Genomic DNA, 115,343 nt, shown 5'->3' with positions numbered 1-115,343 from the left:
TGCGGCTGCTGAACGCACTGGGCGACCCGCACGATCTCGATCTTGATTCAGCCGCGGGGATCCATGTCGCGACCGAGTGCGTGAAGCTCGCCTTCGCAGACCGTGAGGCCTGGTACGGCGATACGGACGACGTGCCGCTCGACACGCTGCTGTCTCCCGCGTATGCGATGACGCGCGCACGACTGATCGGTCAGGATGCCTCATCCCAACTGCGTCCCGGCAGTCCCGAAGGACGCGAGCCGGTGCTGTCGGCCCACGTCATCGCGGAGCTGAAGGCAGGGGCAGCAGCAGCGGGTGCACCGCTGAACCCGTCACTGGGTGAGCCCACGATCGGCGCAGACGGGGTCACGAAGGGCGACACCTGTCACGTCGACGTCGTCGATCGCTGGGGCAACATGATCTCTGCCACGCCGAGCGGCGGGTGGCTGCAGAGTTCGCCCACGATTCCCCGACTGGGGTTCCCGCTCGGCAGCCGACTGCAGATGCTCTGGCTCGAAGAAGGCCTGCCGAGTTCGCTCGTCCCGGGCAGGCGCCCGCGCACGACGCTGAGTCCGACCATGGTGCTGCGCGACGGCGGGCCGATCCTCGCGTGCGGGTCGCCGGGCGGCGACCAGCAGGAGCAATGGCAGCTGATCCTGCTGCTGCGTCACCTCGTGGGCGGGCAGAGTCTGCAAGAAGCCATCGACGGGCCAGCCTGGCACACGGCGAGTCTTCCGGCGTCGTTCTATCCCCGGACGTTCGAGCCGGCATCGTTGATCGTCGAAGACCGCGTCTCGCCACTCGCGCAGACCGACCTGCGGGCACGCGGCCACCGGCTCACCGTGACAGGGCCGTGGACGCTGGGTCGGTTGTGCGCGGTCACCCGCGACCCGCACACCGGCATCATGCGGGCGGGCGCCAATCCGCGCGGCATGCAGGGATACGCGTGCGGGCGGTGAGGCCTTGGGCCCGCCCGCAGGCAAGGCGTACCTGAAGGAGCGCAGGCGCGGCGGCACAGGGCCGACGCCGCTGCCGGACTTCTCCATCGGCGCGCACGCCGCCGTGGGCGGCATGCCGCTGTTGGCATGCGATCGAGCCCGCCCTGCGACGTACTACCCGACGGTCCGCCTGATCACGCCGGACTGATCCAGGCCTGGCCGCGTGCGGTCACGACTGTGAGCACGTGCCCGCAGCGATCCCTCACCGCGCGGCAGGCGGATCGACCTCGACGCGATCGCCACGAGTCGTCGGCGCGCTGATGACCAGAAAGCGGACGTGAGCGTCGCTCTGATTCGTGAAGCGATGCACCGTGCCCGGCATGATCGTCACACCCTCGCCGGCGGCGAGTTCCACGTCTCCGTCGCCCGTGCACATCACGGCGCGGCCCTCGAGAACATAGAAGAACTGGCGCGCGTCACGATGGACATGCCATGTCTCGCCGCCGCCGGCAGGGACCTGCTCTTCGATGACGGACAGGCCGGGTTCGTCGGCGAGCCGCCAGCCCTCACTCACCTCGCCCCAGACATAGTGCTCGGCGCTCGCTCGGCTCGCGGGAAGGATCATCCCGCGATGTTATCCCGCTCATGCGCCCGTGTTTTCGTGGCGCATGAGCCGGACGTGCAGCGCCAGAAAAAAGCCGGGCGCATCGCCAGGAAGCTACAGCTTTCGCGACCCGACCGATCGAGCGGGTCTGTGCAGAGCTACAGCTTTCAGTGGGCGGAGGGGCACACGGCCGCGGGGTCAGGTGATCGGCGGTACGAGGTCGACCGGGTTCCAGCGGCCGGGGTGCGCGAAGGCGCCGTACTCGACCTCGAGGTCGTCGGCGGTGACCGAGGCCACGCACATCAGCAGCGACTGGGTCGGCCAGCCCGCAGGCCGGTTGTCGCGGATGATCGCCCGCTCGTCGGCCGGGTCGAGCTCTGCGCTGCGGGCGAGGATCTCGAGCCACGGACGGGCCCAGGATGCCGCACCCACGCCGCCGATCGTGGGGTGGGCACCGCCTTCCACTGAGACGGCGTCGGCCGAGGCGTCTTCGGCCGAGGCGTCTTCGGTCGAGGCGCCCGCGAACGCATCGTGCCAGGCCACGATCCGGGCCGTGCGCGGATCGTTCAGGTCGTGGTGCGCGATCATGTGCGTGCCCGGCGGCACGAGCAGTTCCTCACGGGAGGTTCCGTCCCAGGTGATCACCCGCACGCCGTCGGGCCGGATGTCGACGAGGTTGAAGCCCGGCATCGCCTGCGTGGGCTGCACGGCGCGGCCGGCCACGGCATCCAGTGCCACACTGCCGCGCGAGACCGGCGTCACCCCCTCAGGCACCTCGGGGCTGTGCCGGTTCAGCAGCACAGCGAGGCGGCGGGCCGAGGCATCCGCCGCCAGCCACGCACCGCCGGCGCGCAGATCGCGCACACCGACGACGCCGGGCTGCGACGGCCACCACTCCCCCAGCGGCTGCCACGGGCGGTCAGGGTCCTCATCGCGCACCGCAAGCATGCGCACCGGGTCGCCGGCGGTCTCCGGCACGCGCAGGATCACGGTGCACACGGGCCCTCCCTCATGCGTCTCGGCGATCGGTGGCAGGATCGGACCATGTTCATCGTCGTGGGCGTCACCGGCGGAATCGCAGCCTACAAGGCCGTCAACATCGTACGGCTGCTCGTGAAGGCAGGCCACGACGTGCACGTGGTCCCCACCGACGATGCGCTGCGCTTCGTCGGGCTTCCCACGTGGGAGGCCACGAGCCGCAACCCGGTCACCACCAGCGTGCACGACGACGTCCCGCGTGTGCGCCACGTCGCGCTCGGGCAGGCGGCCGACCTCGTGCTCATCGCCCCGGCGACGGCGAACACACTCGCGAAGATGGCCGCGGGCCTGGCCGACGACCTGCTGGGCACGACCCTGCTGGCCACCACCGCGCCGGTCGTGGTCGCCCCCGCCATGCACACCGAGATGTGGCGGCATCCGGCGACGCGGCAGAACATCGCGACGCTCGCCGCACGCGGAGTGCACGTGGCAGGTCCCGCCGACGGCGAGTTGACCGGCGGCGATTCGGGACCGGGGCGCATGCTCGAGCCCGACGACATCGTCGCCCGCGCGCTCGCGATCTGCCGCCCGCACGATCTTGCCGGCCTGCACGTGGCGATCTCCACCGGCGGCACCCGTGAGCCGATCGACCCGGTCCGCTTCATCGGCAATCGTTCCAGCGGCCGGCAGGGCGCAGCGCTTGCCCGTGCCGCAGCCGAGCGTGGCGCCGACGTCGTGCTGGTCGCCGCGCACGTCGACGACGGAGTGCTGGCCGAGGCATCTCACCCGCACATCACCGTGGTGCGCGCGAGCACCGCCGCCGAGCTGAAGACGGCGATGACGGATGCCGCAGCCGACGCCGATGCGGTCGTCATGGCCGCCGCGGTCGCCGACTATCGCCCGGCGTCCACCTCGGATGCCAAGCTGACGAAGGAAGCCGCCGAACGACCCGGCCGCACGCTCGATCTCGTCGAGACCGAGGACGTGCTCGCCTCGCTCGTGCGCGGGCGACGGGCCGCCCAGACGATCGTGGGGTTCGCGGCCGAGACGTCGCACGGCGACGAACTGCTCGAACGCGGGCGGCGCAAGCTCGAGCGCAAGGGCTGCGATCTGCTCGTGGTCAACGAGGTCGGCTGGCAGACCGGGTTCGAGGCCGCGACCAACTCCGTCGTCGTGCTGGCCGCCGGCGGAGATGTCGTGGCCGAGGCATCCGGCACCAAACGCGAGGTCGCCGACGCCGTGTGGGACGCGGTGGTCGCCGCGCGCTGATCCCGCGCGCTGATCCCGCCCGGCTGATCCCGCCCGAAGGCCCGGCAGGTATCAGGGATCGCGCCGCGCACCTCTCCTCATCAGGGAGGTCTCCCATGAGCACGCCGTACAGCCCCAAGAACATCGTCGTCTGCCTCGATGGCACGAGCAATGAGCTCGACGAGCATCCGACGAACGCCGCCAAGGTGTTCATGATGCTCGACCTCGACGATCCGACCATGCAGGTCGCGTATTACGACCCCGGCGTGGGAACACTGCCGTCGGCCACCGCGCGCGGCGGAATCGAGCGCGGCCTGTCGCTTCTGGGCGGGCTCGCGTTCGGATTCGGCATGCGGGCGAAGGTCAGCCGCGCGTACGGGTGGCTCGTCGAGCATTACCACCCCGGCGACCGCGTCTTCATCTTCGGTTTCAGCCGCGGTGCCTACACGGCTCGCGCACTGGCCGCGCTGCTGGCCAGGCCCGGCATGCTGCGTGCGGGCTCGGAACACCTCGTCGACTACGCGGTCGCGCAGTACGTCAAGCCCGCGGGCACCCGCAAGGCCGTCGCCCGCCGCGCCCGCGAGGCCAAGGCCTTCGCCGACGCGCTGTGCTGGGGCACCGAAGGCGAGCCGATCTCGGGCGCAACCGCGGGCTTCGCGGCATCCACCCGCGACGACCTGGCTCGCGACGTGCACGCGATCCCCGTCGAGTACCTCGGCATCTGGGACACCGTCGAGGCCTGGTTCGCGGGTCTGGGCAGCCTCGACTGGCCCGACACCTGCTCGCTGTGGAACGTGAACCGGCTGAGGCACGCCGTCTCGATCGACGAGACACGGCGCCCGTTCCGCTATCTGCCGGTCGATCGGCGCGAAGGATTCGAAGAAGCGTGGTTCCCCGGCGTGCACTGCGACGTCGGCGGCACGTTCGAGAACCACGAACTGGCCACGATCGCGTTGAAGTGGGTATTCGACGGCGTGTGCGACCGGCTGCTGCTGCGCGACCGCGAGCCCGAGGCCGTCTACCGCCGCTATTGCGCAGTGGAGCGCCGGTTCGCGACGCAGGGCCCGACGCATGCCAACGCCTGGGCGTGGAACCTGCTCATGCCTCTGCGTCGCCGCATTCCCGACGACGCCGTGCTGCACGAGTCCGTGCGCGAACGCCGCACCGCGAATCCGGCATACCTCCCTGGCCTTGCCCGCGCCGACGCTGCGGACCGCTGGATCGACGCGCAGTGGTGCACACCGCAGATCACGGCACCCGCGCACGACGTCGCGACGCATCTCGCGGCGTGACCGGAGCGGTCCCAGGGCCGCGGCACGCAGGATCGCGCCCGACAGCAGATAACATCGACTCCATCGCGCCGACGGTGACCCGAAAACCGGCCGGTGCATGAGGAGCCATGTCAATGAAGACCTACGCGATCATCGGTGCCGGCCCATCCGGTCTGTCGGCCGCTCGCGCCCTGAGCAAAGCCGGCATCGCCTTCGACGGCTATGAGGCATCCCACGATGTCGGCGGACTGTGGGATATCTCGAACCCGCGCTCGACGATGTACGAATCTGCCCATCTCATCTCGTCGCGCACGACCACCGAATTCGCCGAGTTCCCGATGGACACCACCGTCGACTACCCGGGCCACCGCGTGCTGCACGATTACTTCCGCGCGTTCGCCGAACGCTTCTGTCTGAGCGACCGCTTCCGCTTCGGCGCGCAGGTCACGCAGCTGCAGCGGCATGAGGACGGGCGGTGGATGCTGCGAGCCGACACCGCGGACGGCCCGGTCGAGACGGCCTATGACGGGGTCGTGATCGCCAACGGCACGCTGGCCGAGCCGAACATCCCGCAGTTCGCGGGCGAGTTCTCCGGCGAGATCATGCACACCAGCGCCTACAAGTCGGCCTCGCAGCTGGATGGCAAGCGGGTGCTGCTGATCGGCGCCGGCAACTCCGGCTGCGACATCGCAGTGGATGCCGTGCACCATGCCGCGTCCATCGAGATGAGCGTGCGGCGCGGCTACTACTTCGTGCCCCGCTACATCCTCGGCAAGCCCACCGACACGCTCAATCAGGGCCGCCCGCTGCCGGCGCGCATCAAACAGGCCATCGATTCGCGCCTGCTGCGCGCGTTCACCGGCGACCCGGTGAAGTTCGGGTTCCCCGCACCCGACTACCGCATCTATGAGTCGCACCCGATCGTGAACACGCTGATCTTGAATCACCTGGGGCAGGGTGACCTGCGCATCCGCGCCGACATCGACCGGTTCGACGGCGACACGGTGCACTTCCGCGACGGCTCGACCGGGGAGTACGACCTCGTGCTGCTGGCCACCGGCTACCGGCTGGACTATCCATTCGTCGACCGCACCGACCTCAACTGGCAGGGCTGGTCGCCACGCCTGTACCTGAACGTGTTCCCGCCCTCGCACAACGGCCTGTTCGTGATGGGCATGATCGAGGCCTCGGGCATCGGCTGGCAGGGCCGTTACGAGCAGGCCGAGCTGATCGCCGCTTATCTGACGGCGGATGCCGCGGCCCAGGCATCCTTCCACCGGCGCATGAACGACCAGCCCTGGCCCGACCTAAGCGGCGGGTACCACTATCTGGGCTTGGAGCGCATGTCGTACTACGTGAACAAGGACGCCTACCGGCGGGCCGTGCGCGCCCAGACCCGCGAGCTGACCGCCGGCCGCGCCGCCACGACCACGGCGCCTGCACCGGCGCCGAGCACGACCGCTGCGAAGGAGCATGCGGCATGAACATCGACTCCGCGCACCTGAACTTCAGCCCGGGGATGCTCATCATCCTCGACATCGTCCTGGGTCTGATCATGTTCGGCATCGCGCTGGACACCGCCCCGAGCGACTTCAAGGTCGTGCTGCGCAAGCCCAAGCCGTTGATCATCGCGATCCTCGCGCAGCTGCTGATCTTGCCGGGCGTGACGTTCCTGCTGACGCTCGTGCTGCCGGTGACCGCGTCGATGGCGCTCGGCATGATCCTGGTGGCGTGCTGCCCGCCGGGCAACATCTCGCAGGTGCTCACGCATCGCTCGGGTGGCAACGTCGCCCTGTCGGTGTCGATGACGGCGGTCTCGAACGTCATCTACATCTTCACGATGCCGCTGAGCATCGCCCTGTGGGGAGCGATCCGCCCCGACACCCGCGCACTGCTGGAATCGGTGTCACTGAACGGCTGGGAGATGCTCGTCGAGATTCTGCTGATCATCGGCGTGCCGTTCGCCGTCGGGCTCGCGATCCGGGCGCGGTTCGGCCGGTTCGCCGCCCGGGCGCAGCCGTTCGTGCGGTGGTTCAGCCTGATCGCCCTCGCCGGCTTCATCGTCGGGGCGCTGGCAGGCAACTGGCAGTACTTCGTCGCGTTCATCGGCCTGATCGCGATCGCCGTGGCGATCCACGACGCCGTGGCCCTCGCGATCGGCTGGGGCACCGCGACTGTGGGAGGCCTGGGTACCCGCGAGCGCAAGGCCATGACGTTCGAGGTCGGCATCCGCAATTCGGGACTGGGCCTCGGGCTGATCTTCGCGTTCTTCGGCGGCCTGGGCGGCATGGCGATCGTGGCCGGCTGGTGGGGCGTGTGGGACATCATCGCCGGCCTCGCGCTGGCAAGCCTCTGGGCCGCGCACACCAAGCGGCGCACCGGGTCGCCGAAGGGCGACGCCTCGCGGGCGGCGCTCGCGGCGGCGGCTTCGGGTGCGGCGGGCGCTGCGGGTGGATCGGGCGACCCGGCGGGCGCCGGCGAGACGGAGCGGCGCGCATGACGCGGGTCTTCATCACCGGCGGTGCAGGCTTTCTCGGCTCGCACGTCGCGGCCGCCCTGGCTGCACGCGGCGACGTCGAGCTGGTCGTCGCCGGAGATGTGCGACATCCCCCCGTCCACGTGGACGGGGTCGTGTATGAGCAGTGCGACGTCACACGCGCCGACGGGCTTGCCGCCCTGTTCGAGCGGCACCGGATCGATGTCGTCGTGCACCTCGCCGCGATCGTGAACCCCGGCCGCGACGTCGAGCGGGAGTACCGCGTCGACGTCGAAGGCACCCAGCACGTGCTCGAGGCGTGCGTTGCCGCGGGCGTGCGGCGGATCGTCGTGTCGTCGTCGGGTGCAGCCTACGGCTACCACGCCGACAATCCGGAGTGGATCGACGAGTCGACGCCCGTGCGCGGCAACGACGAGTTCGCCTACTCGAAGCACAAAAGGCTCGTCGAGCAGATGCTCACCGCCTACCGGGCGTCGCACCCCGGACTCGAGCAGGTCATCTTCCGGATCGGGACGATCCTCGGCCCCACCGTCGCCAACCAGATCACGGCGCTGTGGAACGGTCGTCGCATCCTCGCGGTGCGCGGCTCGGACTCACCGTTCGTGTTCGCCTGGGTCGATGACGTCGCCGGAGCGTTCGCCCGTGGCGCCACCGTGGGAACTCCCGGCATCTACAACGTCGCCGGCGACGGTGCGATGAGCGTCGGCGACATCGCACGGCGACTGGGCAAGCCGCTGCTGATCGTGCCGGCGGGTGTACTCGGCCTCGCGCTGCGCGTGGGCAGGATGCTGCGCCTGACCGTGCACGGACCCGAGCGCGTAGGCTTCTTGCGCTACCGCCCGGTGCTGTCGAACACAGCCCTCAAGCGCGACTTCGGTTTCACCCCCGCCCGCACCTCGCGCGAGGCGTTCGACGAGTACCTGCGCACCCATCCGGGCGTCGCCCGCGACATCGCCTAGGGTGGGACGGTGGACGAGTTCGCCGAAGACCCCGACGTGCTGATCGCGCGCGTGCAGGAGCAGGTCGCCCAGGCCCAGGAGCGCGCCCAGGCCGCACAGCAGATGCGCGCCGAGGTCGAAGCCGTGCGCGGCACCGCCACCTCCCCTCGCCGGGAGCTCACCGTCACCGTCGACGCGTCAGGCCGACTCGTGAACGTCGACGTGTCCGACGCCGCACTCGACCTGCGGGCGAAGGATCTCGGACGGCTGATCGTCGAGACCGCCGCTGCCGCCCAGCGCGATGCCGGAGAGCAGGCGATGGCCGTGGCATCCCGCGCCTTCGGTGCGGACTCGCCGGTGGTCAGCCGCCTGCGTGCCGAGCTGGACGCACGCACCGGTACCGACACCGGTGAAGGCCGGGCCGATGGCTGAGCACATCGCGGTCGACCAGGACCTGATCATCGCGCACGCCGCGCGGGTCAGGCAGGTGGCCGCAGATGTCGCCGTGGCACGGGATGCCGCGTCCGCCACGAACATGTCCGGCGGCGCGTTCGGGGTCATGTGCGCGTTCCTGGTCGCGCCCGCGTCGCTGGTCGCCCAGGTGACCGGGGCGACCATCACCGCGGCAGAGCGTCTCGTCGAACGCAGCGCGACCGAGATCCGCGGCGTGGCCGACGACATGGCGGCGTTCGAGCAGGACGTCGTCGACGCACTGCGCGGCCTGGAGGGCCAGGTGGGCCGCTGATGTCAGGCAACCCGCTGGTGGCGACCGCCGTCGACCACACCTCACCCTTCGCCGGCACACTGCTGCTCGAAGACGGGGTGCAGCTGGCCGATGCGCTCAAATCCGGGGACTGGGTATCGGGAGGCATGGCCGCGTTCTCCGGTGCCGTCGACACCGTCGCCGCCGTGTCGGACCCGCTGGGCACACTGATCGCCGCAGGGTTGGGCTGGCTGCTCGACCACGTCGAACCACTCAAAGGCTGGTTCAACGACCTGACCGGCAACGCCGCCGAGGTCGAGGCGTTCGCGCAGACCTGGGCGAACATCCAGACGCAGCTGCAGGGCGCAGGCGACGAGCTGCTGCGTGTGCTCGGCGACGTGGACGAGCTCGCCGGCGAGGCGATGGACGCCTACCGTCGCTTCCAATCCGACACCGCCGCGCATCTGCGCCTGGCCGGGGACTGGGCCGGAGGGTTCGCGACCGGCCTGCATGTGGCATCCGTCATCGTGCAGGCCGTGCACGACATCGTCCGTGACGTGCTCTCGCAGCTGGTGGGGTCGGCGATCTCGTGGGCCGCTGAGGCCGTGTTCACCCTGGGCCTGGCGACGCCGTGGATCATCGAGCAGGTCTCGACCCGGGTCGCGTCGCTGGTCGGCCGGGTCGGCAAATTCGTCACCCGTCTGCTGGAGTCCATCAAGTCGCTGCGCGGCCTGCTGGACCAGCTCAAGCCCCTGCTCGACAAGGCCACCGAGCTGTTCGACACGCTGCTGCACGGGGCGCGCAGCACCGCGCATTCGACCAGGGAGTCGGTCGCCGCGCTGCCGGGCGTGCGCCGACTCGACCCGCGCCGCAACAAGCTCATCGACGACATCGACGGCTGGACCGACCAGGCCGCAATCCCGGGCTACCAGCCATACGGCGACCTCAGCCCTCAAGAGTTCGTCGACACACATCTGAACGGATTCACTGAGACCGGTTACCCGGACTGGCGCTGGCCCGGCGACAACGGATTCGACGGGCCGCCAAGTCCCCACGGGCTCGACGTCGGCGACAAGATAGACCGCATCGCCCCCGGCGGAGGCGACGGGCGCTTCGCGTCGCCGTCGGGAACGCCGTTCCCCGACCGTGCGATTCCGCCCGATCGCCTGAGTCCGGCGTTCTCGACGACCGACTACACGGTGCTCAAACCCTTGCCGTCCGACGTCGTGAAGGGACCCATCGCGCACGCGTTCGAGCAGCCCGGCGGCGGCGTGCAGTACTACTTTCCGAAAGGGATCCAATGGTACATACGCAACGGCTATCTGGGGTGATCTGCGATGACGTATGACGAGCTCCGCGCCCGCCTGCTCGCGCTGCCCGGTGCAACCGAGGAGTGGTTGGCCTACACGCTCTCCTTCGTCGACGGCGGCCGCCCGACCCCGACGTCGTACTGTCTGCTGCGGCGCACCGACACGGACTGGGTCGTCTATCAGGGCGACGAGCGCGGCCAGACGCGACCGGCGACCGCCGAAGACGGCGAGACACCACTCACGTTCGATTCGGAATCCGCCGCATGCGAGTGGATCTGGAACGAGATCATGTGGTGGCGTGAGTTCGAGGCCCGCCGCGCCCACTGACCGGGCACCTCACAGGCGCTCGGGGCGGAATCCGTAGGCGACGATGCGCATGGCCCGGCGACGCACCACGGGCAGCACGAAGCGCAGCCACGCACGCTGACCGCGCGTGGGCGGGTTGTCGATCAGCGTGCCGACCCGATCGCTGCCGATCAGCCGATGCGCGAGGCGCTGGATCCCCTGCATCGCGGCGGTGGGCCACCCGCGCCGCTGCTGCAGCGCTGCGCACGCACGGTCGATCGCCGACTCGTCCGGGCCGGCATTCGGGCCCCGCAGCGTCGGGACCAGCACGCGGGCCGCGGCCACGGCATCCTGGATCGCGTAGTTGATTCCGACGCCGAACACGGGCGACATCGCGTGGGCCGCGTCGCCGATGCACAGCAGTCCGGGCTGCCACCAGCGCGGCAGCCGATCGATGCGCACCGAGAGCAGCTTGACGTCATCGAACGAGGCGACCGCATCCATCACGGGCGACAGCCGCGGCACGACCCGGGCGATCCGGTCATGGAAGGCCGGGATGCCCTCCGCGCGGATGCCCCCGAACGTCCCCTTCGGAATCAGGTGCGCGCACTGCAGGTACTCCGGCCGCGGGATGGTCACGACCAGGCCTCCCGGACCCGCCCAGCCCAGAGTGTCGGGCAGCCGGCGCTCGGGCCGCGGCACGCGGAACCACAGCACGTCGAGGTCCACGTCATACGCGTGCGGCACGAGACCGGCAGCCCGCCGCACGGTCGAGGCGCGCCCGTCGGCGGCCACGACGAGGGATGCCTCGACCTCGAACTCGTCGTCGGAGGTCTTCACGCGAACACCCCGCACGCGCCCGTCCCGCTCGATCACGTCGGTGACGTCGGCGCCCATCTGCAGGTGGAACGCCGGATGCTCGGCTCCCGCCTCGGCGAGCAGGTCGAGCAGGTCCCACTGCGGCATGAGAGTGACGAACCGGTTGGGAGGCGGCAGCGTCGAGAAGTCGATCAGGTGGATCCGGATGCCGTTGACAACGACATCCAGCTGCGGCAACGGGCGGTGCTCGATCGCGTTGAACCGTTCGCGAAGGCCGAGCGCGTCGATGATGTTCAGCGTCGACGGATGCACGGTGTCGCCGCGGAAGTCGCGGAAGAAATCACCGTGCTTCTCGAAGACCGTCACATCGATGCCCTGCCGCGCCAACAGCAGCCCCAGCATCACGCCGGCGGGCCCGCCCCCGGCGATGGCGACATCGGTGTGCAGCGTGGCCATAACGGGCAGGCTACGCGCGTGTCGGCCGGCGCGACAGTGCCCGGCCGGGTGCGGCCGGGTGCGGCCGGTTCGCGCCGGTCGTTCCGGCGCGGGTCCGGCTCAGACGCCGGTGGCGATGAACAGCCGGCCCGCGCCGGTCGCACGCACTTCGGTCGGCTCGTCGATGAAGACGATGTCGCCGCGGGCGGCTGCGGCATCCTGCCCGTCGACCGTCAGAGTGTATGCGCCCTCGACTCCCACCGCGATGGCGGCCGATCCGGTCGTGAACACGGCGTCACCGGTCACCAGCAGCAGCTCGAAGTCGACGCCTTCCCCCGACGGCAGCGACGCCGGACGGTACGAGACGACGTTCGTCGACACGGTGACGGGCGTCAGCCACGACGCCGGTCCGGGCGTGAAGTCGAGCACCTTCTGCAGCTCGTCACGGTCGACGTGCTTGGGGGTGAGCCCCCCGCGCAGCACGTTGTCGCTCGGGCCCATCAACTCGACACCTGTGCCCTGCAGGTAGGCGTGGATGTTGCCGGCCGGCAGCCACAGCGACTCGCCCGCCGCCAGCGTCACGTGATTGAGCATCTGCGCGACCAGCACGCCCGGGTCGCCCGGATACGCGCGCGACAGCCGGTCGAGCAGTCCGAACCGTCTCGGGTGGGACTGCGCGATGCGGGATGCCGCATCCACCGCGCGATCGACGTCGTCGGCATCCGAGAGCAGCCAGGCGAATGCGTCGTGCGTCCCGGCCGTCGTCTGCGCGCGCCAGACCCCGAGAGCGTCGGCGTCGCCTTGGTCGGCCTGCGCGAGCAGCGCATCGATGACGGCGAGGGTCTCACCGGCCGGACGGAATCCGCACAGCGCCTCGAACCCGTCGTCGACGGCGACGATCAGCTCGGGCTTGGCGTTCGGATCCTTGTAGTTGCGCTCGCGCGCGGTCAGCGGGATGCCGTCGCCCTCTTCGCGGGCGAAGCCTTCGGCCGCCTGATCCCGAGTGGGGTGCGCCTGCAGCGAGAGCGGCGACGAGGCGGCGAGCACCTTCAGCAGATAGGGCAGCACGACGCCGGAGCGCTGCTCCCAGTCGGCGAGATCGGCCCAGGGCTGGCCGGCACGGGCAGGGCGGCTCGGCGACAGCGGGTGCGCGCCGAGCCACAGCTCGGCCTCGGGGCCGCCGGTGGCGTCCCAGCCGAGCGCGCCGGCGATGCCGTCGATGGTGCCCCATGCGTAGTCGCGCGGGGTGTTGGTCAGCGGGATGAGGGAGGTCACGGCATCCTTCCGGTCACGAACCCATCCAGCGTACGTGTGTCGCGGCCGCGCGGCTGGTGTGTCACCGTTGCTCGTCTGGTGTGTCGCCGTTGCTCGGCGGGTTGTGCCGCCGTTGACCGGCGGGTTGTGCCGCCGTTGACCGGCGGGTTGTGCCGCCGTTCAGCAGTCACTTGCGACGCATCCCCCGGCCCGGCGATCGTCGAAATTGACTGCTGAGAACGGGCGCCCCCATCCAGCAGTCAAGAATGACGCGTCCGCCGGCCCGGCGATCGTCGAAAGTGACTGCTGAAAACGGGCGCCGGCGGGATGCCGCGGCCCGACCGGATGCGCGAGACGGAAAGCGGAGCCGGACCGGCGGGGCTACGACGCGGCGATCTCGACCAGGAGCCGGGCGGCGCCGCGCAGGTCGCCGGAGCCTCCGCGCCACACGGCGGTCAGCGGTCGGGTCACGGCGGCGCCCTCGATCGCCACCTGGCGCACCCGTCCGAGCTCGACGTCGTCGGCGATCGCGAGCTCGCTGAGCACAGCGGGTGCGACCCCGCCGGCGACAGCCGACAGGACCGCGACGGCTGTGGCCAGTTCGAGCGCGGGTTCTGCGGGCTCCGTGCCGAGACGCTCTCTCACGGCGAGCTCGTACGCCGACCGAGTGCCGCTCCCCCGCTCGCGCACGACCAGTGGCGTCGCGGCCAGCGTCGCAAGGGGCACTGCACCCGATACCACGCCCGACCCCGCACCCGCACCCGGCACCGCATCCAACCGTGCACCCGCACCCGACCCCGCATCCAACCCCGCACCCGCACCCGACCCCGGACCCGGGCCGTCACCCGTCGCCCACAGGTGTCCCGGAGGCACGGCCACCACGAGCCGATCGCGCGCCACGGTGGTCGAACCGAGATCGGCCGGTACGGTCGGGCTCTCGATGAACCCGAGGTCCAGGCCGCCCGAGCGCACCAGGCGCCCGATCTCGGCGCTGTTGCCGGTGCGCAGGCGCACGGTCGTGGCATCCTGCCCTGCTGCCAGCTGCCGCTCGCGCAGCTGCAGCATCCATCCCGGCAGCAGGTGCGCGGCGATGGTCTGGCTGCCGCCGACCGTCAGCGTGCGCGTCGCCGAACCACGCAGCAGGTCGAGCGCGGCACCCATCCGGCCGGCGGCGGCAAGCACGTCACGGGCCCACGCGATGACCGATTCCCCGTCGGCGGTGAGCCGGGCGCCCTGCGGCGAGCGCACGAACAGTTCGACCCCCATCAGGCGCTCCGCCGAGCGAATCCGGTTCGACACTGCCTGCTGGGTGACGTGCAGCTCGTGCGCCGCCGCGGTCATGCTGCCCGTGCGGGCCACGGCATCCATCAATTCCAGCGCGGCAAGATCCGGCACATGCCTGTGCATCGCGACCTCCTCCGCTCCCCTGGCCTCGCCCGCCCCCGACCACAAGCCCAGCTTGTGTCACTACAAGTTACCGCCGGGTTCCGACACCGAGGCCGGCTGCGCCAACATGGAACCCGTGCAGTTGACTCCCGTGCCCACGCTCCCCCACCGCCTCGGCCGGCGAGCGCTCGAGGTCTGGCCGGGCGTCGCCGCGTGCGTGCTCATCGCCGTGGCAGCGACCTTCATCGGCCGCATCGTGCCGATCCTGGGCGCGGCAGTGCCGGCCATCGTCATCGGGGTCGCGATCGCACTGGTGCGCCGGCCGCACGAGCGGCTGCGGGCCGGCATCGCCTACAGCTCGAAATTCCTGCTGCAGTGCGCGGTCGTGCTGCTGGGCGCACAGCTCTCGCTCGTGAGCATCTTCCAGGTCGGGCTCGAGTCGCTGCCGGTCATGCTGTCTTCGCTCGCGGTGTGCTTGTTCGGTGCGTGGGCCATCGGCCGCGCCATGGGCATCGAGCCCCGCCTGCGCACCCTCATCGGCGTCGGAACGGGAATCTGCGGCGCCTCGGCGATCGCGGCCGTCGCGCCGGTCATCGGGGCTGCCAGCGCCGAGGTCGCCTACGCCATCTCGACGATCTTCCTGTTCAACATCCTCGCCGTCGTGATCTTCCCCGCGATCGGCCACCTGCTGAACATGGACCCGCACACCTTCGGTCTGTTCGCCGGAACCGCGGTCAATGACACCAGCTCGGTCGTGGCGACCGCGAGCGTGTTCAGCGCACTGGCCCTCGGCTACGCCGTCGTGGTCAAGCTCGTGCGCACCCTCATGATCATTCCGATCACGGTCACCCTCGCCGTCGTCGAAGCGCGCCGCGATGCGGGATCGGGCATGTCGGCACGCCAGATCGGCAAGCTCGTGCCGTGGTTCCTGATCGGCTTTCTCGTGGTCGCGGTGATCCATTCGCTCGGGGTCATCACGCCCGGACTGCAGTCCTTTCTGGTCGCCGCAAGCATCTTCTTGATCGCGGTGGCACTGGCAGCCATAGGTCTGTCGACGGATGCCGCGGCCCTCCGCCGCGCAGGCCTGCGGCCTTTGCTGCTGGGCGCGGTGCTGTGGGTGCTGGTCGCCGCGACGTCGCTGAGCGTGATCTGGCTGACCGGCGGCTTCCACTGACGACGGCGCGGGTACGGCATCCTGCCCCGATGCCTGCCCCGGTGCCGTTGTCACAGATCGCCCGCCCACCCGGTCATCCCTGAGGGGTGCCGCGACCGCGGCACGAGCGACAGGGAAGGTGACGACATGCGAGTCGCAGTGGTGGGCGGTACCGGACTGATCGGCGCACGCGTGGTGCGCAGACTGCAGGATGACGGACACGACGTGGTCGCGGCATCCCGCGCCACCGGCGTCAATTCCTTCACCGGCGAGGGACTGGCCGCGGCGCTCGAGGGCGCCCACGCCCTCATCGACGTCTCGAACTCGTCGTACACCGACGAGCGCGGCGCCCAGGAGTTCTTCTACGGCTCGACCCTGAACCTGCTGACCTACGGCGCGGCGGCAGGCGTCGCACACCACATCGCCCTGTCGGTCGTCGGCACCGACCGCCTCGCGGCCAGTCAGGGCGGATATTTCATCGCGAAGGCGCAGCAGGAGCGGCTCATCCGCGAATCGGGGCGTCCCTACACGATCGTGCACGGTACGCAGTTCTTCGAGTTCCTGCGTACGATCGCCGACGATGCCACCCACAGCGGGGTCGCCCACGTGGCCGATGTGCTCATCCAGCCGATGGCCGCCGACGATGTGGCCGCCGCGGTCGCGACGTCGCTGACCGAAGCGCCGGCGGGCGACATCGTCGAGCACGCCGGACCCGACGTGTTCGAGCTGGGTGACCTGCTGCGGCGCGAGATGACGTTCCTGGGCGATGCCCGGCAGGTGGTGCCCGACCCGCTCGGCAGGTACTTCGGCGCCGAGGTCGGACGCCGCGACCTGCTGCCCGCACCGAGTGCCAGACTGGCCCCGACACATTTCGCCGACTGGCAGGGAACCGCGCGATGACGAGCGGCCTCGATCTCGCCGCAGAGCGGTTCACCGAGCAGCGGCGTCGGCTGTTCGGCATCGCCTACCGGATGCTCGGCACCGTCGCCGACGCCGAAGATGTGCTGCAGGACGCGTGGATCCGGTGGCAGACCGCAGACCGGTCCCAGATCCGCGAGCCTGCGGCGTTTCTCACCACGATCACGACGCGCCTGTCGATCAATGCGCTGCAGTCGGCGCGCGTGCGTCGCGAGACCTATATCGGCCCGTGGCTGCCCGAACCCGTCAACATCGAAGACGACCCGGGTCTGGGCGCGGAGCGCGCCGAGTCGATCGAGTATGCGGTGCTGATCCTGCTCGAGAAGCTCACCCCCACCGAACGAGCGGCGTACGTGCTGCGCGAGGCGCTCGACTATCCCTACGAACGGATCGCCGAGATCGTGCAGACCACGCCCGTCGCCGCGCGGCAGCTCGTCAGCCGCGCCCGAAAGCATCTCGGTTCGTCGCGGCATGCGACGACGGATGCCGCGACCCACCGCCGTCTGCTCGAGGCGTTCCTGGCCGCCGCACAGCGCGGCGAGACGGAACAGCTGGAGGCGCTGTTCACCGACGACGTGATCAGCTATACGGACGGCAACGGCGTGAAGCTCGCCGCGCGCATCCCGGTGCCCGGACGCACGCGGGTCGCGAATTTCGTCGCGGCGTTCTCGAGTCACTTCTGGCGGGGCAAGGCGATCGAATGGGTGACGGTGAACGGCCTGCCCGCCGTCGCCCTCGTCGAGCGCGGTGTCGTCACCACGGTGCTCACCGCCGTCGTCGACGCCGACGGGATCCGCCGCCTGCTGTGGATCATGAGCCCCGACAAGCTGCACCACGTGGTGCCGGCAGGAGCGTGATGACGGGCCGGCGCCCCGACGCCGGCCGACCGGGCGGGCAGGATGCGGCACGCCACCTGATCGACGCGTGGCGGGCGCAGGATGCCGCCGTCCTGACCCGTGTGCTGCACCGCCGGGTCGTGCTCACCACGGACGGGCTGGGTTCGACCGCGGACCATCCCGTGCGCGGGGCGCCGGGTGTAGCCGCCGCGCTGCTGAGGATGACCCCGCCCGAGGTACGGCACGAATGGGAACTGTCCGAGGCCACCGGAATGCCCGGGATCGTACTGCGGCGCGACGGTCGGGTGCACGGCGTCATCGTGGTCGAGACGCGCCGCGGCCGCATCACGCGGCTGTGGGGCGTGTTCAACCCGCTCAAGCTCACGACGTGGGCATGACGTCGCGGCGGCCTGTGCGTGACGTCATGCCGGCGTGTCACACCGGAGCGCGGCATCCGGTCATCTCTTGCAGAGCGCGCATCAGCACGCCGAACGAGAGGAACTGACATGGCACGTATCGTCGTGATCGGCGGCACCGGACTGATCGGATCGAAGGTCGTCGAAAAGCTCATCGCCCACGGGCACGATGCGGTCCCGGCCGCACCCAGCACCGGGGTGAACACCATCACCGGCGAGGGACTGTCGGGCGCGCTCGCGGGCGCCGATGTGGTGGTGGATGTCTCGAACTCGCCGTCGTTCGAACAGCAAGCCGTGCTCGACTTCTTTACCACCTCGACGACGAACTTGCTGACCGCAGAGAAGGCGGCGGGTGTCACGCACCATGTCGCCCTCACCATCGTCGGCACCAACCGGCCGCAGCAGATCTCGTACTTCGCCGCCAAGGTCGCGCAGGAGCTGCTGATCCGTGAATCGGGCGTGCCGTACTCGCTGGTGCACGCGACGCAGTTCTTCGAGTTCATCGGGTCGATCGCCGACATCTCGACGGTGAACGGCATGGTGCGCCTGCCGGGCGCGCTGATCCAGCCGATGGCAGCGGAGGATGTCGCGACAGCGGTCGCCCGGGTCGCGGCGGGCGCACCGCTGAACACCGACATCGAGGTCGCCGGCCCCGAGCAGTTCGGACTGGACGAGTTCATCCGACGCGGGCTGACGTTCCGCGGCGACGCTCGCGAGGTCGTGCGTGACGACGAAGCGCCCTACTACGGGGCCCTCATCGAGGAGCGCACGCTCATCCCCGTCGACGGCGCCGAGATCTTCTCGACGACGCTCGCCGAGTGGCTTCCGGCCAACCCCCCACGCCGGTAGTCGCACCACAAGGGGCGCCGCGCACGAGGTGCGCGGCGCCCCTCTTCTCGTGTCAGGCCGAGGCGGGCGCGGCGAGCGGGGCCACGTACGCCCTTCCCGCTTCGCCGATCGTGGCTGCGACCGCATCCGGTTGCGACACCGAGATCGCGTGCGACGCGCCGGCGATCTCGGTCACACCGCGGGCGCCGGCCCGCTGTGCGCCCGCTCGGTGGACCGCCACCGGGATGTTCAGGTCGGCGTCGCCGAATACGTGCCATGACGGTATGGACGCCCACGCCGGGTGAGCGGTGGGCAGCCCCTCCGACAGCGCAGCCTCGGTGACGGGGCGCTGCGTGGCGGCCATCAGAGTGGCCTCTTCGTGTGAGACGTCGGCGGCGAACTGGCGATGGAACACGTCCTGACGGATCGCGAACTCGTTGCCGCCGCTCGCGACCGGGTACGCGGTGAGGGCGTCGCCGAGCGAGCTGCCCGGGGCGCTCGTGGACAGCTCGAACGCGCTCTGGCCGGTGCCCGGCACGAACGCCGCGACGTATACGAGCCCGACGACCGCGTCGTTGTCTGCGGCGGCCTCGGTGATCACCATGCCGCCGTATGAGTGTCCGACGAGGATGACCGGGCCGCTGACCGAGGCGATGACGTCGCGCACGTACGCGGCATCCCCCGACAGCGAGCGCAGCGGGTTCGCTGCGGCGATGGCCACGACGCCGTGCTCGTGCAGCCGCGCGATGACGCCGTTCCATGACGCCGATTCAGCGAACGCGCCGTGGACGAGGACGACGGTGGGTTTCTGATCTGACATTTCCTTCTTCTTTCTGTGTGATCGTGCGGATGGGTTATCGGGATGCCACGAGCGGGCGTGACGAAAGCGCCGTGCGCAGCTCGTCCACCGCCTGCGCGACCGCAGCGCCGGTTGCAGCCGACGGACGCAGGGGGTTCAGCATCATGAAGTCATGGATCGTGCCGTCGTAGCGCACGAGAGTCGTGCGCACACCGGCCTGGATGAGGTGCCGCGCGTATTCCTCGCCCTCGTCGCGCAGCACGTCGTTCTCGTCGACGATCACGAAGGCCTCCGGCAGCCCGATCAGATCGTCGACGGGTACGCGCAGTGGCGAGGCGGTGACGGCTTTGCGGGCCTCGACGTCGGGCAGGTAGCAGTCCCAGAACCACGCCATCGCCGCGGCCGTGAGGTGGTACCCCTCGGCGAACTCGCGATAACTCGCGGTGTCCATCGCCGCGTCGGTCACCGGGTAGTACAGCGACTGGTGCACGAACACGACGTCGCCGCGGCTCTTGGCCAGCAGGGCCACCACCGCGGCCATGTTGCCGCCCACCGAGTCGCCGGCGATCGCCATGCACGCGGCATCCAGTCCGTTCTCGCTGCCGGAGTCGGTGATCCACTGCGCCACGGCGTAGGCCTGCTCGATGGCGACCGGATGCCTCGCCTCGGGCGACCGGTCGTATTCGACGAACACGACGGCGGCGTCGACGCCCGTGGCGAGCTCACGGACGAGCCGGTCGTGGGTGCCGGCGTTGCCGAGCACCCAGCCGCCGCCGTGAATGTACAGCACGACCGGCAGTAGCCCGGTCGCGCCGACCGGCCGGACGATCCGCACGCGAACATCGCCGACGCTCGCGGGCACCGTGATCCACTCGTCGGAGACCGCGGGCAGATCGATGGGAGCCGCCTGCACGGTGTCGAGCAGTTCGCGAGCCCCGTCCACGCCGCGGTCGGCGAGCGCCGGGGGTGCGGCTGCGGCGTCGGCGAACGCACGGGCCTCTGGTTGAAGGATGTGATCGAGCATGACTGTTCCTCTCGTCGAGATCGGTTACCAGAACAGACCCGACAGCCCGCGTCGACGTGACAGTGTGGGCTATTTTCCTGTGTACGATTTCCAGGCTTCCTATTTGCTTGTACACGATGTACCTTGGGGAAATGCAGAGCGTCGACGCCGACCTCAGCCGCTCCCGCGACTTCCGCCGGCGTCTCATCCGAGAGACGGGAGTGAATCATGGGCAGGGGCACACAGGCATCGCCCAAGCGGGACGACGAGGGATTGGAGGACTTCGCCGCCGCACGCAGGACCGCATTCGGGATCGCGTACCGGATACTGCGCAACGCGGCAGATGCCGAGGACGTGGTGCAGGAGACCTGGCTGCGCTGGCAGCGGTGCGACCGCTCGAGCGTGCATGATCCCTCGGCGTTCCTCAGCCGCACGGCCCGCAACCTCGCGCTCAACGAACTGGCGTGCGCGCGCGCACGACATGAAGTGCTGACAGCGCACCAGCCGATGGCACCGACGGCCGAGAACGACCCGGCGGCTCTATTCGAGCGCGACGCAGCGCTCGAACAGGCGGCGATTCTGCTCACGCAGCGACTGGCCCCGACAGCGCGTGCGGCATTCGTGCTGCGCGTCGGCTTCGACTATCCGTACGAGCGGATCGCCCGACTCGTCGACACGTCCGCTGTCGGCGCGCGCCAGCTGGTCAGCCGCGCCCGCCACGAACTTCTGCGGCCGCCCGCACCCGACCCGCATACGCACGCGACGCCGGATGCCGCGCAGCGGCACCTCGTGCGCGAACTGGTCTACGCCGCCCGCAGCGGCGATCTGCGCCGTCTCGAGATCCTGCTGCGCCGCGAGATCGGCCTGGCTGTTCACATCGCACGTCGAGCGGGCCGGCGGCCGGCCGCGGGATGAGGCGATCGCGATAATTCGCTCGTTCGCTATGCACTCGTACACGATGGAGCGTGTTATCGTGCATGTGTGACGCAATCGCCCGCCCAGCCGCCGGCCGTCGCACTCGACGACATGGTCTGCTTCAATCTGCACGCTGCCTACCGGGCCGTGACGGCCGTCTACCGGCCGCTTCTCGAGCCGCTGGGGCTGTCATATCCGCAATACCTGGTGCTGGCCGTCCTCTGGGACCAAGGAGCGGTCCCCGTGCGCGACCTGGTCGTGCGCCTCCAGTCCGACTACGGAACGATCACGCCCCTGCTCAAGCGGATGCAGTCCCAGGGACTGGTCACCCGCACCCGCAACCCACAGGACGAGCGATCGGTCGTGGTGACCGCGACCGCCGCCGGTGCCGCCCTCAGCGCACACGCGCCGCGCATCTACCAGGCGATCGCCGACACGTTCGGCCTCACCGCCGAACGCGCCGACACCGCACTGGACGTGCTGCGCTCGATCTCGGCGCACGCTCAGAAATCGGCCTGACCCGTCACACACCGGCGGCGCATCCGGTCATCTTGATGAGCAGACCGAAACGCGGTCTGACCCAGCAGGAGGCAACGTCATGCGCATCGTGGTCTTGGGCGGCACCGGACACATCGGCCGATTGGTGGTCGAACGACTCGAGAACTCCGCACAGGCGGTGGTCGTGGCATCCCGACGCACCGGCGTCGACGCCGTCAGCGGCGCGGGCCTGGCATCCGCCCTCGACTCCGCCGACGCGGTGATCGACGTCACGAACGCGCCGCATCCCGAGGGCGAGGGCGTGCTCGACTTCTTCACGGCGATGACCTCGCGCGTGATCGAAGCCGAGCTGGCGGCGGGCGTGCGCCACCATGTCATGCTCTCGATCGTGGGGGCAGAACGTGGCGTGCCCGACGGCTACTTCGCGGCCAAGGCCGCACAGGAGCGCATCGTGGCCGACAGCCGCATGCCGCACACGATCCTGCGCTCGACGCAGTTCTTCGAATTCGCCCGTTCGATCGCCGAGTGGAACACGACCCGCGACACGATCCACCTGCCGTCGACGCACGTGCAACCGGTCGCCGCCGCCGATGTGGCCGACGCGCTCGTGGACACCGCCGGAGGCGCGGCGACCGACCGAGCGATCGACATCGCGGGGCCTGAGCGGATGCCGCTGCCCGCGTTCGTGCGCCGCGTCTTGCTGGCCGACCGCGACGAGCGGTTCGTCGTGTCGGACGAAAACGTGCAGACGCGCGGATTCAACATCGCGTCAGCCGACCTTCTGCCGGCCGACGGCGCGATGCTCGCCCGCACGACGCTCGACGATTGGATTCGCCAGCCCGTCGACGCGCGCACCGGGCGCTGATCCCCGCCTGAAGCGAGGATCGGCGCCCAGCGTTCAATCGCGCCGATGGGGTCCAGACCTGAGCACGGGATCAGGGATTCCCAGCCCGTACATGTGTGAACGGTGCAAGAATGCCGATATGGCGACCACTACACCGGTCGGCCTGACTGACCCGAAGACGATTCCTGTCCCGCCTCGCCAGGCCGCACTGCTGAACCCTCGCATCCGAGTCGAGCAGAAGGGCAATATTCTGGTCCGCTGGATCACATCCACGGACCATAAGACGATCGGGTATCTCTACCTGATCACGTCTGTCATGTTCTTCATGCTCGGCGGTGTGATGGCCCTGATCATCCGCGCCGAGCTGTTCGAGCCCGGCATGCAGATCATGCCCACCACCGAGCAGTTCAACCAGCTGTTCACGATGCACGGCACGATCATGCTGCTGATGTTCGCGACGCCGCTGTTCGCCGGGTTCACCAACGCGATCCTGCCTCTGCAGATCGGTGCGCCGGATGTCGCCTTCCCGCGCCTGAACGCCTTCGCCTACTGGCTGTATCTGTTCGGGTCGCTCATCGCCACCGCCGGGTTCCTCACCCCGCAAGGCGCGGGCGCATTCGGATGGTTCGCCTACCAGCCGCTGGCCAATGCGACCTTCTCTCCCGGCGCCGGCGGCAACCTCTGGTTCCTGGGCCTCGCGATGAGCGGGTTCGGCACGATCCTGGGCGCCGTGAACTTCATCTCGACCGTCATCACGATGCGCGCGCCGGGCATGACGATGTGGCGCATGCCCATCTTCACGTGGAACGCGATGATCACCAGCATCCTGGTCATCATGGTCTTCCCCGTGCTCGCCGCCGCCCTTCTCGCGGTGGCCGCCGACCGCATCCTGGGTGCGCACCTGTTCGACGCCGCCAACGGCGGAGTGCTGCTGTGGCAGCACCTGTTCTGGTTCTTCGGCCATCCGGAGGTCTACATCATCGCGCTGCCGTTCTTCGGCATCGTGACCGAGATCTTCCCGGTGTTCAGCCGCAAACCTGTTTTCGGCTACAAGACCCTGATCTTCGCGACGATCGCCATCGGCGCCCTGTCGGTGTCGGTGTGGGCGCACCACATGTACGCGACCGGCGCGGTGCTGCTGCCCTTCTTCTCGCTCATGTCGATGCTGATCGCGGTGCCGACCGGCGTGAAGATCTTCAACTGGATCGGCACGATGTGGCGCGGATCGGTGACGTTCGAGACGCCGATCGTGTTCGCGATCGGGTTCTTGACCTCGTTCGTGTTCGGTGGTCTGACCGGCGTGATCCTGGCCTCGCCGCCGCTGGACTTCCATGTCACCGACTCGTACTTCGTGGTCGCGCACTTCCACTACGTGGTCTTCGGCACGGTGGTGTTCGCGATGTTCGCCGGCTTCTACTTCTGGTGGCCGAAGTGGACCGGCAAGATGCTCAATGAGCGCCTCGGCATGGTGCACTTCTGGATGCTGTTCATCGGGTTCCACATGACGTTCCTCGTGCAGCACTGGCTGGGCGTGGACGGCATGCCGCGCCGCTACGCGGACTACGCCCCGTCGGACGGGTTCACCTGGATGAACCAGGTCTCGACCATAGGCGCGATGCTGCTGGGTTCGTCGATGATCCCGTTCCTGCTGAACGTGTGGATCACCGCACGCAACGCGCCGAAGGTGACCGTGAACGACCCGTGGGGCTACGGCGGTTCGCTGGAGTGGGCCACGAGCTGCCCGCCGCCGCGGCACAACTTCACCTCGATCCCGCGCATCCGCAGCGAGCGCCCGGCGTTCGACCTGAATCATCCCGAGGCCGTCGACGACGGCAGCGCGGTCCCGGTGCACTGACCCCGGCCCGCCACCCGACCGGCGCGCCTTCTGGGCGGCGATCTGCTCGGTCGTGCCGTGCGGCCGACACGCGCACCGAGAATGTTTCGCACCGTGTCGCGGCGTTTCGCCGGTGCGCGGCATCCCCGTACTGTCGAACCATCCCGACCAGAGGAGACTCCCGTGAACACGCCGCTGACCCGCACAACGCCCCTCGAGGTGCGTGAGCGTGCTGCGTGCATGTGCCGGCACGGTGATGTCTGCTCGTCGTTCGCCGCCGGGCACGCCCTGCACCTGATCCAGGCGCGCCTTGCCTCGGCGACGCCCGCCGAGTGGTCCGACGCCCTCGTGACGACAGTGGATGCCGCGGCCGGCCGCATCACGGTTCACACGATCGACGGCGCTGCGCACAGCCTGTGGAACGCCGGGGGCGCGGCGCTCGAGGTCGTGCCGGGTACGCCCGTCGCGCTGCACGCCCGCTATGGCGTGCTGGCGATCGGACGCACCCAGTACAACGTCGCGGCGCTCGCGGACTGACCGTCTAGTTCAGCGCCGTGAGGATGGCGTCGGCGTAGGCCTCATATCCGGCGGCGGTCGGGTGCATGAACGTGGACGGATCGGACAAGTCGCCGTTCAGCCACGAATCGGCGTCACCGATCTGGTGACCGCTGAAGCTGACCGACGCGTAGGCCACTGGCATGCCCGCCAACGCCTGCGCGGCGACAGCGACCGCGATCTGCTGGTCGAGCAGCCCCACACCGTAGTTCACGGCGGCGGCGAGGCTCGTATCGGGATAGTCGGAGGAGAACGGCAGTACGTAGCCGGTGACGACGATGGTCGCCCGCGGTGCGCGTTGATGCACATCGGCGATCAGCGTCCCCACAGACGAACCGACCTGCGGCAGCGCCGCCAGTGCGTTCTGAATCGCCCCCTGGCAGGTCGGCGTGAGTCCGCCCGCGCAGGCGGCCAGCAGCGCAGCCAAGCCCACGTCGTTGGCGCCGGCGGTGATGGTCACCAGCGTCGTGCCCTTGTTCAGGCTCGACAGCTGATTCGCGATGACATCACCCGTCGTCGCGCCCGAACAGGACGGGTCGCGCAGGAGACTGATCTTCGTGCTGGTCACGGCATCCAGGACTGCGGGATAGCCGTTCGAGCTGACCAGACAGTCGTTGAGGTACCCGCCGGCTCCTTGGCCGGCAGCATAGGAGTCGCCCAGAGCGACGTACTTGGCCACGGGCGAATCTTGCCAATCCGCGTGGGCCGCGACGGTTCCGAAGGGAACCAAGAGACAGGCAACGGCGACCGCTATCACTGACACCCAGCGGCCCCGGAGGGGTCGGACAGTACTCATATTCCGGAGCGTAGCGTGGTCGCCGTCCGCGCGACAGGGGCAGGCTGACACAACGGACGAACATTTCTGGTGGACAACGGCCCCGAACAGGTCGATCATGTGTTCAGTCAGCAATTCTGGGGTACGCCGAGCCAGGTCTGGGGAGGCCTTCGGATGAGTGAAACCGTTGATGCCCGACGAGGTCTGGCGCTGTTCCAAGAGAACGTCGCCACCGTGTGGACGAGCCGCAATGTGCGACGCATTCAGTTGGCGTACCTCGGGTCGGCATTGTGCCAGTGGGCGTATGCGATGGCGATCATGGTGTGGGCCTACCACGAAGGCGGCGCCGCGCTGGTCGGGGCCTGGGCAGGCGTGCGGTTCCTGCTGACCGCGCTGCTCCAGCCGATCGGCGGCACCATCGCCGACAGGATGTCGCGCCGCGACTACATGCTGGCGGTTAACGCTCTGTGCGTCGTGTTCGTCGGGCTCGCGGCAGGTGCGATCTTCTTCGACCTGAACCTGTGGGCGGTACTCGTGCCTGCGACGCTCGCATCGATCGTCGGAGCGACCTTCCGGCCCGCACAGGCAGGCCTGCTGCCGCAGCTCGTGGAGTCTCCGAAACAGTTGACGAGCGCGAATGCCACCGCCGAGATCATCGAGAGCACCGCGCAGTTCGTCGGCCCTGCGATCGCGGGGCTGCTGCTGGGTGTGGTCGGGGTCGTGCCTGTCGCGCTGCTGAACGTCTTGGGCCTGGTCTGGTCGCTGGTGCTGGTGGCCGGCGTCGCGCGCGATCGGCCCGGAGAGCGCGCCGACGCGGAGGGCGGCGAACAGGCGAGCCCGGATGCCGACAACGCCGGCGAACAGCCGGGCAGAGAGCTTGGCGAGGGCGAACCGGCCGAGAAGACCTCGTTCCTCGCAGAGGCCGCCGGCGGGTTCGTCGCCATTGCCAAGGACCGCGATCTGCTGGCCTTGACCGGACTGATCGCGGTCAACGGCATCCTCGCGGGAGTCGTGAACGTGCTCATCGTCGTGGTCGCCGCGCACATGCTGGGCGATGCGAACCAGGTGGGGCTTCTCAATGCCGTGCTGGGCGCGGCGACGTTCATCGGCGGCTTCCTCATCCTGGGCGTCGCCGGCCGCGTGCGTCTGGGCCGGCTCATGGTCATCGGCGTGCTCGGCTGGTGCGTTCCACTGCTCGTGCTCGGAGTCGCCCCCGAAGCGGCCGTGGTGTTCGTCGCGTTCGTCGTGATCGGCGTGTGCGACCCGATGATCAACGTCGGGTTCGGAACGATCCCACCGAGGCTCGTGCCCAACCGCGTGCTCTCGCGCGTCTTCGCGGCCCTCGAGTCGATGCTGATCGGTGCGGCGGCACTGGGGGCATTCCTCACGCCGATCCTGATCGGATGGCTCGGCCTCGGGGCGGCGCTGATCGCGATGGGCACCGTGGGCACCGTGTTCGCGATCCTGTGCGCGATCCGCATACCGCACCTCGATGCCCGTCTGGCGCCACCGCGCGGTCTGTCGCTGCTCGAGAAGGTGGACCTGTTCCGCCCGCTCGCCCCGGCGACGCTCGACCGGATCGCGCACAAGCTGGAGCCGGTGTCGGTGCCCGCCGACTACGTCGTCATCGCCGAAGGCGGCGTATCCGACCGCTTCTACCTCGTCGAGTCAGGCACGGTCGAGGTCACCAAGGAAGGCCGCCCCCTGCGCACCGAGGGCGTCGGAGACGTCTTCGGCGAGATCGGCCTGCTGCGCGACGTGCCGCGGACGGCGACCGTGCGCGCGACGACCCCGACGGTGCTCCTGACGCTGGGCCGCGACGACTTCCTCGACCTGGTCTCCAGTGACGTGGGAGTGCTCGGCAACGTGCAGGACCTCGCCACCCGGCGGCTCGTGGGCTGACCCGCTCAGGCCATCGCGCTCATCGCGTCGCGCATCTTGCTGCAGGCGTCCATGCACGCCTGGCACGACTGGGCGCACATCTTGCAGACCTCGCTGTGGTCGGCGTGCTGCATGCACTCGTCCATGCAGGTCTGGCACATCGCGATGCACGCGTCGAGCATCGACATCATCGAGGCGGGAGTCATGCCCTGCATGCGCATCATGGCGCGCATCATCGTGTTGCACATGTCTGCGCAGTTCATGCAGGCCGGTGCGCAGTCCATCAGCTGCATGGAGCAGATCGTGCAGGCCTGCTCGCACGCCGAACACGCATCCATGCACTCCTGCATCATGGCCATGTCCATCTCGGCCATGCCGGGCATGGACATCATGCTCTTGTCCATGGCGCCCATCATCATCGCGTCCATCATCGACCCACCCTCCGGTTCACGGCGGGGCAGGAAGGCCCGCCTGAGGCCAGGGTAGCTCTGCCGCTTCTCCCCGTCGATGGCCGATTCGCGCGGCGTCTGCCGGTGAGAGAATGGGGGCGATGCAAGTCACCGTCATCGGCGCCGGTCGCGTGGGACCGGTCTTCGCACGCGCACTGCGCATGGCCGGCGTGACCACGCATGGGCCGTTGCGCCGCGGCGAGCACATCCCGCTCGCCGACGTCGCGCTGCTGTGCGTTCCCGACCGCGAGATCCGGGATGCCGCAGCCGCCGCGACGGGTCGTGCCCACTACCTCGGCCACACGTCGGGCGCGACGCCGCTGCACGATGTCGATCTGGGGGTCCATCCACTGCAGACCTTCACCGGCGAAGAGGATGAGACGGCTCTGCGCGGCATCGGCGCCGCCATCGCGGGGCGCACCACCGACGCCGAAGATGTCGCGCGCCGCCTCGCCGAGACGCTCGGGATGAGACCGTTCGTGCTGGCCGACGCCGACAGGGCCGCGTACCACGCGGCCGCATCGGTCGCATCGAACTTCCTGCTCACACTCGAGGCCGCCGCCGAACGGCTCGCTTCCGCGGCGATGCCCGCGGAGCAGGCGCGTGAGCTGCTCGTGCCGCTGGTGCGCACCACGGTGGAGAACTGGGCGACACTGGGTGCGGCATCCGCCCTCACGGGCCCGATCGCCCGCGGCGACGAGGCGACCGTCGCACGCCAGCGCGATGCCGTCGCCGAGGCCGCCCCCGACCTGCTCGACCTGTTCGATACGCTCGTCGCACACACCCGAACGCTCGCCGCCGATCGAGAGGACCAGGCGTGAGGATCGTCCGCACCGTCGACGAGATGCGCGCGGCCGCCGTCGCCGCCCGCACCACCGGCCAGTCGGTCGGCCTGGTGCCCACGATGGGCGCCTTCCACGGCGGCCACCTGTCGCTCATGAAGCGCGCACGCACGCAGAATGACCTCGTCGTGGTGTCGCTGTTCGTCAACCCCACCCAGTTCGGCCCCGCCGAGGACCTCTCCGCCTACCCGCGCGACGAGTTGCAGGATACGGTGCTGGCCGAGGCCGAAGACGTCGACATCCTGTTCATCCCGTCGCGTGACCAGATGTACCCCGACGGGTTCGCCACGACCGTCCACGTCGCCGGGATCAGCGAGGTGCTCGACGGGGCCGCACGCCCCGGGCATTTCGACGGTGTGGCCACCGTGGTCGCCAAGCTGTTCGCCATCGTGGCACCGGATGCCGCATACTTCGGCCAGAAGGACGCGCAGCAGGTGCTGGTGGTGCGCCGCATGGTGCGCGACCTCGATCTGCCGGTGCGCATCGAGGTCTGCCCCATCGTGCGCGAACCGGACGGCCTGGCCATGAGCTCACGCAACGCGTATCTCGATGACGCCGCCCGCGCCCAGGCGACGGCCCTGAACCAGGCCCTGGTCGCCGCCGAAGCCGTGGTCGAACTCGGCGAGACGCGGGCAGAGCCCGTGCTGGCGGCCGCACGCGGAGTGCTCGCGGCATCCGGAATCGACCCCGAATACCTCGAGCTGCGCTCCCCCGACGACCTCACCCCGGTCACGGCCGTGGCTCCTGCCGCGCTGCTGGCGGTGGCCGCACGCGTGGGCGCGGCCCGACTCATCGACAACAGGATGCTGGAGGTCTCGCGCTGATGTCTGCAGATGCCGCACAGCCCGCACGGGTGACGATCCCGATGCTCGCGCAGAAGAAGACCGCCCGAGAGCCGATCGCGATGGTCACCGCCTATGACTACCCCGGCGCGCAGGTCGCCGAAGCGGCCGGCGCCGATGTCGTGCTCGTCGGCGATTCGGGGGCGATGACCGTCCTTGGCTACGACAGCACGGTGCCGGTCTCGGTCGACGAGATGCTGATGCTGACCCGTGCAGTGCGCCGCGGGCTGGTCGCTCCGCTGCTGGTGGGCGACCTGCCGTTCGGCTCGTACGAAGCCTCGGACGAAGACGCCGTGCGTACCGCACAGCGGTTCGTGAAAGAGGCCGGCTGCGACGCTGTGAAGATCGAGCGCGGAGGCACGACCGTCGCCCGCGCCCGCGCGATCATCGATGCAGGCATCCCGGTGATGGGGCACGTCGGGCTCACCCCGCAGACGGTCACCGCTCTGGGCGGCTACCGCTCGCAGGGGCGCACCGCCGAGTCGGCACTGCAGGTCGCGCGCGACGCCCTCGCGCTGCAGCAGGCGGGATGCTTCTCGCTCGTGTTCGAGGCGATCCCGAGCGAGGCCACCGCCGCGATCGTGCCGCGGCTGGACATCCCGGTGATCGGCATCGGAGCGGGCCCGGCCGCCGACGGCCAGGTGCTGGTGTTCCACGACCTGCTGGGCATCTACGGCGGGCACGCGGCCCGGTTCGTCAAGCGCTACGCGGACCTGCGCTCCACGATGGTCGACGGCGTCACCGCCTACGTCGACGACGTCCGCAGCGGCGGCTACCCCGAGGCCGCCCACGGCTATGCGATGGAGCCCGGTGAAGTGGAGCGGCTGCGCACGCTGCTGTCGGAGTCGCCCGACCAGCCGTAGCCGCACGATCGCATGGCACGACCCGAGGGATACCCCCAGGGGGTACTATGGTTGTCGTCGAGGAGATACCCGCTGCGGGTATCCGCACGAAAGGACGGACCATGACCACGACCGAGTACCAGGTGACGGGCATGACCTGCGGGCACTGCGAGATGTCCGTGCGCGAAGAGGTCGGCCTCGTCGCCGGTGTCGACGAGATCCAGGTCAGCGCGGCGACCGGCTCTCTGGTCGTGACCTCGGCCGTTGCCCTCGATGACGCCGCCGTGATCGCGGCCGTGGACGAGGCCGGATACGCCGCCGTCCGCGCCTGAGCGGCGACGGAGAGCGACCGAGCCAGCGACCGAGCCGAGGCATCCACCCATGAGCACCACCGACACCAGCGTCGAACTGGCCATCGGCGGCATGACGTGCGCGTCGTGCGCCATGCGCATCGAGAAGAAGCTGAACAAGCTCGACGGCGTCGCGGCGACGGTGAACTACGCGACCGAGAAGGCGCAGGTCACCGCCCCCGGCGGACTCGATGCGGCGGTGCTCGTCGCCACCCTGATCGGCGAGGTCGAGAAGGCCGGGTACACCGCGGTGCTGCCGGCCCCGCCGCAGCAGGAGAAGGATGCCGCGGCCGACGCGGATCCGGAGCTTCAGTCGCTGCGCACCCGGCTGATCGTGTCGGCGGTGCTGTCGGCACCGGTCATCGCGATGGCGATGATCCCGGTGCTGCAGTTCACGTACTGGCAGTGGGCCTCGCTGGCGCTGGCCGCCCCCGTCGTCGTGTGGGGGGCGCTGCCGTTCCATCGCGCGGCGTGGACGAACCTGCGCCACGGCGCCGCGACGATGGACACGCTCATCTCGATGGGCACCTCGGCGGCGTTCCTGTGGTCGCTGTACGCGCTGTTCTTCGGCACGGCGGGCATGCCCGGCATGACCCACGGGTTCGAGTTCACCCTGCAGCCCACCGACGGCACCGCGAACATCTATCTCGAGGTCGCCGCCGGGGTGACGACGTTCATCCTCGCCGGGCGGTACTTCGAGAAGCGATCCAAGCGGCAGGCGGGGGCAGCGCTTCGCGCCCTGCTCGAGCTCGGCGCGAAGGACGTGTCGGTGCTGCGCGGCGGTGCCGAGGTGCGCATTCCCACCGACGAGCTGCGGGTGGGCGACGAATTCGTCGTGCGCCCCGGCGAGAAGATCGCCACCGACGGTGTCGTGGTCTCGGGCACCTCGGCGGTGGATGCCTCGATGCTCACCGGCGAGTCGATGCCGGTCGAAGTCGCACCCGGCGACACCGTCGCGGGCGCCACGGTCAACGCCGGTGGGCGGCTCGTGGTGCGTGCGACCCGGGTGGGCGCCGACACGCAGCTCGCGCAGATGGCGCGGCTGGTCGAGCAGGCCCAGACCGGCAAGGCCGACGTGCAGCGACTCGCCGACCGCGTGTCGGGCGTGTTCGTGCCCGTCGTGCTGGGGATCGCCGTGGTGACCCTGGCCGCGTGGCTGATCGCCGGCTTCCCCGCGGCTGCGGCGTTCACCGCCGCCGTCGCCGTGCTCGTGATCGCGTGCCCGTGCGCCCTGGGTCTTGCCACCCCCACGGCGCTGCTGGTCGGAACAGGGCGCGGGGCACAGCTGGGCATCCTGATCAAGGGACCCGAGGTTCTCGAGTCCACGCGCAACGTCGACACCGTCGTGCTCGACAAGACCGGCACGGTCACCACCGGCCGCATGAGCCTCGTCGAGGTCATCGCCGAGCCCGGCACCGACCGCGATGAGCTGCTGCGGCTGGCAGGGGCTGTGGAGGATGCCTCGGAGCACCCGATCGCTCAGGCCATCGCACGTGCGGCCACCGAACACGTCAGCGTGTCGGCGTCGGAGTCGGGGTCGGCCGCCGCGGGCGGAACGCTGCCCGAGCCCGAGGACTTCACGAACCTCGAGGGGCGCGGAGTGCAGGGCACGGTCGACGGGCACCTCGTGCTCGTCGGACGCGAGAGCCTGCTCACGGAATGGTCGCTGGGCCTGTCCCCCACCACCGCGGCGGCCAAGGCGCAGGCCGAGGCCGACGGCAAGACGGTCGTGGCCGTCGCGTGGGACGGCGCGGCCCGCGGCATCCTGATCGTCGCCGACACCGTCAAGCCCACGAGCGCCGAAGCGGTGCGCCGGCTCAAGGACCTGGGTCTGGAGCCGGTGCTGCTCACCGGCGACAACGCGGCCGTCGCGGAGCGCATCGCCGCCGAGGTCGGAATCGACCGCGTCTACGCCGAGGTGCTGCCGAAAGACAAGGTCGACGTCGTGTCGCGCCTGCAGGCCGACGGCAAGGTGGTCGCCATGGTCGGCGACGGCGTGAACGATGCGCCCGCGCTGGCGCAGGCCGATCTGGGCCTTGCGATGGGCACCGGCACCGACGTCGCGATCGAGGCATCCGATCTGACCCTCGTCCGCGGTGATCTGCTCGGGGTGGTCGATGCGATCCGCCTGTCGCGCACGACGCTCGGCACGATCAAGACGAACCTGTTCTGGGCGTTCGCCTACAACGTCGCCGCGATTCCGATCGCCGCGCTCGGCCTGCTCAACCCCATGCTGGCGGGGGCGGCGATGGCGCTGTCGAGCGTGTTCGTGGTGGGCAACAGCCTGCGGCTGCGCGGATTCCGCAGCGTCGTGCGCGAGCGCTGAGTTCGGTCGGCCGGTCGCGGCCGGCATCCCGCCCGGGCATCTCGCCCGAGCACCTCGCCCTCGCCCGAGCACCTCGCCCTTCCCCTCGCCCGAGGCGAGGGGATCTCACGAAACGAGGATCGCATCGGGCGATTCGGCCCTCGTTTCGCCAGAACCCCTCGCTTCACGCGAGGATCGGACCCACCCATCGCGCAGATCGCCCCTGCGAGATGAACACGATGTGCCACGGTTCGTTGCTCGCACCGGAGGATTGTCAATGCCGTTCCCTGGGCATATCGTGTCGCCATGCCAGATCCCGTTGCGACAGATCCGGATCACTACCGCGTGCTCTGGGAGAACGAGCGCGTGCGCGTGCTCGAGTACCGCGACCGGCCGGGAGACCGGACGCATCCGCACGAGCATCCCGACAGCGTCATGGTCACCCTCTCTTCGTTCGAGCGGGAGATCTCGTCGGGCTGCAGGCACGTGCCGGTGCACCTCGATGCGGGGCAGGCACGGTGGCTCGACGCGCAGACGCACGCCGGACACAATGTCGGAGACACCGCAACCCACGTCATCTTCGTCGAGTTGAAAGAGCGGCGCCCGACAGTCTCAGCCGACACGCCCACGCTCGGCCCCACGGCGCCCTGACCGTCCGGCAGCGCGGCGCCGCGGTCATCTCTGTGCGCGCAACGGCCGGCGCCGCGGACGTCCTCTCTCGCCTGGCGAGTCGGAGCCGACGGACGGATCTCACGCCGTCACGAGAGTCTTGGCCACGCCCTCGAGAGCCTCCGGCACCAGCCGGTAATACGCCCACGTCCCCCGCTTGGACCGCGTGAGGAATCCGGCCTCGGTGAGGACCTTCAGGTGATGCGAGACCGTGGGTTGGCTGAGTCCGATCGGGTCTGTCAGATCGCACACGCACGCCTCTCGCCCCTGACTGGAGGCGACGATCGACAACAGCCGCAGGCGAGCGGGATCAGCCAGTGCTTTCAGCGTGACCGCGAGCCGATCCGCTTCGGCTTGCCCCAGAGGCGCTTTCACCAGGGGCGCGCAGCACGTCATCGCTTCCGCGGTGACGTCGGTGACAGGGAGCAGCTGAGCCATACATCGATGATAATCGATATTGACAATCATCGATAGACGGTTTCATACTGAACATCGACAATCATCGATGTTCTGCGTGGAGGATCCCGTGACCCTGCTTGACCTCACACCCCGTGTCGCGACCACCGACCGGTTGGCGGCACTGCCCGTGGTGATCATCGGCGCCGGCCCGATCGGGCTGGCAGCCGCGGCGAACCTCGCCGAACGCGGAACCGAGTTCACCATTCTCGAAGCCGGCGACGAAGTGGCCGCGTCGATCCGGCTGTGGGGACACACCCGCTTGTTCTCTCCCTGGCGGCATCTGGTCGATCCCGCATCCCGTCGCTTGTTGGAGAGGTCGGGGTGGGTGATGCCGGCCCCGGAGGGGCGGGCGCCGACCGGGCACGAGCTCGTGGACGACTACCTGCTGCCACTGACCGAACTGCCCGAGATCGGGCCGCGGATCCGGTTCGGCACCCGGGTGGTCGCGGTGACGCGGGAGGGCATGGACCGCACCCGCACCGCGGGACGAGCCACGACGCCGTTCCTGCTGCGCGTGCAGACGCGCGACGGGCAGGTCTCGGAAGTGACCGCGCGCGCGGTGATCGACGCATCCGGCACCTACACCACACCCAATCCGCTTGCTTCCACCGGGTTGCCGCCGCTGGGCATCGATCAGGTCCGGGACCGAATCGTTCACGCGCTGCCGGACGTGCTCGGCGTCGATCGCGCCCTGTTCACCGGCAGGCACACCGTGGTGGTCGGCGCAGGACACTCGGCGGCCAACACGCTGATCGGTCTCGGCCAGCTCGCCCGTGAGGAGCCGGGCACACAGGTGACCTGGGCCATCCGCAATCGATCCGCCGCCCGCGTCTCGTCATCCCCGGACGACGAGCTGCCCGATCGCGCCACGCTCGGCACGCGGGTGGACCGGTTCGTCGCCGCCGGTACGATCACGGTGGTGGATTCGTTCGAGATCTCCCGGGTGTCCCCCTCTCCGGCCGGGCGCGGCATCCGGCTTTCAGGCACTCGCCACGGCGAACCCGCCGTACTGGACGCGGATCTGGTGGTCAACGCGACCGGGTTCCGGCCAGACCTCGACATGCTGCGCGAGGTCCGTCTCGAGCTGGACGACATCGTCGAGGCGCCGAAGCGTCTCGCACCGCTGATCGATCCGAATCTGCACTCCTGCGGCACGGTCTCGCCGCACGGATTCCGAGAACTCACCCACCCCGAGCAGGGGTTCTTCATCGTCGGCATGAAGTCATACGGGCGGGCCCCGACCTTCCTGCTTGCCACCGGCTACGAGCAGGTCCGTTCCATCACCGCCTGGCTGAACGGCGACCTCCCCGCGGCATCCCAGGTGCAGCTCACCCTGCCGGCGACCGGGGTCTGCTCGACCGGCGACAGCGCGGCGGGGTCCTGCTGCGCATGACCACGATCCGGCAGATGGCCGCGACCGACTGGCCCCAGGTCGAGCGCATCTTCGCCGCGGGGATCGCCGGCGGCGAAGCCACCTTCGAGGTTCGCACTCCGACCTGGAACGAGTTCGACGCGGGCAAGCTCCCCTCTCCGCGCCTGGTCGCCACCGACGACGAGGGCCGGGTGGTGGGATGGGCGGCTGCATCCGCCGTTTCCACACGGCACGCGTATCGCGGGGTCATCGAACACTCCGTCTACGTTCATCCCGACCATCGCGGTGAGGGGATCGGCGGGCAGCTGCTGAACGCGTTCGTGGCTGCGGCGGACGAGGCGGGGTTCTGGACGATCCAGTCGAGCATCTTCCCCGAGAACACCGCCAGCCTGCACCTGCACGAGCGGTCGGGATTCCGCGTCATCGGGACGAGGGAGCGCGTCGCGGAATCGCAGCTCGGCGCCCACGCCGGAACCTGGCGCGACACCGTGCTCGTCGAGCGCCGCTCGACTCGCAACGGCACCAACCACAAGCCTTGACAGGTCAGCGATCATGACCGACACACCCACCGTGCCGTGGACGCGGTCAGGACGTCGCCACCGTGCGTCGCATCCGCGACGAGATCCGCGGCCGCGTGGAGACCCTGATGGGTGGGCTGCTGCCCGCCGGGTGACCCGCTGACGCGGGCCCTCACGCGCGCTCGCCAGGCCGCACGAAACCGCACTCGTACGCCATCACGATCGCCTGGATGCGGTCGCGGGCGCCGAGTTTGCCGAGGAGGCGCGCGATGTGCGTCTTCACGGTCGCCTCGCCGAGGTACAGCTCACGCGCGATCTCACCGTTCGACAGGCCACGGGTGATCAGGCCCATGACTTCGCGTTCACGGGCACTGAGCGACGCGAATGCGGTGGATGCCGCATCCCCCCGCTGCAGCTGCGCGAAACGCTCGATCAGCCGGCGCGTCACCGACGGCGCGAGCAGCGCGTCGCCGTCGACGACCTGCCGAATCGCCGAGACGAGCTGCTCGCGCGGAGCATCCTTCAGCAGAAAGCCGGCCGCTCCCGCGCGCAGCGACTCGTAGGCGTACTCGTCGAGGTCGAACGTCGTCAGAACGAGGACGCGAGCGCGGCTGCCGGCCGCAGTCAGACGGCGCGTGGCTTCGATACCGTCAAGACGCGGCATCCGGACGTCCATCAGGACGACGTCGGGGTGGTGACGCTGCACGCCCTGCACGCACTCGACTCCGTCGGCGGCCTCGGCGACCACCTCGATGTCGGGTTCGAGATCGAGGATCAGGTGGAAGCCCGTGCGCACCAGCGCCTGATCGTCCGCGATGAGGACGCGGATCATGACGCGCTCTCCCGCAGGGGGATCTCGGCCCGCACCGCGAATCCGCCGTCGCCGCTCGGCCCGGCCACCAGTGCGCCGCCGAGCGCGGTGACCCGTTCCTGCATCCCACGCAGGCCGAGCCCCGGCGATGACGAGGGCGCCCGAGAAAGCACCGGCGCCGGCGCACGGTCGTTCACGACGCTGACGACGACAGCGTCGGCGCGTGCGTCGACCTCCACGGTCACGCTGGCACCCGGGGCGTGCCGGCGCGCATTGGTCAGCCCCTCCTGAACGATCCGATAGCACGCGAGCTCGACCGCCTGAGGCGCAGGCACCGGCGCCGGCGAAAGGTGCAGCGCCACCGTCATGCCACTGGCCCGCGCCGCAGCGATGAGCGGGGCGACCGCGGCGATCCCGGGACCGCCGACACCGGTCCCGGTCCCCTCTCCGGACCCCTCGATCCCGGCCGTGTCGACTCCGTCCTCATCCGTGTTGCGCAGCACGTCGAGCACACGTCGGATGTCTGCCAGCGCCACCCGCGCCGTCTCACGGATCGCCCGCACCGGCTCGACCGCACGCTCGGGGGCCACGTGCAGCGCCGCCTCAGCCGCATCGGCCTGCACCGCGATCGCCCCGAGACTGTGGGCGACGACATCGTGCAGATCGCGCGCGATGCGCAGCCGCTCCTCGGCGGTGGCCAATCGGGCGGCCTCCTGCCGACCGTGCTCGGCCACTCGCACCCGGCCGCGCCAACTGCGGCTCGCACGGCCCAGCAGCCAGACGCCGCCGAACAGCAGCAGGATGAACACGTAGTCCACGCCGCTGGCAAGGCGTTCCTCCACCAGCAGCACCACGACGAACACCGCGCCGGCGAAAGCGGCGACCGCCTCGGTCGTCCACGCTGCCAGCGAATACATCGCGATGACGTACACCGCCAGCGACCACAACGACCCGGGCACCTGAGTCAGCAGCGTCTGAGCGACTCCGGTAACGATCAGCAGCGCGATGGTGACCGGCGGCCGCGTCCGCCGCCACACCAGTGCCAGCGTCGAGGCGATCGCCACCGGCAGCGTCACCGCCGGCGATCCCTCGTCGGGGTTGCCGGTGAGCACGCTGACCACCGCCACGACGCACAGCGTCCCGGCTAGGGCCACATCCGCAGCCGGAAGCCCCCAGAGCCTGCGCCGCCGAAAGCGGGCGATGGCACCGCGCATGCGCTCACTCTAGTCATGTCGCACCGCGCGGATGTCCCCCGCGCGGGCGACACCGAACCACCGTCCGGCGGACGGGATTCATCCGGCACACCGACGCGCGACACGTGCGCTGCGCCGCACGATGGCGACATCGATATCCCGTGAAAGGAATCCACCATGTCCCTCGACAAACCCCTCGCTCTGACCGCGCTGACGGTCGGACCGCTGAGCCTCATCGTCACGAGCATCGCGCAGTGGATGCTGCAGCCGTCAGGGCCTGATCCCACGGCCGTGAGCGCGGCCGAGCAGTTTCCGACGGCATGGCTGGTGCTCGGCGTGCTATCGGTGTTCGGGCCGCTCGTCTGGCTGGCCGGCCTGCCCGCCGCAGTGCGGCTCGCTCCCGCGCGCGGCCGCCTCGCCACGTCCATCGGCGCGCTGACGACGGGCGCGGGCCTGGCCGCCGGCATCGGGCACCTCGCGCTGTTCTTCGGCGTCTACGGTGCCGTCGCCGCCGCACAGCTGCCATCCGACGGCACCGCGGCCATGGAGTCGGCCGCCGATGCCGATGCGCTCGGCAATGTGCTGCTCGTGGTGTTCCTGGTCTGCTATTCGCTCGGGCCGATCGTGCTGACGATCGGGTTGCGCATCGCGCGGCGGGTCGGCGTGTGGGTGCCGATCGCGGCGGTGCTCACCGCCGGCGCGAACCTGTTCGGCGGGCCGATCGCCGGCGTCGTCCAGCTCGTCGCACTGGCCGCGGTCTGGGGCGCGATCCTCGTCGCCGTCGCTCGGGACAGCAGGGGCACCCGGCGCCGGGCGGACGCGGGGAATCATCGCCCGGCCAGCCCGTGCTCGTACGCATAGATCACGGCCTGCACGCGGTCGCGCAGCTCGAGCTTGGCGAGCACGCGACCGACGTGCGTCTTCACGGTGGTCTCAGAGACGAACAGGCGCTGCGCGATCTCGGCGTTGGTCAGTCCCTGGGCCAGCAGCAGCAGCGTCTCGCGCTCACGCGCGGTCAGCGCCTCGTCGCCGGATGCCTCGACCGGTGCGTGCTCGAGGAAGGCCGAGATCAACCGCCGCGTGACGCTCGGCGCCAGCAGCGACTCGCCGGCGTACACGGACCGGATCCCCGAGACGAGGAACTCGGGCACGACATCCTTGAGCAGAAAGCCGCTGGCTCCGGCCTGCAGCGCATCGTACACATAGCCGTCCATGTCGAAGGTCGTCAGCATCAGCACTCGCACCCCACCCGTCGCCGGGTCGGCGACGATGCGCTGGGTGGCCTCGATGCCGTCGACCCTGGGCATCCGCACGTCCATGAGCACGATGTCGGGTCGCAGCATCCTCGTCTTCGCCACGGCATCCGCGCCGTCGACGGCCTCGCCTACCACCTCGAGATCCGGTTCGATCTCGAGGATCATGCGAAAGCCCCGGCGCACGAGCGCCTGGTCGTCGGCGATGAGGATGCCGATGCTCATGCGGGCGTCGTCCTGTCGATCGCATCGGCCCCGCCCTCACGCGCCCCGCCCTCGTCCGCACGGCCCTCGTCCGCACCGCCCTCGTCCGCACCGTCCTCGTCAGCAGAGATCGGCAGGCGCGCAGCGAGCACGAACCCGCCGTCGCGTGGTCCAGCACGCAGCGTGCCGCCATACAGGGCGACCCGTTCGCGCATGCCGAGCAAGCCGTGCCCCACGGCCGGATCGGGTTCAGCCGCGTCATCGGCCGCGCGGCCGTCGTCGCGTACTCTCACCTCGACCGCCCCGTCGCCGTACGCGAGCTCGACCTCGACGGCACCCGGAGCGACCGCATGGCGCAGCGCGTTGGTCAGCCCCTCCTGCACGATCCGGTAGACGGTGAGGTCGAGCCCGGCCGGCAGTTCGCGCCCGATGCCGGTCCGGTGCAGGCGCACCGGCAGCCCGGCGACGCGGAACTTCTCGACCAGGTCGTCGAGCTGGCCCGTGCCTGGGGTGGGAACGCGATCGGCACCGTCATCGGATTGCCGCAGCATCCCGACCATGCGCCGCATCTCGTCGAGCGCTTCGCGCCCCACCGCCTCGACCGTCTCGAGTGCGCGGCGCTCCTCGACCTGATCGGGGCCGAGCCGGCGCCGCACCGCCGAGGCCTGCACGGTCATGACGCTCACGCTGTGTCCCAAGACGTCGTGCAGCTCGCGTGCGATGCGGTTGCGCTCTTCGACGACGGCACGCGCCTCGCGCTCGGCGCGCACCACTCGGCGCTGCGCGGCATGCAGCGTCTGGCTGCGCACAAGCGCGCCGACGAGCCATGCGACCACCCACGGTGAGATCCACCCGAGCTGCTCGAGCCGCAGCAGCGGGGTGGTGACCACTGGATCGAACACGCTCCACGCTGTCCACAGCACGGCGACCAGCACGAGCCCCCACCACGATCGGCGACGGTCGACGTAGCGGCCGACCGAGTACGCGCCGATGGTGCCGGGGAATGCCACACCCATCCCTTCGGGCGAACCGAAGATCGAGAACTCGATGGCACTGGCCACCGTGATCGCCGCCAGGCACCGGATCGGCGTGACCCGGCGCAGCACGAGCAGCAGCCCGGTCACGACGTACACGGCGGCCTCGGCCGCCACCGGTCCCTGACGATGCGTCGCGTTGAAGCCCCAGATTGCTTCGGCCGCGCCGAGGGCCGCGACCACGACCGCGATCGCGATGTCGAAAGCCCAGCTGCGGCGGCTCACCGACTCACAGTAGAGCCGCATCGCATGCCTGCGCATCCTCCGTACGGACGATCCCGTTCGTCCGCCTGCACGAGCCGAAGACCGTCACCGGTGACGACGCGGGGCCGCGAGTCCGAACCGTATCGTCCGAAGCGCGCTCGATCCGGGCGCCACGATGAAGGAGGATCCCATGTCGACATCGACACCCCACGGGGTTGCGCCGGCGAGAGCGACTGCGCCGACACTGCCCCGCTCGGCGGGCATCGGCCTGCTGATCTACAGTCTGGCCACGTTCGCTGCATTCCTGTTCAGCGGCTCGCCGGGTGGCGACTACAGCGACCGACAGGTCACCGCCTACCTGACCGTCACGCACGGACCGACCGCATTCGCGCTCTGGTACGTGGCGGCGCTCGGTGCGCTGGCGCTCGTGCTGTTCGCCGCCGGCGTGCGCCGCCTTCCCACCACCGGCGCCCCGTTGGCTGCCCTCGCGACGATCGGCGCGGCCGTGAGCGTCACCGGCGCGTGGCTGTCAGGTGGCCTGGCGGTGGCGATGGCCGAGGGCAGCGACCCGGTGCGCACCGGCATCCCACACCCGGTCGCCTACGTGCTGACCGAGGTCGGCAACCTCATGGCCGTGTGCGGGCCGGCGCTGTGCGTCGGCGTGATCGCGCTCGTGCTGGCGGCACGCGGCGGCGTCTCGGTCTGGCTGCGCGTGTGCTGTGTGATCGGCGGCGTCTGCGGCATTCTCGCGCCGTACTTCTACACGTATTTCATCTACATGCTGTTCACGGTCGTGTTCGCGGTGGCACTCATCGCCGCACGCCGCGCACCGACGAGGCCCTCCCGAAGAATCTCGCCCGTTCCGCGTCATGAATCGCGGCGACCCGCATCTCTTCAATAGACGGCTCTGTGAGTCGCCCGGCCGCACCCAGACCGGCCGAGCCCCGGTAGCATCGCACGATGCGCCCGCGGGCGGGGTGGAGGAAGGTCCCCGATCCTTCCTCCACCCTTCTTCTCTCCGTCCACCAGACCGGCGAAGAGCGATGGAAGTCCGCGGGCCGCACGTCATGCGGCGAGATCGTGACCCGCCGATCCACGGGCGTCGGCCGCCGGACCCGACCCGGTGCGCAACGTCGACGACGTGCTCTCGCCCGCCGCGGGCTCACCCAGCTTGACGACCACGACACCGGCGAGCACCAGCATCCCGCCCACCGCCTGCAGCAGATCAGGCAGCTGACCCAGCATCAGCCACCCGAACAGCAGCGCAGCCACCACCTCGGCGAGCGCGACGAACGAGGCCAGCCGCGACCCCAGCATGCGGGTCGATGCGATGCCGAGCACGTAGGCCAGCGCCGTGGCGATCAGGCCGATGGCCAGCACCGGCACGAACCAGGGCACGGTGCCGAAGCGATAGGCCACGTCTGCGGTGGTCCACCGCAGCGGCAGGATGCCGACGGCTCCCGTGATGGTGAGCCCCACCGCGCCGATGAGCAGGCCGAGGCCGGCCAGCGCGACCGGCGGCAGCCCGGTGTCGCCGCGACCGGACAGCACGAAGTAGGTCGCAGCTCCCACCATCGCGGCCAGCGCCCACAGAACGCCGACGCCGCTCACCTTCACCCCCGTCAAGATGTCGAGCATGAGCACCAGGCCGGCAAAGGCGATCACGGCTCCCACGAGACTGCGTGCGCTCGGACGCTCCCCGCGGCGCACCCACAGCCACAGCACCACGGCGACCGGCGCCGTGTATTCGATGAGCAGAGCGATGCCGACGTCCATGACGGCCACCGCCTGAAAGTAGAACAGCTGCGTGGCCGCGACCGCCAGCAGCCCGTAGACGACGACCATGCCGGCGTGCCGGCGCACGGCGCGCCACCGTCCGCGCAGGGCCATCAGCGTCGGCACGAGCAGCACGAGGGCGGCGACCCAGACGCGCGCGGCGACGGCAGCACCCGGCGTCCAGCCGGCGTCGATCAGCCCGCGCGCCCAGGGACCCGACATCCCGAACGAGAAAGCGGCCGCGACAGCGACCAGCAGGCCGGCCCCGACTCGGGGCCGACGCGTGGCGTCATCTGCCGTCATGTCCATGATCTGACGCTACTGCGGTCAGATGTGCGCGGTCTCACTCCCCGACGGTGAACAGGTCGCCACCGGTCTGCTCCAGAAGCGCCCGGACGGCGGCGCGCCCGGATTCGACCATGCGGTCGAACTGGTGGAACTCCAGCAGTCCCACCCCCATCGAGTGCGGAGTGATCACCCACGCACCCTGGCGCTGCGCCTCGGCCGCTCCGCCGCCGCCGATCATCAGCGTGCGCAGCATCGTCTCGCCCAGCGGCGGCACCCGCACAGGCCGAGGCGCCGCGCCCGGCTTCCGCGGGTGGGCGCCGCCGCCCATCGAGATGTTCACGGCGATGATCGGGCCCTCATCGCGTTCGGTCAGCGCGTCGACCGGCAGGTTGTCGAGCACTCCGCCGTCCACCAGCAGACGACCCTCGCTCGGGATCGGCGCGAACAGGATCGGCAGTCGCGAAGACGCACTGATCGCGTCGACCATCGAGCCGGTACGATGCATCACCCGCTCACGGTGGAGCAGGTCCGTGCTCACGCACCGGAACCCCCGCGGAAGCTCCTCGATCTGCCAGTCTCCCAACCCCCGCTGCAGGCCCTGCTGCACGCGTCTGCCGCGGGCGAGCGACGTGCGCGGCAGGTGATAGTCACTCAGGGGGTCCTCGCGCACGAATTCCTGATAGGCGATCTCGCTGACTTCGTCGGCCGTTCCCCCGGTCGCGTAGCACCCGCTGATGATGGCGCCCATGCTGGCCCCCGCAAGCCGATCGATGCGAATCCCCGACTCTTCGAGTTCGAGCAGCACACCGACCTGCGTGATCGCACGCGCACCGCCGCCGCCGAAGACCAGCCCGATCGAGCGCCCCGAAAGGCGGTCGACGAGCCCGCGCAGACCGTTCGGCAGGCCGTGGCCGGCCACCGCCTCACGGGACGTGAGCTCGCTCACCCGCCACGGGTCGACGGCCGCCAACCAGGCTTGCCGCGCCGTGCGCGAGGGCACGTCGGTGACCAGCACCAGTTCCGGCCGGTTCGCCATCGGTGGCATCGTGCTGGTCGGGGGCTCCCCAACCGTCCCGACCAGCACGACTGTGTCGGCCTCCCGCGCGCAGCGGGCGACCCATTCCTCGTCGGGCCCAGCCCCGACGAGGACGACCATCTGATTCTCCGTCTCAGCTCGATCCACCTGTTCGGGCGAGTGGCTTCCGACCAGCATCGTGACGCGCAGATGCTCCGCGATCCCTCGGCACAGCATGTCGGCGACGGCCTCGACCGGAACTCCCGGCGTCGTCCCGATGACCGCCACGAGGCACGGCCGCACCGCCACCCGCGCCGACACGGGAGTGGCTCCGGCCAGTTGACGAGCCAGGGCGGCGACCAGTGTGGTGAGGGCCGCGGCATCCTCGCCGATCGCCTGGTCCACGAGAGCCCGCGACACCTCCATCACCCGGCAGTCGCGACGCGCGCGAATCGACGCCGACCGCGTCCCGCCGGTGAACAGAGCCAGTTCGCCCACGACCGAGCCCGGGCCGAGTTCGCGGACGACCTGTCCTTCGATGACCACCTCTGCGCGACCTGTGAGCACGACGAACATCGAGTCAGCGGAGTCTCCCGCGCGCAGCAGCCACTCGCCGGCGGGCACGCAGCGCTCCACCGCGCCGGCCGCGATGCGCTCGCGTGCGGCCTCGGGGAGCCTGCCGAACAGCGACTCCTCGACCGGCGGCACAGACCGCCGCAGCACGACCGACTTGGTTGACGCGGGCTGCCGAAGGGGCGAAGGATCGCTGGATGCCACGGCCGGAGCGTGTTGGTCATCCTGGCCGATCCGTCCCATGAACAGGGTGATGACACCGCCGACCACGAATGACACGATGCACATGATCCAGCCGTCACGCAGGCTGGGGACGACCGTGAGTGCTGTCGGCGTGCCCAGCATCACCACGAGGATGGCGACGCCGACAGTGCCGCCGACCTGACGAGCGCTGGAGATCACGGCCGACGCCGTCGCGTAGCGTCCGCCCGGCTGCGAAGCGAGTGTGGACGCGGCCAGCAACGGCAAGGTGGCCCCCACTCCGATGCCGCTGATGATCTGCCCCGGCAGCCACTGAGCGAGGAAGGCCGGCGTGGTTCCGACCACCTGTACGTACCAGAGGTAGCCCAGGGCCCACACCACGAACCCCGACGCGATGATCCAGCGGTAGCCGTACCTTGCGGCGACCGGCTCGAGCAGTCCGGCCACCACCGCCGCGACCAGGGCACCCGGGATCAGTGCGATGCCGGCCTGCAGCACGGTGTAATGCCACACGTACTGCAGCCACAGCACGTTCGTGAGCATATAGGCGAAGAAGCCGACGCCGGCGATCAGGGTGGCGACATTGGCCACCAGGAACGGTCGATTGCGCATCATCACGAGGTCGAGCACCGGTACGGGGTGCTTCATCGAGCTCAGCACGAACCCGATGAACAGCACCACGGCAGCACCGACGACCCCCCACAGCAGAAGGCTGTCCGCGCCCCAGTCGGAGCCCTTGATGATGGCGAGCGTGGTCAGTCCGAGAGCTGCTGCCAGCAGCACCGCCCCGCGCATGTCGGGCATGCGACGCCTGCCGGGCGCGCGGCTGTTGACGAGATGGTGCCGGCCGAGCCACCACGCGGCCGCACCCAGCGGCACGTTGACCCAGAACGCCCAGGTCCACCCGCCGGCTTGGACCACGAGGCCGCCGAGCGGCGGGCCCATCCCGGCGGCGACCGCTGCCGCCGCCGACCACAGACCCACGGCACGCGCGCGACCGCCGCCGGAGAACCCTTCGATCACCAGGGCGAGCGAGGCCGGCACGATCATGGCTGCACCCAGCGCCTGCACAACACGCGCGCCGATCAGCACGCCGATCGACGGCGCGAGGGCACACACGACCGACGCGACGGTGAACAGGACGATCCCGACCAGGTAGAGGGTGCGACGGCCCATCACGTCGCCGAGCCGCCCGAACACGATCATGAACGATGCGAACACGACGTTGAACGCGTTCAGGACCCATGAGACGGTCCCCACCGACTCACCGGGGAACGACGCGGCGATGCTCGGGAACGCGATGTTGACGATCGTGGCGTCCAGGAACGCGAGCACCGCACCGATGGATGCCACCACCAGAACTGTCCGTTCAGGAATGCGGCCACGGCGCAGCACCGCGGAATAGGGCGCATCGCCGATGAGTCGCGCAGTCAACTTCTGGGTGCTCTTCTGCTGGATGCTTTTCTTCTGGGCGTCCATCTGCTCATGGGGCCCGAGGCCTGCGTCGCGCGACGGGTCCTCGCGGGACGAAACTGCCATGGCAACAGGATGCGTGTCCGGCACGGCGGAAACCTCCGTGATCTCACGGATTTTTTCCGCGCGGGGACGGGCCAGGCTGAGAAGCGTCGTGATCTGCGCACTCACGGCCTACCCGACCTCTGAGGAGTTCGTCATGTTCTCGTTCCATCCGCACAGTTCAGACCAGAACGGCAGGCGCCCGGTGCGACGCACCCGCTCGTTCCTCACGATCACGGCACTGGCTCTGCTGGCGCTGGCCGTGCCGCAGGCCGGAATGACCGCCGCCTACGGCAGTCAGCCGCCACCCAAACCCACCTCGATCACCGTGACGGCACAGACCGACCCCGGGGTCCTCGCGTCATTGGAGGGAACGCCTGCGGAGGCGATGCCCGACGTGCTCACCGCCGTCGGACAGGCCTTCCAGGTCACTGTCTCGCTGTGGACGGCCGGCCAGCCAGCCGCGTACCCGAACGCGACTCCGGTCACCCTCGCGCCGTCTGCCGGGCCGGGGACGCTGACACTCGTGGGGGGCACCCCGGCCGAGATCCCGAGGAACCAGACCAGCGCAACCTTCTCGGTCATGTACTCGGCACCGACAGCCGCGCTGTCGGTCACCGGGACGGTCGGTTCGGGCAACAAGAAGCTGACCGGGCAGTCGGCATCCTTCCCCGTCGACCTGACCCTCGCCATCCAGAGCGGCTCGTCGCCGGCACTGCTGAACGGCACGGCCGGAGCCGACGCAGCGGGATGCACGACCGTCGACCGGCAGCATCCCGTCTGCGGCCTCGTGGCGCTGCCCAACGGCGCGACCGGCAACGTCGCACTGTCGCTCGGGGTGTGCCCGACTGCCGAGGCGTGCAGCAAGGGAGCACTGGTCACCCAGCTCATCGCGAACCTGGACGACACCGATGGCAGCGGCCTGTACACCCGCACGAGCCCCGCGACGATGACCATCGTCTGCGACAAGTCGATCTGCGGCAAGGGCGGCGTGCCGTCATACCGGGCGCTGTGGTCGCAGACGGCGACCGGAACGTTGACCACGACGCCGGCGTGCCCGGCCAAGGGTGTGATCGGCGCCGACCAGCTCTTCTGCACCGACACGGTCTCGAGCACCCGGGACAACGCGGGTGACCTGCACCTCGTCGTCCGCTTCCTCCACGACGTGCGCGGCACGATCTGACGCAGCACGACCCGATCCTGTGGCCTGACCGGCCGGCTGGCCCGACCGGTCAGGCCACGACGCCGAGTGAGACCAGCGCGCGCTGCGCTTGTTCGCGCAGCTCCCGATCGCGCGTCGCCTCGGCCAGCGCCAGACGCAGCAGAGCGGGCTCATAGCCGCCGTAATCGCCGGAGGTGCGTGCAAGCCCCTCGCGAGCGGCGGCGGCAGCCTGCTCGTGGTCCCCCAGGGCGACCAGTGCCTGCGCGCGAATCCGCAGCAGGCGGGCGAGGGTGTCGGATGCCTTGGCCTGCGCGGCACGGATGGTGTCGTCGATCAGGGCCAGAGCCTGGTCGGCCTGCCCTGAGCCGGCGAGTGCTTCGGCGCGCGCAGCATCCAGCAGCGCGACCTCGGTCGCAAGCTCGAGACCCGCCAGCACTGCACGAGCCTGCTGGAACGACGACCACGCGCGGGTCTGATCACCGGTGCCGGCCTCGGCCCGTGCCTGTTCGCGCAGCACCAGGCCGACGAGCTCTTCGTCATCGACGCGCCGGGCCAGGTGCAGCGCGACGCGCAGCACCGGCAGCGCTTCGGCGTGTCGCCCCTGGGCGACCAGCACGTCGGCGCGGTTGTAGACCGCGGTCGCCTCGTTCGCGTCGTCGCCGAGCCGGTGAAAGCTCTCGGCCGCCCCGGTGAACGCATCGATGGCCTGTGCCCAGCTGCCGGTGTTGTACGCATCGATCGCGAGATTGTTCAGGGTCAGTGCCTGGCCGCTGAGGTCTCCCAGCTGCTCGTAGAGAGCAAGCGCGAGCCGTCCGTAAGGGCGGTCTTCAGAAAGCTCCGAGGCACCGTAGGCCAGATGCAGCGCATTGAACGCGTGAGCAAGCACCTCATGGTCGTCCGCCGACTCGGCCCAGGCGACGCCACGGCGGCCCCAGCGCACGGCCTCGGCCGACCGATGCTGCAGGTGCAGGCAGAAGCCGTATCTGGTCGCAAGCCGCGCGCGCACGGCGTCGGCGGACGCGCCCGCGGTCCCCTCCAGAAGCTTCATCGCACGCGTCAGCTGCGCGAGGGCCGGACGGTAGCGCCCGAGGCGCAGCGTGATCCGCGCCTCTTTGTACAGCACCTCGGCGGTGGCCACGAGGTCGTCGCCCATCTCGCGCCGCGCACGCCGCAACGCGGCCAGCGCCCCGGTCGCATCGCCCGCCATGTCCAGGCAGTCACCGAGTGAGACACTCGCTGCGGCACGTTCGGCCGTCGAGACCTGCGCGAGGTGCGCGGCGCTGTCCAGCGCCCGGGCGAAGAACGCGGCCGCCTGGGCGTAGGCGTACTTGCCCCGCGCCTCGTCACCGGCGCGCAGCGACGCCGTCCATGCCTTGTCGTACACACCTGCGGCATGAAAATGCAGGCTCAGCAGGTCGGGGGCCGCCGCGCGGCCGGCCTGCCCGTCGGCGTCGGCTTCGAGCGCCAAGGCGACCCGTTCGTGCATCTCGCGGCGCAACCTGAACGGCAGTCCCTCATAGGCGACGTCACGCACCATCGCGTGCCGGAACTCCATCTCGCTGGCCGCGGATGCACCGGCGGCCGGACGCACGAATTCGTCGAGCCGTCCGAGGATCTCCTCGTGGTGGATCTCGCCGTTGTGCAGCCCGGCGCTGTGCAGCCGGGCGAGCAGATCGGAATCGAAGCGGGTGCCGAGCACCGCGGCCAGCCGCAGCAGAGCCCGATCGTCGGGGCCGAGCCTGTCGATGTCCACCAGCAGTACGGCCTCGACCGATCCGGGCAGGTCGCCGGGAGCATCCGACGCGCGGACGCTCGTGGCCAGCGAGGTGAGGAACAGCGGATTGCCATGTGCACGTTCGGCCATCGCCTGCAGCGTGTGCCGACTCGGGCGGGACCCTCCGGTCGCCGATTCGAGCAGTTCGAGCGCGTCCTCGGGCGCGATCGCCCCCAGGGCGATCTGCTCGTCGCCGGGGCCGGTCAGGGGCGGCACGAACCCGACCGGCACCTCGCGCCGGGTCACCACGACGCACCAGGGGCGCCGCCGCGCCTCACGCAGCAGACGCAGCAGAAGCGAGGCCGAGGCCTCATCCATGAGGTGGGTGTCTTCGAACACGAACACCGTGGGCGTGGTCAGCAGCGCCGCCAGAAGCGCAACGGTGGCCTGCTCGATGCGGCCGCGACGAAAGCGCGGCTCCAGTTCGTCGACCTCGCGGGTGGACTCCAGCGCGAGGTCGAGGGGCACGCCCACCAGCGGCAGCCACGGCAGCTGATCGGCGGCGGCGCGGCGCACCTCATCCGTCAGCCGTGCGGCCGCCTCGGCCGGCTCTGCCTGCGCCGAGATCCCGAGCACTGCTCGCAGCAGTATGCCGATCGCGGCATATGGCGTCGCGCTCTCATAACCTGAGACAGCCGACACCAACCGGCGCATTCCCCCGGGAACGCCGAGTTCTCCGATCAGCCGGGACTTTCCGATACCCGGCTCGCCCACCACATCCACCACGCAGCCGTGGCCGCCGGCGGCCGCGGCCAACCGTGCCTCCAATGCCCGCAACGGCACCTCGCGGCCGACGAACGGACTCTCGTCACGGCTCGTCGCCCAGCGCTCGCGCACGGCGTGGACGACCACCGCGTGGACGGGGTCGCGCTTGCCTTTCACCGCGAACGGCGTCAGCGCGGCGCTGTCGACGTCTGCGTGCACGTCGCTCACGACGCGCGTCGTGGCCACGACCTGTCCTGCGCCGGCCCGTCCGAGCAGCCGGGCCGCAAGGTTCACGGCGTCGCCCTTGATCGAGTACGTCCGGCGGGCCGCAGGCCCGAGCTCGCCCGAGAACACGTGGCCGAGGTTGACACCCACCCGCACTCCGAGCGGCCCCTTCTGCGCGACGATCTCGCATGCCGTACGCAACATGCGCTCGGCGTCGTGGCCGGTGCTGCGCGGCGCCCCGGCCGTGAGCATGATCTTGCCGCCGTCTGCGGCGATGTCGGACTCGAAGAACGTCACGCCGTGGTGCAGGCACGCCTGCTGCACGGCGGCGACGATCCCGTGCACGGCGCGGGCCGCGGCATCCTCTCCCTCTTCGAGCAGCGCGTCGACACCCGAGAACTGCACGAAACCCACGGTGACCGGCCGGTGCTCGGGTGCGGCGACCCCCGCCTCGAGGTGCGCACGGATGGCGGGCGGCAGCGTGTCGAGCACAGACGGGAGGGATGCCGCGTCCGCAGCGGCCCGAAGACGCGACGACGTCGGCCCTGTGGGCACCGTCTGCACCCCGGACGGCGGAGACGTTCGGAGCAGGCGCGCGTTCGTGCCGTCAACATCGACACTGCCGCCGAGGACCCGCGCAGGCAGCCGTGCGGACGTCGCAGCGCTGAGCAGGATCTGCCCGGCCCCGCACGCCTGCTCGATCGCCGTGAGGTGGCTGCTCTCAGGCCCGGCGACGATCAGTTCCCGGTGACTGGCCGGATCGCCGACCAGGAAGAAGTCGAACCCGCCGCCGTCCGAGGCACTGTCGTTCCCACCGGCACTGTCCTTCCCACCAGCACTGTGCACGCCGATCGACATGCGCAACGGCGCGGGCACCGGCAATGCGCGCGTGCGCACCAGCGCGCGCAGGCTCGCCCGCATGCGGTGCGCCGCACGGGCGGCGCGGACGGCATGCCCATCGCGCGAAGCCGTGCCGGTGTCGTCCTCGGCGTCGTCGCGGAACAGCAGCAGCACCGCATCGCCGCCCCACTTGAGCAGGTCGGCACCTTCGTCGAACGCCGGAGCGAGAAGCGTGGCGAAGGTCTGGTCGAGTGTGTCGCTCATGAGCTCGGCGCCCACCCTGCCCTGGCGGGCGAGCCTCTCGGTCAGTCGGGTGAAGCCCGAGATGTCGGCGAAGACCATCGTTGCCGGCACCCGGCGATGAACGCGGTCCGGTTCGTCGCGCGCCCATCGCGTCGCGAGGCGCGAACCGAACGGCTCCAGCGTGCGAGGCATAGGAGTCATGCCCCGGTCCCCACTACAATCTGGCTCAGGGGGACGGGAAGAAGGGCGGGGACCAGCGCATGCGCTCGACGGTTGGTCGTGCGATCCCTTCCGACGTCCCACGGCGCGTCTTCCTCGGGCGCGATGCCGAGTTGCGCGAATTGGTCGCCGCACTGCCGGCCGGCCACGCCCCGACCGGTCGCTTCATCGTCGTCAGCGGCGAGGGCGGCATCGGCAAGACATCTCTCATCGATGCGGCCGTGCAGCACGCATCCCCACAGCACTTCGTGCTCCGTGCCTCTGCCGACGCCATGGACCAGCGTCGCCCGTACGGTCTGCTGCAGGATGCTTTCGCCTCCCTGCCGAGCGACGACGACCACAGCGGCGGATCGCAGCAGAACCGGTATGCGGTGGGCGAGCGCCTGCTGGCACTCATCGACGAGGTGGCCGTGACGCCGACGATCCTCGTCGTCGAAGACCTGCAATGGGCCGATGCCGATTCGCTCGCACTGCTCACGCGCCTGTCCCGCACGCTCGGGCAGCTTCCGCTGGCGATCGTGGGCTCGATGCGCACGCAGGCGCGGCACGAGACCCCGCCTGCCCTCGACCGGCTGATCAGCGTGCTCAGCGAACGCGACCTGCTGCTGCCGATCGCGTTGGCACCGCTGTCGGCGGCCACGTGCCGCTCGATCGCCGAGCGGCTGGCCGGTGGCAGCGTCGAGGGACCGCTCGCGCGGTACGTCGCCGCCGCAGGCGGCAACCCGCTGTTTCTGACCGAGATGATCCGGGCCCTGCTGCGCGACGGGGCGCTCACCCTCGGCGAACGCGGGGAGGTGCTGCTGGATGCGCCGGTGGGGCCGTCGCCCTCGCTGGCGATGGTCATGATGCGCCACCTCAGCCACCTGAGCGCCCCGACCCGCGAGCTGCTGACGTCGGCGGCGCTTCTGGGCACCCGTTTTCCGGCAATGCATCTGCGCGTGGTCGCGGGTCGGCCGATGAGCGCCTTGGTTCCGCTGCTGCAAGAGACCTTCGCCGCCGGGTTCCTCGAAGAGACCGAACTCGACACCCTCGGCTTCCGCCACGAGCTGATCCAGCACGTCCTGCTGCAGGACGTGCCGGCCGCTGTGCGCGCCGAACTGCACCGTGAGATCGCCGCACGTCTGGATGCGGCGGAGGTCGCACCGGCCACGGTCGCAGGCCACCTGCTGCAGGCGCCCACGACCGCCGAAGACCTGCCGTGGACGCTGCGGCTCGCCCAGCGCACGGCTGTGGCCGCCCCCGATACGGCCACGGAGCTGTGGCGGCGCGTGTACGACGCGACGAGCCCCGGCGATCCCTCGAACACGCAGGCGACCGCCGGCCTCGCCGTCGCCGCACTCAGCGCGGGCCATGTCGTCCAGGCCGCCGAGCTGGCCGCCGATGCGCTGCGTCGCGACCTGCCGCCGGACGCGGTCGGGGGCCTGTCGCAGACGCTGGCCCACGCGCTGCTGCTGCAGCACCGCCACGCCGAAGCGCGCGATGCGGCCGAGCGGTATGCGGCCGCCGAGGTGCTCGAGCCGCGCGATCGCGCCGCGCAGCTCGCGTTCGCCGGCTGGCCACGTCTCATGCTCGGCGATATCGACGGGGCGCTGCGGTCCGCACGAGAAGGTGCGGCGATGTCGGCGGCGACGGGCAATCACGGTGCGGAGGTGCTGGCGCTGAGCCTGCACGGCCAGATCGCCAACCTGCGCGGGGACCTCGACGAAGCCATCGCCGTCTTGCGGGATGCCGCGACGAAGGCGGATCGGCGCCCGTCGTTCAATGCCGTCCAGGGCTTTCCCCATGCGCTGCTCGCGCTCGCGCTGTCCGACGCCGATCAGCACGACGAGATCGACGGATTGCTGCAGAGATGCCTGCGGATGTCGATCGACGTCGGATATCGGACGGGGATGGTTGCAGCGCACTCGCTCGGTTCGCAAGCCCTGATGCCCACCGCGATCCTGCCCGACGTCGCCGCTGAGATGGAGGCGCATCGCGCTCTGGTCACGTCGATGGACGTCCGTCTGGATGCGCCCATCCATGGCCTTCGAGCGGTGGTGATGGCCTATCGACACGGCGCGGCCGCCGCCTTCGACCTCTCGGTCGGCCTGGACCCGGTGCCCGAGTGGGCGGTGTGGGGCGGTCGCGGCAGATCGTGGATCTGGCTGGGCCGCAGCCTTCGGCACCGCGCCGAGGGCGACAGCGCCGCCACGTTCGAGGCGCTGTGGCAGGGCTGGGAGGAGTTCCAACCCACCGACATGCGCATCGACTCGACTCAGATCGGCCTCGAATTGGTCGTGTTGGCCCGAAAGGTCGCCGACCAGCATCCGTCGGCACGCCGGCGCGCGGTCGAGCGCGCGCACGAAATCGATGATGTCGTCTGGGCGGTCGCAGACCGCAACCCGTCCGTCGCGCATCTGCGAGCCACCGCCCTTGCCGTGCGGGGCGTGTCGCGCGACGACGCGGCCGACCTCGTCGAAGCCGAGCGGTTGCTCGCTGCCACTCCCCGCCGCCTGCAGCACGCGCGTGTCGCCGAACTGGCGGCGCGGGCGCGGACCACTGCGCACGACGCGCGCACGCTGGCCGAGGCATCCCTTCGCGGCTACACCGAGGTCGGAGCCGATCACGAGGTCATCCGCGCCCGCGCCGCGTTCCGGCGGGCGGGTGTCGCGGTGCGCACGGCATCTCGTGTCCGGCCGACGTCGGGGTGGGAAGCGCTCACGCGCACCGAGGAGCGCGTCGCGGGTCACGTCGCCACCGGCGCCACCAACCCCGAGATCGCCGAACGTCTCGGTGTCTCGCGACGGACGATCGAGACCCATGTGTCAAACGTCCTCACCAAGCTCGGGCTGCGTTCGCGCACCGAGGTCGCCGTCTTCGTCTCTCGCCGGCTCGAGCACCCCCGACAGAACGGCTAGCAGATCGATCCAGCCGCGGAACGGCACGGCGGCGTGATCGTGCAGCACCTGCCCAGCAGGCGGGTCTGTGCCGTCCACGACGATCTCGATGCGCACGCCGACAGCATCGCACGCCGTCCGCGTCGGCGGATCCGTGAACTCACGGATATTGGGGCGAGCGGAAGTGGGATGCCGCGGCCGGCCCATCGCCATGCCGGGGCGCGGCATCCCACCCCTCCCTATGTCAGATCGTCGTGATCGCCGCGCACCCACGCGATGTAGCGATCCGCTGAGGAACGCACGACCGCCGCCGCGTCATCCGGAACGCACCGTCCGAAGTTGTTGTAGAGACGGTCGAACCGCAGCGTCGACGCACGCGACACGACCCGTTCGACGGTCGCCGCCGACAGCGGCAGCATGTTCGGGTAGCTGCGCAGGAACGAGACCCATCGGCCGTTCGGGTTCGGAAAGATCGCGTCGCCCGCCAGCAGCACGCCCCGGCCACCGGCGCCGTCGCTCCACAGCGCAGCGGTGCTGCCGGGGAAGTGGCCGCCCAGCGTGTGCAGCGAGAGCCCCGGCGCGACCTCGAGCGTTCCGGTGAAGTGCTGGATCACGGCATCCGGCCGCTGCACCCAGGCCGCATCGGCCTCGTTGACGAACACCGGTACGTCGCCCAGCGCGCGTGACCAGGAGACCTGCGCACCGTACATGTGCGGATGGCTGGCCGCGATGCCGAGCACTGGTCCGAAGGAGAGCACCCGTGCAGCGGCCTCGTCGTCCACGTACCCGATCGGATCGAACATCAGGTTTCCCGCGGGGGTCTGCACGAGCATGCACTGCTGGCCTATGCCCACCGACGGTGTGCTCGTGATCGCCACCAGGCCCGGTTCGACCTCGTGCAACTCCACACGAACGCCGGCGGCGCGCAGGTCGCCGAACGTCGTCCACTTCTGGCCACTGCGCGGCACCCACTGCCGTTCGTCGGCGCAGATCGCGCACTCCGTCGGCGGTTCGGCGGTGTCGGGATGTTCCACCGCGCAGGTCGCACAGATCCATAGGGTCATGGATCGACCTTAGAACGCGGCACGATGCCGGCGGCGGTTGCTGATCTCATGCTCGATGATATAGACGAATGTCGAGTGCTTCTAGGCATCGATCGTTCTGAGGGCTGTGGTCTAGCCCACACGCCGTGAATCAGTCGCACCATGGAACGCAACTTCTCTTGACTATGGGTACAGATATTCGATAGTATTGGTGGTATCGATCATCCGGGAGGGAGCCGCTCATGTCAATGCTGATGGACGCCGGCTTGTCTCCGGTGCTGGTGGAGTTGGATGAGTTGGTGGGTGATCTGACCGCGTCGCGGGAGCGGGCGGCGCGGATGTTCGCGGCGGAGATGTTCTTCTTCGAACAGGTCGCCGGGATCGTCGAACGCCGGGAGGCGGAGCGTGCCGCGGTCCATGAGGGGGCGATCACCCGGTCTTCGCAGTTGGGGATGCGGGAGGTGTTCGCCGAGATCGGTGCCGCGCTCAAGCTCAGCGAATGGCAGGTCGCGCGGAAAGTGTCCTCGGCGTGGACGTTGATGCACCAGTTCCATGAGACCCTGTGCGACGCGAGCTGCGGGGTCTTCTCCGGGGAGCACGCGATGCTGATCGCCGACGCCGGTGCGGTGATCGAGAACGCGACGATCCGGGCGGAGTTCGAGCGGATCGCGCGGGAGCTGGCGGCCGAGCTGACGCCGGGGCAGTTGAAGGCGGCCCTGGCCGGGCTGGTGCAGCGCCTGGACCCGGAAGGCTGCGAGAGGCGGGTGCGGGACGCGGTGGCACGCCGGAAGGTCACCGCCCGGGAGATCGAGCCGGGTCTGACCCGGATCACCGCGGATGTGCCCACCACCCAGGGTGCGGGCATCATCGACCGGATCCGGGCGATGGCCACCGAACTGCACGACCAGAACACCACCGCCAAGGCCGATGCCGAAGCCGCCGCTGCTGACGTTGCGGCGCAGAAGGCCGCGGCGGAGAAGGCCGTGGCGGAGAAGGCCGTGGCGGAGAAGGCCGCGGCGGACGCCGCGGCCACGGCTGACGCTGCGGCCAAGGCTGATGGCGCCGAAGCTGCGGGCGCCGGTACTACCGAAGCCGCCGCCAGCGAAGCCAGCGTCGATGGCGAGGATGTGGATGCGGATGCTGTGGTGTTCGATGAGCGCACGCACACGCAGATCATGGCCGACGTGTTCTGCGACCTGCTGCTGACCGGGAACACGCACGGGCACGGCACCACCGACGCGGGCAGAGACGCGGTCAACAGCATCGTCCCGACCGTGCACGTGACGATCCCTGCCGCCACCCTTGCCGGGGCCACGGTCGGCGGGGCCGCGGTGGACGGGTTCGGACCCATCGATACCGACACCGCCCGACACCTTGCCGGGCTCGCGAAAACATGGGTGCGGGTGTTCACCGACCCGTGCTCCGGCATCCCGATCAGCGTGGACCGGTACCGACCCAGTAAGACACAGAAACTGTTCCTGCAGGTCCGGGACCGGCACTGCCGGTTCCCCGGCTGCCGCCGCCCCGCCCAAACCTGCGATATCGACCACACCATCCCGTACGCGCAGGGCGGGCCGACGTGCCTGTGCAACCTGGAACACTTCTGCAAGAGGCATCACACCGTCAAACACGACACCGACTGGTCGGTCGAGCAACTCCCCGGTGGGATCCTCCGGTTCACCGCCCCCACCCGACGCGTCCACACCACCAGACCACCCGGGACCGTCAGATTCACCCCGGTACAGCTGATCGACCCTGACCCGCACCTGAAACACCAGTTCGCACAACAACTCGCCGACAACCCCGCACCCTACTGACCGACGTCGTTCGACCGGCGATCAGCAGATGCGAACGGCGCCGCGCTGCACAGTGATGTCCACATTCGTGGTCTCGCCGACGTCTTCGCCGTCGATCTCGAACACGCGCGGCTCGGTCAGTGCCAACCTCAGCGTGGTGACCCGCCGGTGAGCGACGGTGTCGCTGCTCTCGGCACGTCCGCCCGGCGCGATGAGGCGTTTGACGCCGTTGTCCCACACCATCGTGCGCAGCGTGTCGATCCATCCGGCAGCACCGTCGGCACTGAGCAGCAGCATGTCGAGTTCTCCGTCAGACGGATCAGCATCCGGCAGCAGCACCATGCCTCCCTGCAGAGTGCCGCAGTTGCCGACCAGCACCGTGTGCGCACGCTCGGTGCGCGCCGGCTCGCCGTCGGCCGCGATCTTCACGTCGATGACCTCGCTCGCCGACACGGCGCGTCCCAGTGACTCGACATAGGCGAGCCATCCCGCCTTGTCTTTCAGATCGTCGTCGGTCTCGACGATCATGTGCGCATCGACTCCGAAACCGGCCATCACCGCGAACGCATCGCGACGCGTGCCTTCCTGCAGCGCGATCTCAGCCCACCCGAGGTCGATCGGTCGGGCATCAGCGGCGAGCACCCGCGCGAAGGCGGCGGGCAGATCACCGAGCGGCACGTCGAGGTTGCGCGCGAGCAGGTTGCCCGTGCCGAGCGGAATGATCCCCAGCACCGGCGCATCCGTCTTCTGCGCCACCTGCTCAGCGACCGCCCGCACGGTCCCGTCACCACCGGCGGCGGCGATCACCTCGGCACCGGCATCCATCGCTGCCGCCGCAGCGCCCTGCCCCGGGTCGTCCTCGGTGGTCTCCCACCACGAGACCCGCGCAGGAGCCGCACCAGTCGCAGAGGCCTCTTGCAGCGCCTGCTCGAGGTCGGCTCGTTCGGTCTTGGACGGATTCCAAACGATCGCCAGATGCTCCGTGCCCATGGTGCCCCCCCTGCGCAATGATCAGGGCCTCCATTCTTACCCGTAACCGCGCCGAAACGGCCGCACCTCGTGGATGCACCGAGCCACAGGCCCGAAGGCAGCCTCGGTCCGAACGCTACCGAGGCGTCGAGGCCAGCGCGTGGTCGGACTGCGGTACCCGCAGCGAGCCGTACCGTTCCATGCGGTGCCACCGCAGACGCGTGCCCACGATCGCCGTGAAGACGGACTGGATCACGACCAGATACATCAGCTGGCGGTAGACGAACTGCTGCAGGGGCAGCACCCACAGCGCACGCATCGATTCGCGATCCAAGGCAAGGGCATAGGCGGCCATCACCATCTGCAGCGCGAGGAATCCGAGCCACACTCCGGCGATGCGCACCGGGTCGAGGAAGATCAGGCCGTACACGGCGAACAGATCCACGACCGGCGCGAACAGGGGCAGCAGCACCTGCAGCACGAGAAGGTAGCCCAGTCCGCGTCGGCCGAGCTTGCCGGCCCGCCCGCCCTGCACCACCGCGCCGCGATGCTTCCACATCGCCTGCAGCGTGCCGTAGCACCAGCGGTAGCGCTGGCGCCACAGGGCGCCCAGCGTCTGGGGCGCCTCGGTCCACGCGCGCGCGTCGTCCTCGTAGACGATGCGCCAGTCCGCGCGGGCGAGCGCCATGGTCAGATCCGTGTCTTCGGCGAGGGTGTCCCCGCTGACTCCGCCCACCTGCGCAAGCGCAGAGCGACGGAACGCGCCGATCGCGCCCGGTACGGTCGGCATGCACTGGGCGACGTCGAACATCCGTCGATCCAGGTTGAACCCGACGACGTACTCGATGTGCTGCCAGCCGCCGAGCACTCCGCGCCGGTTGGCGACCTTCGTGTTGCCCGAGACGGCGCCCACGGCGGGAACGTCGAAGGGCCGGATGAGCCGTTCGACGGTCTCGGGCTCGAACACGGTGTCGCCGTCGACCATCACGACCAGCTCGTGCCCGGCCGCACGCAGGCCGGCGTTCAGCGCCGCCGGCTTGCCGGCGTTGCGCTGGCGGATGACGCTCACCTGCGACAGCCCGAGAGCCTCCACGCGCGCCGCGGTGTCATCGGTCGACCCGTCGTCGACGACGATGATCTGCACCGGGTGGGTCGAAGCGGCGATCGAGCGCACGGCAGCCTCGATGCCGGCCGCCTCGTTGTAGGCGGGGACGATCACCGTGACCGGCTCGCGGGCTGCGGCATCCGGCCTTCGTCTGCGCGGCTGACGACGCGTACGACGAGCCGCCCGTGCGTGATGCACGGCGGTGGTCATCACCAGCACCACCCGCACGAGCATGATGACCCCGCTGATCAGCAGCGCCCACGCCAGCACGCCGACCAGCACCTCGCTCACGCGCACAGCCGACAGGAACGCGCCCGAGGTCACGCGGTCCACGACCGTGGCCGGGCGCATCGTGTCGGAGATGCCGACCGCGTCGCTGACCGTCGTGACACGGCGGCCCTCATGGGCCCACGTCGAGAGCATGGCATCGAGCGCGGAGACCGTCTCGGAGCGGTCGCCGCCACCGTCGTGCATGAGCACCACAGCGCCGTGCGCACCGCCCTTGCGCAGTTTCGCCTCGATCGCCGAGACCCCGGGGCGCTGCCAGTCCTCGCTGTCGAGCGTCGAGAGCACGGTGAGATATCCGTCGGCCGCGGCCGACTCGATCGCGCTCCACGAGGCCGGGGTGACGGCGTCGTTGGTCGAGCTGTACGGCGGGCGCAGCAGCGACGTGGTCCGCCCGGTCGCCGCAATGACCGCCTGTTGGGCGCCCTGCAGCTCGGCGGTGCGCTGCCAGTTCGGCACCTGCCCGAGATCGGTGTGCGTCAGGGTGTGGATGCCGATCTCGTTGCCGTCCGCGACGATGGTGCGCACCAGGTCAGGGTGTTCGAGCACCTCGCTGCCGACGACGAAGAACGTCGCATGCACACCGTGTCGACGCAGCACGTCGAGGATCTTCGGCGTCCAGGTCGGATCGGGTCCGTCATCGAAGGTCAGCGCGATCGTGCCTGACTTCGGCCCGCTCGTGGCTACCTGCCCGGCGCGGGCATCGATCACCGGGCCGCCGTGGGCGACGGCCGCCGGCACGACTCCGGCCCCAGACGCGGAGACGACGCCGTCATCGGTGACCCCGCCGTGATGGTGGAGGTACCCCTGCAGCGCGAGCGCCGCGGCGATCACGAGCAGCACTCCGGCCAGCACGATCCAGTGCGCCCGGGTGCGCCTGTGCGCGGCGTGCGCGTGCGCCCTGTGCCGTCGCTGCGACGTCACGGGCGTGCCGGCGGGGTGGGCTGGTTCGTCCTGCCGGGGGCGCTGCTGCTCTTGCCGTGCAGCAGTCCGGAGCTGCCGGGCGCCGTGGCCTGCGGCGAGGGGGTGGATGCCGGTGCCGGCGTGGCCGATGTCTTCGGCGTGGCTGCCGGGTCAGGTATGGCCTGCGACGCCGGTGACGTCCGGGATGCCGGCGTCTCGGAGGGCACTCGCGTGGCAGGCGACGTCGGGCTCGGCGCGGTGGCGACATCGGTCGGCGTGGATGACGGAACGGCGACCTTGTCAGCGGCCACCGGCGGCTGCGGCAGGAAGGGCGCATTGATCGACGGACCGCCCACGAGCGCGCTGATCAGCAGGGCGGCGTAGGCAACCGCGACGATGATCACGACGATGGCGACGATCCGCACACCGCGCAGACGACGGCCGCTCGCGTCGAGGAACACCGGCGTTGCGGCATCCGAGCGAGCGGCGAACGCGCGCAGGCTGCGTCGGGTAGGCAGTGTCTCGGGCATGTCGGCTCTGGTACGGATTTTACCGGCGCATTCTGAGCGGATGTCTGAGAGTCCCCTCACGCAGCGCCCGGCAGGTTCCAAGGCATCCAGGAGTAACTTCTCGTTGGCGACCCATCACCCACGACGACCGGAGCACAGAATGACCAGCATCCACGGCCCGGCGGCTCCGGACCCGCGCACGCGACTGGCCCGACTGCCTCAGCTGCAGCACTGGCTGATGGTGAGTCTGATCGGCACTCTCGCGCTGCTGCTGCTGGGCTTCTCGGCAAAGCTGCTGCCGCATGTTCTGTCGATCGAACTGGCACTGGACGAGTCGCTCACCGACCACCAGCTGCCCGTGCTGAATGCGATCGGCATCGGGCTGTCGACGATCTTCTCGCCGCCGGGAGCGGTGGTGATCCTGGCACTGTCCTTCTGCTTCCTGCTGTTCGTGCGGCGCGCACCCGTCAACGCGTTCGCGTTCACCGGCTTGGCCGCGTTCTGCTGGCTCAGCTCCGAGATCTTCAAGATCATCGTCGCCGAACCACGGCCGAACGGCGCGCTGCTGGATCATCCGCTGCTCGCCGAGGTCGGCAACAACAGCTTCCCCAGCGGCCACACCACGTTCATCGCGTCATTCGCCATCGCGTGCTACCTGCTGGCCCGCGGCACCCGGTGGCAGCGGACCACGGCGATCGCCGGAATCGTCGCGGTCGTCATCATGGGCACCGCCCGCCTCTATGTCAGCGGGCACTACCTGACCGACGTGATCGGTTCGGTGATCCTCGCGTCGACGGCCGCAGTGTTCTTCACCGGCTTGTGGAACCTCATCGGCCTCGACATCCTCAACCGCCTGCCCTGGATCGACCGCCTCGGCCCGATCCCACCGGTGGCGCGGCCGCGCGTCGCACACTGAACGTCGCGCACTGAACGTCGCATACTGAACCCCGGGGTGATAGACAACGCGTATGGGCCTGCGCGCGTGGTATCGCTCGACCGGGGCGGATCTGCCGTTCCAGAGTCCGCTGCCCGCGCACCCCGGCGTCGCGATGGAAGGCTACTTCTGGCGGATCAGCGACCCGGGGTCGGGCCGGGTGCTGATCGCCCTGAACGGCGTCAACCGCGGCCCGCGCGGCCCGTGGGCGACGCTGGGTCTCGCGGCGCACCCGGGCGGGTTCCTGCGCGTCGCCGCGCACCCGGACGCCCGGGCCGACGCACGAGCCATGGGCGCGCATGCCGGCGAGGCGTTCTCCGCTGACGACCGGCGCGTGCGCGTGGATCTGGGTGAAGACGCACGACTGGACGTCACGATCGCCGACCCGCTTGTGTGGCCGCACCGGGCCTTCGGCGGGTCGAGCCTCTTCCAGACCGTGCCGGCGCTCAACCAATATTGGCACCCGTGGCTGCTGGGCGGTCGCGTCGAGGGGACGGCGACCCTCGGCGATCAGAGCTGGCAGCTGCACGACGCGCAGATCTACGCCGAGAAGAACTGGGGTCGCGAGGGGTTTCCCGACGCCTGGTGGTGGGGCCAGGCCCAAGGATTCGCCGAACGTGGCGCGTGCGTGGCGTTCGCCGGCGGGCAGGTGCACTCCGGTCCGATCCGCACCGAGGTGACGGGCCTGGTCGTGCGCCTGCCCGATGGGCGCGTCGTTCGTCTGGGAAACCCGGGCATCAGCCCCGTGCGCGCCGAGATCACCGACGAGCGCTGGGTGCTGCACGGTCGCGGCCATGGCTGGACGATCGAGGTGGATGCCGCGGCCCCGCGCGCAGCTTCGCACGTGCTGCCGGTGCCGCCGCCGTCGCAAGAGCGCAACACGGCCGGCGCCCTGGAGCACTTGGCCGGCACGCTCGAGGTGACCGTGCGCCGCCGCGGACGGCTCGTGTGGTCGGGCCTGTCCGCGCTCGCCGGGCTCGAGCACGGCGGGCTCGAGCGCGCACGCGCCGAGCTGCTGCGACGCGGTGCCGACCCGTCGGCCACGCATGCGCCGCCGACGATCTAGAAGAAGTACCCCAGCACGTCCAGCCGCAGCTGCGCGGCGAGGAAGATGACCAGGTAGTCCAGCGCCACGATCGGCACGATCCACGTGGCGATGAACGTGCCGGCTCTGAGCGGCACAGTCCCCCATACGCCCGCGCGCAGCGTCCACCCCGCGACGGACCAGAAGAACGGGATGGTCATGAGCCAGATGACCATGCACCACGGGCAGAGCGTGCCGTAGACGAAGACGCTGTTATAGGCGAACACGTGCACGAGCACGAATCCGGCGAGCCCGAACAGCGCGAACGTGCGCCAGTACCAGGCCCGCATCCCTGCGGGCGCGGCCAATGCGCCGACGCCCGCGAACACCGGTCCGAGAAACAGCACCATCCCGATGATGGCATTGGTGAACCCCAGCAGGTTTCCCAACGGCGAAAGCAGGTTGGGACCACACGTGATGAACGGGCTGAAGTCGCACGAGAAGCGGGGAGGGGCGTCGGTGAGCTGGCCGACGTACTCCAGATAGATCAGGAACGACACTGCCCAGGCGATCACGCCGGCCACGATCCAGAAGATCGCCATGCCCGCGCGCGGACGGAACAGTCCCGGTGAGACCGGCACAGGGTGGGTACTGCTCATGTGCCCCAGGCTACGGACTGCGGCGGGGTGCGGCGGGCGGAAGGGCCGTGTATAACTCGCGCGGGGCTCAGTTCTGGGCCGGACGCCGGCTCTCGCGCTGAGGTGGGCGCGCCCAGGCGATGAGCTGGGCGGTGGTGCGTTGGCGCACTTCGCCGCGCTGGTTGACCGTCTGGTGCGACACGACCACCCGCGCGCGGTTCGAGCGCGACGTCGACCACGTGCGGTCGCCGACCACGATCTCGAGGTGCAACCGGTCACCGGGAAGCGTCGGCGAGGGCCAGACGAGCTCGCCGCCACCGCCGACGATGCCGGTCGCGACGGGGAAGGCTTCGACGAGCAGCCGCGTCGTCACCGCGGCCGTGTACCAGCCGCTGGCCACGAGCCCGTCGAAGAATGTGCCGACGGCCGCGTCCGCATCAAGGTGGAACGGCTGCGGATCGAACTGCCGAGCGAACTCGATGATGCCGGCCTCGGTGATCGGATATTCGCGCGATGTGAAGGTCAGCCCAGGTGTCAGGTCGTCGGCCCACAGACCGTCCGGCCTGGTCGGCGCCGGCGTGTCATTTTCGATGCGTTCGTCATTCACGTCATCCACCCTTCACCGCTGCCGTCTCGAACTCGAGCGTAAGGCACGCGAGTTCATCGCGCGCAGAACGTGCGCGCCGCATCATTTGATCGCGCCCGCGAACAGCCCGCGGACCAGGTACCGCTGCGCGATGAAGGCGAAGCAGAGCGGGATGATGACCGAGATCACGGTGACGGGATGATGCCGACCGCGACCAGCCCAGGAGCGTGGAGGGGCAGCACCACAGAGAACAGGGTTCGCGCTTCCGCTCTCAGCCGGCGACGCGCTCGAGGACAGCCGGGATGACCTGCGTGTCGAAGAGGTCGATCGAGGTCAGCGCGTCGGCAACGGAGAGGGACCCCCAGCTGAACGCGCCGGCCACGTAGTTCACGCCGGTCGCTTCGACGACGTGCGCGACCTGCGCGGTCACGTCGTCCGGCGAGCCCACGAAGAACAGGTGATCGGCCACCAGCTGGCGCAGGTCGGGCTGCGGGGGCTGGTCCACGCCATGCTGTCGCCACAGCCACGTGAAGTTGTCGTAGTGGTCGGCGAATGCGGCCTCGGCCCGGTCCCATGCCTGCGCCTCGGTGGCCGCCACGCACACGTGCCGCAGCACCCCGAACCGCGGATCCCTGCCGTTCGAGGCCAGGCCCGCTCGGGTGTCGAAGTAGATGTCCCTGCGCTCGCGGATGACATCCACCCCGGGCGAGCGGAACGCGAACCCGAAGATCGTGTTCTGGCCGTTCAGCGCTGCCTGGCGGATCGAGTCAGGATTGGATGTCGGGTACCAGGTCGTGAACGCACTCTGCACGGGCCGGATGCTGAGCGGGAACGCCTCGCCGGCCTCATTGCTGTAGACGCCGGTCTTCAGCGCCTCGATCACCCGCGGCAGCGATGCCTCGTAGCGCTCCCGCATCTGATCGGCCGTAAGCCCGAACATGCGCGCCTCGATCGGCGATGACCCCTTGCCGATGCCGAGCTCGAGCCGGCCGTGCGAGAGCTGGTCGATCATCGCGATCTCCTCCACGAGCCGCAAGGGCTCATACAGGGGGACGACGAAAGTCATCGGCGCGAGCCGGATGCGCTGCGTCTGCCGGGCGACCGCCGCCGCGAACAGCCCGGGCGACGCCGCCAGACCGAGCGTCGCACCGTGGTGCTCGGCGATGTGATAGCGCTCGAATCGCCCACGATCCGCGCGCTGCGCGACCGCGATCCTGTCGTCATACGTGTCGGCGATGCTGCGCCCCTTCGCGACATCCACCCAGTCGAACACACCGAATTCGAGATCCATTGCACCGGCTCCTTCGCCCTTTGCCCGCCCCTCAGTCTGCCGCACTCGCCGTCCCGAGACCCAGCGTCGTCGCGTATCGTCGAAGGCGTTGGAGGTACGCATGGCAGAATCTCTCGCGCAGCACCGGAATGCGCTGCTGGCGCTCGGGACCGCGCTCGTCCCGGAGATGGTCGAGGGCACGATCGCCCTCACAGCCCCAGACATCGACCCGGCGATCTACCACGGCGTCGAGACCGTCAAGGATCTCAGCTATGGCCCCCACATGCGCAACGTCCTCGACGTGTACAAGCGGACGGATGCTGCCGGTTCCCGGCCCGTGCTGGTCTACGTCCACGGCGGCGCGTTCGTGCGTGGGGCGAAGGATTCCGACCAGACACCCTACTTCGCGAACCTCGGCGCATGGGCTGCGCAGCAGGGGTGGGTCGCCGTCGTCATCAACTATCGGCTCGCCCCGGAGTTCGGCTACCCGTCGGGCGCGCAGGATGTCGCGGCCGCGATCACGTGGACTGTGGACAACATCGCCGCACACGGCGGGGATCCGTCGCGGATCTTCTTGGCGGGCCAGTCCGCAGGGGCCATGCACATCGCCGACTATGTGGTCGGGCACGGCGGCTACGGCCCGCATGGACGGGCGCTGGCCGGCGCCATCCTGGTGTCGTGCCTGTACGACGTCTCGCGGGCGTCGCACCAAGACACCCACCGCGCGTATTGGGGCGAGGACACCGCCGGCTGGGCCGAATTCGCGACACTGCCGGGACTGCTCGAGACCGACCTGCCGCTGCTGCTGACGGTGGCCGAGTTCGACGAACCGGAGTTCCAGGACCACGCCGCGCAATTCGTCACGGCCTGGCATGCGCGGCACGGCACGTACGCGCCGATGCATCGCCTCTACGGACAGAACCACCTCACCCCGGTGTATGCCATCGGCTCGCGCTGGGACGTGCTCGGCCCCCTGCTCACCGGGTTCATCGAGGTCAACAGCTGACCGCGCACCAGATTCGATCGACTCGACCGCGGCAGAGCAAGGGCGTTGCCAGCCGTCATCCTCGCCGACCGCAACTGCACACGAGGTTTCCCGGCGCGAGTGGACGGCGCTCGAACTCGCCGCGACGCCCCTCACCGAGGGCGGCGACCGTTCGGGTCGGGTGCGGCGGCGAGCAGGAATTCCCCGCTCATATGCACATCGACCTCCTGCCAGAAGCGCAGGGCCACGGCTGGGGTCGGCCCTGGTGCGCACACTGCTCGCACAGCTGTACACGGCGGGAATTCCCGGGGTTCAATTGGGCGTAGGTGCCCGCAACACCGGTGCGCGGCAAGCAGTAGTGCCCCTTAAGGTGGTGTAGCCCGCGGTGGCTGGCTCGTCGCTCACGACGTAAGCGCGGCCACCGTGTGATCCTTCGAGAAGTCTCTTACCTCCACTCGAAAGGCATCATCACGATGACCGCACCTCATATTGTCGACCCTGCCCGCCTGTTGGGTGAAGCCCTCGCCGATTCGTCGCCGGATCTGATGCGGCAGCTGCTGCAGACCATGATCAACGCGTTGCTGTCTGCCGACGCGGACGCCGTCGTTGGCGCCGAGTGGGGAAAGCCCAGCCGCGATCGCATCACGCAGCGCAACGGTTACCGGCACCGCGACCTGGATACCCGGGTCGGCACGATCGACGTTGCGATCCCGAAACTGCGCTCGGGGACGTACTTCCCGGAGTGGCTGCTGGAGCGTCGCAAACGCGCCGAGACCGCGTTGATCACCGTCGTCGCGGACTGCTACCTCGCCGGCGTCTCGACCCGCCGGATGGACAAACTGGTCAAGACCCTCGGGATCAACTCCCTCTCGAAGTCGCAGGTCTCGCGCATGGCCGCGGAACTGGACGAACACGTCGATCAGTTCCGGCACCGGCCGCTGGGAGATGCGGGCCCGTTCACGTTCGTCGCCGCTGACGCGCTGGCCATGAAGGTCCGTGAGGGCGGGCGCGTCATCAACGCGGTGGTGCTGGTCGCGACCGGAGTCAACGCCGACGGACACCGCGAGGTCCTGGGTCTGCGGGTCGCGACCAGTGAGACCGGAGCTGCCTGGAGCAGCTTCTTCGCCGACCTCGTCGCCCGCGGCCTGGCAGGGGTGCGCCTGGTCACCAGCGACGCGCACCAGGGCCTCGTGGAGGCGATCGCCGCGAATCTGCCCGGCGCGGTCTGGCAACGCTGCCGCACCCACTACTCGGCGAACCTGATGAGCGTGACACCGAAGGCCATGTGGCCGGCGGTGAAGGCGATGCTGCACTCCGTCTACGACCAGCCCGACGCCGACGCAGTGAATGCGCAGTTCGACCGGCTGCTGGACTACGTCGACGGGAAACTCCCCGACGCGTTCGAGCATCTCGACGCCGCCCGGGCGGACATCCTTGCGTTCACCGGATTCCCCGAAGGACTCTGGCAGCAGATCTGGTCCAACAACCCGAACGAGCGCCTCAACCGGGAGATCCGCCGCCGCACCGATTCCGTGGGCATCTTCCCGAACCGTGACGCGATCATCCGCCTCGTCGGCGCAGTCCTCGCCGAGCAGACCGACGAATGGGCAGAAGGCCGCCGCTACCTCGGCCTCGACATCCTCGCCAAGTCCCGCCTCACCTTCGTCCCCGACACCACAAGCGAGGTGACCACCGACACGATCCTCGAACTCAGCGCCTAACCAACATCAACAACAGAAGGACCACCGACAGCTACACCACTCCAAGGGGCTTGACCGCGCAAGCGTTCTACCGCCGGCTCGGATTCGCACCGCTGCCCTCTACACCCGACAACGCGCTACAGCTTGGCATCGCCAGCGATGCGACGCTCTGACGGATGCGCCTTAGCCGACCGCGGGCACGATCGTCGCCCTACTCATCCTCGGTGCCTTTGTCTCGCCGAAGGTGAGCGGCCACTGGTGGCGGTTGCTCTACTGAGCGATGGGGCGAAACTGGCTCTTTGACGTCGTGTTCTACGGACGGACCGCAGGATTCGTGCTGACCATCGCCAAGGACTTCACATTCGGGTTAGCCGACCTTCCTCCCTCAAGCCATCGTCCGGAGCGCCGATCGGCGGTCGCGATACACGACACGTTGCATGCCTCTGCGCTCCGCGTGGCACCAGCCGTCATACCAGAATCGTCATGGGATGTTCGATCCGCCGCTGGAACGCTGCCAGCCAGCGTGCGGCGATGGCTCCGTCAAGAACGCGGTGATCTGCGGACAGTGTGACGGTCATGACCTGGGCCGCCGAAATCTGCCCGTCGTCATCGACGACCGGCATCCGCCGCGCGGCGCCGACGGCGAGGATGCCCGCCTGCGGTGGATTCAGGATGGCACTGAATTCAGCCACGCCGTACATCCCCAGATTCGAGACCGAGAAGCTCCCGCCTTCCAGCTGGTGCTGGCGGAGCGTGCCACTACGCGCCTGGGCGGCCGCGTCCACAATAGATGTGCTCAGCTCACCCAGTGAGAGCCGTTCAACTCCCCTGATCACCGGCGTGCTTAGGCCGCCGTCGACCGCGACAGCCACTGCCACGTCTGCTGAGCGGTAACGTCGAATGGTCTGACCATTCCAGCTCGCGTTTGCCTCCGGCACCTCCATCAGCGCGCCGGCGACAGCCCTCACCACGAAATCGTTGACCGATATCTTCCCCGCGACTGCCGCATTGACTTGTGCTCGCAGGGCAAGCAAGTCGTCGACCCGACAGTCTGCGACAAGGTAGAAGTGCGGCACAGTCGACTTGCTCTCGGTCAGCCGCCGTGCGATCGCCTTCCGCATACGGTCGAGCGGGACATCTTCGTAGCTAGCGCTTGAGAAGTCGCCTGAAGCCGCCTCCACGGCACTGGCAGCCGCAGCATTCGATTCTCCCCCGCGGGCAGCCATGTCGCGTGCGTCCTCTCGAATGATTTGGGCGCCCAGATAGCGGTCCAGATCTCGTCGGACGACGCGGCCATTCGGGCCGCTGCCGGGCACCCGAGAGAGGTCGACTCCGCGCTGGAGTGCGAGACGCCTGACCAACGGGCTGGCGAACAGACGGCGCCCGAGTGAGCTCTCCGCAGAGTCGACAGTAGCGGGAGCATCCGCTGCGGGCGACGGCACTGTCGTCGTCGTAGGAGCGAGACGCGCGGCGGAAGCATATGGAGGTTCTTCGAGTCCTACGAGCTCCGACCCTACGAGCCCCGACCCGGTCAAGAGACCGGCGCGTGACAGCGCTACATCGATTTCAGCATCACTCTCGCCGTCGTCGACGAGGGCCAGGATGGGGCCGCCGACAGCGATGCTTGCGCCCTCGTCTGCCAGCAGGCGCCCGACCGTACCAGCGAACTCTGCCTGGTAATCCACGACCGCCTTGTCCGTCTCGATCTCGGCTATCGTCTGGTTCAGCGACACGTAAGACCCGGGCTTTACCAACCAGGTCTGGATGGCGCCCTCCGAAGCACCGGCGAGGACCGCCGGCATCCTGATGATCTCGACCACGTCAGGCTCCAAATCCCGCCCGGATGGCTTCCAGACCGGCGACGACTGCTTCTGTGCCAGCGATGGCGGCCCGCTCGAGCACGAGCGAGATGCTGGGCGAGGCCTCCTTCCCGCTCACGCGCGAGACGGGCTGGTCGAGCCAGTCGAAGTATCGACGCTGGATTTCATCGGCGAGCCATCCGCCGTAGCTTGTACCGGTGGCGCCCTGCTCGACGATCAGCACCGCGTTGGTCTTTTGGATGCTCCGGCCTACGGTGTCCCAGTCCAGCGATGCGCGATCTAGCCACCTCAGATCTATAAGGTCGGCGTCGATACCGGTCTGCTCGATCGCCGCCTGGGCGTGTTTGACCATCGACAGGTAGCTGATGACGGTGACATCGTTTCCTTCGCGCACAAGCGCCGCCGATCCCGGTGGGATGACGTAGTCCAAGGGGCCGTCCGGAACCTCATCGGCCGTGTTGTACAGGTCGACGTGCTCGATTACCAACACCGGATCCTGCAGCGCGAGGGCAGCATTCATCAGCCCGACGTAATCGGTGGCGTTGGATGCGGCGACGATGCGCCAACCCGGGCTGGTCGCAAAGATGCCCGCCGGATCCATGAGATGCTGCGAGCCGTAGCCAGAGCCCATCGCGACCTTCGTTCGAAGAACGAGGGGTACCGGGTTCTCCCCGCCGAACATGTGGCGCGCCTTCCCGATCTGGTTGAACACCTGATCAGCAGCAACCCACATGAAGTCCGGATACATGAACTCGACCACGGGCCGGAACCGCCCGTCCAGTGCGAGCCCGCCTGCGAGCCCCACGAACGCGTTCTCGCTGATCGGAGTGCCCAGGACGCGGTCTTCGCCGTACTTCTTGGCCAGCCCCTTTGTCGCGCCGTTCGTCCCGCCGTTGAGCCGGTGCACGTCCTCCCCAAGGACGACAATCCGCGGGTCTTGCGCCATGCGGCGGTCCATCACCTCAGCCACGGCGTCAACAAACTTTATCGGCCGGGTCGCGCCACGAGACAGCGGCCGGAGCTCATTCAGCTCGCTCCCGTCGCCACGGACGCCGACGTCGACGAAGCTCGGCTCGGGCCATAGCTGCGGACGAATGCGACGCTTGCCTGGATGGCCCGGATCGGGTTCGAGCAGTTCGCCGATCGCTGTATCCATCGCAGCCTGGGCGCGTTCGCGGAAGGCCGCGATGCCCGCCTCATCGATCAGCCCGCGCGAAATCATCTTTGCGGCGATCAGGTCGAGGGGGTCGCGTGCTCGCCAGGCGGCTTCCTCCTTTTTCGTGCGGTAGCCGAATGCGCTGCCAGGGTATGGGCCATTCTGATGGAAGAAGCGGTACACCTCGGCTTCGACGATCGCGGGACCACGGCCGGACCTGAGATGCTCTGCGACTTCATTCATCGCCAAATGCACCGCCAGCGGGTCCATTCCGTCCACTCGCCACGACGGGATCCCGAAGCCCTGGCCGCGCACCGAGAATCGGGGATCGGCGGTGATCTCATCCGATCGGGTGGACACCGCGTAGAGGTTGTTCTCGATGAAGAAGCACACGGGGAGCTTCCAGGCCGCCGCGAGGTTCATCGATTCGAGGACCGACCCGATCTGTGACGCACCGTCCCCGAGATAGTTGATCGTAATGTCGTCGGTGCCACTGTGTTTCTGCGCCCAGGCGTTTCCGGTGGCCATCGGCGCGCCTCCGCCTACGATCGCGTTTGTGCCGAGCGCGCCGGCCGCGAACCACTGCAGGTGCATCGATCCGCCGCGGCCGTGGCAGTAGCCCTGCGCGAGTCCGAGGATTTCGGCCAGCGTTCGCTGCAGAACGGCTTGCACCGCTGCTGGAACCGGGGCGGCGAGGTCGATACCCTCCCCCGAGACATGTGTCAGCGCCTTCGAGAGAAACTGATGGTGTCCGCGGTGGGAACCGTTTACTCCGTCAGTGGAGCGCAGTCCGATGATGGATCCGACTGCCCCACCCTCCTGGCCAATGCTCGAGTGTGCCGGGCCGTGCACGAGACCCTCCCCCGCCAGCTCCAGTACCGTCTCCTCAAAGGCACGAATCAGATGCAGTTGGCTGAGTATCGATCGGAGCAGCTCTGCCGGAGCCGCGTTCCAGTCTGCGGCGGTCGTCGAAAGCTCGAACCAGTCCACGCCGGTCTGTAAGCGCTTCTTCTTTGGCATCCTCGCCGCTCCCATCCTTGGGCCTACTCCATGGCCGTACGCTTACCGAGGCTAGACCATGATTTGATCCAATTCAATACATCTACTGCCGTAGATCTCGACATTGTCTGGGATCTGGCACCCTGACTGGATACAATGAGCGGAGAGAGGATGGATGCCATGGCTAGCTCAGCTGCACGCGGGATCCCGGGTATACGGGGAACGGACCACATCGGTTTTACTGTCCCGGATCTCAACGAGGCACATGCATTCTTGGTCGACGTCCTCGGGTGCGACTGGATCTATACCTTGGGACAGAAGCGCGCAGACGACGACTGGATGCTCACCCACCTCGGTGTGCATCCGCGCACTGTGATCAATGAGATCCGGTTCTACCGGCTGGGCAACGGCGCCAACTTTGAGGTCTTCTTGTATGAATCCGCTGACGGGCAGCGCCCTCAGCCGCGCAACAGCGACATCGGGGGGTTCCACATCGCCTTCTACGTGGCCGACCTCGACGAGGCGGTCGCGTATCTGAATTCGCGCGGAGTGGATGTCATGGGCGAGCCGACGGCGAGCAAGCAGTCAGCCGAGGGCCAACGCTGGATCTACTTCCGCGCACCGTGGGGGCTGCAGTTTGAGCTGGTCAGCTTCCCGGGCGGCAAGGCCTACGAGAATGGTGCCGACCGGCTGCTGTGGCATCCCGCCCATCCGGACAGATGACAGGAGAGACCTCGATGATGCAAGCGACGACCCACGGAGCAACCGGCGCCCGCATCGCCGCGACACTGCGCGAGGCGATCATCGCCGGTGAGTACCGTCCGGGGGAGCGCATCCGCCAGGACGAGTTGGCGGAGCGCCACGGTGCAAGCCGACTACCGGTCCGCGAGGCGCTGCGGATGCTGGAGTCCGAGGGCCTGGTGACACTTGTCGCGAACACCGGCGCATGGGTGTCCAAAGTCAATGCCGAGGAGTGTCAGGAGATGTACCGGATCCGAGAGCGCCTCGAACCTCTGCTCCTGCGCATGAACGTACCCTTGCTCACGGACGTCGAACTCGACCGCCTCCACGCGCTGGCCATCGCGATGGAGCAGTCCGACGACGTCGAGCGCTTCCTCCGATTGGACCGCGAGTTCCACCTGTCCTGCCTCACATCGGCCACCACGAGCGTGCTCGGCGATCTCGTCCACTCGCTTTGGAATCGGACCCAGCACTACCGCCGAGCCGCGACACGCCTGTTCTGGTCCCACGGCGACCAGAGCATCCACTTTGACCACCACCTGATCGTGAACGCGCTCCGGCAGCGCGACGCAGATGAGGCTGAGCAAGTACTGACGCGGCACATCCGGCGCAGCAGGATCGAATTGGCCCAGCATCCCGAGGTGTTCGACGCCGACTGATCCCAACTATGTCACTGCTCGTCGCCGCGGCCGATCTTCCGCCTACGTGTAACTTCAGCCGCTGCCCCCCAGTCTGCACCTGATATCTCCTCGTCAGCGAGCGCGGTCTGGAACACCCGCTGCAGGGCGGGCAGCGTCGGCAGGAGGAGGCCATCCTCCGCGGCGACCGCCGCTGCCAGGCCCAGGTCTTTCGCCCCTAACGCCATGGCGAATCCCGGGGGCGTATAACTCTGAGAAGCGATCTCAGCACCGTACACGCGGTACGCGTCGCCACCGAACAGAGAGTGAGTCAGAAGTTCTTGGAATTGCGCGACATCGATCCCCTGCGATTCCACCAACGCGAAAGACTCGCCCAGCGCCTGGATCACGTGAACCAGGTTGTAGTTCACCGCAACCTTCGCGACATTCGCCGCACGCGGACGTTCACCGAACGACCAGGTGCGCATCCCGAGGACATCGAAGAACTCCTGCGCCGTCGCGACGGCTACCACGTCGCCGGCCGCCAGGATGTTCAATCGACCCGCAGCGGCCACATTCGGCCGGCCGAGCACAGGCGCCGACACGTATCCAGCCCCCGCTGCGGCGAAGCGCTCGGAGAGCCGATCCGCCGCCGCGGGGCTGATCGAGGCCATGTTGACATGCACGCCCGAAACCGCCGCGAGTGCGACGTCGTCGAAGACGGTTTCGCAGGCCTGGTCGTCGGCCAGCATCGAGAACGAGATACCGTGTGCGAGGGCCGCGGAAGCTGATGGGGCACGTACCGCCCCCCTTCTGACCAGGTCATCCACGGGCGAGGGCGAACGATTCCATACGTGCACGGTGTGGCCGGCCTCGACCAGACGCGCGGCCATCGCCGCCCCCATCGCACCGAGGCCCAAGAATCCGATCTCCGCCATCATCTTCACTTTCTGTTCAGGCCGGAGCGTGTCGTCCGACCACAACGGTCATTAATGCCTGCGGCCGTGCACAAACCAGACGCCCTCGAAGTCGCCCTCGCCCACGTTGCGAAGCACATGCGGGATGGTGGAATCAAACCCCAAAGACTCTCCTTCGTTGAGGGTGAAGGTCTCGGACCCGACCGTCACCTCCAATGTTCCCCGCAGAACATATCCGTACTCGTAGCCCTCATGGCTCTGCAGCTCACCGCCGGCTGTCGACGTGGAACCTGGGGCATACAGAATCTTCATGAAGTTCACCGCATGCTCTGGGGTGGCGGCCAGACGCTCCCACACGACCCCCTCTGCCATGGCTAGACGCGATCGATGTGAAGGGTGGACAACCGAGATCCGGTTCGCGAACTCGGACGGATGCCAGGCGTTCGTGGGGTTCATGCTGCCATCCGGCCCCCACGAGCCAGCAACGAGGCCATGCTCGACAGCCTCGCCGCCGTGCTGATCGAACAGCTCGTCGATAGACACGTTCAAGATGCGCGCGAACGCGTACAGTGTGGCGACGGACGGCTGAGACCGGCCGTTCTCGATCTGGGAGATGAACGAGGGGGAAACCTTCGCCTGCCGACCCAGTTCCCGCAAGCTCATTCCCGCCTGCTTTCGTGCGTCCTTGAGTCGTACTCCGAGCCCGTCCATACCGGCATGCTCTCCATTCGAACTCACGATCAGGCCTGTTCCTCGTAGAAAGACCCGAACTCGCGCTTACCCAAAACGTACCTCCCGATCGTAGGCCAGGGTGATCTAGTGTTAACCATTACAGAACAAGTATAATTGTGAGTCAACAGGGGGTTCTAGCGACTTCGCCTCCTGGATTCACAGCTGGGAAGACCGACGAAGGGGTACGGCATACGGCATGGCAATCCGCGGCTTGCATCATACGGGCATCATCGTCAGGGACCTCGACCGATCGGTGTACTTCTACCACGACCTGCTCGGGCTCGAGTTCGCAAGCGAGCCGAGCCCATGGTTCTCCGGCGACGACCTCGCCATTGGCGTCGGCGTGCCTGGCGCGTCACTGCGCCAAGTCAACCTTCGGGCCGGCGACGGCACGCTAGAACTGCTCGAGTACGGCAATCGTCCGAAGGGAGACGACACCGCACCACCGCAGAACAGGCTCGGATCCATGCACGTCGCGCTGCACGTCGACGACCTTGCAGAGACGATGCGTAGCCTGAGCGCGAAAGGCGTCACATTCCTGTCAGGCCCCAATGTCGTCGACGAAGGCACCCTCGCCGGGTGGCGCTGGGTTTACTTCCATGATCCAGACGGGGTCACTATCGAACTCGTCGAGGAGGCGTACACCACGCCTCACCAGGAGGCAATCAGCGCATACCTGCGTGGACGCCCTCCGTTGGAAGATGTTCTGCGAGCCGAGGAACGAGGCTGAGTCGATGAACGATGTTCGCGAGACCGCACTCGTAGCCGGTTCGACCGGCATCTCCGGCCAGGCCCTCGCGCGTCAGCTCGCTGATGCGAGCTGGCGCACATACGGCGTTTCCCGCAGCGGCTCGGTGACGCTGCCCAATGTCACCGGGGTTCGAGTCGATCTGCTCGACGCCGACGCGACCCGCGAGACGCTGGCCGGAATCCGCCCCAACTTCGTCGGGATTACCGCGTGGATCCGCCGCGCAACCGAAGCCGAGAACATCTCGACCAACACCGCCACCATCCGCAACCTACTGAGCGCGCTCGAACCAGCCGGCACCGTTCGGCACGTCGCGCTGATGACTGGATTGAAGCACTACCTCGGACCCTTCGAGGCATACGGCAAGGCCGTGATGGCCGAGACTCCGTTCCACGAATCCGAGCCACGGCTCGACTACCCCAACTTCTATTACGCGCAGGAGGACGTACTTTTCGAGGCAGCGTCCAGGATGGGCTTCACCTGGAGCGTGCACCGGGCTCACACCGTGCAAGGATTCGCCACCGGCAACGCCATGAACATGGCGCTGACACTTGGCGTGTACGGGACGCTGTGCCGGGAGCTCGGGTTGCCGTTCATCTTCCCCGGCTCGCAGATGCAGTGGAATGGCATCACGGACCTGACCGACGCGGACCTGCTTGCGGAGCAGATGATCTGGGCTTCGACGCACGAGAACGGACGCAACGAAGCGTTCAACGCCGCCAACGGCGATGTCTTTCGCTGGCGGTGGATGTGGCCTCAGCTCGCCGAGTACTTCGACGTGCCATGGGAGGGTTTCGACGGCTCTGTGCGCACTCTAGAGTCGCGCATGAGCGGAATGGGAGATACCTGGCGAAAGATCGCGGCGCAGCACGATCTTGTGGAGCCCGATATCGACCGGCTCGCCTCTTGGTGGCACAGCGACGCCGACCTCGGGCGGACGATCGAAGTGCTGACGGACACAACGAAGGCGCGTGAGGCCGGTTTCCTCGGATTCCGCAACTCGATGAAGTCCTTCCTCCACCGATTCGACCAGTATCGGGCCGCCCGGATCATCCCCTGACCTGCACAACGCACCAGAGGCGTCCGCGAGCATCACTGAATGTCGCGGACGTCTCTCTTTGCGTGGGCGTTCAGACGCCAGCAGTGAATCTGATATGTGACTTCACGTCACCCGGTCCAGGGCGATGAGCGGTCTCGATTGCGCGGAGAGCGTCATCGACCTCGAACTGTTGCGTTACCAGGGGCGTCATATCGATCCCGCTCCCTGCCAGGAATCGCAGCGTCTGTGGCCATACTCCCGGGGAGCCGATAGAGCCGCTGATGCGCAATTCTTTGGACTGGATCAGCCCGAGCTTGGCGGGGGCCTCGCCGCCTACGTCGATTCCGATATACGCGATCCGTCCCTGGAAGGCGACGAGTTCGAGGGCACGTGCCATTACCGCGGGCCGACCGGACACCTCGAACACGATGTCTGAGCCCCGCCCACCGGTCAACTCTCCGAGCAGCGCTTCCGCCTCGTCAGGGTGGACGACGTATGTCGCACCGAGGCGCAGTGCGAGGTCACGGCGACGCTCATCGGGCTCGATGACGACCGTCCGCGCACCCATTGCTGAGGATGCCGCTGCAACAGCTAGCCCCACAGGCCCACCGCCAAGCACCACGGCCGTGTCGGCCGCATCCACCCCTCCTGCGCGCAGGATCGCGTAGTAGGCGACGCTGAAAGGCTCGACGAGCGCACCCATGGTCCAGGACAGCTCATCCGGGAGCCGATGCAGCCAGGCGGGCTTAGCAACGAAATACTCGGCCGCAGCCCCGCTGATCGAGAATCCGAAATGATCTTGGCCGATCACACATTCTCCAACAACCCGGTCGCCGACGACAAGGCTGGTGACTTTCGACCCAACCTGCGCTATCTCACCCGCCCATTCGTGGCCCGGGATGATCGGGTACGCGAACGGGATGATATAGCGCCCGGCGAGCAAATCGATATCCGAGTGGCACACCCCCACTGCTCGTGCGGCAACGAGCACCTCGTCATCAGCGATCTGCGGGATCGGGAGATCGACGAGTTCCGGCACATCCTTTGCGGCGAATCGCAGAGCCTTCATTGTTCCCTCCTTCCTGTCACCCACGAGCGTTCACGAGCACTTTGGTCTGCGCGCCGGCCGGATCCAGCAGCGAATCGAAGCCTTGGGTCACGATGTCCTCGATCGGGATCTGGGCGCTGACCACCTTCTCCGCGGGATACCGTCCCGCCGCAATCAGGTTGACGATCCGCGGAAAGTCGGTCACGGGGTAGCACCAGGTGCCCGCCAGTGTGATGTCATGCTCAGAGAGGACCATCGGATCGATCGCAGCCGGCTTGGTGTGCAGACCTGTCTGCACCACGCGCCCGGCCGACCGAACCGACGCCAGCGCAGTCTGCAGCGCCCTCTCGTTGCCGGAGCATTCGATGGCCGCGTCCACACCAATGCCCCCGTGGAGGTCCTTCAGGAAAGCTGCGACGTCGATCTCAGTAGGGTCCAGCACTTCCGCGACGCCGAAGCTACGCACCAGCCGCTGGCGGTTGGGGTTGACCTCGGATACGAAAACCTGGGCACCGAGGCTGGACGCGTAGAGAGCAGCGAGTGCTCCGATCGGCCCCGCTCCGGTGATCAGCACAGTGTCTCCGGGCTTCACGTGTCCGGTGTCGACGCCGTATGCCGCCACAGCTGCCGGCTCCACGAGGGCACCCTGCAGATCACTCACCGAATCCGGGAGGACGGTCAGCACGTCCTCGGGGACCAGGGCCAGTTCGGCGAGACCACCCCATGCGTAGCTCAGGCCGATGCACGCCATCTGCACGCACAAATGGTTAAGGCCGCGGCGACAGTAGTAGCAATCATTATCGAAAAGCAAGGGCATCGCTGTCACGCGGTCGCCTACCCGCAGGCTCGAGACCTCGGCGCCGATTTCGACGACCTCGGCCGAGAACTCGTGGCCGAGGATCTGCGGAATCACCGAGCCGTTCAGCGGATGCGGATGCTGGGGAGTCACGATCGGCCCAGCTGCGTATTCGTGCAGATCAGTGCCGCAAATGCCGCACCAGAACGGGCGTACCAGCACCTCATGTGCCCCCACCGACGAGGGTGGGTCAACCTGCTCCACGCGTACGTCTCGGGCTGCGTGGAAGACGGCGGCTTTCATCTGATTTGTTGCCTTTCAGTTCTCAGTCACAATCGGGAGAGGGCAGGGTCAAACAACACCTTGCCCTCCAGTCGTCCAGAGGCGAGTTCTTCCAGCTGCGAGGGCAGTTCGTGGAGTGGGTGCACAGCGGTCAACAACTCCTCGCCGAGCGCGCGCCGGGACGCAAGCAAGTTCAGCGCGGCGCCGAGGTCCTCCGCGAAGACATGGGCGTTGGTGGTCCGCACTGTCACTTCGCGCACGACCAGCGAGTGCAGATCGACCTCAGCGGGGCGCGCGGGTAGGCCCACCTGCAGGATCGTGCCGCCGGACCGCACCAGATGCAGCGCGGTCTCGAACTGTCCAGGCGCACCGCTGGCCTCGATTACCACATCAGCTGGGCCGCCGAGGGCGTCTAGGACCCGCTGCTGCATGCCGTCGTCGACGGCGACCGTTCGCGTCGCTCCAAGCCGCATAGCACGCTTCAGCCGGGGTCCGGCGAAGTCCACAACCGTCACATCGACCTCGGCAAGGGACGTGAGTCCCACCAGAACGAAAGTTCCGATCGCGCCGGCACCGATCACGACCACCCGGTCGCCGTCGACCGCACCAGAGCGCCGCGCGGCGTGCATGCCCACGGCAAGCGGCTGCGCAAGCCCTGCGTCATCGAGTGGGAGGGAATCAGGGATCCGCATCAGCACCGACTCGGTGACCGCAGCGAACTCCGCCATCCCACCGTCCTGATTCAGTCCATAGGTGTGGTAGTTCACGCACAAGTTCGTGCGTCCCTCCCTGCACCGGTCGCACTCACCGCAGCTGACACCAGCGCCGCAGGCGACGAGGTCGCCAGCCGCAAACGCGGAGCGTGCCGGTGCCTCCACGACCTCGCCTACGAATTCATGGCCCAGGATGAAGGGACCACTCACGCCCGTGATCGCGTGCGGTCTATCCGAGGGGAACAGGTGCGGGCCGTTCTTCCACTCAGTCGCGTCCGTCCCGCACATCCCGCTACGGAGGATCCGGATAAGCACCTCGTCCGGGCCCGCCTCCGGAACGGGTCGCTCCTCGATCCGCACGTCGTGCGGTCCATGGTAGACGGCTGCCAGCATCGTCGCGGTCATCGCTCTCCGCGTCCCTCAGGAGTATTCAGGTGTGACTGTGAGTCCCGAACGGAAGGCAGCGGGCCGCCGACCGAGAGGAAACGCGGTCCGGCTATGAGGAGCTCTTCAGCAGGAAACTTGGTGACGACTCTGCAGCCATCGGCGGTGACGACCATCTCCTCCTCGATGCGTGCGGCACCCCAGCCGTCTGCCGAAGGCCAATATGTTTCAAGCGCGAAGAACATGCCCTCTTCGAGCGTCTCTGGGTGGTCAAGCGAGACTAGCCGCGAGAAGATCGGCTTCTCCCAGATCGAGAGCCCCACGCCATGACCATACTGCAAAGCGAACGCGGCTTCCTCGTCCGGGAATCCGAACTCCTGAGCGGTGGGCCAAACCGAAACGATGTCCGCCGTTGTCGCTCCGGGGCGTACGAGCGCGATCGCTCGATCCATGTACTCTCGCGCCCGCTTATACGCATCCCGTTGAGCGACGCTCGCTGAACCGACCGCAAATGTCCGGTAGTAGCAGGTCCGGTAACCGTTCCAGCTGTGGAGAATATCGAAGAACGCAGGGTCACCGGGTCTGATGATCCGATCCGAGTAGACATGCGGATGCGGCGAACACCGCTCCCCGGAGATCGCATTTACGCCCTCCACATACTCGGATCCGAGGTTGTACAGCGACTTCGCCACGAGGGCTACCGCTTCATTTTCACGGACTCCAGGCTTGAGGAACTCATAGAGGTCGACATACGCAGCGTCCACCATGGAGGCGGCCTGGGTGAGCAACGAGATCTCATCAGAAGTCTTGATCTTGCGCGTCTCCATGAACAGCTGCTGACCATCCACGACCTCGATGCCAGCCCGCTGCAGAGCGAACAAGATCGGAAGCTCGATGATGTCCACGCCGAGCGGTTCGCCGGCAACTCCGAACCTCTCGAGTTCGCGCTTCACCTTGCGAACGACCTCTTCAGCGATTCCGGAATCAGGTGAGAGTGCGCCCCGCAGCGTGGAAATACCCGCACGCGATCCGTGTTCCAGCCGTTGCCGTGTGGCACCCTCATGCGGCGCGTGTGGGTCCGCATCCATCTCCGCGGTCGTCGTCGCGAGCCACGGGTTGAACAGCTCGTGGTGTTTCGCCGCCGAGCCGAAGTCCCAAATGATCGGATCCGAATTGCGAGTGAGCAGGGCAAACCGGATCATCTTGTCGATCGCCCACGTTCCAATGTGAGTGGCCGTCATGTAGCGAATGTTCGCGAAGTCGAAAGCGAGAACCGCGCCAAGCTCAGACGCCTCCAGTTGCCGCTTGAGCCGATCCAGTCGCTCGCTGCGGAGTCGATCCATGGGAATGCGTTCTTCCCAATCGACGGCGTTCGCGCCCCACGTGGCAGTTCCCATTTCGTTGTCCTTCTTTCTGGTGCAGACCGGTAGATCCTCAGACGAGGATCATGCCGCCCTCGATCGGAATCACCTGTCCGGTGATGTAGTCAGAGTCGGATGCCGCGAGGAAAACAGCGGTAGGCACGATGTCCTCAGGTACGGCGGCGCGGCCCAGCAGGATGTCGGCGGCCATTGATTCGAATCCCGCATCGGGTTTACCCATTTGGGCGAGGTCTGCGTCGAGCTTCGTCCACAACGGCGTGGCGACAACGCCGGGTGCGAAGGCGTTGACCGTGATCCGCTGCGGGGCGAGGGCGCGCGCGGCGGCCTGCGTCAGCGAAATCACCGCAGCCTTGGCGGCGCTGTAGGGGGCGAAGTCCGGAAACCCTGTCCGTCCCGCGATCGAGGCGGTATTGACGATCTTGCCCGTACTGCCCTGCTCCAGGAACTGCCGGGCGGCTTCCTGGATGCCGATGAGTACGCCGAGCGCATTCACGCGCATTACTTGCTCGAAATTGGTCTCGGTGATATCCAAAAACGGCATGGGCACGTTCATACCGGCGTTATTGAAGTAGGCGTCGAGGCGACCGAACGCCTGCACAGCCCTTTTGACTCCGGCCCTTACTTGCGCTCGATCACTGACATCCATCTGCACCGCAATCGCCCGGGATCCGAGTTCCGCCGCGACAGTCTCGGCTGATGTGCGGTCCAGATCAGCGACCACGGCGTTGCCACCCTCCGCCACTACACCGCGCGCGATGGCTGCGCCGATGCCCGATGCTCCGCCGGTGACGACGATCGTTTTGCCGAGCAGTCTGTCTGTCATGTCTGTTCCTCCCTCATAGTCGTCAATGCGCGGCCGTCGAGCCGCTCTCAGCGACAGTGACCCGGCGCACTCGTCGGCGCCTCATTCGTATGACCGAGTAGGCCACGGCGGCGATCAGAATCAGCCCGCCCTGGAAGAAGTACGTCATCGAGGTGGGCAGTCCGAGGAATGTCGTCGCGTTAGTCACTTGCGTGAGCAGCACCGCGCCCAGCAGCGTGCCGATGAACGTGCCGCGCCCACCTAGCAAGCTGGTCCCGCCAAGGACTACCGCAGTGATGCTCGCCAAGGTATAGCTGACACCCTGCTGCGGATCTCCGATGCCGATCTGCGCCATCAACATCAAGGCGCCCAGGACGGTAAAGAGGGACGTCAGGACGTACCCGCCGACAGTCACGAGGTTGACGCGAACGCCCACACGGCGGGCCGATTCCTCATCCGATCCAGCTGCCCGCAACCGCAGACCCCATCTGGTCTTCCGCAACGCGATCTCGGCGACCACGGCCACGACCACGAGAATGACGAACGCCACAGGCACGGGACCCCATTGCGACTGGATGGCAGCGCTGACGTTCGAATTGATCAGCCCGCCTGGGCCATCTCTAAGCACAAAACTCATGCCCTGCAGAGCGATGTACGTCGCGAGGGTAGCTGCGATCGCCGTGAATTTCGCGAAGCGGATAAGCGCAGCATTGACGATCCCCACCGCCGCAGCGACCACCACGACCAGGAACAGCCCCCCAATGATCATCGACAAAGAGCTGTCCGCATTTACGAAGAAGGATGCGACGACCACTAGTAGGCCCGCCAGCGGCCCTACCGAAAGGTCGATGCCGCCCAGCATGAGCGGAATAGTCTGCCCCAGAGCGATGAATCCCAACGCGGTGGCGAGAGTGAGGAGGCTGCCCAGGCTGAATGTTGAGAGATATCTGTCGTTCTGCGAGAAGACAACCGCGCCGAGTGCGATGATGACCACGACGAGCATGATCGACGGCGCGAAGTCTCCCTGAATGAACCGGCGTAACGCGCTGCTGCTCCGCTCATCGCCCGCACGAATCGACAGGGTCGCCGTGTCGAGCGTCGTTGCGCTCACTGCAGCGGCGATCATTCGCCCCTCCGTGACGTCGTCGCCGTGAAGCGTAGCCACGATCTGGCCGCGGGACATCACCACTACCGTGTCGCATAGCCCCTCCAGCTCCTTCGCGTCAGACGAGGACACGATGACGGGAATGCCAGCGTCAGCGACCTCGCGCAGAATCCGGTAGATCTCCGCTCTCGCGCCGACGTCCACTCCCTGCGTCGGCTCATCCGCCACGATCAGCGACGGCTCCGAGAGCAGCACCCGCGACATGACGATCTTCTGCTGGTTGCCACCGGACAGCGCAGCGACGTTCGCATCGAGCGATGGCGTTCGCACGTCGAGCGAACTCAGCGACTCGATGACACGCGAGAGCTCCTTCTTACGGCTCAACAGCCACTGGCCCCGGAACTTCCGCAACGCCGCCACCGCCGCGTTCTCCCGGACGTTGAGGCGCATCATGAGCCCCTCTCCGTGCCGGTCCGCCGGCACGAACGCGGTCTGGTGGAGCAGGTCACGAGTCGTGTGTGGGACGCCTCCGAGAGTCACTTGACCGTCGAAATGCTCGAGGCCGGCCAGCGCCCGCAGGAGGTCGCTCTGACCGTTTCCCGTGACGCCCGAGATGCCGATGATCTGTCCGCGAGTGGCCCGGATTGAGATGTCTGCGCAGCGCGCGGTGGATAGCCCAGAAATCTCGAAGGCGACCAGATCCTCATCTGAGCGCACGTGCTTGGGCGGGAACGTGGACTCGAGCTGCCGCCCGACGATCATCGCGAGCAGCTCATCATCTGAGACGGCATTGATCGTCGACTCACCACGAACGCGACCATCGCGCAGGACGGTCACCCGATGCGCTAGCTCCCTGACCTCGGCGAGCCGATGAGTGATATATACGACCGCGACGCCGTCTCGCACGGCCTCGCGCACCATCGAGAAGAGCATCTCCACGGATGCCTCCCCCAACGGCGCTGTCGGCTCGTCGAGGATCAGCACCTTCGGGTTGATTGCGAACGCTTTGGCGATCTCGAGCAGGTGCTTCTGCGCAATTGATAGATCCTCCACGCGGTCCCGCAGATGCACATGTAGGCCCACTCGATCGAGCATCCGCCCCGCGATGTCGGCCGTCGTGCCGCCCGTGAACACCGATGCCGGCAACGAGACCTGAAGGTTCTCCAAGACAGTCATATCGGGCAGCACAGCCGGGTGCTGATAAACGATCGCGATACCCAGCTTCGCTGCTGCAGTGGGCGTGAGCACCACCCGTTCGCCCTCGAACTCGATGTTCCCGCCATCGGGCTGCACCGTTCCGGAAGCGACGTTCATCAACGTCGACTTTCCCGCGCCGTTTTCTCCGAGCAGGGCATGGACCTCACCGCCGCAAATCGCCACGGAGACATCCGTTAGCGCCGCCACACCGGAGTAGAGCTTCGTGATCTCCGACAGGACCATCCGCGGCGTCGCGTCATCCACGGCGCCAACGGTGGAATCCTGGCTGAGGTCTTGTTGCTGGGTCAGGGGCATCGTCATATTGGTTTCTGTGTCCGGTGGGCCTGGACCGGGCGAGCTGCCGCCCGCCCGGTCGCACGTCCTACTTGTTGTTGATCGCCTTCGCCTGATCTTGCGGGCTCAGCTGGGCGGACAGGTAGATGTCACCCGGCAGATCGGCCTGACATTCCACGGGGTGCGGCGTGCCAGAGACCGAGTCCTCGAACACCGGGGCCTTGAACACTGTGTCTGTGGGGGGTATGCCGCCGGTGGCCTTGGCGACTGCCCACTGAACGGCCAGGCGCACGTTGTCGTTGCCGGTTGCGACGGTGAACAGCTTGAAGTCCGGGTTCGCCTTCTCATTGTTCTTCCAGAAGCAGCCCAGAGCGTTCCCGTCCGACGTGGCAATCGCCGGGATCGACCGTCCGCTCTGCTGGAACACCGGGAGTGCGCCCACCAGCGAGGGACCGAAGTCGGAGATGATCACGTCGATTTGCGGGTTCTTCGCGATCTCGGACGTCAACACCTGCTGAGTGAGAGCCGGGTCCCAGTTGGTGACGTCGTACGGCGCCTCATTAAGGAAGGTGTACGAGTCGTCGAGGACGTTCTTCAGCCCCTTCAGTTCATCCGTGCCCTGGCTGTTGCCCTTCGGCCCGCTCAGGAAGAGCATCTTCGCCCCACTTGGGAACTGCTTCTTGATCCACTTGCCCCAGTTCTCGCCGTCGTTGACGAAGGATGCACCAACGAACTGCGTATAGTCGGTGCCAGCCGTACCGCCGACCTCAACGCGATACGGGACCATCGTGATGCCTGCTTGGTACGCCTTGCGAATGGTCGGGAGCATCGCGGGTCCTGCATCGGCGAATACGACCATCGCGTCGACACCCTTGGACGCGAATGCGTTGATGTCAGAGATCGACTTCTGCGTGTCGCCCTGGCCATTCGCGTACTCGTAGCTCGTGACGCTCGGGCACTTCTTCACCTCTTGCTCGCCGGAGGCTGTGGTGACCAATCGCCAGCTGTTTCCGCCGAACCCGTCCAACTGAGCGAGCTTGATCTTCTTGGGCCCGCACCATGAGGGAGCACCTGCGACGGTGCTTCCTGGCTGGGCACCTCCGCCGCTATCCCCTCCGGAACTGCAACCGGCAAGGCTTGCGGCGGCGAGAACGATGCCCGCCGCGATGGCAATGATATTGCTGCGCTTCATAGGAACTCCTCCTGGGTAGGTGCTGCGCCGTCGGGCGGCGCGTCATTCGACATCGGCGTCGAAGTGTGATTACACGGGCACGGGATGCGTCCGCTCCGGGACGAGGCGTCGGCGCACCGCAGCCCAATCAACGGAGTAGAGGCCGACGCCGACCACCAGCGCCAGCGCCTGGATAAGGGTTTGCACTGACGTTCCGATGCCCAGGGCGAGCACGAACTGCTGAAGCTGTGCGAGGAACAGCGCAGCGACGACGGTCGAGACAGGGAACCCACGGCCGCCTAGTAGTGACGTCCCGGCGAGCACCACGACGGCCACCGACGGCAGCAGTAATGTGTCGCCCTGGAATGCGGTCGGCTGGTTCGTGATGCCGGCCAGCAGGATACCGGCCAGGCAATACAGCAACTGGGCCCAAACGAACGAAAGTGTCTGATGCGTGCGAACCCTGAGACCGATCGCCATCGCGGTCCGCGGGTTGGCCCCGATGGCCTCGAAGCGGCGACCCGCGACACTCTTCTTCGACACGACCACGACAATGAGCAATGCGGCCAGGGCGAAGAAGACCGAGTTCGCAATGCCGCCGGTGATCCCTCCCACGATGGACCGCAGCAGCGGAGTCGTGCTCCGCGGCGTGCCTCCCGAGATGACAAAGACCATGCCATACAGCACCGCGTTCGTGCCCAGTGTCGCGATTATCGGATTGATCTTGATCCGGCTGGCCAACAGCCCGTTCAGCATTCCGGCGCCAATCGCGAATGCGATCGCCATCAACACAGCTGGTACCAGCTTCGAACTGTCGCCAGCTGGTTCATGCACGACGATGACCACCGCCAGAGAGACCCCACCGGCGACCGAGAGATCGATCCCGCCCTGCTGAACCACGAGCATCTGCCCCAGCCCAGCGACTGCCAGTACAGCGAAGAAGGGCATCATGCCCACGAGAGCGCTAGGAGAAACGCTCGAGGGTGCAATCAAGAAGCCCAGTGCGAAGATCAGGGCGGTTGCGATGACGATTGCGACGAACCCCTGGGACGGGCGAAACCGGCTCGCCGTAAGAGTGCGACTCGCTCGCGTGTCTGCCTTCATCACCGAGGTGCCCTCCTGTCAGCGCACACACGCTACGTCGCACGTGTGTTGAGTGAGACTCTACAAAATGTTCTGACACTCCACAAGAGGTTCTTCAATTGAGTCCGTTTCGTGACATCGGCAGGGTTTGCCCAGCCACTCGTCCTCCGCGTATGTTGAGCGGCAGTTAACACGAAAGGGAGGCTCGCCCATGACTGATCCGAAGATCGCGATACTCGGCACGGGTGCGCAGGGTGCCGGTATCGGGGCAGACATTGTCCGTAGCGGCTATGACGTCACATTCATTGAGCAGTGGCCCGCCCACGTGGAGGCCATGAAACGACGCGGCATCGAAGTCCGGATGCCGAATCAGACTCGGATCACGCCCGTCCGCGCGATGCACCTCTGCGATGTGGCAACCCTGCGCGAACGGTTCGACATCGTCTTTCTTGTCACGAAGGCATACGACACTCGCTGGGCATGCGAGCTCATCCGACCGGTCCTCGCCGACGACGGGCTGGTCGTCGGGCTGCAAAACGGCATGAGCATCGACGACATCGCGGCGGTGCTTGGCGTCGAGCACACGATCGGCGCGGTGATTGAGATGGCTTCAAACATGTTCGAGGCAGGAATCGTTAATCGCGAGAACACGCCGGAAACTGCGTGGTTTGCCGTGGGCGGCCTGGACGCACCGACGCACACTCGGGCCCGCGAGGTGTCGGAGGTTCTCCGTCACGCTGGCACGGTTGAGATCTCAGACGACATTCGCTCGTCGAAGTGGATGAAGCTCGTCGCGAACGCGGGAGAACTCGTGCCGTCAGCGATTCTCGGTCTGCCACTGGCTCAGGCTGCCGCAGATCCTGCCGTTCGCGCGTTCATGAACGTCTGCTGCCTGGAAGCCGCCACGGCCGCAGTGGCCAGTGGCAATCGCCTTCGGCCAGTGTTCGGCTTGAGTGATTCAGACGTGACTGATCCTAGATCGTATTCCACCCGGCTCCTGGACATCGTGCTCGAGCGCTTCTCATCGCCGCTCACCCGGACCACCGTTCTCCAAGACTGGATGAAGGGTCGACGCGCAGAAGTCGACGCGATCAACGGGACCGTCGTGAAGGCCATCGGCGACGCCGCCCCTGCGAATCGAACGGCGATCGAGATCGCGTTGCGAATCGAATCTGGAGAGCTCTACCCCTCTCCAGAGAACGCCGCCCTCCTCACGACAATGCGCACATGATGCCGGCTGACAGCGCATCAGTACGCGCTTCTGTCATCACAGCTCCCACTACCGCGACTGAGTTCGGGGCGTGATCTGGGTCTTGGCGTGACAACCGCCGTTCGGGCTGACCGCACGACACCGTCGCCGAGGCGCAGCGTCAGCGGCGACTGAATCGTGGTGGTGTCAGGTCCTGGCCGCAACTGTTCGGTTTTCGAGCGCCGCTGGCAGCACCGCATACGCTCAGGCCTGAATCGGGGATGCGACGAGCGAGTGCGACTTGAACTCGCGTCGGGCGCGGACAACGCAAGGTGCAGAGTCCCGCGCGGAAGTTGGCCGGTGGTCGCACGAACGCTCACACCCGAGGCGACAGGTGATGCTCGATCAGGTAATCGGCGATGGCCAGCGAACTGGTCGCGGCAGGTGACGGGGCGTTGCGCACGAGCGTCACCGCGCCGACCTGGTCGACGGCGAAATCGTCGAGCAGCTCGCCGCCTCGCCCCCACGCCTGGGCGCGCACGCCCGCCGTGACGGTGCGCTTGAGATCCGACATCCTCAGCTCGGGCACGAAGCGCCGCGCCTTGCCGAAGTAGCGGGGCTTGAGCAGCGAAGCGCTGATCTCGTCGACGCCCATGCGCCAATGCTGCCGCGCCAGAGGCCACGCACCCGGCCACCGCAGCGACTCCCAGGTGTCGCGCGCCGACCACTGCAGCCAGCTGTATCCCTCGCGCGCTAGCGCAGGAACCGCGTTTGGGCCGACGTGCACGTCGTCGTACACGCCGCGGGTGAAGTGCACGCCGAGGAACGGGAACTGGGGATCGGGCACCGGATAGATCATCCCCTGCACGAGCCCGGTGCGTTCCGGGCGCAGCGCCCAGTACTCCCCGCGGAACGGCAGGATCTTCGGCGCCGGGTCGGCACCCACGAACCGTGCCACCACGTCAGAGTGCAGGCCCGCGCACACGATGACCCGGTCGAACAGGTGATCCGACGCCGCCGTGATGACCCGCACGCGGGAACCTTCCGCTCGCATCCCCGTGGCTTCATGTCCAAGCAGAATACTGCCGCCGACGGCGCGCACGTCCTGCGCCATCGCTTCGGTGATCGAGGCATAGTCCACCACCGCCGTGTGCGGCGAATGCACGGCGGCGACCCCCGCCACGTGTGGTTCGATCTCAGCGATCCGCGCGCGGTCGTCGATGCGTTCGAGGTCGGGAACGCCGTTCACCCGCGATCGCCGCTCGATCTCGTCGAGCGCGACCACCTCGCTGTCGTCGAGCGCGACGACGAGTTTGCCGACCTCGCGGTACGGCAACCCCTTCTCGGTGCAGAAGTCCCGGACACGTGCCCTCCCGGCTGCACACAGGGTCGCCTTGAGCGAACCCGGCGCATAATACAGCCCGGCATGCACGACGCCGGAGTTGTGCCCTGTCTGATGGGCCGCGAGCCGCATTTCCTTCTCGAGCACGGTCACCCCGTCACCGCGCTGCGCCAGAGCTCGCGCCAACGCGATGCCCACGATGCCGCCGCCGATGATCCCCAATCGGTCCACCACCCGACCAGGATATCGGCGGAGTGCCCCCCTTGTTGAGGCTCAAAGGCTTGCAAGTGACGGCCTGGCTTGTAGTTGTCTTCGTCACGGTTGCACCTGCGCTGCAAGCGAACGAAGTAGGAGTCATGGACGTTCCGGAGGAAGCTACGTCATTGTGGCGTTCATCGTGCTCGCACGTCCCGGATTCATCGACGCTGCGGTCGGCCGTGGGCTCGCAGCGAATCCGCAACTGAGCGCGATGTCGGGCCCAATGCCGCCAATGGGCCAGGTTGCGATGGGCGTGATCGTGACGTTGTAACCGCGGGCTCCCAGGTCTCGAATGGCGCGTCGACACGCGTGTGCGTCGCAGGTCGCGGCGGACGCAGCAGTCGGCACCGAGTTCTTCGCAGGCTTCACCATTTCGGGGCGAATGCCAGACCACGAAAGGATGCTGTTCTCGGCCGCGGCGATCGCACGCATCGGGCCGGATCGGGCGACGAGCCGGCGGCGACGGACGGCGAGGACTGATTTCTTCGACTCCATGCGGCCGAAGCTGCGATCCCGAGTGTCAAGCCTCTTCGAAGGTGGAGGCTTTGCCCTGGATGTCCGCGCCAACCAACACATCGTCGTCTGGGGGGGGTCGATCGGCTCGGGCTCCGAGCAACAGCAGGGGGTGACGGTGGGAAATCAACTATTCGCAGAACTGTGAATCGCCCCGGGTTCAGTGGAGGGCGAGTTCTCCCAGCGCCGGCTGGTGCTGGGGGTTCATCTCACGGTAGTACTCGTTCTCTTTCTCGATGGGTGTGAGGTATCCGATCGAGGAGTGCAGTCGGTTCTCGTTGAACCAGTGCACCCAGGACAGCGTGGCCAGTTCCAGATCATCCGCGTTGCGGAACGGCCCGTCGATCTTCACACACTCGGTCTTGTAGAGCCCTACGACGCTCTCCGCGAGGGCGTTATCGTAACTGTCGCCGACCGTTCCGATCGATGCGATCGCGCCGACTTCGGCAAGGCGCTCGGTGTAGCGCAGCGCGGTGTATTGAGACCCGGCGTCCGAGTGTTGAACGACGCCGGTGACGTCCTCGCCGGCACGATCCCGGATCCACAACGCCATCTCCAGCGCGTCCAGGGGCAGGTCGGTGGGCATTTTCGACATGGTCCGCCAGCCCACGATTCGGCGGGAGAACACGTCGGTGACGAACGCGGTGAACGCCATCCCCGACCACGTCGGAACGTATGTGAAATCGACCACCCAGAGCTCGTTCGGACGGTCAGCATGGAACTCGCGCTTGACGTGATCCTCCGCGCGAGGCGCAGTGTCGTCGGGACGAGTGGTGATGAACTGCTTGCCCCGGCGGACACCGCGCAGGCCCTGCTGGCGCATCAGGCGCTCCACCGTGCAGCGGGCGACGGTGATGCCTTCTCGGCGCAGCAGCCGCCAGACCTTGCGGACGCCGCTGATGCCGCGACCGAGGTCGCGGTCCCAGAACACCCGCTCGATCTGCACCACCAGCTCCGCATCAGCGACCGCTCGCGCAGAGGCGGGACGCTTCTTGAACGCGTAGTACCCGGACGGGGCGATCTTCACTCCGTGCTTTGTCAGCACGCGGCAGATCGGCTCGACCCCGAACCGGGCACGATGATCATCGATGAACTGAACTACCACGGCAGTCGCGGGTCGAGCTCCCGCGCGAAGAAACTCGACGCCGCCAACAAGATCTCGTTCGCCCGCTTCAGCTCCCGCACCTCCGCCTCGAGCTGCTTGATCTTCGACGCGTCATCCGTCGTCGTCCCCGCTCGCTCGCCCGCATCGATCTGGGCCTGCTTGACCCATCCGCGAAGCGTGTCCGGATTGACCCCGACGCGCTGCCCGATCCGGATCACTGCCTGATTCACAGACAACTCCGGATCCTCCTTCCGCGCCTCCTGCACGAGCCTCATCGCTCGCTCCCGCAACTCCTGCGGATACTTCCTTGTGCTGGCATAGCCCTCATCCTCTCGGGACTTCAGACCCTCCACCAGACCTGGGGCGATTCAGGTAGCCTCGGAATGGTCAGCCCCGACGAGTTCGAGGCGACCTACTACGCGGCCCTCAGCAGAGAGCCGATCCCCGCATAGAAGCGGCGGAGAACCTGGGACGGTTCACACCGAGGGCTGCAAACAGCAACCTCAGTGCCACTGAATCCGAATCTACAACCGTGTCATTCGATAGGGACTTGAGCGCAACCCGGGTGCCTTCACGCTGCGAGAGGTTGCGGATGGCGACAACAACGTTGTCGTACCGGACACGATCCGACTCCATCACGCCCTCGTCAAGGCTCGTCGGGTTTGGAGTTGAAAACGAGCCCCACAACTTTCTCGACGTCAGAGTGCGGCGTCTCTGGACGAACCAACACGTCGACCACCCCATTCGGCCCTTTGGCCCGGATCCGAACCATACCCTTCTCGCGACTGCGGATCAGCAACAACTCCGCAAGCGACTTCAACGTGTCGGAGCCTTGCAGAAGGGTCACTACCACGGCAGCAGATGCCGCAATGTCGCCGATCATACCCACTACTTCGACCGCGCCTGCACGGACGCGAGGCAACTCAACTGCGAGTCCAAACTTGGTCAGTTCGGCGGCCAGATCGTCTGGCACCTCCAGCAATACGCGCCGATCACCGTTCACAGTTCATACGGTAGCAATGTCACGAAGAGCCCCAGTCAGAGTAGTTCGCCCAGAGTCCTATGCTTCGCCTGGCTCTGGTATTCGGAGCATGGCGCCCTGATGGCGGACGGTGGCGGCAGCTATGCGCATGGCACGGTCGAGGGTCCGGCGCCACTCTGCGACATCTTCAGGGGTGTCCTGTACGAGGGAGGCGACCACCGCCGCGAGGGTGGCGTCGCCGGCGCCCATCGTGTCGATCACGGGCCCTGGCAACTGCGCGACGGGCGCGGTGATCACATCTCCGCGAAACTCGATGCTGGCACCGGTGGCACCGGCGGTGGCAAGCACCACGGCAGGGCTGATGCGCGCCAAGCGCGCGCGCAGTTGCTCGACGCTCGAGTGATACAGGAGCGCCGCGTCGTCCGGCCCGACTTTGAGGAGTGCACATGCGCTCGCGAGCGTCTCGAATCCTCGTGTGAAGGCCTCGGCATCGGTCAGCAGCCCCACGCGCGGGTTGGGGTCGACGATCAGAGGACGTCTCTCGACTGCCGTGGCAAGGGTCTCGACTTGCTCAGCATGATCGAACGGGAAGCTGCTGATGACGACGCAAGGAGCGGCCGCGATCGCGTGTCGTTCGACATCGCCGATGGTGATCGCGCGTGCGCGTGCTGCGTCGTTGAACTCGTATGTCGGCTCTCCGTCGATCCGTACGGAGACGGCACGTGCTGAGCCGTGGAGGGACGGCGTCGCCAGAAGCTTCACCCCATGTGCCTCCAGGTGTGTACGAATGGCATCTCCGGCGGCATCCGTGCCCACCATGGCGATCAATGTCGCCGACACCCCCAGCCGCACGAGGCCCGTCGCGACGTTCAATGCCGCACCGCCGACGACTTCCGCAGACGAGTCGCCATCGTGAATCTCGTCGATCAGTGCGTCGCCGATGACGACAACAGGCGCGTCCGTGGGCTGCGCGGTCATCACGCCGTCAGATCCGTGATGCGAAGCTGCTCGATGGCCACAAACTCTCCCGTTGTGTGCAGCGTCAGCGTGCAGTCTTGGCCCAGGAAGACGAGATCAGTGAGCCCTCGGGCACCCTCGTCGGCGAAGACCTCGACGGAGCCACTGTCGAGCACAATCGTTGCCCGCAACGTCGCTTCGCCGGTCGGCGAGGGCGCGGTTTCGACGCTCGGATACCCCGGGTGGTCAATCGCGTGGGTGTTGCGCCGGTCGAGCGAGAGTTGTCCGTTGGCCCCGTCGAAGATCAGCGTCGCCGAGCCGCTCGTGCCCACAAGCTCCACCTCGACCGCGTGCGGTGTGACGAGGTCGATGTCGATTCGTGCTGTTGCCGGCAGCGGTGCGGTGAGGGTCTCGCCGCGCAGGAGCGTGCGTGGAGCGACCTCGGCGGTGATTCGACCGGGCGGCAGGATCGGGTCGATGCACAGTCGGGGCTGCCCGCCTATCTGGCGCAGCGCGAGCTGCCGCGCTGTCGTCATGACACCGCGCCATGGTGCGGTGGGTGTGGCGTGCGCATATTCCCAGTTGCCCATCCAGGCGATCAGGGTCCGCTCGTGATCCGGGAGGCCATTGAAGGTCACCCCGGCATAGCAGTCTCGGCCCCAATCCAGCCAACTCAGCTGGGCGAGGTGTTCCAGATCGGTTACGGCTTCGGGAAGGGAATCGGGGATGAACTCGACGCCGTCGAACTGCCCGATCACGTACTGGGTTCCCGATCCACCGGCGACCCCGCCGGGGTTGAGCGAGATGAGCAGGACCCATCGTCGCTCCTCGGCATCGCCGTCGAGGTTCAGTGGGAAGAGATCCGGGCACTCCCACACTCCCCCGACCGCGCCCGCGGGACCATACGAGGACAGGTAGGTCCACCTCTTGAGATCGTCCGAGCGATAGAGGAGCACCTGATGGTCGGCGGCTTCCACTGCGACCATGACCCAGTACGATCCTCCGCTACCGGTGTAGCGGAAAACCTTGGGGTCGCGGAAGTCGCTGGAGCCACGATCGAGCACTGGGTTTCCCGCATAGCGGGTCCACGTCATGCCGCCATCGGTGCTGTATGCCAGCGATTGCGCTTGGCGCCCCTTGCCACGGTGGGCGGACGTATAGATCGCCACAAGCGGTGGATGCTGCGCGCCGCCGAAGCCACTCGAGTTCGCCTCGTCCACCACGACCGAACCCGAGAATATCTCCTCGTCGTCGGTGTATCGGATGGCGACGGGATGCTCCAGCCAGTGCGCCAGGTCACTGCTTGAGGCATGACCCCAGCTCATGTTCCGGTGCTGGTCGCCGTCTGGGTTGTGCTGGAAGAACAGGTGGTACCGGCCATTATGGAAGACAAGCCCATTGGGATCATTCATCCAATTGCGCTGTGGGGCGAAGTGGATACGCGGCCTGAGCACCTCGTGAAGTTTCGGGCGCCTCATCCCTTCACCCCGGACGCGGCGATCGAGTTCACGAAGGAGCGTTGGAACGCGACGAAGAGTGCGAGCACCGGAACGGTGATCACGCTGGCATAGGCCATGATCTGACCCCACGACACATTCAGCTGCTTGAAGTAGTCGATCCCGACCATGACGGGCCGGATGGCTTCGCTCTGGGTGACCATGAGGGGCCACAGATATTGGTTCCACGCCGGGAGGAACGTGAGAATGGCCGCGGTGGCCACCGCCGGCCCGGACAGCGGCAGCACAATGGTGCGATAGATGCGCAGCCATCCTGCCCCATCCATCAGAGCGGCCTCGTCGAGCTCCCTCGGGATCGAACTGAAGTACTGGTAGAACAGGAAAATCGAGAAGGCGTTCGCGATGAATGGAACGATCTGCACGGCGTACGTGTCCAGCCAGCCCTGCACGAACTGCGCACCATCGAAATACGGCAGTTGGTTGACCCACCACAGCATGGGCAGTGCCATGACCTCGAACGGCACGATCAGCGTGGCCAGAACCACGCCGAGCAGCCACTTGCGGCCTGGTAGACGCATGCGCGACATCGCGAACGCTGCCAGCGAGTTCACCACGATCCCGAGAGCGACCGTCAGGACCGAGATGATCACCGAGTTGAGCAGGAACTGCGCAAAGGGCACCCGCTCGAATACCCCGAGATAGTTGTCGAGCGTGAGCTGCCCCACCGGCAGGAATGCCTGGATCCCATTCAGGTCGGCAAAGATCTGCAGGTCGGGTTTGAAGCTGGAGACGATCATGAACACCAGGGGCAGGCCGAACAGCAGTGCCAGCAGGATCTTCACGATCAACAGGACCGGGCTGCGCCATCCTGTCGGGCGGCGTCTCGCACGTTCCGGTTGAATTTCGTGGCCGAGGGCGGTCGGATCGCTGCCCATCAGTGCGCTCATCGCCGGGCCTCCTTGTCGCGGGTGAGGAATGTCTGGATCAGGGTGACGATCAGCACGAGCACGAAGAACACCAGCGAGATCGCCGACGCATATCCGGTCTGCTGCTGCTGGAATCCGGTGCGCACCGCTTCGAAGACCAAGGTCGTCGTCGCGTCCAGCGGCCCACCCTGGGTCATGACGTTGATCTGGGCGAACAATCCGAATGCGGCGATCGTGATCGTGATCAGGATGAATGTTCTGGTCGCGCGTAAGCCCGGCCAAGTCACATGCACGAACTGCTGCCACCGGGTCGCGCCGTCCAGAGCTGCTGCTTCGTAGAGGTCACCCGGGATGGTCTGGAGCCCGGCCAGCCAGATGATCATGTGAAAGCCCATCGCCTGCCAGATCGACATGACGATGATCGCGAACAGCGCCCAGTGCGGGTCGCCGAGCCAATCCGGTCCAGCAATGCCGACCTTGGCCAGCAGGACGTTGATCAGTCCGTTCTTCTGGTAGAGAAACAGCCACAGCATCGATACGACGACGATCGACGTGACCACGGGCAGGAAGTACACGGTCCGGAAGAACGTTGTACCCCGCACCTTTGAATTCACGAGCACTGCAACCAGAAGCGCCAACGCGGATTGCACCGGAACCACCACGATCGTGAAGATCAAGGTGTTGCGCAGCGCCGCCCAGAACGTCTGATCCGTGAACAGGTTGGCGAAATTCTCAAGGCCGATGAATCGGCCAGGTTCCGGTGAGATCAGTCGCGTGTTGGTGAATGCGAGGATGAATGTCAACGCGATCGGGATCACGAGGAACGTGACGATCAGCACGGCGGCGGGCAGGAACATCGCAAGCGCCGCGAATTGTTCCTTCTGGTGGCCGCGCGGGCGCACGCGGACAGATATCAGAGCGGTCACGGATTCTCCTCGAGTTGATGCTGGTGGGCGGCCATCGCGGCGCCGCCCACCAGCGATTGCCTACTGGAAGTAGTTGTTCTGCTTCTGGTTGGCGTCGATGTCTTTGACCGCTTGATCCAACGTCTGCTGAGGGTCAGCACCGTTCAGGATGTCCTGAGCAGCCTTCTGGAACGTCGTCGAGATGAACGGATAACCGGGGGTCACCGGCCGCACCACGGCGTACTTCTTCGAGAACTCGCGGAAGATCGTGTTGTCTCCGCCGGGGCCGTAGCCGGGAACCATCGCTGCGGCAGCGTCGGTGGCGGGAATCGTCTTGGTCGCCTTTGCCACTGCCGCCACATACTTGTCCTGCGCCGCGAATTTCATGTAAGCCAGCGCGCCTGCTGTGTCAGCGCACGACTTCGACATGCCCCACTGCCAGGACCCGCCGCCGATCTTCGGGCCGTGGCCAAGGTCGACCGACGGGATGAACAGCGCATCGTCACCCAGCTTCGCCCGCACCGGCTCGGCCGCCCAGCTGCCGGCATACATCAGCGCAGTCTTGCCGTTGAGGAAGTCGGCCGTCTGGTCGGTGCCCGACTTGGCGGCGATGTATCCATCGGTGACCAGACTACGGAACCACTTTCCCCACGCAACCGCGTCGGGCCCGTTCAGGACGCCATCCGCCGTCTTGTAGTCGGACCGATCGATCAGGTCGCCGCCGGCACTCTGCAGGAACGGTGAATAGGCGTACGGCCACCACTCCCCCGTCGACGATGTCGCAAAGTCCGCCGGGTACTGAAAGTCACCCGACGCCTTCAGTTTGGCCATCGCATCCGAGAACTCCGCCTTCGTCCACGGCTGGTCGACGGACGGGACTCGGATGCCGTACTTGTCGAGGGTGCTCTTGCGCGTGATCATCGTCAGCGCGACGTCATAGAACCCGTAAGAGTAGGTCTTGTCGTTGTACGTACCCACGGTCGACGGAAGGAACTTCGACAGCACGTCGTCCATTCCGGTCAACGGAGCCAAGTAGCCCGCCCAAGCCCAGTTGGGCACGTTGGGGGCGTCGATGTCAAGAATGCATGGCAGCTTGCCGGACGCCGCGGCGGCGGTCACCGACTGGTTGTAGGAGTCCTGTGGGAACGCCTGAACCTCCACCTTGTACTTCGACTGACTCGCATTGAAGTCCTTGACGACGTCCTTGATCGCTCCCAGTTCCGCCTCGTTGCCGGCGTTGTGCGTCCACAGTTTGAGACTGCCGGCATCGCTGCCTGCGCTCACACCGCCCTTCGCGCACCCCGCAAGCGCGAACATCGCCGCCATGCTCACAACCGCCAAAGCGATCGTTGCCGCTTTCCTCTTCATCGAAGGTCTCCTCGTGCCGTGTGCATCAACTTCGGTGCTGAATGCATTTAGCAGACGATAACACGGCGCCGACTGCGGCCACAAGAGGGAATGCTGAATTAATTCAGCAGCCGGTAGTCTCGAACCTGACGATAGGGAGCAGTGATGACACCGACCGGCAAGCGCCCAACTCTCGCGGACGTGGCCGCACGAGCCCGGATGTCGAAGACCGCGGTCAGCCTGGTGCTGAACAATCGGCCCGGTTCGCGCCTGTCTGAAGAAGCAGCTCTGCGTATCCGTGCGGCCGCCGCCGACCTCGGGTATAAGCCGAATCTTGCGGCGCAGAGCCTGCGGCTCGGCAAGACGAAGACGATCGGGTTCATCTCCGATGAGGTCACGATCACCCGTTATGCTTCCGCCATGATCCGCGGTGTCTTGGGCGCCGCCAAGGAATTGGATCACACGGTCTTGATCGCCGAAACCGCGCGGCACATGGAGGATCTCGGCACCGCAATGGAGGCGATGCGCGATCGAGATGTCGACGGCATCCTCGTTGGTCTGATGGGCGCCCGCGTCATCGACATCCCCTCGCCCGACCGGCGGACCCCGGTCGTCATCGTCAACGGGCGCACACCTGACGAGGTACCCAGCATCTTGCCCGACGAATACGACGCCGGATGCATCGTGGCAGCAGAACTCGTCGCCCACCACCACACTCGCATCGGCATCATCGGCGATCTGCCGCGCATCGCGCCGAACCCCCGTCTGTCGACAACTATCGCCACGCGCTTTCGCGGGATCGATGACACCCTGCGCGACTCAGGGATCGCACCGATCCGAATCGATCTCGACGACTGGAGCCCGGCAATCGGCTACAACGCAGCGATGACGATGCTGCAAGCCCACCCAGACCTCACCGCAATCCTCGCTGGGAACGACAACGTCGCGTTCGGCGTCTACCAGGCGTTGGGCGAGCTCCACAGAAGTGTGCCCGACGATGTCTCTGTGATCTCCTTTGACGACGATGAAATCGCAGGCTACCTGCGACCTGGGCTCACCACCTGCCGCCTGCCATACGAACGGATGGCACAACTCGGGGTGCAGATGCTCCTCGGCCAGGCCGAAATCGCTCACCAACTCGTCCCGATGCCTCTGATCCGCCGACAGTCAGTCGCACGTGTGAGACCGCCGCGATGATCCGCGCACTTGGTGCACGCGGCATCATCGCCGCTGAGACCATCGAGGCCCGGGAGCTCAACATCGGGGTGATGCAGGGATATTGACTATCCACCGAATGCGACCCGGACCAGTCATCAGGCCTGAGCAACTCGTTCGGCGGCTACGTGAAGGTCAACCGCAACAACGGAACCTTCAGCATGCGCAGGACCGGAAGGTAGCAGTCCAAGCTGCGGGCCCCTCGCCCGCCATCGGCCGCCTGAGCGAGCGATCGGGGGGGTTCGCCTACTACGGGCACGAGCCCGGGCGCGCTATACCCCAAGGGAGGTCTGCTTCGAATCCGTACCCGTACACTCCGGGCCGATCCGGCAGCGTCGGCGTCACACCGATCAGTTCCAGCAGATCAACGAGCTTCGGCGAGTCAGCCACGAACACGGCGTTCAGGACCGCGTCGGGCGGTGCGAGCGCGTGCGCGTGCGCGAACAGTGCTGACCACGCGGTTTCCCAGGGCCTATTCGAACGTAGTTTTTGTGAACGGCACGGGCCCCGCCTGGCCGTGCCATGTATACCGTCAAGGCCGATTCGTGTGACCGTCTTCGCTGGCTGACGGATCTTTTGTCGGTTCGGTGGTTGTTGATCGTCCGAGCACGATGTTCCGTAGGCGAGTCGGATCCAGCTTGTGCGTGCGTTCGTCGGTGAGGATCCCGTTCCGCTCTTGTCCGGTGTCTGTGAACTGCGTGTAGCAGTATCCCGCGAGATGTGTGCCCGTATTCACGGCAGCGAAGAGCCTTTGCAACTTTTCGGCGAAGTCTTCCCCTGTCGTCGCCTGCGAATACCCCCAGGTCTCTTCCCGTTGTTGCGAGTCAAATGACACGCCCCCGAACTCAGACAGAAGGATCGGGGCGAACGGGTGCGGCTCCGTCAGGGTGATCAACCTGCCAGCCGGACCGAGCATTTGCGTGGTGAGGTCAGCTGCAGTGAGCGTGGCGTACCGCCGTCTGAGACTTGCCGGGTCACTCTCGTAGTCGTGCACGGTGACGACGTCGCTGTTCACATGCTCCCAACCGTCGTTCGAGATGATGATCCGAGTGGGGTCTACGGCCCTGGTCAGGTCACTCAACGCGGTGACGTAGTGGCGCATCTGCGGATCCCGCGCGATGTCTTGCACGCCCCAGCTCTCGTTGAACGGGACCCAGGCGACGATCGACGGGTGCGACTTGTCGCGACTGAGTGCCTCAAGCCACTCCGTCATCGTGCGCCGGATCGCAGTCGCCGAAAAGGCGTAGGCGGCGGGGAACTCCGCCCACACCATGAGCCCGAGCTTGTCCGCCCAGTACAGAAATCTCGGGTCAGCGACCGTCTGATGGACTCGCACCATATTGAAGCCGGCTGCACGGATGAGCGTCACCTCTTCTCGGAGTGCCTCCGGTGATGGAGCCGCAAGGTGGGTTCGGGGCCAGTAGCCCTGATCGAGGACTCCCCTCATGAACACCGGTGTTCCGTTGAGGAGTACGCTGCCTGCCGATGCGGACGCCGTGCGCAGTCCGAAGTACGAGGTGACGACGTCGTGCCCGACCCGGATACGCGCGTCGATGAGCCTCGGGTGTTCTGGCGACCAGGTGTAGTCCTGCTGTGCTTGACCGTTGGCCAGCGCCGGCACCGGGACTGTGAGCTCGAGTTCTGCAGCAGCAGCCTGTGTTGACACTTCCTCAGCGAAGGGCCCACCCTCGAAGCTCAGCTGCACAGAAATGGGCACGGCATGCCGGGGCTTGCGGCTCAACTGGAGGTGCAGTCGGACTTCTGCCTGTGTCAAGTCCGAGTCCCAGTGCACCGTTTCGATGGCCGTGGCTGGCCGCGATTCGAGCCAAACGGGCTGCCAGATCCCTGTCGTCCGCTTGTACCAGATGACGTGTGGTTCTTCTTGCCAGTCCTGTTTCCCGCGAGGCTGGGCGACGTCGGTGGGGTCGTCCTCGGCTCGGACCACGATCCGGTCCGGGCCGGCGTGGCCCAGGAGGTCCGTGACATCTGCGGAGAAGGGCGTGTACCCGCCTTCGTGGCGTGCCGCGACCTGGCCGTTCACCCACACCACCGCGCGGTAGTCGACCGCACCGAAGTGCAGGATCAATCGGTGCCCGGACACGTGGTCGGCAGCCGCGAGATGCGAAGCGGCGATGGTCCGTTCGTACCAGACGATCGGATGGAATTTCGGTTCGTCGATGCCCGATGCGGGCGATTCCGGGGGGAATGGCACTGTGATTTTCTGACTGAACCCTGTCGTGTCCTGCCAGCGTTCCGCCTGCCCTCGGTCATCGTCGTCGAAGGCGAAGGACCACGTCCCGGTAAGGTCGGCCCAGCGTGCACGGACGAGCTGGGGCCTTGGATAAGCTCCATCGGTGATGTCCCACTGGTTGGTGGAGTTTCTCGACACCGTGCGGGATCAGCTTCTGTGATTATGCCGCGTTGAGTTCGGGGATGGCCACCTCCTCGGCTTCGGCGAACAACAGCTTCATGGAGTGCTCGGAGAAGTAGCGGCGGTCGGCGCCGTCCCATTCGTCGTGCTGCTCGATCAGGACGTGCCCAGCGAGGCGCAGCAGGGCGGCGGGGTTGGGGAATGTGCCGACGACGTCGGTGCGACGTTTGATCTCCTTGTTGAGCCGTTCCAGGGGGTTCGTGGACCAGATCTGCCGCCAGTGCTGTTGCGGGAACCCGCAGAACGCGAGGATGTCATCCTTCGCGTTCTCGAGCATGTCCGCGATCTTCGGGTGGGAGCGGGTGAGCATCCGGACGACTTCGTGGAACTGCGTGAACACGTGCTCGGTGTCGGGCTGGGCGAAGATCGTGCGGATGATCGACGCGACCATCGGCCCCGACGCTTTGGGAACGTTCGAGAGCACGTTGCGCATGAAATGGACCCGGCACCGCTGCCACGCGGACCCGGCGAACACGGTCTCGATCGCCGAGATCAGACCCGTGTGAGCGTCGGAGATGACCAGCTTCACACCATCCAGACCGCGTGCTTTCAACGATCGGAGGAACGTGGTCCAGAACGGTTGCGATTCGGTCTCCCCGACCTCGAACCCGAGGATCTCGCGACGCCCGTCCGCGGCGACGCCGATCGCGACGACCACCGCCTGGGACACCACCCGCCGTCCGACCCTTGCTTTGCAGTAGGTCGCGTCGAGGAACACATACGGGTAGGTCGTGTCCGCCAGGGGCCGGTCCCGAAACGCGGCGACGTCCTCGTCCAGGTTCGCGCAGATCCGCGACACCTCGGACTTGCTGATCCCGGTATCCGCACCCAGCGCCTTCACCAGATCATCGACCTTCCTCGTTGAGACGCCGTGGACGTACGCCTCCATCACCACCGCGAACAGTGCTTGATCGACCCTTCGCCGGCGCTCCAGCAGCGACGGGAAGAACGACCCCTGCCGGAGTTTCGGGATCCGCAGTTCCAGATCCCCAGCCGTCGTGGACACGGTCTTCGGGCGGGATCCGTTGCGCTGAGTCACCCGGCCAGCGGATCGCTCATACGGGGCCGCGCCGATGAACGCGGCCGCTTCCGCATCGATCAGCTCCTGATAGAGCGTTTCGGTCGCGACACGGATCCGGTCAGTGACATCGGTGAGTTTCAGTTCCCCGAGGAGCTCGAGGAGGGCAGACTGGTCTAGAGCCATCGTGCTTTGTGTCTTTCTGTGAGTGACTTTGATCGGTACTCACTGACCATCGCACGATGGCTCACCCACGTCTACGACGCAGACCAACCCATCGGAATCTCCACCACCCCAGGGGACGTCACCGACAGCAGCGCCTCAAGCCCAGCCATCGACCGTATGCGAACGCAGGACAAGGCTGAAGTTGATAGCGGCGCCGAAAGGATGCTCCGCGAACGTTCTCGGATCCACTCACCATAGAAGTCGAGTCCCGCCCCACGATCTTCCACGACTGCCGGTACAAGACCATCCTCGGAATGGTCGGTCCCGACGAGTTCGAGGCGGCCTACTACGTGGCCCTCACCAGAGAGCTGCTCCCCATATAGAAGCGGCCAAGAACCTGGGATGCTTCTATGTCCTGTCAAGCCCGTTTTCGTGGGCGAGGTGGCGGTAGAGCTGGCGGGCGATGTAGCGCTTGAGCGATCGGCGAATCTCCTTCGTCGTGCGGCCCTCGGCGCGTCGCCGTTCAACGTAAGCACGAGTCGGCGGATGGTGCGACATCCGCGTCAGCGTGATCGATGACAGCGCGCGGATCAGGCGCCGGTCACCACCGCGATTGAGCCGGTGCCGGGTCGTGTTCCCGCTCCAAGCTGGCACGGGGCTCACCCCGGCGAGGACGGCGAACGCCGCCTCGGAACGCACCCGCCCGGGGTGCGACCAGGCTGCGAGAACCACGGCAGCGTTGATGGCGCCGATGCCGGGTTCGTCGAGCAGGGTGGCGCCATCGCTGGCGGCGACCAGCGCCGTGATCTCGTCTCGATTGTCAGCGAGGTCTTCGTCGCAAGCGATCACGCGTTTAGCCAATCGAGTAGATTCACGCCGGGCTGTCGCAGTTGCGAGGTCCTCCTGGCGTGCCCGCCACACCGCGATCGTTACGAACTGCTTCTTGTTCAGGGCGACCCGTGCATCGATGCCCTAATCGACCGTCCGCAACAACGCCATCAAGGCGTTAATCGACCGCGTGCGCTCGAGGTTGACGAGGTCACGGGCACTGATCAGCACCCGCAACGCGGCGCGGATTCCTGTGCCTTGACGCGGGTCGCGGAGCTGTTCGGTGTCGATGCTGAGGACGGAGCGGGCGATGAGTTCAGCATCGATCTCGTCGCTCTTGCCACGACCGCGCCGCTCGCGAGCTGGCGTCGGAAACGACTCCACTACTCGCAAACCTGCGTCCTGGCAGCAACGGGCGAGCCCTGCACCATAGGACCCGATACCTTCGATCGCGACGAGCACATCAGCCAACCCGCCCGTTCGCCGCCCGATCCATGCGACCGCCCTGGACAATCCGGCCGGCGTCGTCGGGAACACTCGCGGTCGATCCTCGCGCCGGTGTGAGCCTCGACGATAGCGAGTGTGTGGGTCCTCGCGTGCGTGTCGATGCCGATGACCTACGCGTATGCGTTTGCAACGATGGTCATAGTGACTGTGATCCTTTCCACGGGGTTGACGTCACTGCTGGCGTCGACCCGGGAATGGTCACTTCGAGGCAGGCCTGTAATGGGCCACGACCGCCGCTAACGGTCGGGCAAGCTTCTGATCAAGCCATCGGAGTGGACGGGGTCGGCGCCGGCGCCCGCCCGGCCGGACAGATCCCAGGAAAGGCACCCTGCCCAAGAGCAGAAGGGCCGGACGATTCACGAGTCACGACCAAACGGAGCACCAGCACCAACCCTGCCAGCCGACCCCAGGCCAGCCACTACGAGACTTACAGACGGTTCAGTACGTGAACAGCTCGATCCGCGTGATGCCCGTGGCGGGAGGTCTTGTGGGAATTGGTCCTCGACGCGGGGGCGCTCCGACGTGAGGATGGACGATCGTCGTGCCTGAGGAAGTCTGGTCACCATTCAGGTGTTGCGTAACGACGAGTTCACCGTCGATGAGATCCAACTCCGATGCCGAAAGGAGGGCAGCTTCATCTCCGGCAGAGGCCACGACGGAGGCTGAGAAGCCGCGCCCGATCAGGTACAGTCCGCGCCCCCCTTCCGAGATGGCGATTCCGTAACCGTGGCTGGGAGTGAACTTCGCGTCGCTGTCGGCAACGCGCAGGTCGATCGTGGCACCCCCCGCATTTACCTGGTGGTGCGGGTTGTGCGCATCGAGGATGAACCCATCCATCAGTGCATCGGGATCATGAGTGGTGAGAACAGCGACGGCCCGCAAGAGCCGGAATGAGTCGGCAATGAGCAGTGCGTCGTCGTCGCTTTCATCCAACGCATCGATGCCGAAGGGTGAGACCCCGGCGGCACGGTATCTCCCGACCGCAAGGAACATCTGTGCTACCCCCATGGCATCGGCGCGCAATTCCGGAACCAGCAGCCTGCCGCGGCGCCCGGCGAACTGAGCGAAAACGCTGTTGGCGTCATCGACGTATGCGTCAACGGCCAGCAAATCCAGGGCCGGTGCCAGCTGCTCCCAGATGGAGGCCACCGAGATGACCGGGCCACCGCTCGGGTAGTCGCCGGGTAGCTTTCCGCCGGACACGGGAACAGTGCCATCAAGAACGCTTTCCGCGTCAAGCCAAGCGTTCACGAACATGGGCACGTCGTGCTGCCGACGCCCGGCGTCGGCCACTCTCTGTGTATACGAAGCAAACGCAGTGGCCATGAACGCTTCGTCCGCTCGCTCCCCGGCGGGGAACACCGTGGCCCAGTCGCCCTGCGTGACGCTTCCATGTGAGATCCACTGGGTATGGAGCGGGGCTGTGCTATCAAGCCGGACCGCGGCAATCACCTCTGCTGGGACCGGTGAGCCGAATGCGGTCTCCGCGAGTGGGCTCCGGTCCCGAGAATCGCCGAGCAGACCCATCTCGTTCTCCACTTGCACGGCGATTACGGTGTTGTCGTTGTCGACCTCTCGGATGCGACGCATCAGAGCTGCGAATGCGCCGGCGTCCGCCTCCCGAGCTTCGACACAGAACGGGCTCACCTGCGCGGCGCGGCGTCCGCCTGTGAGTTCGGACCGAGGAAACCGGCCAAGGTCGAGCTTTACCCACGAAGGTGCATAGGTGGAGGCGGCGTTCTTCCATGTGCCGAACCACAGGGGAATCAGGCGAAGGCCGCGTCTCCGCGCACCGGCAATCATCGCGTCGATCAGTTCAAAGTTGAAGCGGCTCTCCTCCGGCTCGAACAGCTCCCATGAAACAGGTGCGAGGACCGTATTCGCACCGAGACGCATAATGGTGTCGAACGATGAGTCGATGGAACGTGCGGTGCTCGAACTGGAGTTGTGCACTTCCCCGCCGATCACCAAGAATCGACTGCGGTCAACTCCGACTGTCAGGTTTCCGCGGTCCCACGCCTGTCCTATCTCACCCATGTATGCCCTTTCGTTCTGTTCTCTCCTCGTCGCAGTGCGGCGGCCCAGACAGCTTGGTTCAGGTCCGATGTGTGGTCGACGCCAGCTATTCATTTATGAGCTTCGGCTGCTCGACAATAGGGGCGGGGTCCGGTCTCCGATTCGTAGGCCATGCCCCAACGGATAGAGCGGATTTGCCGATCCGCCGACGCTCTCGTGGGAGGCACGCACCGCGTCCATGCTTCGAGGCATCTCGACAGGGAGGTTGCCCCGCGGGGCGACTTGGGCGCTCAACGCCATCATCAGTGCCTCGTCGCTGACGCCGAAGCTCACCGTCATCGCCGACACCACTTCCGCGAGCGATGTGGCAATTGCCGGGCGGTCCAGAGTGATGTCGACGTGAAGTCGGGTAAACCGGGCGAGTTGCCGGAGCCGGTAGATCAGCCCGGGGGAGAAATCGAGGCTGCCCTGATGGAAGTAACTTTCGAGGAAGAGATCGTCGCGAGGCTGGAAGGGCGCCGCGATGCGGACAATGGCGACGTCCGCCAGTTGCGGGTCGTCGACAATCGAACCGTACTTCGCGACAACGTCGGGGTGCATCCCCTCTGTGTAGAGCTTCAGCGCCGGAGGCAGCGGTAGAAGATGACCGCGGTTCTCGACCACAGTGACCGAGGCAGCCTGAGTCTTCAGTCCCGCCCGACGATGCTCTGGAGCGCCCGCGATTCGCTGCGCATTCTCAACGTCGACATACGGGTTGTCGAATAGGCCGAGCTGGAACTTGACGAGAAGCACACGGCGCGCCGATTCATCGATCCGCGACTCGGCTACAAGCCCATCGCCCAAGAGATCGAGGAGCAGTTCCGTGCACTCCTCGCCGCCGAACTGATCTGCTCCCGCACCGAGGATCTTCAGCATCCGCTCGTGCGCGTCGAGGTCTTCAACTCCCCACGCACGTGCTGGAAGGACCTGATTTCCGACGATGTTGTCGTTAACGAGTTCCCAGTCGGTGAGGATCACCCCGTCGTAGTGGAGCCGTTCCCGAAGAAGGCCGGTGAGGATCTGACGGTTGTACCCGAAGCCGACCTCCTCAATCGGTTCACCGTCTACGACGAGACCGACCGGCATCCCGTAGTAGGGCATTATTCCGGCTGTTCCCGCTTCGATGGCGGCCAGGAATGGCCGCAGGTGCAGTTCGAACGCTCCGTCCGCATACACTTGCTCCCGCCCATACGGGAAGTGCGCGTCTTCACCATCCTTCTGCGGCCCTCCACCTGGAAAGTGCTTGGTCACACAGGCGACGCTGTCCCGTCCAAGACGGTCTCCTTGAAAACCCTGGAGATACGCACGTACGTAGCTGGCGACACGCTCGGGGTCCGCGCCGAAGGTCTGAAGCTGTCTCGCCCAGCGCGGTTCGGTCGCCAGATCGACCTGCGGGTGCAACGCCGCACGGATTCCGACAGCGCGGTACTCTTCTGCTGCTCGCCGAGCGAAGTCACGGATGGTCTCGGGATCATCGATCGCGGCCAATCCGAGCGCGTCCGGCCATTGTGAGAACGGGCCCGCAGTGAAAGCGACACCACTGTTCTCTGTGAAAGAGTGTCGTGGGTCGGTGGAGATGGTGATAGGGATGCCATGGGGGGTGCGTTCGGCGAGCTCCTGCATCGCGTTGTTCCAGGTCGCGGCGTCGTGCGCGCTCTTCAGATGGTGGACGTTGAAGTGGTTGATCCGCTTGTCAATCACGACGGTGCTCGTCGGCGACTTGCTGATTTTCCCGGGCCGTTCCAAGATCGTGCCGTTCGGGCCGACCTCGATAACTGTCTGAAAGAGCAACCCGGCCTTCTCTTCAAGCGTGAGGCGTTTGAGAAGATCAGCAGTTCGTTCCTGCGGTGACAGCCGTGGGTCTTCGAACGGGTCCATGACGCCGTTGCCGTTTAGATCACGGTAACGGACGCCATCCGTGCTCACCTTGTACTTGGGATTCATGTTGGTCTCCATCATCGTCTTGCATCGTCGAGCCACTCCGCGTGGGCAACTCTCGCTCCCTTCACCCGCGTCGCAGTCCAGTCCCGGTCGTGGCCAACCGAATGACGACTCAGCCGCAACGCCGACGACGGTGCGGGATCAGCGCTGCTGAGCAGGAGCCAACGACGTTGCCCCTCACAGAGTTGCCGCAGCGTCGAGGCCTTCCCTCTCCGCGTGGGCCTTTTCGCTTGACGGCGTCCGGACGGGCAATGCCCTGGTTGCGCAGAGTTCGGCGAACCAACGGGAGCTGAGCTTGGGCGTGCGTTCAAGCGTCTCATAGTCGATGTGGATCAGCCCGAAACGGGGACCGTATCCGGCGGTCCACTCGAAGTTGTCGAGGAGGGACCACACCAAGTATCCGATGACGTTTGCTCCGCGCTCCACGGCACGAACGGTGGCAGCCACGTGCGCGGAGAGATAGTTCACTCTGTTCACGTCGAAAACGGCCGGGATCCCGTCCACGTCAACAACGGTGTCGCGGAAAGCCGCCCCGTTCTCCATCACCATGATCGGCAGGCTCGGGAACTCCTCCGACAGCGCGACCAAGTGCTCCTCGAGTCCTCGCGGCTCGATTCCCCAGTCCATTCCTGTGCGCGCGAGATCGTCGCGTCGGACGAACTCGATTCGCTCCGACCCTGGAAAGTCGGTACCGCCGTCGCTTTCGGACGCGGGATCGAATGCCGGGTTCGCCCGAACATGCATCACTTCGTAGTAGTTGAGGCCGAGCAGATCGATCGGCTGATGAGCGATCTCCAGGTCCCCGGGTTTCACGAAATCCCAATCGGTGAACTTCGCCGTGTCCAGGATTAGGTCGTCCGGATATTCGCCGCGTAGCATCGGGCCGGTGAAGATCCGATTCGCGATCGCGTCGAATCGGCGCGCGGCATCGGCGTCATCGGGGCCTTCAGGTTCAATTCGGAAGTTGTTGAGTGCCACGGAGATCTGCGCGTCGGGCCGCGTGATCGTGCTTCGCAACGCTTGTACGGCGAGACCGTGAGACAGGTTCAGGTGGTGAGCCGCGGCGAGTGCGTCCGCGTGACTGGTGCCACCGGGCGCGAAGGCGCCGCTTCCGTAGCCCGAGAAGGAGTTGTTCCATGGCTCATTGTGGGTCGACCACACCGCTACTCGGTCGCCCAGAGCCGCTCCGACGATCTCCGCATAGGTCTCGAATGCGTGCGCCGTCTCGCGTCCGCGCCAGCCGCCGTACTTGTCTTCCAAGGACTGCGGCAGATCCCAGTGGTTTAGGGTCACGATGGGTTGGATGCCACGGTCGAGGAGATCATCGATAAGACGCGAGTAGAACATCAGCCCATCAGGATTGACAGCACCCTCACCTGTGGGCATCACTCGCGGCCAGGAAATGGAGAACCTGTAGGCGTCGAGATTAAGTGTCCTCATCAGGTCCAAGTCAATGTGAACGCGGTGGTAGTGATCCGCTGCAACATCCCCCGTGGCACCGCCTTCGGTCTTGCCTGGCGTGTGGCTGAAGGTGTCCCAGATGGACCGGCCTCGTCCCCCGGAGTTCGCTCCTCCCTCCACCTGATAGGCGGCAGTAGCCGCGCCAAGGGTGAAGGAGCGCGGCACGCAGATGTCTCCGGGCTGGAAGAGGTCGTCATACATGGGGTGCGCTTTCACGTCTGCTCGGTGTCCGATCTGTTTTGGTAGAGATTTCACTGCGTACTTCGGGGACGGATGGTGCAGGTCGAATCGGTCAAGAAGACCCGGCTGTGCGTAAGGTCAACGGTGTCGCCAACTACTTCGAGCGTGGCCGTGAGTGGGCGAACCTCAGATGAGGAACCAACCGAGATCCGAATCGGCCCCGGCTCGACGATCCACCGGTCATCTGATGACAGATACGCCAGAACGGGAAGCTGGAGGTTGAAAGTGACCGTCGCTTCCTGACTCGGATGGAGTATGACTCGGTGGAAGCCGGCAAGTTGGAGCGCGGGCCTGGACGTCCCAGTTGCCTCATCCTCGACATACAGCTGGACCACTTCGGTCCCGGGGCGATCACCCACGTTGCGCAGCGTGACGGAAACGTCTACGTGGCCGTCCGGAGACACCTTGTCTCTGCTGGTGACGATGCTCTCGTACGCGAAAGACGTATAGGTCAGTCCATGCCCAAACGGATACAACGGAGTCGCGGCCTCGTCCACGTAACCGCCGTGAACGTCTCCTTCGACTCGCCTGTACCCGCTGCCGTAACGCTGGCCGACATGGATGGGTACCTGACCGCTAGATCGAGGGATGGTATATGGTAACCGCCCCTGCGGCTCCGCCGCACCCGTAAGAATGTCTGCCACCGCGCGGGTGCCGTACTGCGAGCCGAAGTATCCAAGGACGATCGCGTCCAACTCAGGTTCCACATCGCCGAGGGCAGCCTGCCGGCCCGAGAAGATGACTCCGACGGTCGGCTTCCCGGTCTCGGCGATCGCTCGGACAAGTCGGCGCTGAGACTGTGGAAGCCTCACATCAGCAGCATCAGCGCCCTCTCCTTCCGTCCGTTCGGCGAAGAACCACCGCGCCAACCCACCGAGCGCGAGGATAACCACGTCCGCTCCGCGCGCAATGTTGACCGCGTCCGCGATCTTGTCCTCCCCGCCGTTGATGTCGCAGCCGTCAGAGGTGACAACTTCAACGCCGGGGAGCGCCGCCCTCAGAGCATCCACGAGAGAGACAGCACCATACTGAGTGCGCGCGTAGTTATCCTCATCCATGTTCAGCAGGTCACCGATTTGGCTATCTACGTACGCGTCTACGGGCGCAAATGTCCCGAGGTCGTCCACCCCAACCATTGAGCTGTCCGCGCCGGCCCGCAGGGCTCGGGTGAGCGCGATGAAGGACGGGAACGTATATGGTGCGAACGCGGCGCCGACCAGTTCCGAATGCGGTCCGACGACTGCGATTCGATGGACGTCCGCCAGAGGCAGGACCCGTACGTTCTTGAGCACGGTGATCGACTCTCGGGCGAGCTGCTGTGAGAGGCTGTCGCCCTCGGTGGCGATTGACATGATCGGGCTGGCGTCTTCACCGACATACGGGTTGTCGAACAAGCCCAGCTGGAACTTGTGGATGAGCACTCGGAGCACCGACTCGTCCACGAGGGACTCGCTGACGTCGCCAACTCCGATCGCCTCGATCAATGCGTCACCATAGCCATACGGAGCAGGAAGCTCGACGTCGATGCCTGCATGCAGGCCGAGTACGGCGGCTTCGCGCGCGTTTCGGGCGGCCCGGTGATGGATTACGAGATTCTTGATCGAGCCCCAGTCGGAGACAACGGTGCCTTGGAAGCGAAGTTCGCCTCGCAGAAGGTCCCGGAAGATCCGTGGGTCCGCCGCGGCGGGGACGCCGTCCCATTCCGCCAGCGAGTTCATCACCGAATCCAGGCCAGCCAGTTCGATCGCGGCCGCGAACGGCCGAGCGTAGACCTCGCGCAACTCCCGCGGCCCCAGTTGAACTGACGCCATGTTCAGTCCCGCCTCGCTCATGGCGTAACCGAGGAAATGTTTGCCAGTTGCAATCACGCCGTCCCCGAGGTCGTCACCGCGAAGATGACGCGTGAACGCGACTCCGAGGGCGGAAACCAGGTACGGCTCCTCCCCGTAGGTCTCGTGCACTCGGCCCCAACGCGCGTCACGCGCAACATCCAGAAGCGGGGACAGGGCCTGGTGGAGGCCGACCATACGCATCTGTCGCCGCGTAAGGTCTGCCATCTGCGCGATACCTGCGACGTTCCAAGACGCCGCCAGCCCGATCGCCGTCGGGAACGGGGTGAACGACGGTGCATTCACGCCGTTCAGCGCCTCGATGTGCATGATGGCAGGGATACCCAAGCGCGTCTCCTCGACGAGATATCTTTGGACCTCGTTGTTCAGGCGTGCCAGATCTGCCGCTGTTGCGGGGAACCCACCCATGTGCGGCTCTATATAGCCGATCCCGTTGGCAAGCTTCCCCTCGGCGACGTCCGGCCGGATGCCCCGCTCATCGAAAAGCATCGTCGGTATAAGCGAGCTCAGTTGCGCGACCTTCTCGGTGAGGGTCATGCGGCCAAGTAGCTCCGCGGCGCGAGCGCGAGGATCCGTCACGGACATTCCTTTCATAGTGGGTTGTTGGTCGACCGGCGAAGAAGCATCGATGTGGCAATCGGACACGCGGGCGCGAGCGCGACTAGCGCAGCAGTGCGCCGTCAGCCCTTGATCCCTGAGGAGAGTGCTGATCGGATGAAGTAGCGCTGAGCCACGAAGAAGATCAGCAGCACGGGCAGGATGTACAGCACCGCAGCTGCGGCTTGGATCGTCGGGATGGTGTTCCCGTTGGGGTCCTGATAGAACGCAGTGATGGCTACGGCCAGCGTCGTGTGGTCCAGATCCAGCAGCAACGCCGGCGCGATGTAGTCTCCCCACGTCCATGTGAACTGCAACAGGAACGACGTAATCAGCACCGGCCGCGACAGCGGCAAGAAGATCGTGGCGAAGATCCGGAACCAGCCCGCTCCGTCGATGATCGCTGCGTCTTCAAGTTCTTTAGGCAGCGCGGAGAAGAACTGCCGGAACAGGAACACCAGGTACGGCGAGGCGGCCAGCCCCCACAGAATCCACGGCCAGTAGGTGTTGATCAGTCCGATCTGGGCGAACATCGTGTAGGTCGGCAGCAGCGTGAGGATCTGCGGGATCATCATGGTCGCAAGCAAGACGAGGAAGAGGGTCTTCTTGCCGGGCGCACGGAGGCGTGCAAATCCGAAGCCCACCGCGGCGCTCGAGAGTGTGATCAACACCGAGTAAGTGGTGGACAGGAACAACGAGTTGCCTGCATACCCGACAAAGTTCATATCCGTGAGCGCGGCGACGAAGTTATCCCATTGCGCCTGCTTCGGCAGAATCTGGATCGGCAACGACGCCCATTCGGAAGGGGTCTTCAGCGCTGCGAGCACCAGCCATACGAATGGTCCGACGAAGAAGACCATCAGCAAGAGAACCAGAATGTAGGTTCCGGCACCGGGCCGCTTCTTCATCCGCCGACCGGCCCTCGGCCTGGGCGAACCAGAGCGAGCCATCTGCACCTGGGTCTCAAGAGGGATCTCTGTGGTGGTCATCCCTTGGCTCCTTCACGTTCGGCTTCGATATCGACCTCGTAATAGACCCAGAAGCGGCTCGATCGCATGATGAGGAGAGTGAAACCGAGAATGACGATGAAGAACACCCACAGCATCGCCGAACCGTATCCGAAGCGGTTGCTGAGGAAGAACTCCTGGTAGACCTGCACCATGAACAAGGTGGTGCTGTCTGGTACGCCGCCGACGGCAGATATCCCTGCGGCGTTGGTGAGAAGCAGGGGTTGGATGAACACCTGCAGTGCGCCAATCACCCCGGTGACCACCTGGAAGAAGAGGATCGGCGAGATCATCGGGATCGTCACGTGGCGGAAGACCGTCCATCGGTTCGCTCCGTCGACGGTCGCCGCTTCCTCCAACTCAACGGGCACTCCTTGCAGGGCGGCGAGCATAATCAGCATCCCGCCGCCGAGTCCCCACGACATCACGATGATCAGCGAGTAGAAGACCACCGGGTCCACAAGCCATCCGATCGGATCGACCCCCACGATTCCGATGATCGCGTTGAGGATCCCGGAATCCTTGTTGAAGACGAGCTTCCACATGATGGCCATGGCGACGACCGGAACGACCGAGGGGAGGTAGAAGACGGTGCGCCAGAGCCCCACCGCCCTTAGCCGGCGGTTGATGAGAACAGCAAGGCCCAGCGAGCCACCGACAGTGAGCGGCACGACGATGGCAGTGAATGCCAGCGTCCTCACCAGTGCCGCCCACATGTCGCCGTCGCTTAGGAGCTCGACGTAGTTACGCAGCCCCACCCACTTGAACTTGGGTGAACTGCCGTCGAAGTTCGTCAGGCTCACAATGAAGCCGTACACCATGGGCGCTGCGGTGAGCAGCAGGAATCCTACCGCCCACGGTGACACAAACGCGTAGAACGTTCGCTTCGGGTATCTGCTCCATTTGCGAGCCATCTGTCGTCTACCTAGCCGATCTGCTCGACGCCCTGCTGGAGCGCCTCGTTCAGTTCATTGGTGAGCTGCGCACCGGCTTCCTTGACCGTCAACTGCCCCTTGATGGTGCGCTGGAGGTACTTGTCGATGGTGTCCTGGAGAAGACCCGCGCTGATGTAAGGAGAGTCCGGCAACAAGTGCGTGTGCTGAAGCTCATTCTTCGCGACTTGGTACGCCTGCTTCTGGTAGGGAAGATTCTGCGGCAGCAGGCTCTCCAGCGACTTCAGGCTTGGAAGTCCCCACCCGCTGGAGGCACGATCCTTCGCCGGCTTCCCTGCCATGTAGTACTCCATGAACTTCCAGGCTGCATCCTTGTGCTTGGCCTTCGAGGGGATCCATAGCCCGGCGCCGCCGAAGCTCATCGGGACTTGGTTGTCCCCCATGGTGGGAGCGGGCGCAAAGCGGATGGTCGTCATCGCATCATCGGCGGCGAAGTTGCCTCCGAACCAGTACCCATCCTGGGAGATGGCCATCCGGCTTGCGGCGAAGGTCGAGTAGTCCGACCCGTCCGGCAGCGGGTTCAGGGAGGTGGGCCCGGCTCCGGACTTCCCGTAGTCGGTGAACCACTGCAGCGCGCGCTGGGCGGCTGGAGTCGTGAAGTCGATCTTCGTGAGATCACTGTTGAATAGACTCGCGCCTTGCGACTGGACCATAGCAGAGAT

Annotated in this window: 98 protein-coding genes, 2 pseudogenes and 1 other annotated feature (2 of these 101 running past the window's edge); of the genes and pseudogenes, 45 read left to right on the top strand and 55 right to left on the bottom strand. The window is 67.2% G+C overall.

Annotation, left to right across the window (positions count from 1 at the left end; genetic code table 11):
• Together QU603_RS01790 and QU603_RS01785 are read left to right on the top strand one after the other, a co-directional pair.
• Window positions 1-938: pseudogene (locus QU603_RS01790) on the top strand (gamma-glutamyltransferase family protein) (it extends 822 nt beyond the left edge of the window).
• 4 nt (window positions 939-942) lie between these two features.
• Window positions 943-1,125, top strand: coding sequence for a hypothetical protein (locus QU603_RS01785; RefSeq protein WP_308492795.1), 183 nt, complete (start codon window positions 943-945; stop codon window positions 1,123-1,125).
• 54 nt (window positions 1,126-1,179) lie between these two features.
• Here the strand turns inward: QU603_RS01785 and QU603_RS01780 are convergent, their stop codons facing one another.
• Complete coding sequence (locus QU603_RS01780; protein WP_308492794.1) at window positions 1,180-1,542, bottom strand: cupin domain-containing protein; 363 nt, start codon at window positions 1,540-1,542, stop codon at window positions 1,180-1,182.
• Between the two features lie 177 nt (window positions 1,543-1,719).
• Window positions 1,720-2,520 carry an NRDE family protein gene (locus QU603_RS01775; RefSeq protein WP_308492793.1) on the bottom strand — a complete coding sequence of 267 codons (801 nt, stop codon included), beginning with the start codon at window positions 2,518-2,520 and terminating at the stop codon, window positions 1,720-1,722.
• Between the two features lie 45 nt (window positions 2,521-2,565).
• On the opposite strand from QU603_RS01775, the gene coaBC reads away from it, so the two are divergent.
• The 9 genes from coaBC (at window position 2,566) to QU603_RS01730 (ending at window position 10,793) form a co-directional block, all read left to right on the top strand.
• Entirely contained in the window at window positions 2,566-3,768 is a 1,203-nt protein-coding gene (gene coaBC, locus QU603_RS01770; RefSeq protein ID WP_308492792.1) for a bifunctional phosphopantothenoylcysteine decarboxylase/phosphopantothenate--cysteine ligase CoaBC, read from the top strand.
• Between the two features lie 95 nt (window positions 3,769-3,863).
• A complete protein-coding gene (locus QU603_RS01765) occupies window positions 3,864-5,039 on the top strand; it encodes a phospholipase effector Tle1 domain-containing protein (RefSeq protein ID WP_308492791.1) in 1,176 nt (391 codons plus the stop codon).
• A 107-nt stretch (window positions 5,040-5,146) separates the two neighbouring features.
• Window positions 5,147-6,502, top strand: coding sequence for a flavin-containing monooxygenase (locus QU603_RS01760; RefSeq protein ID WP_308492790.1), 1,356 nt, complete (start codon window positions 5,147-5,149; stop codon window positions 6,500-6,502).
• Window positions 6,499-7,518: a bile acid:sodium symporter family protein gene (locus tag QU603_RS01755; protein WP_308492789.1), complete on the top strand. Its 1,020-nt coding sequence runs from the start codon at window positions 6,499-6,501 to the stop codon at window positions 7,516-7,518. Before QU603_RS01760 ends, QU603_RS01755 begins: the two co-directional genes overlap by 4 nt.
• Complete coding sequence (locus QU603_RS01750) at window positions 7,515-8,474, top strand: SDR family oxidoreductase (protein ID WP_308492788.1); 960 nt, start codon at window positions 7,515-7,517, stop codon at window positions 8,472-8,474. Before QU603_RS01755 ends, QU603_RS01750 begins: the two co-directional genes overlap by 4 nt.
• A gap of 9 nt (window positions 8,475-8,483) precedes the next feature.
• Complete coding sequence (locus tag QU603_RS01745; RefSeq protein WP_308492787.1) at window positions 8,484-8,885, top strand: YbaB/EbfC family nucleoid-associated protein; 402 nt, start codon at window positions 8,484-8,486, stop codon at window positions 8,883-8,885.
• Window positions 8,878-9,198 (top strand): hypothetical protein, encoded by a 321-nt coding sequence (locus QU603_RS01740; protein WP_308492786.1) that lies wholly within the window; start codon window positions 8,878-8,880, stop codon window positions 9,196-9,198. Before QU603_RS01745 ends, QU603_RS01740 begins: the two co-directional genes overlap by 8 nt.
• Window positions 9,198-10,487 carry a TNT domain-containing protein gene (locus tag QU603_RS01735; protein WP_308492785.1) on the top strand — a complete coding sequence of 430 codons (1,290 nt, stop codon included), beginning with the start codon at window positions 9,198-9,200 and terminating at the stop codon, window positions 10,485-10,487. The genes QU603_RS01740 and QU603_RS01735 overlap by 1 nt, the downstream gene beginning before the upstream one ends.
• 6 nt (window positions 10,488-10,493) lie before the next feature.
• Window positions 10,494-10,793 (top strand): hypothetical protein, encoded by a 300-nt coding sequence (locus QU603_RS01730; RefSeq protein ID WP_308492784.1) that lies wholly within the window; start codon window positions 10,494-10,496, stop codon window positions 10,791-10,793.
• A gap of 9 nt (window positions 10,794-10,802) precedes the next feature.
• Here the strand turns inward: QU603_RS01730 and QU603_RS01725 are convergent, their stop codons facing one another.
• From QU603_RS01725 to QU603_RS01715, 3 genes are all read right to left on the bottom strand, one after another.
• Complete coding sequence (locus QU603_RS01725; protein ID WP_308492783.1) at window positions 10,803-12,026, bottom strand: FAD-dependent oxidoreductase; 1,224 nt, start codon at window positions 12,024-12,026, stop codon at window positions 10,803-10,805.
• A gap of 99 nt (window positions 12,027-12,125) precedes the next feature.
• Window positions 12,126-13,280: a mannose-6-phosphate isomerase, class I gene (gene manA, locus QU603_RS01720; RefSeq protein ID WP_308492782.1), complete on the bottom strand. Its 1,155-nt coding sequence runs from the start codon at window positions 13,278-13,280 to the stop codon at window positions 12,126-12,128.
• 360 nt (window positions 13,281-13,640) lie between these two features.
• On the bottom strand, window positions 13,641-14,666 hold the full coding sequence (locus QU603_RS01715; RefSeq protein ID WP_308492781.1) for a LysR family transcriptional regulator: 1,026 nt from the start codon (window positions 14,664-14,666) through the stop codon (window positions 13,641-13,643).
• 115 nt (window positions 14,667-14,781) lie between these two features.
• Between QU603_RS01715 and QU603_RS01710 the strand changes: the two genes are divergently transcribed.
• From QU603_RS01710 to QU603_RS01690, 5 genes are all read left to right on the top strand, one after another.
• Window positions 14,782-15,819, top strand: coding sequence for a YeiH family protein (locus QU603_RS01710; RefSeq protein WP_308492780.1), 1,038 nt, complete (start codon window positions 14,782-14,784; stop codon window positions 15,817-15,819).
• Between the two features lie 126 nt (window positions 15,820-15,945).
• Window positions 15,946-16,698: an SDR family oxidoreductase gene (locus tag QU603_RS01705; protein WP_308492779.1), complete on the top strand. Its 753-nt coding sequence runs from the start codon at window positions 15,946-15,948 to the stop codon at window positions 16,696-16,698.
• Window positions 16,695-17,573 carry an RNA polymerase sigma-70 factor gene (locus QU603_RS01700; protein ID WP_308492777.1) on the top strand — a complete coding sequence of 293 codons (879 nt, stop codon included), beginning with the start codon at window positions 16,695-16,697 and terminating at the stop codon, window positions 17,571-17,573. The genes QU603_RS01705 and QU603_RS01700 overlap by 4 nt, the downstream gene beginning before the upstream one ends.
• The gene (locus QU603_RS01695; RefSeq protein WP_308492776.1) at window positions 17,573-17,950 is read left to right on the top strand and encodes a sigma-70 family RNA polymerase sigma factor family protein; all 378 of its coding nucleotides are present in this window, start codon (window positions 17,573-17,575) and stop codon (window positions 17,948-17,950) included. Before QU603_RS01700 ends, QU603_RS01695 begins: the two co-directional genes overlap by 1 nt.
• Before the next feature lie 108 nt (window positions 17,951-18,058).
• Window positions 18,059-18,817 (top strand): SDR family oxidoreductase, encoded by a 759-nt coding sequence (locus tag QU603_RS01690; protein WP_308492775.1) that lies wholly within the window; start codon window positions 18,059-18,061, stop codon window positions 18,815-18,817.
• A 52-nt stretch (window positions 18,818-18,869) separates the two neighbouring features.
• Here the strand turns inward: QU603_RS01690 and QU603_RS01685 are convergent, their stop codons facing one another.
• Together QU603_RS01685 and QU603_RS01680 are read right to left on the bottom strand one after the other, a co-directional pair.
• The gene (locus tag QU603_RS01685) at window positions 18,870-19,616 is read right to left on the bottom strand and encodes an alpha/beta fold hydrolase (RefSeq protein WP_308492774.1); all 747 of its coding nucleotides are present in this window, start codon (window positions 19,614-19,616) and stop codon (window positions 18,870-18,872) included.
• Between the two features lie 34 nt (window positions 19,617-19,650).
• Window positions 19,651-20,619 carry an alpha/beta hydrolase gene (locus QU603_RS01680; protein ID WP_308492773.1) on the bottom strand — a complete coding sequence of 323 codons (969 nt, stop codon included), beginning with the start codon at window positions 20,617-20,619 and terminating at the stop codon, window positions 19,651-19,653.
• Window positions 20,620-20,826: 207 nt separating this feature from the next.
• Between QU603_RS01680 and QU603_RS01675 the strand changes: the two genes are divergently transcribed.
• The 5 genes from QU603_RS01675 to QU603_RS01655 all read left to right on the top strand — a co-directional run bounded on the left by QU603_RS01675 (window position 20,827) and on the right by QU603_RS01655 (window position 25,226).
• The gene (locus QU603_RS01675) at window positions 20,827-21,513 is read left to right on the top strand and encodes a sigma-70 family RNA polymerase sigma factor (RefSeq protein WP_308492772.1); all 687 of its coding nucleotides are present in this window, start codon (window positions 20,827-20,829) and stop codon (window positions 21,511-21,513) included.
• Window positions 21,514-21,579: 66 nt separating this feature from the next.
• A complete protein-coding gene (locus tag QU603_RS01670; RefSeq protein WP_308492771.1) occupies window positions 21,580-22,032 on the top strand; it encodes a MarR family winged helix-turn-helix transcriptional regulator in 453 nt (150 codons plus the stop codon).
• 79 nt (window positions 22,033-22,111) lie between these two features.
• Window positions 22,112-22,876 carry an SDR family oxidoreductase gene (locus QU603_RS01665; protein WP_308492770.1) on the top strand — a complete coding sequence of 255 codons (765 nt, stop codon included), beginning with the start codon at window positions 22,112-22,114 and terminating at the stop codon, window positions 22,874-22,876.
• Window positions 22,877-22,994: 118 nt separating this feature from the next.
• A complete protein-coding gene (gene ctaD, locus QU603_RS01660; protein ID WP_308492769.1) occupies window positions 22,995-24,710 on the top strand; it encodes an aa3-type cytochrome oxidase subunit I in 1,716 nt (571 codons plus the stop codon).
• A 162-nt stretch (window positions 24,711-24,872) separates the two neighbouring features.
• Complete coding sequence (locus QU603_RS01655) at window positions 24,873-25,226, top strand: hypothetical protein (protein ID WP_308492768.1); 354 nt, start codon at window positions 24,873-24,875, stop codon at window positions 25,224-25,226.
• Window positions 25,227-25,230: 4 nt separating this feature from the next.
• Here the strand turns inward: QU603_RS01655 and QU603_RS01650 are convergent, their stop codons facing one another.
• Window positions 25,231-25,923, bottom strand: coding sequence for an SGNH/GDSL hydrolase family protein (locus QU603_RS01650; RefSeq protein WP_308492767.1), 693 nt, complete (start codon window positions 25,921-25,923; stop codon window positions 25,231-25,233).
• A 270-nt stretch (window positions 25,924-26,193) separates the two neighbouring features.
• Here QU603_RS01650 and QU603_RS01645 point away from each other — a divergent pair, with 270 nt between their 5' ends.
• Window positions 26,194-27,921, top strand: coding sequence for an MFS transporter (locus tag QU603_RS01645; protein WP_308492766.1), 1,728 nt, complete (start codon window positions 26,194-26,196; stop codon window positions 27,919-27,921).
• A gap of 5 nt (window positions 27,922-27,926) precedes the next feature.
• Here QU603_RS01645 and QU603_RS01640 read toward each other — a convergent pair whose 3' ends face one another.
• Entirely contained in the window at window positions 27,927-28,331 is a 405-nt protein-coding gene (locus QU603_RS01640) for a four-helix bundle copper-binding protein (RefSeq protein ID WP_308492765.1), read from the bottom strand.
• Between the two features lie 119 nt (window positions 28,332-28,450).
• On the opposite strand from QU603_RS01640, the gene QU603_RS01635 reads away from it, so the two are divergent.
• From QU603_RS01635 to QU603_RS01610, 6 genes are all read left to right on the top strand, one after another.
• Window positions 28,451-29,170 (top strand): DUF2520 domain-containing protein, encoded by a 720-nt coding sequence (locus QU603_RS01635; RefSeq protein WP_308492764.1) that lies wholly within the window; start codon window positions 28,451-28,453, stop codon window positions 29,168-29,170.
• Window positions 29,167-30,015, top strand: a complete 849-nt coding sequence (panC, locus tag QU603_RS01630) for a pantoate--beta-alanine ligase (RefSeq protein ID WP_308492763.1) — start codon at window positions 29,167-29,169, stop codon at window positions 30,013-30,015. Before QU603_RS01635 ends, panC begins: the two co-directional genes overlap by 4 nt.
• Window positions 30,015-30,896, top strand: a complete 882-nt coding sequence (gene panB / locus QU603_RS01625) for a 3-methyl-2-oxobutanoate hydroxymethyltransferase (protein ID WP_308492762.1) — start codon at window positions 30,015-30,017, stop codon at window positions 30,894-30,896. The genes panC and panB overlap by 1 nt, the downstream gene beginning before the upstream one ends.
• A gap of 101 nt (window positions 30,897-30,997) precedes the next feature.
• Window positions 30,998-31,207, top strand: coding sequence for a heavy-metal-associated domain-containing protein (locus QU603_RS01620; protein ID WP_308492761.1), 210 nt, complete (start codon window positions 30,998-31,000; stop codon window positions 31,205-31,207).
• A gap of 49 nt (window positions 31,208-31,256) precedes the next feature.
• Window positions 31,257-33,551, top strand: a complete 2,295-nt coding sequence (locus tag QU603_RS01615; RefSeq protein ID WP_308492760.1) for a heavy metal translocating P-type ATPase — start codon at window positions 31,257-31,259, stop codon at window positions 33,549-33,551.
• Between the two features lie 285 nt (window positions 33,552-33,836).
• Entirely contained in the window at window positions 33,837-34,181 is a 345-nt protein-coding gene (locus tag QU603_RS01610; protein ID WP_308492759.1) for a cupin domain-containing protein, read from the top strand.
• 99 nt (window positions 34,182-34,280) lie between these two features.
• Here the strand turns inward: QU603_RS01610 and QU603_RS01605 are convergent, their stop codons facing one another.
• Entirely contained in the window at window positions 34,281-34,637 is a 357-nt protein-coding gene (locus QU603_RS01605; protein WP_308492758.1) for a metalloregulator ArsR/SmtB family transcription factor, read from the bottom strand.
• An 88-nt stretch (window positions 34,638-34,725) separates the two neighbouring features.
• Between QU603_RS01605 and QU603_RS01600 the strand changes: the two genes are divergently transcribed.
• Window positions 34,726-36,051, top strand: a complete 1,326-nt coding sequence (locus QU603_RS01600; protein ID WP_308492757.1) for an FAD-dependent oxidoreductase — start codon at window positions 34,726-34,728, stop codon at window positions 36,049-36,051.
• Window positions 36,048-36,569, top strand: a complete 522-nt coding sequence (locus tag QU603_RS01595) for a GNAT family N-acetyltransferase (RefSeq protein WP_308492756.1) — start codon at window positions 36,048-36,050, stop codon at window positions 36,567-36,569. Before QU603_RS01600 ends, QU603_RS01595 begins: the two co-directional genes overlap by 4 nt.
• 151 nt (window positions 36,570-36,720) lie before the next feature.
• On the opposite strand, the gene QU603_RS01590 is transcribed toward QU603_RS01595, so the two are convergent.
• Together QU603_RS01590 and QU603_RS01585 are read right to left on the bottom strand one after the other, a co-directional pair.
• A complete protein-coding gene (locus tag QU603_RS01590) occupies window positions 36,721-37,380 on the bottom strand; it encodes a response regulator (protein WP_308492755.1) in 660 nt (219 codons plus the stop codon).
• On the bottom strand, window positions 37,377-38,573 hold the full coding sequence (locus QU603_RS01585) for a sensor histidine kinase (protein WP_308492754.1): 1,197 nt from the start codon (window positions 38,571-38,573) through the stop codon (window positions 37,377-37,379). Before QU603_RS01585 ends, QU603_RS01590 begins: the two co-directional genes overlap by 4 nt.
• Before the next feature lie 156 nt (window positions 38,574-38,729).
• On the opposite strand from QU603_RS01585, the gene QU603_RS01580 reads away from it, so the two are divergent.
• Window positions 38,730-39,413, top strand: coding sequence for a hypothetical protein (locus QU603_RS01580; protein ID WP_308492753.1), 684 nt, complete (start codon window positions 38,730-38,732; stop codon window positions 39,411-39,413).
• Here the strand turns inward: QU603_RS01580 and QU603_RS01575 are convergent.
• Both QU603_RS01575 and QU603_RS01570 read right to left on the bottom strand, forming a co-directional pair.
• Window positions 39,380-40,030 (bottom strand): response regulator, encoded by a 651-nt coding sequence (locus QU603_RS01575; protein ID WP_308492752.1) that lies wholly within the window; start codon window positions 40,028-40,030, stop codon window positions 39,380-39,382. The two genes, QU603_RS01580 and QU603_RS01575, sit on opposite strands and share 34 nt — an antisense overlap.
• Entirely contained in the window at window positions 40,027-41,268 is a 1,242-nt protein-coding gene (locus QU603_RS01570) for a sensor histidine kinase (RefSeq protein WP_308492751.1), read from the bottom strand. The genes QU603_RS01575 and QU603_RS01570 overlap by 4 nt, the downstream gene beginning before the upstream one ends.
• Window positions 41,269-41,437: 169 nt before the next feature.
• Here QU603_RS01570 and QU603_RS01565 point away from each other — a divergent pair, with 169 nt between their 5' ends.
• Window positions 41,438-42,148 carry a hypothetical protein gene (locus tag QU603_RS01565; protein ID WP_308492750.1) on the top strand — a complete coding sequence of 237 codons (711 nt, stop codon included), beginning with the start codon at window positions 41,438-41,440 and terminating at the stop codon, window positions 42,146-42,148.
• A 164-nt stretch (window positions 42,149-42,312) separates the two neighbouring features.
• Here the strand turns inward: QU603_RS01565 and QU603_RS01560 are convergent, their stop codons facing one another.
• Complete coding sequence (locus QU603_RS01560; RefSeq protein ID WP_308492749.1) at window positions 42,313-43,332, bottom strand: EamA family transporter; 1,020 nt, start codon at window positions 43,330-43,332, stop codon at window positions 42,313-42,315.
• Between the two features lie 34 nt (window positions 43,333-43,366).
• Window positions 43,367-46,744, bottom strand: coding sequence for an MFS transporter (locus tag QU603_RS01555; RefSeq protein ID WP_308492748.1), 3,378 nt, complete (start codon window positions 46,742-46,744; stop codon window positions 43,367-43,369).
• On the opposite strand from QU603_RS01555, the gene QU603_RS01550 reads away from it, so the two are divergent.
• Entirely contained in the window at window positions 46,728-47,798 is a 1,071-nt protein-coding gene (locus tag QU603_RS01550; RefSeq protein WP_308492747.1) for a hypothetical protein, read from the top strand. The genes QU603_RS01555 and QU603_RS01550 overlap by 17 nt on opposite strands.
• Before the next feature lie 49 nt (window positions 47,799-47,847).
• On the opposite strand, the gene QU603_RS01545 is transcribed toward QU603_RS01550, so the two are convergent.
• Complete coding sequence (locus QU603_RS01545; RefSeq protein ID WP_308492746.1) at window positions 47,848-51,765, bottom strand: AAA family ATPase; 3,918 nt, start codon at window positions 51,763-51,765, stop codon at window positions 47,848-47,850.
• Window positions 51,766-51,824: 59 nt separating this feature from the next.
• On the opposite strand from QU603_RS01545, the gene QU603_RS01540 reads away from it, so the two are divergent.
• Window positions 51,825-54,680: a helix-turn-helix transcriptional regulator gene (locus QU603_RS01540; protein ID WP_308492745.1), complete on the top strand. Its 2,856-nt coding sequence runs from the start codon at window positions 51,825-51,827 to the stop codon at window positions 54,678-54,680.
• A 218-nt stretch (window positions 54,681-54,898) separates the two neighbouring features.
• Here the strand turns inward: QU603_RS01540 and QU603_RS01535 are convergent, their stop codons facing one another.
• Entirely contained in the window at window positions 54,899-55,723 is an 825-nt protein-coding gene (locus QU603_RS01535) for an MBL fold metallo-hydrolase (RefSeq protein WP_308492744.1), read from the bottom strand.
• Window positions 55,724-55,950: 227 nt separating this feature from the next.
• On the opposite strand from QU603_RS01535, the gene QU603_RS01530 reads away from it, so the two are divergent.
• On the top strand, window positions 55,951-57,519 hold the full coding sequence (locus tag QU603_RS01530) for an HNH endonuclease signature motif containing protein (RefSeq protein ID WP_308492743.1): 1,569 nt from the start codon (window positions 55,951-55,953) through the stop codon (window positions 57,517-57,519).
• Between the two features lie 21 nt (window positions 57,520-57,540).
• Here QU603_RS01530 and QU603_RS01525 read toward each other — a convergent pair whose 3' ends face one another.
• The 3 genes from QU603_RS01525 to QU603_RS01515 form a co-directional block, all read right to left on the bottom strand.
• Complete coding sequence (locus tag QU603_RS01525) at window positions 57,541-58,488, bottom strand: diacylglycerol/lipid kinase family protein (RefSeq protein ID WP_308492742.1); 948 nt, start codon at window positions 58,486-58,488, stop codon at window positions 57,541-57,543.
• Window positions 58,489-58,603: 115 nt separating this feature from the next.
• Window positions 58,604-60,781, bottom strand: a complete 2,178-nt coding sequence (locus QU603_RS01520) for a bifunctional polysaccharide deacetylase/glycosyltransferase family 2 protein (protein ID WP_308492741.1) — start codon at window positions 60,779-60,781, stop codon at window positions 58,604-58,606.
• Window positions 60,778-61,290 carry a hypothetical protein gene (locus QU603_RS01515; protein ID WP_308492740.1) on the bottom strand — a complete coding sequence of 171 codons (513 nt, stop codon included), beginning with the start codon at window positions 61,288-61,290 and terminating at the stop codon, window positions 60,778-60,780. Before QU603_RS01515 ends, QU603_RS01520 begins: the two co-directional genes overlap by 4 nt.
• 139 nt (window positions 61,291-61,429) lie before the next feature.
• On the opposite strand from QU603_RS01515, the gene QU603_RS01510 reads away from it, so the two are divergent.
• Window positions 61,430-62,185, top strand: coding sequence for a phosphatase PAP2 family protein (locus QU603_RS01510; RefSeq protein WP_308492739.1), 756 nt, complete (start codon window positions 61,430-61,432; stop codon window positions 62,183-62,185).
• 52 nt (window positions 62,186-62,237) lie between these two features.
• Complete coding sequence (locus QU603_RS01505; RefSeq protein ID WP_308492738.1) at window positions 62,238-63,269, top strand: tocopherol cyclase family protein; 1,032 nt, start codon at window positions 62,238-62,240, stop codon at window positions 63,267-63,269.
• On the opposite strand, the gene QU603_RS01500 is transcribed toward QU603_RS01505, so the two are convergent.
• From QU603_RS01500 to QU603_RS01490, 3 genes are all read right to left on the bottom strand, one after another.
• Window positions 63,266-63,886, bottom strand: coding sequence for a vitamin K epoxide reductase family protein (locus tag QU603_RS01500; protein WP_308492737.1), 621 nt, complete (start codon window positions 63,884-63,886; stop codon window positions 63,266-63,268). The genes QU603_RS01505 and QU603_RS01500 overlap by 4 nt on opposite strands.
• 67 nt (window positions 63,887-63,953) lie before the next feature.
• Window positions 63,954-64,472 (bottom strand): MaoC/PaaZ C-terminal domain-containing protein, encoded by a 519-nt coding sequence (locus tag QU603_RS01495; protein WP_308492736.1) that lies wholly within the window; start codon window positions 64,470-64,472, stop codon window positions 63,954-63,956.
• Window positions 64,473-64,722: 250 nt separating this feature from the next.
• Entirely contained in the window at window positions 64,723-65,742 is a 1,020-nt protein-coding gene (locus tag QU603_RS01490) for an LLM class flavin-dependent oxidoreductase (RefSeq protein WP_308492735.1), read from the bottom strand.
• Window positions 65,743-65,842: 100 nt separating this feature from the next.
• On the opposite strand from QU603_RS01490, the gene QU603_RS01485 reads away from it, so the two are divergent.
• Both QU603_RS01485 and QU603_RS01480 read left to right on the top strand, forming a co-directional pair.
• Window positions 65,843-66,727, top strand: a complete 885-nt coding sequence (locus QU603_RS01485) for an alpha/beta hydrolase (protein WP_308492734.1) — start codon at window positions 65,843-65,845, stop codon at window positions 66,725-66,727.
• Window positions 66,728-67,179: 452 nt separating this feature from the next.
• Complete coding sequence (locus tag QU603_RS01480) at window positions 67,180-68,427, top strand: IS256 family transposase (protein WP_308492733.1); 1,248 nt, start codon at window positions 67,180-67,182, stop codon at window positions 68,425-68,427.
• A gap of 446 nt (window positions 68,428-68,873) precedes the next feature.
• Here the strand turns inward: QU603_RS01480 and QU603_RS01475 are convergent, their stop codons facing one another.
• On the bottom strand, window positions 68,874-70,226 hold the full coding sequence (locus tag QU603_RS01475) for a 2-oxo acid dehydrogenase subunit E2 (protein WP_308492732.1): 1,353 nt from the start codon (window positions 70,224-70,226) through the stop codon (window positions 68,874-68,876).
• A 1-nt stretch (window position 70,227) separates the two neighbouring features.
• Window positions 70,228-72,402: an alpha-ketoacid dehydrogenase subunit alpha/beta gene (locus QU603_RS01470; protein ID WP_308492731.1), complete on the bottom strand. Its 2,175-nt coding sequence runs from the start codon at window positions 72,400-72,402 to the stop codon at window positions 70,228-70,230.
• Window positions 72,403-72,552: 150 nt separating this feature from the next.
• On the opposite strand from QU603_RS01470, the gene QU603_RS01465 reads away from it, so the two are divergent.
• Window positions 72,553-73,104, top strand: coding sequence for a VOC family protein (locus tag QU603_RS01465; protein ID WP_308492730.1), 552 nt, complete (start codon window positions 72,553-72,555; stop codon window positions 73,102-73,104).
• Window positions 73,101-73,781: a GntR family transcriptional regulator gene (locus QU603_RS01460; protein WP_308492729.1), complete on the top strand. Its 681-nt coding sequence runs from the start codon at window positions 73,101-73,103 to the stop codon at window positions 73,779-73,781. The genes QU603_RS01465 and QU603_RS01460 overlap by 4 nt, the downstream gene beginning before the upstream one ends.
• A gap of 11 nt (window positions 73,782-73,792) precedes the next feature.
• Here QU603_RS01460 and QU603_RS01455 read toward each other — a convergent pair whose 3' ends face one another.
• Together QU603_RS01455 and QU603_RS01450 are read right to left on the bottom strand one after the other, a co-directional pair.
• Entirely contained in the window at window positions 73,793-74,680 is an 888-nt protein-coding gene (locus QU603_RS01455; protein WP_308492728.1) for an NAD(P)-dependent oxidoreductase, read from the bottom strand.
• A gap of 48 nt (window positions 74,681-74,728) precedes the next feature.
• The gene (locus QU603_RS01450) at window positions 74,729-75,367 is read right to left on the bottom strand and encodes a helix-turn-helix domain-containing protein (protein WP_308492727.1); all 639 of its coding nucleotides are present in this window, start codon (window positions 75,365-75,367) and stop codon (window positions 74,729-74,731) included.
• 217 nt (window positions 75,368-75,584) lie between these two features.
• On the opposite strand from QU603_RS01450, the gene QU603_RS01445 reads away from it, so the two are divergent.
• Both QU603_RS01445 and QU603_RS01440 read left to right on the top strand, forming a co-directional pair.
• On the top strand, window positions 75,585-76,118 hold the full coding sequence (locus tag QU603_RS01445; RefSeq protein WP_308492726.1) for a VOC family protein: 534 nt from the start codon (window positions 75,585-75,587) through the stop codon (window positions 76,116-76,118).
• A complete protein-coding gene (locus QU603_RS01440) occupies window positions 76,090-77,196 on the top strand; it encodes an SDR family oxidoreductase (RefSeq protein ID WP_308492725.1) in 1,107 nt (368 codons plus the stop codon). Before QU603_RS01445 ends, QU603_RS01440 begins: the two co-directional genes overlap by 29 nt.
• A gap of 70 nt (window positions 77,197-77,266) precedes the next feature.
• Here QU603_RS01440 and QU603_RS01435 read toward each other — a convergent pair whose 3' ends face one another.
• The 8 genes from QU603_RS01435 to QU603_RS01400 form a co-directional block, all read right to left on the bottom strand.
• Window positions 77,267-78,244 (bottom strand): zinc-dependent alcohol dehydrogenase, encoded by a 978-nt coding sequence (locus QU603_RS01435; RefSeq protein WP_308492724.1) that lies wholly within the window; start codon window positions 78,242-78,244, stop codon window positions 77,267-77,269.
• Window positions 78,245-78,260: 16 nt separating this feature from the next.
• On the bottom strand, window positions 78,261-79,283 hold the full coding sequence (locus QU603_RS01430) for a 2,3-butanediol dehydrogenase (protein WP_308492723.1): 1,023 nt from the start codon (window positions 79,281-79,283) through the stop codon (window positions 78,261-78,263).
• Between the two features lie 65 nt (window positions 79,284-79,348).
• Entirely contained in the window at window positions 79,349-80,419 is a 1,071-nt protein-coding gene (locus QU603_RS01425; RefSeq protein ID WP_308492722.1) for a zinc-dependent alcohol dehydrogenase, read from the bottom strand.
• Window positions 80,416-81,795, bottom strand: coding sequence for a M24 family metallopeptidase (locus QU603_RS01420; RefSeq protein WP_308492721.1), 1,380 nt, complete (start codon window positions 81,793-81,795; stop codon window positions 80,416-80,418). The genes QU603_RS01425 and QU603_RS01420 overlap by 4 nt, the downstream gene beginning before the upstream one ends.
• A gap of 37 nt (window positions 81,796-81,832) precedes the next feature.
• On the bottom strand, window positions 81,833-82,603 hold the full coding sequence (locus tag QU603_RS01415) for an SDR family NAD(P)-dependent oxidoreductase (RefSeq protein ID WP_308492720.1): 771 nt from the start codon (window positions 82,601-82,603) through the stop codon (window positions 81,833-81,835).
• A 22-nt stretch (window positions 82,604-82,625) separates the two neighbouring features.
• Window positions 82,626-85,205, bottom strand: coding sequence for an ATP-binding cassette domain-containing protein (locus QU603_RS01410; RefSeq protein ID WP_308492719.1), 2,580 nt, complete (start codon window positions 85,203-85,205; stop codon window positions 82,626-82,628).
• Between the two features lie 61 nt (window positions 85,206-85,266).
• On the bottom strand, window positions 85,267-86,370 hold the full coding sequence (locus tag QU603_RS01405; protein WP_308492718.1) for a substrate-binding domain-containing protein: 1,104 nt from the start codon (window positions 86,368-86,370) through the stop codon (window positions 85,267-85,269).
• Between the two features lie 69 nt (window positions 86,371-86,439).
• Window positions 86,440-87,300, bottom strand: a complete 861-nt coding sequence (locus QU603_RS01400; RefSeq protein WP_308492717.1) for an ABC transporter permease — start codon at window positions 87,298-87,300, stop codon at window positions 86,440-86,442.
• Window positions 87,301-87,643: 343 nt separating this feature from the next.
• Between QU603_RS01400 and QU603_RS01395 the strand changes: the two genes are divergently transcribed.
• Complete coding sequence (locus QU603_RS01395) at window positions 87,644-88,663, top strand: ketopantoate reductase family protein (RefSeq protein ID WP_308492716.1); 1,020 nt, start codon at window positions 87,644-87,646, stop codon at window positions 88,661-88,663.
• 334 nt (window positions 88,664-88,997) lie between these two features.
• Here the strand turns inward: QU603_RS01395 and lhgD are convergent, their stop codons facing one another.
• From lhgD to QU603_RS01350, 9 genes are all read right to left on the bottom strand, one after another.
• Entirely contained in the window at window positions 88,998-90,197 is a 1,200-nt protein-coding gene (lhgD, locus tag QU603_RS01390; RefSeq protein ID WP_308492715.1) for an L-2-hydroxyglutarate dehydrogenase, read from the bottom strand.
• A gap of 141 nt (window positions 90,198-90,338) precedes the next feature.
• Window positions 90,339-90,716, bottom strand: coding sequence for a hypothetical protein (locus QU603_RS01385; protein ID WP_308492714.1), 378 nt, complete (start codon window positions 90,714-90,716; stop codon window positions 90,339-90,341).
• A 178-nt stretch (window positions 90,717-90,894) separates the two neighbouring features.
• A protein-coding gene (locus tag QU603_RS01380; RefSeq protein WP_308492713.1) for an IS3 family transposase occupies window positions 90,895-92,114 on the bottom strand; the annotation gives its coding sequence in 2 pieces (ribosomal slippage) (window positions 90,895-91,874 and window positions 91,874-92,114; 1,221 coding nt in all).
• Window positions 91,747-91,874: a sequence feature (AL1L pseudoknot), on the bottom strand. (Overlaps the previous gene by 128 nt.)
• Before the next feature lie 371 nt (window positions 92,115-92,485).
• On the bottom strand, window positions 92,486-92,842 hold the full coding sequence (locus tag QU603_RS01375) for a hypothetical protein (RefSeq protein WP_308492712.1): 357 nt from the start codon (window positions 92,840-92,842) through the stop codon (window positions 92,486-92,488).
• Between the two features lie 57 nt (window positions 92,843-92,899).
• Entirely contained in the window at window positions 92,900-93,799 is a 900-nt protein-coding gene (locus QU603_RS01370; RefSeq protein WP_308493910.1) for a carbohydrate kinase family protein, read from the bottom strand.
• Window positions 93,799-95,256 (bottom strand): glycoside hydrolase family 32 protein, encoded by a 1,458-nt coding sequence (locus QU603_RS01365; RefSeq protein WP_308492710.1) that lies wholly within the window; start codon window positions 95,254-95,256, stop codon window positions 93,799-93,801. Before QU603_RS01365 ends, QU603_RS01370 begins: the two co-directional genes overlap by 1 nt.
• A complete protein-coding gene (locus tag QU603_RS01360) occupies window positions 95,253-96,182 on the bottom strand; it encodes a carbohydrate ABC transporter permease (RefSeq protein WP_308492709.1) in 930 nt (309 codons plus the stop codon). Before QU603_RS01360 ends, QU603_RS01365 begins: the two co-directional genes overlap by 4 nt.
• Window positions 96,179-97,087: a carbohydrate ABC transporter permease gene (locus tag QU603_RS01355; RefSeq protein WP_308492708.1), complete on the bottom strand. Its 909-nt coding sequence runs from the start codon at window positions 97,085-97,087 to the stop codon at window positions 96,179-96,181. The genes QU603_RS01360 and QU603_RS01355 overlap by 4 nt, the downstream gene beginning before the upstream one ends.
• A gap of 60 nt (window positions 97,088-97,147) precedes the next feature.
• The gene (locus tag QU603_RS01350) at window positions 97,148-98,434 is read right to left on the bottom strand and encodes a sugar ABC transporter substrate-binding protein (RefSeq protein ID WP_308492707.1); all 1,287 of its coding nucleotides are present in this window, start codon (window positions 98,432-98,434) and stop codon (window positions 97,148-97,150) included.
• Window positions 98,435-98,578: 144 nt separating this feature from the next.
• Here QU603_RS01350 and QU603_RS01345 point away from each other — a divergent pair, with 144 nt between their 5' ends.
• A complete protein-coding gene (locus tag QU603_RS01345; RefSeq protein ID WP_308492706.1) occupies window positions 98,579-99,610 on the top strand; it encodes a LacI family DNA-binding transcriptional regulator in 1,032 nt (343 codons plus the stop codon).
• 550 nt (window positions 99,611-100,160) lie between these two features.
• Here QU603_RS01345 and QU603_RS01340 read toward each other — a convergent pair.
• The 10 genes and pseudogenes from QU603_RS01340 to QU603_RS01295 form a co-directional block, all read right to left on the bottom strand.
• On the bottom strand, window positions 100,161-102,017 hold the full coding sequence (locus QU603_RS01340; RefSeq protein ID WP_308492705.1) for a glycoside hydrolase family 2 protein: 1,857 nt from the start codon (window positions 102,015-102,017) through the stop codon (window positions 100,161-100,163).
• 22 nt (window positions 102,018-102,039) lie between these two features.
• Window positions 102,040-103,263: an IS256 family transposase gene (locus tag QU603_RS01335; protein ID WP_308492704.1), complete on the bottom strand. Its 1,224-nt coding sequence runs from the start codon at window positions 103,261-103,263 to the stop codon at window positions 102,040-102,042.
• Window positions 103,264-103,650: 387 nt separating this feature from the next.
• Window positions 103,651-104,684, bottom strand: a pseudogene (locus QU603_RS01330) (IS110 family RNA-guided transposase).
• Between the two features lie 331 nt (window positions 104,685-105,015).
• Entirely contained in the window at window positions 105,016-106,614 is a 1,599-nt protein-coding gene (locus tag QU603_RS01325; protein ID WP_308492703.1) for a DUF5597 domain-containing protein, read from the bottom strand.
• Between the two features lie 93 nt (window positions 106,615-106,707).
• Window positions 106,708-108,576, bottom strand: a complete 1,869-nt coding sequence (locus QU603_RS01320) for a glycoside hydrolase family 3 protein (RefSeq protein WP_370655340.1) — start codon at window positions 108,574-108,576, stop codon at window positions 106,708-106,710.
• Between the two features lie 174 nt (window positions 108,577-108,750).
• Window positions 108,751-110,235: a GH1 family beta-glucosidase gene (locus QU603_RS01315; RefSeq protein ID WP_308492701.1), complete on the bottom strand. Its 1,485-nt coding sequence runs from the start codon at window positions 110,233-110,235 to the stop codon at window positions 108,751-108,753.
• Between the two features lie 50 nt (window positions 110,236-110,285).
• Entirely contained in the window at window positions 110,286-112,661 is a 2,376-nt protein-coding gene (locus QU603_RS01310) for a glycoside hydrolase family 3 N-terminal domain-containing protein (protein WP_308492700.1), read from the bottom strand.
• Between the two features lie 143 nt (window positions 112,662-112,804).
• Window positions 112,805-113,710 (bottom strand): carbohydrate ABC transporter permease, encoded by a 906-nt coding sequence (locus tag QU603_RS01305; RefSeq protein ID WP_308492699.1) that lies wholly within the window; start codon window positions 113,708-113,710, stop codon window positions 112,805-112,807.
• Entirely contained in the window at window positions 113,707-114,642 is a 936-nt protein-coding gene (locus tag QU603_RS01300; protein WP_308492698.1) for a carbohydrate ABC transporter permease, read from the bottom strand. The genes QU603_RS01305 and QU603_RS01300 overlap by 4 nt, the downstream gene beginning before the upstream one ends.
• An 11-nt stretch (window positions 114,643-114,653) precedes the next feature.
• Window positions 114,654-115,343, bottom strand: the 3' portion of a protein-coding gene (locus tag QU603_RS01295) for an ABC transporter substrate-binding protein (RefSeq protein WP_308492697.1). 645 nt of this gene lie beyond the right edge of the window; 690 of the gene's 1,335 nt are visible here — the last part of the coding sequence; its start codon lies off the right edge, out of view — the gene reads right to left on this strand; it ends in the stop codon at window positions 114,654-114,656.

Source organism: Microbacterium terrisoli, assembly GCF_030866805.1.
Taxonomy (GTDB): domain Bacteria; phylum Actinomycetota; class Actinomycetes; order Actinomycetales; family Microbacteriaceae; genus Microbacterium; species Microbacterium terrisoli.
The sequence above is the reverse complement of the archived record's forward strand: the minus strand, read 5'-3'. Positions and strand labels throughout refer to the sequence as shown.

Coding starts and splice junctions, on each gene's coding strand:
- QU603_RS01780 (WP_308492794.1), bottom strand. CDS start 1,542: ATGATCCTTCCCGCGAGCCGAGCGAGCGCCGAGCACTATGTCTGGGGC.
- coaBC (WP_308492792.1), top strand. CDS start 2,566: ATGTTCATCGTCGTGGGCGTCACCGGCGGAATCGCAGCCTACAAGGCC.
- QU603_RS01765 (WP_308492791.1), top strand. CDS start 3,864: ATGAGCACGCCGTACAGCCCCAAGAACATCGTCGTCTGCCTCGATGGC.
- QU603_RS01760 (WP_308492790.1), top strand. CDS start 5,147: ATGTCAATGAAGACCTACGCGATCATCGGTGCCGGCCCATCCGGTCTG.
- QU603_RS01755 (WP_308492789.1), top strand. CDS start 6,499: ATGAACATCGACTCCGCGCACCTGAACTTCAGCCCGGGGATGCTCATC.
- QU603_RS01750 (WP_308492788.1), top strand. CDS start 7,515: ATGACGCGGGTCTTCATCACCGGCGGTGCAGGCTTTCTCGGCTCGCAC.
- QU603_RS01740 (WP_308492786.1), top strand. CDS start 8,878: ATGGCTGAGCACATCGCGGTCGACCAGGACCTGATCATCGCGCACGCC.
- QU603_RS01735 (WP_308492785.1), top strand. CDS start 9,198: ATGTCAGGCAACCCGCTGGTGGCGACCGCCGTCGACCACACCTCACCC.
- QU603_RS01730 (WP_308492784.1), top strand. CDS start 10,494: ATGACGTATGACGAGCTCCGCGCCCGCCTGCTCGCGCTGCCCGGTGCA.
- QU603_RS01725 (WP_308492783.1), bottom strand. CDS start 12,026: ATGGCCACGCTGCACACCGATGTCGCCATCGCCGGGGGCGGGCCCGCC.
- QU603_RS01715 (WP_308492781.1), bottom strand. CDS start 14,666: ATGCACAGGCATGTGCCGGATCTTGCCGCGCTGGAATTGATGGATGCC.
- QU603_RS01705 (WP_308492779.1), top strand. CDS start 15,946: ATGCGAGTCGCAGTGGTGGGCGGTACCGGACTGATCGGCGCACGCGTG.
- QU603_RS01700 (WP_308492777.1), top strand. CDS start 16,695: ATGACGAGCGGCCTCGATCTCGCCGCAGAGCGGTTCACCGAGCAGCGG.
- QU603_RS01695 (WP_308492776.1), top strand. CDS start 17,573: ATGACGGGCCGGCGCCCCGACGCCGGCCGACCGGGCGGGCAGGATGCG.
- QU603_RS01690 (WP_308492775.1), top strand. CDS start 18,059: ATGGCACGTATCGTCGTGATCGGCGGCACCGGACTGATCGGATCGAAG.
- QU603_RS01685 (WP_308492774.1), bottom strand. CDS start 19,616: ATGTCAGATCAGAAACCCACCGTCGTCCTCGTCCACGGCGCGTTCGCT.
- QU603_RS01680 (WP_308492773.1), bottom strand. CDS start 20,619: ATGCTCGATCACATCCTTCAACCAGAGGCCCGTGCGTTCGCCGACGCC.
- QU603_RS01675 (WP_308492772.1), top strand. CDS start 20,827: ATGGGCAGGGGCACACAGGCATCGCCCAAGCGGGACGACGAGGGATTG.
- QU603_RS01665 (WP_308492770.1), top strand. CDS start 22,112: ATGCGCATCGTGGTCTTGGGCGGCACCGGACACATCGGCCGATTGGTG.
- ctaD (WP_308492769.1), top strand. CDS start 22,995: ATGGCGACCACTACACCGGTCGGCCTGACTGACCCGAAGACGATTCCT.
- QU603_RS01645 (WP_308492766.1), top strand. CDS start 26,194: ATGAGTGAAACCGTTGATGCCCGACGAGGTCTGGCGCTGTTCCAAGAG.
- QU603_RS01640 (WP_308492765.1), bottom strand. CDS start 28,331: ATGATGGACGCGATGATGATGGGCGCCATGGACAAGAGCATGATGTCC.
- QU603_RS01635 (WP_308492764.1), top strand. CDS start 28,451: ATGCAAGTCACCGTCATCGGCGCCGGTCGCGTGGGACCGGTCTTCGCA.
- panB (WP_308492762.1), top strand. CDS start 30,015: ATGTCTGCAGATGCCGCACAGCCCGCACGGGTGACGATCCCGATGCTC.
- QU603_RS01620 (WP_308492761.1), top strand. CDS start 30,998: ATGACCACGACCGAGTACCAGGTGACGGGCATGACCTGCGGGCACTGC.
- QU603_RS01615 (WP_308492760.1), top strand. CDS start 31,257: ATGAGCACCACCGACACCAGCGTCGAACTGGCCATCGGCGGCATGACG.
- QU603_RS01610 (WP_308492759.1), top strand. CDS start 33,837: ATGCCAGATCCCGTTGCGACAGATCCGGATCACTACCGCGTGCTCTGG.
- QU603_RS01605 (WP_308492758.1), bottom strand. CDS start 34,637: ATGGCTCAGCTGCTCCCTGTCACCGACGTCACCGCGGAAGCGATGACG.
- QU603_RS01595 (WP_308492756.1), top strand. CDS start 36,048: ATGACCACGATCCGGCAGATGGCCGCGACCGACTGGCCCCAGGTCGAG.
- QU603_RS01590 (WP_308492755.1), bottom strand. CDS start 37,380: ATGATCCGCGTCCTCATCGCGGACGATCAGGCGCTGGTGCGCACGGGC.
- QU603_RS01585 (WP_308492754.1), bottom strand. CDS start 38,573: ATGCGCGGTGCCATCGCCCGCTTTCGGCGGCGCAGGCTCTGGGGGCTT.
- QU603_RS01580 (WP_308492753.1), top strand. CDS start 38,730: ATGTCCCTCGACAAACCCCTCGCTCTGACCGCGCTGACGGTCGGACCG.
- QU603_RS01575 (WP_308492752.1), bottom strand. CDS start 40,030: ATGAGCATCGGCATCCTCATCGCCGACGACCAGGCGCTCGTGCGCCGG.
- QU603_RS01565 (WP_308492750.1), top strand. CDS start 41,438: ATGTCGACATCGACACCCCACGGGGTTGCGCCGGCGAGAGCGACTGCG.
- QU603_RS01560 (WP_308492749.1), bottom strand. CDS start 43,332: ATGGACATGACGGCAGATGACGCCACGCGTCGGCCCCGAGTCGGGGCC.
- QU603_RS01545 (WP_308492746.1), bottom strand. CDS start 51,765: ATGACTCCTATGCCTCGCACGCTGGAGCCGTTCGGTTCGCGCCTCGCG.
- QU603_RS01540 (WP_308492745.1), top strand. CDS start 51,825: ATGCGCTCGACGGTTGGTCGTGCGATCCCTTCCGACGTCCCACGGCGC.
- QU603_RS01535 (WP_308492744.1), bottom strand. CDS start 55,723: ATGACCCTATGGATCTGTGCGACCTGCGCGGTGGAACATCCCGACACC.
- QU603_RS01530 (WP_308492743.1), top strand. CDS start 55,951: ATGCTGATGGACGCCGGCTTGTCTCCGGTGCTGGTGGAGTTGGATGAG.
- QU603_RS01525 (WP_308492742.1), bottom strand. CDS start 58,488: ATGGGCACGGAGCATCTGGCGATCGTTTGGAATCCGTCCAAGACCGAA.
- QU603_RS01515 (WP_308492740.1), bottom strand. CDS start 61,290: ATGCCCGAGACACTGCCTACCCGACGCAGCCTGCGCGCGTTCGCCGCT.
- QU603_RS01510 (WP_308492739.1), top strand. CDS start 61,430: ATGACCAGCATCCACGGCCCGGCGGCTCCGGACCCGCGCACGCGACTG.
- QU603_RS01505 (WP_308492738.1), top strand. CDS start 62,238: ATGGGCCTGCGCGCGTGGTATCGCTCGACCGGGGCGGATCTGCCGTTC.
- QU603_RS01500 (WP_308492737.1), bottom strand. CDS start 63,886: ATGAGCAGTACCCACCCTGTGCCGGTCTCACCGGGACTGTTCCGTCCG.
- QU603_RS01490 (WP_308492735.1), bottom strand. CDS start 65,742: ATGGATCTCGAATTCGGTGTGTTCGACTGGGTGGATGTCGCGAAGGGG.
- QU603_RS01485 (WP_308492734.1), top strand. CDS start 65,843: ATGGCAGAATCTCTCGCGCAGCACCGGAATGCGCTGCTGGCGCTCGGG.
- QU603_RS01480 (WP_308492733.1), top strand. CDS start 67,180: ATGACCGCACCTCATATTGTCGACCCTGCCCGCCTGTTGGGTGAAGCC.
- QU603_RS01470 (WP_308492731.1), bottom strand. CDS start 72,402: ATGCCAAAGAAGAAGCGCTTACAGACCGGCGTGGACTGGTTCGAGCTT.
- QU603_RS01465 (WP_308492730.1), top strand. CDS start 72,553: ATGGATGCCATGGCTAGCTCAGCTGCACGCGGGATCCCGGGTATACGG.
- QU603_RS01460 (WP_308492729.1), top strand. CDS start 73,101: ATGACAGGAGAGACCTCGATGATGCAAGCGACGACCCACGGAGCAACC.
- QU603_RS01455 (WP_308492728.1), bottom strand. CDS start 74,680: ATGATGGCGGAGATCGGATTCTTGGGCCTCGGTGCGATGGGGGCGGCG.
- QU603_RS01450 (WP_308492727.1), bottom strand. CDS start 75,367: ATGGACGGGCTCGGAGTACGACTCAAGGACGCACGAAAGCAGGCGGGA.
- QU603_RS01445 (WP_308492726.1), top strand. CDS start 75,585: ATGGCAATCCGCGGCTTGCATCATACGGGCATCATCGTCAGGGACCTC.
- QU603_RS01440 (WP_308492725.1), top strand. CDS start 76,090: ATGTTCTGCGAGCCGAGGAACGAGGCTGAGTCGATGAACGATGTTCGC.
- QU603_RS01435 (WP_308492724.1), bottom strand. CDS start 78,244: ATGAAGGCTCTGCGATTCGCCGCAAAGGATGTGCCGGAACTCGTCGAT.
- QU603_RS01425 (WP_308492722.1), bottom strand. CDS start 80,419: ATGACCGCGACGATGCTGGCAGCCGTCTACCATGGACCGCACGACGTG.
- QU603_RS01420 (WP_308492721.1), bottom strand. CDS start 81,795: ATGGGAACTGCCACGTGGGGCGCGAACGCCGTCGATTGGGAAGAACGC.
- QU603_RS01415 (WP_308492720.1), bottom strand. CDS start 82,603: ATGACAGACAGACTGCTCGGCAAAACGATCGTCGTCACCGGCGGAGCA.
- QU603_RS01410 (WP_308492719.1), bottom strand. CDS start 85,205: ATGACGATGCCCCTGACCCAGCAACAAGACCTCAGCCAGGATTCCACC.
- QU603_RS01405 (WP_308492718.1), bottom strand. CDS start 86,370: ATGAAGCGCAGCAATATCATTGCCATCGCGGCGGGCATCGTTCTCGCC.
- QU603_RS01400 (WP_308492717.1), bottom strand. CDS start 87,300: ATGATGCCCTTCTTCGCTGTACTGGCAGTCGCTGGGCTGGGGCAGATG.
- QU603_RS01395 (WP_308492716.1), top strand. CDS start 87,644: ATGACTGATCCGAAGATCGCGATACTCGGCACGGGTGCGCAGGGTGCC.
- QU603_RS01385 (WP_308492714.1), bottom strand. CDS start 90,716: ATGGAGTCGAAGAAATCAGTCCTCGCCGTCCGTCGCCGCCGGCTCGTC.
- QU603_RS01370 (WP_308493910.1), bottom strand. CDS start 93,799: ATGACCGCGCAGCCCACGGACGCGCCTGTTGTCGTCATCGGCGACGCA.
- QU603_RS01365 (WP_308492710.1), bottom strand. CDS start 95,256: ATGAGGCGCCCGAAACTTCACGAGGTGCTCAGGCCGCGTATCCACTTC.
- QU603_RS01360 (WP_308492709.1), bottom strand. CDS start 96,182: ATGAGCGCACTGATGGGCAGCGATCCGACCGCCCTCGGCCACGAAATT.
- QU603_RS01350 (WP_308492707.1), bottom strand. CDS start 98,434: ATGAAGAGGAAAGCGGCAACGATCGCTTTGGCGGTTGTGAGCATGGCG.
- QU603_RS01345 (WP_308492706.1), top strand. CDS start 98,579: ATGACACCGACCGGCAAGCGCCCAACTCTCGCGGACGTGGCCGCACGA.
- QU603_RS01335 (WP_308492704.1), bottom strand. CDS start 103,263: ATGGCTCTAGACCAGTCTGCCCTCCTCGAGCTCCTCGGGGAACTGAAA.
- QU603_RS01325 (WP_308492703.1), bottom strand. CDS start 106,614: ATGGGTGAGATAGGACAGGCGTGGGACCGCGGAAACCTGACAGTCGGA.
- QU603_RS01320 (WP_370655340.1), bottom strand. CDS start 108,576: ATGAATCCCAAGTACAAGGTGAGCACGGATGGCGTCCGTTACCGTGAT.
- QU603_RS01315 (WP_308492701.1), bottom strand. CDS start 110,235: ATGTATGACGACCTCTTCCAGCCCGGAGACATCTGCGTGCCGCGCTCC.
- QU603_RS01310 (WP_308492700.1), bottom strand. CDS start 112,661: ATGACCCTCACCGAGAAGGTCGCGCAACTGAGCTCGCTTATACCGACG.
- QU603_RS01305 (WP_308492699.1), bottom strand. CDS start 113,710: ATGACCACCACAGAGATCCCTCTTGAGACCCAGGTGCAGATGGCTCGC.
- QU603_RS01300 (WP_308492698.1), bottom strand. CDS start 114,642: ATGGCTCGCAAATGGAGCAGATACCCGAAGCGAACGTTCTACGCGTTT.